The organism is Variovorax sp. AC103 (assembly GCF_979254005.1).
Genome location: NZ_CEEDFC010000011.1, coordinates 167,784 through 252,210, shown reverse-complemented (window position 1 = coordinate 252,210; position 84,427 = coordinate 167,784). Strand labels below are relative to the sequence as shown.

Annotated in this window: 83 protein-coding genes, 1 tRNA gene and 1 riboswitch (1 of these 85 running past the window's edge); of the genes, 26 read left to right on the top strand and 58 right to left on the bottom strand. The window is 68.0% G+C overall.

Going from position 1 to position 84,427, the window contains the following annotated elements; genetic code table 11:
• Window positions 1-116 precede the first annotated feature (116 nt).
• A complete protein-coding gene (locus tag AC0IYU_RS18160) occupies window positions 117-422 on the top strand; it encodes an Ivy family c-type lysozyme inhibitor (RefSeq protein ID WP_472119678.1) in 306 nt (101 codons plus the stop codon).
• Window positions 423-450: 28 nt separating this feature from the next.
• Here the strand turns inward: AC0IYU_RS18160 and AC0IYU_RS18155 are convergent, their stop codons facing one another.
• On the bottom strand, window positions 451-2,013 hold the full coding sequence (locus tag AC0IYU_RS18155; protein ID WP_472119675.1) for a methyl-accepting chemotaxis protein: 1,563 nt from the start codon (window positions 2,011-2,013) through the stop codon (window positions 451-453).
• 135 nt (window positions 2,014-2,148) lie between these two features.
• Here AC0IYU_RS18155 and AC0IYU_RS18150 point away from each other — a divergent pair, with 135 nt between their 5' ends.
• The gene (locus AC0IYU_RS18150) at window positions 2,149-4,893 is read left to right on the top strand and encodes a LuxR C-terminal-related transcriptional regulator (RefSeq protein WP_472119672.1); all 2,745 of its coding nucleotides are present in this window, start codon (window positions 2,149-2,151) and stop codon (window positions 4,891-4,893) included.
• Window positions 4,894-4,928: 35 nt separating this feature from the next.
• Here the strand turns inward: AC0IYU_RS18150 and AC0IYU_RS18145 are convergent, their stop codons facing one another.
• Genes AC0IYU_RS18145 through AC0IYU_RS18130 form a run of 4 tightly spaced genes read right to left on the bottom strand, consistent with a single transcriptional unit; the run spans window position 4,929 to window position 8,808 of the window.
• On the bottom strand, window positions 4,929-5,504 hold the full coding sequence (locus AC0IYU_RS18145; RefSeq protein ID WP_472119669.1) for a histidine phosphatase family protein: 576 nt from the start codon (window positions 5,502-5,504) through the stop codon (window positions 4,929-4,931).
• Window positions 5,501-6,295 carry an adenosylcobinamide-GDP ribazoletransferase gene (locus AC0IYU_RS18140; RefSeq protein WP_472119666.1) on the bottom strand — a complete coding sequence of 265 codons (795 nt, stop codon included), beginning with the start codon at window positions 6,293-6,295 and terminating at the stop codon, window positions 5,501-5,503. The genes AC0IYU_RS18145 and AC0IYU_RS18140 overlap by 4 nt, the downstream gene beginning before the upstream one ends.
• A 15-nt stretch (window positions 6,296-6,310) precedes the next feature.
• The gene (gene cobT / locus AC0IYU_RS18135; RefSeq protein ID WP_472119664.1) at window positions 6,311-7,351 is read right to left on the bottom strand and encodes a nicotinate-nucleotide--dimethylbenzimidazole phosphoribosyltransferase; all 1,041 of its coding nucleotides are present in this window, start codon (window positions 7,349-7,351) and stop codon (window positions 6,311-6,313) included.
• On the bottom strand, window positions 7,348-8,808 hold the full coding sequence (locus AC0IYU_RS18130; protein ID WP_472119661.1) for a cobyric acid synthase: 1,461 nt from the start codon (window positions 8,806-8,808) through the stop codon (window positions 7,348-7,350). The genes cobT and AC0IYU_RS18130 overlap by 4 nt, the downstream gene beginning before the upstream one ends.
• A gap of 156 nt (window positions 8,809-8,964) precedes the next feature.
• On the opposite strand from AC0IYU_RS18130, the gene AC0IYU_RS18125 reads away from it, so the two are divergent.
• A complete protein-coding gene (locus AC0IYU_RS18125) occupies window positions 8,965-9,192 on the top strand; it encodes a hypothetical protein (RefSeq protein WP_472119659.1) in 228 nt (75 codons plus the stop codon).
• A gap of 64 nt (window positions 9,193-9,256) precedes the next feature.
• On the opposite strand, the gene AC0IYU_RS18120 is transcribed toward AC0IYU_RS18125, so the two are convergent.
• The 4 genes from AC0IYU_RS18120 to AC0IYU_RS18105 all read right to left on the bottom strand — a co-directional run bounded on the left by AC0IYU_RS18120 (window position 9,257) and on the right by AC0IYU_RS18105 (window position 16,368).
• A complete protein-coding gene (locus tag AC0IYU_RS18120) occupies window positions 9,257-10,726 on the bottom strand; it encodes an efflux transporter outer membrane subunit (RefSeq protein ID WP_472119656.1) in 1,470 nt (489 codons plus the stop codon).
• 18 nt (window positions 10,727-10,744) lie between these two features.
• A complete protein-coding gene (locus AC0IYU_RS18115) occupies window positions 10,745-14,032 on the bottom strand; it encodes an efflux RND transporter permease subunit (protein ID WP_472119653.1) in 3,288 nt (1,095 codons plus the stop codon).
• Window positions 14,033-14,072: 40 nt separating this feature from the next.
• Window positions 14,073-15,323, bottom strand: coding sequence for an efflux RND transporter periplasmic adaptor subunit (locus AC0IYU_RS18110; protein WP_472119650.1), 1,251 nt, complete (start codon window positions 15,321-15,323; stop codon window positions 14,073-14,075).
• 148 nt (window positions 15,324-15,471) lie between these two features.
• Window positions 15,472-16,368: an alpha/beta hydrolase gene (locus AC0IYU_RS18105; RefSeq protein WP_435483643.1), complete on the bottom strand. Its 897-nt coding sequence runs from the start codon at window positions 16,366-16,368 to the stop codon at window positions 15,472-15,474.
• 182 nt (window positions 16,369-16,550) lie between these two features.
• Between AC0IYU_RS18105 and AC0IYU_RS18100 the strand changes: the two genes are divergently transcribed.
• Both AC0IYU_RS18100 and AC0IYU_RS18095 read left to right on the top strand, forming a co-directional pair.
• The gene (locus tag AC0IYU_RS18100) at window positions 16,551-17,465 is read left to right on the top strand and encodes a LysR family transcriptional regulator (RefSeq protein ID WP_435483642.1); all 915 of its coding nucleotides are present in this window, start codon (window positions 16,551-16,553) and stop codon (window positions 17,463-17,465) included.
• Between the two features lie 181 nt (window positions 17,466-17,646).
• Entirely contained in the window at window positions 17,647-18,414 is a 768-nt protein-coding gene (locus tag AC0IYU_RS18095) for a flagellar brake protein (protein WP_472119647.1), read from the top strand.
• Window positions 18,415-18,439: 25 nt separating this feature from the next.
• Here the strand turns inward: AC0IYU_RS18095 and AC0IYU_RS18090 are convergent, their stop codons facing one another.
• Genes AC0IYU_RS18090 through AC0IYU_RS18010 form a run of 17 tightly spaced genes read right to left on the bottom strand, consistent with a single transcriptional unit; the run spans window position 18,440 to window position 35,359 of the window.
• Window positions 18,440-18,904: an OsmC family protein gene (locus tag AC0IYU_RS18090; RefSeq protein ID WP_472119645.1), complete on the bottom strand. Its 465-nt coding sequence runs from the start codon at window positions 18,902-18,904 to the stop codon at window positions 18,440-18,442.
• A gap of 23 nt (window positions 18,905-18,927) precedes the next feature.
• On the bottom strand, window positions 18,928-19,479 hold the full coding sequence (locus AC0IYU_RS18085) for a GNAT family N-acetyltransferase (RefSeq protein WP_472119643.1): 552 nt from the start codon (window positions 19,477-19,479) through the stop codon (window positions 18,928-18,930).
• Between the two features lie 56 nt (window positions 19,480-19,535).
• On the bottom strand, window positions 19,536-20,264 hold the full coding sequence (locus AC0IYU_RS18080; RefSeq protein ID WP_472119641.1) for an LrgB family protein: 729 nt from the start codon (window positions 20,262-20,264) through the stop codon (window positions 19,536-19,538).
• The gene (locus AC0IYU_RS18075; RefSeq protein WP_435435930.1) at window positions 20,261-20,614 is read right to left on the bottom strand and encodes a CidA/LrgA family protein; all 354 of its coding nucleotides are present in this window, start codon (window positions 20,612-20,614) and stop codon (window positions 20,261-20,263) included. The genes AC0IYU_RS18080 and AC0IYU_RS18075 overlap by 4 nt, the downstream gene beginning before the upstream one ends.
• 19 nt (window positions 20,615-20,633) lie before the next feature.
• Window positions 20,634-21,638, bottom strand: coding sequence for an aminotransferase class I/II-fold pyridoxal phosphate-dependent enzyme (locus tag AC0IYU_RS18070; RefSeq protein ID WP_472119638.1), 1,005 nt, complete (start codon window positions 21,636-21,638; stop codon window positions 20,634-20,636).
• Window positions 21,635-22,609 (bottom strand): adenosylcobinamide-phosphate synthase CbiB, encoded by a 975-nt coding sequence (cbiB, locus tag AC0IYU_RS18065; RefSeq protein ID WP_472119635.1) that lies wholly within the window; start codon window positions 22,607-22,609, stop codon window positions 21,635-21,637. Before cbiB ends, AC0IYU_RS18070 begins: the two co-directional genes overlap by 4 nt.
• A gap of 21 nt (window positions 22,610-22,630) precedes the next feature.
• On the bottom strand, window positions 22,631-26,635 hold the full coding sequence (cobN, locus tag AC0IYU_RS18060) for a cobaltochelatase subunit CobN (RefSeq protein ID WP_472119632.1): 4,005 nt from the start codon (window positions 26,633-26,635) through the stop codon (window positions 22,631-22,633).
• Entirely contained in the window at window positions 26,632-27,015 is a 384-nt protein-coding gene (locus AC0IYU_RS18055) for a DUF2149 domain-containing protein (protein ID WP_472119629.1), read from the bottom strand. The genes cobN and AC0IYU_RS18055 overlap by 4 nt, the downstream gene beginning before the upstream one ends.
• The gene (locus AC0IYU_RS18050) at window positions 27,012-27,485 is read right to left on the bottom strand and encodes a MotA/TolQ/ExbB proton channel family protein (protein WP_472119626.1); all 474 of its coding nucleotides are present in this window, start codon (window positions 27,483-27,485) and stop codon (window positions 27,012-27,014) included. The genes AC0IYU_RS18055 and AC0IYU_RS18050 overlap by 4 nt, the downstream gene beginning before the upstream one ends.
• The gene (gene bluB / locus AC0IYU_RS18045) at window positions 27,485-28,165 is read right to left on the bottom strand and encodes a 5,6-dimethylbenzimidazole synthase (protein ID WP_435483631.1); all 681 of its coding nucleotides are present in this window, start codon (window positions 28,163-28,165) and stop codon (window positions 27,485-27,487) included. Before bluB ends, AC0IYU_RS18050 begins: the two co-directional genes overlap by 1 nt.
• 5 nt (window positions 28,166-28,170) lie before the next feature.
• On the bottom strand, window positions 28,171-28,740 hold the full coding sequence (cobO, locus tag AC0IYU_RS18040) for a cob(I)yrinic acid a,c-diamide adenosyltransferase (protein WP_472119624.1): 570 nt from the start codon (window positions 28,738-28,740) through the stop codon (window positions 28,171-28,173).
• Between the two features lie 22 nt (window positions 28,741-28,762).
• Window positions 28,763-29,545 carry an ABC transporter ATP-binding protein gene (locus AC0IYU_RS18035; protein ID WP_472119622.1) on the bottom strand — a complete coding sequence of 261 codons (783 nt, stop codon included), beginning with the start codon at window positions 29,543-29,545 and terminating at the stop codon, window positions 28,763-28,765.
• On the bottom strand, window positions 29,542-30,567 hold the full coding sequence (locus AC0IYU_RS18030; protein WP_435483628.1) for a FecCD family ABC transporter permease: 1,026 nt from the start codon (window positions 30,565-30,567) through the stop codon (window positions 29,542-29,544). The genes AC0IYU_RS18035 and AC0IYU_RS18030 overlap by 4 nt, the downstream gene beginning before the upstream one ends.
• Window positions 30,564-31,439 (bottom strand): ABC transporter substrate-binding protein, encoded by an 876-nt coding sequence (locus AC0IYU_RS18025; protein WP_472119619.1) that lies wholly within the window; start codon window positions 31,437-31,439, stop codon window positions 30,564-30,566. The genes AC0IYU_RS18030 and AC0IYU_RS18025 overlap by 4 nt, the downstream gene beginning before the upstream one ends.
• The gene (locus AC0IYU_RS18020; RefSeq protein ID WP_472119616.1) at window positions 31,436-32,032 is read right to left on the bottom strand and encodes a bifunctional adenosylcobinamide kinase/adenosylcobinamide-phosphate guanylyltransferase; all 597 of its coding nucleotides are present in this window, start codon (window positions 32,030-32,032) and stop codon (window positions 31,436-31,438) included. The genes AC0IYU_RS18025 and AC0IYU_RS18020 overlap by 4 nt, the downstream gene beginning before the upstream one ends.
• Window positions 32,016-33,419 (bottom strand): cobyrinate a,c-diamide synthase, encoded by a 1,404-nt coding sequence (locus AC0IYU_RS18015; protein ID WP_472119689.1) that lies wholly within the window; start codon window positions 33,417-33,419, stop codon window positions 32,016-32,018. The genes AC0IYU_RS18020 and AC0IYU_RS18015 overlap by 17 nt, the downstream gene beginning before the upstream one ends.
• Before the next feature lie 11 nt (window positions 33,420-33,430).
• Window positions 33,431-35,359: a TonB-dependent receptor domain-containing protein gene (locus AC0IYU_RS18010; protein ID WP_472119613.1), complete on the bottom strand. Its 1,929-nt coding sequence runs from the start codon at window positions 35,357-35,359 to the stop codon at window positions 33,431-33,433.
• Between the two features lie 92 nt (window positions 35,360-35,451).
• Window positions 35,452-35,712, bottom strand: a riboswitch (cobalamin riboswitch).
• Window positions 35,713-35,770: 58 nt separating this feature from the next.
• Here AC0IYU_RS18010 and AC0IYU_RS18005 point away from each other — a divergent pair.
• The 5 genes from AC0IYU_RS18005 (at window position 35,771) to AC0IYU_RS17985 (ending at window position 39,792) form a co-directional block, all read left to right on the top strand.
• Complete coding sequence (locus AC0IYU_RS18005) at window positions 35,771-37,489, top strand: ClcB-like voltage-gated chloride channel protein (protein ID WP_472119610.1); 1,719 nt, start codon at window positions 35,771-35,773, stop codon at window positions 37,487-37,489.
• Window positions 37,490-37,592: 103 nt separating this feature from the next.
• Entirely contained in the window at window positions 37,593-37,817 is a 225-nt protein-coding gene (locus AC0IYU_RS18000; RefSeq protein WP_093129838.1) for a DUF904 domain-containing protein, read from the top strand.
• Complete coding sequence (locus AC0IYU_RS17995; RefSeq protein WP_472119607.1) at window positions 37,814-38,146, top strand: cell division protein ZapA; 333 nt, start codon at window positions 37,814-37,816, stop codon at window positions 38,144-38,146. Before AC0IYU_RS18000 ends, AC0IYU_RS17995 begins: the two co-directional genes overlap by 4 nt.
• A gap of 293 nt (window positions 38,147-38,439) precedes the next feature.
• A complete protein-coding gene (locus AC0IYU_RS17990) occupies window positions 38,440-39,267 on the top strand; it encodes a sulfite exporter TauE/SafE family protein (RefSeq protein ID WP_472119605.1) in 828 nt (275 codons plus the stop codon).
• Window positions 39,268-39,366: 99 nt separating this feature from the next.
• A complete protein-coding gene (locus AC0IYU_RS17985) occupies window positions 39,367-39,792 on the top strand; it encodes a universal stress protein (protein WP_472119603.1) in 426 nt (141 codons plus the stop codon).
• Window positions 39,793-39,829: 37 nt separating this feature from the next.
• On the opposite strand, the gene AC0IYU_RS17980 is transcribed toward AC0IYU_RS17985, so the two are convergent.
• Entirely contained in the window at window positions 39,830-40,792 is a 963-nt protein-coding gene (locus AC0IYU_RS17980) for an AraC-like ligand-binding domain-containing protein (protein WP_472119600.1), read from the bottom strand.
• A 199-nt stretch (window positions 40,793-40,991) separates the two neighbouring features.
• Here AC0IYU_RS17980 and AC0IYU_RS17975 point away from each other — a divergent pair, with 199 nt between their 5' ends.
• Window positions 40,992-41,996 (top strand): carbon-nitrogen hydrolase family protein, encoded by a 1,005-nt coding sequence (locus AC0IYU_RS17975; protein WP_472119597.1) that lies wholly within the window; start codon window positions 40,992-40,994, stop codon window positions 41,994-41,996.
• A 25-nt stretch (window positions 41,997-42,021) separates the two neighbouring features.
• Window positions 42,022-43,095, top strand: a complete 1,074-nt coding sequence (locus AC0IYU_RS17970; RefSeq protein ID WP_472119594.1) for a phenylacetaldoxime dehydratase family protein — start codon at window positions 42,022-42,024, stop codon at window positions 43,093-43,095.
• Between the two features lie 6 nt (window positions 43,096-43,101).
• On the opposite strand, the gene AC0IYU_RS17965 is transcribed toward AC0IYU_RS17970, so the two are convergent.
• The 7 genes from AC0IYU_RS17965 to AC0IYU_RS17935 form a co-directional block, all read right to left on the bottom strand.
• Entirely contained in the window at window positions 43,102-44,640 is a 1,539-nt protein-coding gene (locus AC0IYU_RS17965; protein ID WP_472119592.1) for a malonate--CoA ligase, read from the bottom strand.
• Between the two features lie 23 nt (window positions 44,641-44,663).
• Window positions 44,664-45,443, bottom strand: coding sequence for an enoyl-CoA hydratase/isomerase family protein (locus tag AC0IYU_RS17960; RefSeq protein ID WP_472119589.1), 780 nt, complete (start codon window positions 45,441-45,443; stop codon window positions 44,664-44,666).
• Window positions 45,440-46,426 carry a Bug family tripartite tricarboxylate transporter substrate binding protein gene (locus AC0IYU_RS17955; RefSeq protein ID WP_435435907.1) on the bottom strand — a complete coding sequence of 329 codons (987 nt, stop codon included), beginning with the start codon at window positions 46,424-46,426 and terminating at the stop codon, window positions 45,440-45,442. The genes AC0IYU_RS17960 and AC0IYU_RS17955 overlap by 4 nt, the downstream gene beginning before the upstream one ends.
• A 99-nt stretch (window positions 46,427-46,525) precedes the next feature.
• Window positions 46,526-47,992 carry a malonyl-CoA decarboxylase gene (locus AC0IYU_RS17950; protein WP_472119586.1) on the bottom strand — a complete coding sequence of 489 codons (1,467 nt, stop codon included), beginning with the start codon at window positions 47,990-47,992 and terminating at the stop codon, window positions 46,526-46,528.
• 28 nt (window positions 47,993-48,020) lie between these two features.
• Window positions 48,021-48,689, bottom strand: a complete 669-nt coding sequence (locus AC0IYU_RS17945) for a GntR family transcriptional regulator (RefSeq protein ID WP_472119583.1) — start codon at window positions 48,687-48,689, stop codon at window positions 48,021-48,023.
• 138 nt (window positions 48,690-48,827) lie between these two features.
• A complete protein-coding gene (lgt, locus tag AC0IYU_RS17940) occupies window positions 48,828-49,658 on the bottom strand; it encodes a prolipoprotein diacylglyceryl transferase (RefSeq protein ID WP_435483615.1) in 831 nt (276 codons plus the stop codon).
• A gap of 133 nt (window positions 49,659-49,791) precedes the next feature.
• Window positions 49,792-50,751 carry a LysR family transcriptional regulator gene (locus AC0IYU_RS17935; RefSeq protein ID WP_472119581.1) on the bottom strand — a complete coding sequence of 320 codons (960 nt, stop codon included), beginning with the start codon at window positions 50,749-50,751 and terminating at the stop codon, window positions 49,792-49,794.
• Between the two features lie 100 nt (window positions 50,752-50,851).
• Between AC0IYU_RS17935 and ilvD the strand changes: the two genes are divergently transcribed.
• Entirely contained in the window at window positions 50,852-52,546 is a 1,695-nt protein-coding gene (gene ilvD / locus AC0IYU_RS17930) for a dihydroxy-acid dehydratase (RefSeq protein WP_472119578.1), read from the top strand.
• 125 nt (window positions 52,547-52,671) lie between these two features.
• Here ilvD and AC0IYU_RS17925 read toward each other — a convergent pair whose 3' ends face one another.
• On the bottom strand, window positions 52,672-52,923 hold the full coding sequence (locus AC0IYU_RS17925) for a TIGR04438 family Trp-rich protein (RefSeq protein ID WP_435483612.1): 252 nt from the start codon (window positions 52,921-52,923) through the stop codon (window positions 52,672-52,674).
• Window positions 52,924-53,030: 107 nt separating this feature from the next.
• Between AC0IYU_RS17925 and AC0IYU_RS17920 the strand changes: the two genes are divergently transcribed.
• A complete protein-coding gene (locus tag AC0IYU_RS17920; RefSeq protein WP_472119575.1) occupies window positions 53,031-53,345 on the top strand; it encodes a c-type cytochrome in 315 nt (104 codons plus the stop codon).
• Between the two features lie 15 nt (window positions 53,346-53,360).
• Here the strand turns inward: AC0IYU_RS17920 and AC0IYU_RS17915 are convergent, their stop codons facing one another.
• Window positions 53,361-53,861 (bottom strand): LapA family protein, encoded by a 501-nt coding sequence (locus AC0IYU_RS17915; protein ID WP_472119572.1) that lies wholly within the window; start codon window positions 53,859-53,861, stop codon window positions 53,361-53,363.
• A gap of 129 nt (window positions 53,862-53,990) precedes the next feature.
• On the bottom strand, window positions 53,991-55,988 hold the full coding sequence (gene acs, locus AC0IYU_RS17910; RefSeq protein ID WP_472119569.1) for an acetate--CoA ligase: 1,998 nt from the start codon (window positions 55,986-55,988) through the stop codon (window positions 53,991-53,993).
• A 146-nt stretch (window positions 55,989-56,134) separates the two neighbouring features.
• Here acs and AC0IYU_RS17905 point away from each other — a divergent pair, with 146 nt between their 5' ends.
• Window positions 56,135-56,770 carry a YqhA family protein gene (locus AC0IYU_RS17905; protein WP_435435894.1) on the top strand — a complete coding sequence of 212 codons (636 nt, stop codon included), beginning with the start codon at window positions 56,135-56,137 and terminating at the stop codon, window positions 56,768-56,770.
• A gap of 19 nt (window positions 56,771-56,789) precedes the next feature.
• Here the strand turns inward: AC0IYU_RS17905 and AC0IYU_RS17900 are convergent, their stop codons facing one another.
• The gene (locus tag AC0IYU_RS17900) at window positions 56,790-57,713 is read right to left on the bottom strand and encodes a LysR family transcriptional regulator (RefSeq protein ID WP_472119566.1); all 924 of its coding nucleotides are present in this window, start codon (window positions 57,711-57,713) and stop codon (window positions 56,790-56,792) included.
• Window positions 57,714-57,825: 112 nt separating this feature from the next.
• Here AC0IYU_RS17900 and AC0IYU_RS17895 point away from each other — a divergent pair, with 112 nt between their 5' ends.
• Window positions 57,826-58,443 (top strand): NAD(P)-dependent oxidoreductase, encoded by a 618-nt coding sequence (locus tag AC0IYU_RS17895; protein WP_472119563.1) that lies wholly within the window; start codon window positions 57,826-57,828, stop codon window positions 58,441-58,443.
• 63 nt (window positions 58,444-58,506) lie between these two features.
• Here the strand turns inward: AC0IYU_RS17895 and fumC are convergent, their stop codons facing one another.
• Window positions 58,507-59,904 (bottom strand): class II fumarate hydratase, encoded by a 1,398-nt coding sequence (gene fumC / locus AC0IYU_RS17890; RefSeq protein WP_472119560.1) that lies wholly within the window; start codon window positions 59,902-59,904, stop codon window positions 58,507-58,509.
• 560 nt (window positions 59,905-60,464) lie between these two features.
• Here fumC and proV point away from each other — a divergent pair.
• The 6 genes from proV (at window position 60,465) to AC0IYU_RS17860 (ending at window position 67,194) form a co-directional block, all read left to right on the top strand.
• Complete coding sequence (proV, locus tag AC0IYU_RS17885; RefSeq protein ID WP_472119557.1) at window positions 60,465-61,718, top strand: glycine betaine/L-proline ABC transporter ATP-binding protein ProV; 1,254 nt, start codon at window positions 60,465-60,467, stop codon at window positions 61,716-61,718.
• A 20-nt stretch (window positions 61,719-61,738) separates the two neighbouring features.
• Window positions 61,739-62,929 (top strand): glycine betaine/L-proline ABC transporter permease ProW, encoded by a 1,191-nt coding sequence (gene proW / locus AC0IYU_RS17880; protein ID WP_472119554.1) that lies wholly within the window; start codon window positions 61,739-61,741, stop codon window positions 62,927-62,929.
• Between the two features lie 32 nt (window positions 62,930-62,961).
• Complete coding sequence (proX, locus tag AC0IYU_RS17875) at window positions 62,962-63,978, top strand: glycine betaine/L-proline ABC transporter substrate-binding protein ProX (RefSeq protein WP_472119687.1); 1,017 nt, start codon at window positions 62,962-62,964, stop codon at window positions 63,976-63,978.
• Window positions 63,979-64,056: 78 nt separating this feature from the next.
• The gene (locus AC0IYU_RS17870) at window positions 64,057-65,610 is read left to right on the top strand and encodes a fumarate hydratase (RefSeq protein ID WP_472119551.1); all 1,554 of its coding nucleotides are present in this window, start codon (window positions 64,057-64,059) and stop codon (window positions 65,608-65,610) included.
• Window positions 65,607-66,401: a glutamate racemase gene (murI, locus tag AC0IYU_RS17865; protein ID WP_472119548.1), complete on the top strand. Its 795-nt coding sequence runs from the start codon at window positions 65,607-65,609 to the stop codon at window positions 66,399-66,401. Before AC0IYU_RS17870 ends, murI begins: the two co-directional genes overlap by 4 nt.
• 13 nt (window positions 66,402-66,414) lie before the next feature.
• Window positions 66,415-67,194, top strand: coding sequence for a PA3715 family protein (locus tag AC0IYU_RS17860; protein ID WP_472119545.1), 780 nt, complete (start codon window positions 66,415-66,417; stop codon window positions 67,192-67,194).
• Window positions 67,195-67,242: 48 nt separating this feature from the next.
• Here AC0IYU_RS17860 and AC0IYU_RS17855 read toward each other — a convergent pair whose 3' ends face one another.
• From AC0IYU_RS17855 to AC0IYU_RS17845, 3 genes are all read right to left on the bottom strand, one after another.
• Window positions 67,243-67,884 carry a DUF6806 family protein gene (locus AC0IYU_RS17855; RefSeq protein ID WP_435483601.1) on the bottom strand — a complete coding sequence of 214 codons (642 nt, stop codon included), beginning with the start codon at window positions 67,882-67,884 and terminating at the stop codon, window positions 67,243-67,245.
• Between the two features lie 20 nt (window positions 67,885-67,904).
• A tRNA-Leu gene (locus AC0IYU_RS17850) sits at window positions 67,905-67,996 on the bottom strand.
• A 247-nt stretch (window positions 67,997-68,243) separates the two neighbouring features.
• Window positions 68,244-68,936 carry an SOS response-associated peptidase gene (locus AC0IYU_RS17845; protein ID WP_472119542.1) on the bottom strand — a complete coding sequence of 231 codons (693 nt, stop codon included), beginning with the start codon at window positions 68,934-68,936 and terminating at the stop codon, window positions 68,244-68,246.
• A gap of 112 nt (window positions 68,937-69,048) precedes the next feature.
• Between AC0IYU_RS17845 and AC0IYU_RS17840 the strand changes: the two genes are divergently transcribed.
• The 4 genes from AC0IYU_RS17840 (at window position 69,049) to AC0IYU_RS17825 (ending at window position 70,728) form a co-directional block, all read left to right on the top strand.
• Window positions 69,049-69,321, top strand: a complete 273-nt coding sequence (locus tag AC0IYU_RS17840; RefSeq protein ID WP_472119540.1) for a hypothetical protein — start codon at window positions 69,049-69,051, stop codon at window positions 69,319-69,321.
• 27 nt (window positions 69,322-69,348) lie between these two features.
• Window positions 69,349-69,570, top strand: coding sequence for a hypothetical protein (locus AC0IYU_RS17835; protein ID WP_472119538.1), 222 nt, complete (start codon window positions 69,349-69,351; stop codon window positions 69,568-69,570).
• Between the two features lie 4 nt (window positions 69,571-69,574).
• Entirely contained in the window at window positions 69,575-69,994 is a 420-nt protein-coding gene (locus tag AC0IYU_RS17830; protein WP_472119535.1) for a GNAT family N-acetyltransferase, read from the top strand.
• A gap of 404 nt (window positions 69,995-70,398) precedes the next feature.
• Complete coding sequence (locus AC0IYU_RS17825) at window positions 70,399-70,728, top strand: hypothetical protein (protein WP_472119532.1); 330 nt, start codon at window positions 70,399-70,401, stop codon at window positions 70,726-70,728.
• 147 nt (window positions 70,729-70,875) lie between these two features.
• Here the strand turns inward: AC0IYU_RS17825 and AC0IYU_RS17820 are convergent, their stop codons facing one another.
• The 16 genes from AC0IYU_RS17820 to AC0IYU_RS17745 all read right to left on the bottom strand — a co-directional run.
• Window positions 70,876-71,679: a TIGR04325 family methyltransferase gene (locus tag AC0IYU_RS17820; protein WP_472119528.1), complete on the bottom strand. Its 804-nt coding sequence runs from the start codon at window positions 71,677-71,679 to the stop codon at window positions 70,876-70,878.
• Between the two features lie 221 nt (window positions 71,680-71,900).
• Window positions 71,901-72,458, bottom strand: a complete 558-nt coding sequence (locus AC0IYU_RS17815; RefSeq protein WP_472119525.1) for a hypothetical protein — start codon at window positions 72,456-72,458, stop codon at window positions 71,901-71,903.
• 2 nt (window positions 72,459-72,460) lie between these two features.
• A complete protein-coding gene (locus AC0IYU_RS17810) occupies window positions 72,461-73,114 on the bottom strand; it encodes a glycoside hydrolase family 19 protein (protein WP_472119522.1) in 654 nt (217 codons plus the stop codon).
• Between the two features lie 178 nt (window positions 73,115-73,292).
• Window positions 73,293-73,754 (bottom strand): hypothetical protein, encoded by a 462-nt coding sequence (locus tag AC0IYU_RS17805; protein ID WP_472119520.1) that lies wholly within the window; start codon window positions 73,752-73,754, stop codon window positions 73,293-73,295.
• Window positions 73,741-74,136, bottom strand: coding sequence for a hypothetical protein (locus tag AC0IYU_RS17800; protein ID WP_472119517.1), 396 nt, complete (start codon window positions 74,134-74,136; stop codon window positions 73,741-73,743). Before AC0IYU_RS17800 ends, AC0IYU_RS17805 begins: the two co-directional genes overlap by 14 nt.
• 11 nt (window positions 74,137-74,147) lie before the next feature.
• On the bottom strand, window positions 74,148-74,561 hold the full coding sequence (locus AC0IYU_RS17795; RefSeq protein ID WP_472119514.1) for a hypothetical protein: 414 nt from the start codon (window positions 74,559-74,561) through the stop codon (window positions 74,148-74,150).
• A 3-nt stretch (window positions 74,562-74,564) separates the two neighbouring features.
• Complete coding sequence (locus tag AC0IYU_RS17790; protein WP_472119511.1) at window positions 74,565-75,428, bottom strand: hypothetical protein; 864 nt, start codon at window positions 75,426-75,428, stop codon at window positions 74,565-74,567.
• A gap of 1 nt (window position 75,429) precedes the next feature.
• On the bottom strand, window positions 75,430-78,468 hold the full coding sequence (locus AC0IYU_RS17785) for a phage tail protein (protein WP_472119508.1): 3,039 nt from the start codon (window positions 78,466-78,468) through the stop codon (window positions 75,430-75,432).
• Entirely contained in the window at window positions 78,468-78,923 is a 456-nt protein-coding gene (locus AC0IYU_RS17780) for a DUF6950 family protein (RefSeq protein WP_472119506.1), read from the bottom strand. Before AC0IYU_RS17780 ends, AC0IYU_RS17785 begins: the two co-directional genes overlap by 1 nt.
• Window positions 78,887-79,465: a hypothetical protein gene (locus tag AC0IYU_RS17775; RefSeq protein ID WP_472119503.1), complete on the bottom strand. Its 579-nt coding sequence runs from the start codon at window positions 79,463-79,465 to the stop codon at window positions 78,887-78,889. The genes AC0IYU_RS17780 and AC0IYU_RS17775 overlap by 37 nt, the downstream gene beginning before the upstream one ends.
• Window positions 79,462-80,058 carry a hypothetical protein gene (locus AC0IYU_RS17770; protein ID WP_472119500.1) on the bottom strand — a complete coding sequence of 199 codons (597 nt, stop codon included), beginning with the start codon at window positions 80,056-80,058 and terminating at the stop codon, window positions 79,462-79,464. The genes AC0IYU_RS17775 and AC0IYU_RS17770 overlap by 4 nt, the downstream gene beginning before the upstream one ends.
• Entirely contained in the window at window positions 80,055-82,910 is a 2,856-nt protein-coding gene (locus AC0IYU_RS17765) for a phage tail tape measure protein (RefSeq protein ID WP_472119497.1), read from the bottom strand. Before AC0IYU_RS17765 ends, AC0IYU_RS17770 begins: the two co-directional genes overlap by 4 nt.
• The gene (locus AC0IYU_RS17760; protein ID WP_472119494.1) at window positions 82,907-83,173 is read right to left on the bottom strand and encodes a hypothetical protein; all 267 of its coding nucleotides are present in this window, start codon (window positions 83,171-83,173) and stop codon (window positions 82,907-82,909) included. Before AC0IYU_RS17760 ends, AC0IYU_RS17765 begins: the two co-directional genes overlap by 4 nt.
• A 65-nt stretch (window positions 83,174-83,238) precedes the next feature.
• Window positions 83,239-83,592, bottom strand: a complete 354-nt coding sequence (locus AC0IYU_RS17755; RefSeq protein ID WP_472119492.1) for a hypothetical protein — start codon at window positions 83,590-83,592, stop codon at window positions 83,239-83,241.
• Between the two features lie 4 nt (window positions 83,593-83,596).
• Window positions 83,597-84,241, bottom strand: coding sequence for a phage tail tube protein (locus AC0IYU_RS17750; protein ID WP_472119490.1), 645 nt, complete (start codon window positions 84,239-84,241; stop codon window positions 83,597-83,599).
• A 25-nt stretch (window positions 84,242-84,266) separates the two neighbouring features.
• Window positions 84,267-84,427 carry the 3' end of a hypothetical protein gene (locus AC0IYU_RS17745; RefSeq protein WP_472119487.1) on the bottom strand. 292 nt of this gene lie beyond the right edge of the window, so 161 of the gene's 453 nt are visible here — the last part of the coding sequence; the start codon falls outside the window, past its right edge; its stop codon occupies window positions 84,267-84,269.

The following is an 84,427-nucleotide window of genomic DNA, read 5'->3' as shown; positions in this document are numbered from 1 at the left end:
TAATGATACGGCGACCACCGAGATCTACACGTGTGGCGCTTCGTCGGCAGCGTCAGATGTGTATAAGAGACAGGCCGCCCACCGGCAGCCCCGCCGCCCTGGCGCAGGGCCCTGCCATGCAGAAGGCCTGGCGCGCCGCCCTGGGCGCGCGCGAGAACGACCGATGGCTGGTGCGCCGCGAAGGCCCGGCGCCCGAGCCGCAATGGGTCACGGTCGAGGGCACGCGCTACCTGCTGCACGCCTTCTGCAAGCCACACGACTGCTACGACAACAACGCCGTCGCCCTGTACGACCAGGGCTCGGGCCGCATCTACGGGCTGGTGCAGCGCGACGGGCGCAACCGCCTGGTCGGCACGCCGCCGGCCGCGCTGGCACCGCAACTGGAAAAGCTCTGGCGCGCGCAGTGGCGCCAGAAGAACTGACCTGAACTGAACTCGACCGGATGAAGGCTCAGCGCAGCTTGAACATGCTGACCGCGTCGACCAGCCCCGCGGCCTGATCGTTCATCGACTGCGCGGCGGCCGAGGCCTCCTCCACCAGCGCCGCGTTCTGCTGGGTCGTGCGGTCCATCTGCTTGATGGCGTCGTTGACCTGCTCGATGCCTGTCGACTGCTCCTGGCTGGCCGAGGTGATCTCGGCCATGATGTCCGTCACCCGCCGCACGCTGCCCATGATTTCTTCCATGGTCTTGCCGGCCTCGTTGACCAGCGCGCTGCCCGCGTGAACCTCGCTCACCGAGTCGCCGATCAGCGTCTTGATTTCCTTGGCCGCCGCCGCCGAGCGCTGGGCCAGGTTGCGCACCTCCGAGGCCACCACGGCAAAGCCCCGCCCCTGCTCGCCTGCGCGGGCCGCCTCCACCGCCGCATTCAGCGCCAGGATGTTGGTCTGGAACGAAATGCCGTCGATCACGCCGATGATCTCCACCACCTTGCGCGACGACGCATTGATCGACGCCATCTTCTCCACCACCTGGTCGACCACCGCGCCGCCGCGCGACGCCACCTGGGAGGCCGAGTCGGCCAGCTGGTTGGCCAGGCGCGCGTTGTCCGCGTTCTGCTTCACGGTGGACGTGAGCTCCTGCATGGACGCCGCCGTCTGCTCCAGCGAGCTGGCCTGCTCCTCGGTGCGCGACGACAGGTCGCGGTTGCCCGTGGCGATCTGGCCTGACGCCGTGGCGATGGAATTGGTGCCCGCGCGCACCTGCCCGACCACCTTGGCCAGTTCGTCGTTCATGGAGCGCAGCGCGTTCATCAGCAGGCCGGACTCCGACCTGTCGGCCACCTCGATGCGCGCCGTCAGGTCGCCGGAGGCCACCTGCTGCGCCACCGTCACCGCCTGGCCGAGCGGCACGGTGATGGAGCGCGTCATGCGGAACGCCAGCAGCAGCCCGCCCACCAGCGACGCGCCGCTGATCGACAGGATGATCCACTTGGCCCGCTGGTAGGCCGCCTGGGCGGACGCCGCACTGTCGTCGGCGCTTTTCTTCAGCAGTTGCTGGAAGGTGGAGACATGCGCCAGCACCTGGTTGAGCAGCGGCATGCATTCCTGCGTCAGCACCTTGACCGCTGCCTCGGTCTGGTTCGAGGTCGCCAGCGTCAGCACCTTGGTGGCAATGGGCAGGTATTGCGCCTCCAGGGCACGCAGCTTCTCCAGCATCTGGCGCTCGTCGGCATTGCTGGAGCCCGCGTCGGCCATGACCGTGGCCAGGTTCTGCAGTCCGGTGTCGATCTCGCGCTGGGAGCGCGCCACCAGCTCGACGTCGCCCTTCTGCGCGGCCGGGTCCGTCACCAGGGCCAGGTTGCGCGCCGCAATGGCCCGCTTGCCGATGGCCGACTGCACGTTGTTCAGCTGGTCGAGTTTGCGCGCCCCCACCTCGGTCGCGAACGCGATGCGCTCCGACAGGTTCGCCATCTCGTGCAGGCCGATGCCCGCGATGACGAGTTGCAACAACAGCAACAGCGAAAAACCCAGTCCCAGGCGGGCGCCGATTTTGAAATTCGAGAGATCGAACATGTGCAGGACTCCATGGTGGTTCATCACGTCATCGGCCGCCTTTGCACGTTGCACCCCACCCTTGATGGGCGGGGTGGGCAAACCCTCGAACATGGGATACATATGGCCTGCGGGATGCATGAGAATCCGGGGCAGATGCAAGCTGCACGCCACCCCGGAACACCCTCACTGCGCACCCGAAGCCGCCGCCTGCTGGCCCGTCAGGGCCTGCTCGTCCGGCTGTCCGCGCCCGACCACCGCCGCTGCATCGTGCTGCAGGCGCCCGCCGGCTTCGGCAAGAGTTCGCTGTTGCTCACCTGGCAGCGTGAACTCGTCGCCGCAGGCACCGACATCGCCTGGGTGAAGCTGGACAGCCTCGCGGAGGGCGACCTGCATTTCATGACGGCGCTCATGGCGGCCCTGGCCGCGGTCGACCCCGCGATTCCCCGGCGCGCCGTGGCACACGCCCGCCCCGACGCCGACGCGATCGAGCGGCTGGTCATCGCGCTGGTGCAGGGCATTGCAGCCCATGGCCGCAAGCTCGTGCTGATCGTGGACGACGTGCACAGCGCACAAAGCGAGAACGTGCTGAACGCCTTGCAACTGCTCGTCGCGTACGCACCGCCGAACCTGCGCTGTGTCTTTGCCAGCCGAGACAGCCTGCCGACGACGCTGGCACCGGCCCCGGGGTCGAACAGCGCGCTGGAACTGCGCAGCGACGACCTGCGCTTCAGCCTGCCGGAATCGATCGACTACCTGCGGATGCGCCTGCCCGACATCGACGAGCGCACCGCCTCGGCCATCCATCGCCTGAGCCAGGGCTGGCCGGGCCTGCTGCGGCTGGCGAGCGCCGTGTTGCGCCGCCGGCGCGGCACGCAGCCGCTGTTGCCTCCGCCCGAGGGCCTGGCCGAGCTCGCGCCGTTTGCCGCGTATTTCGCCGCCCATGTCTTTCCCCGGCTCTCCGCGACGCAGCTGCGCCTGCTCACCCTCTGCGCCGCCCCCACCCGCTTCAGCGCATCGCTGTGCGCCGAGCTGGCCGGCGCCGGGTACGGTGCGTCGCTGTGCGCGGAGTTGCTGGCTCCTCTGGCGCGCGACGGCCTCTTGTCGGTCGTGCCGCAAAGCCCGGCCGGCGAGCGCTGGTGGCAACTGCACCCGCTGCTGCGCCGCGTGCTGCTGGCGCGCCTGGCGTCGTGGCCCGAGGCCGAGCGCCTGAGGCTGCATGCGAAGGCCTGGCCACCGCTCGCGGTCAGGGGCATGCATTACCAGGCCGTGCGGCACGCGCTGGCCGCGAACGACACGCAGACGGCCACCAGGCTGGCCGAGCGCGGCGCGGCGGCGCTGTTCGTCCAGGGCCAGGTGGTCGAAGCCATCGCCCTGGTGCGCCAACTCGACCCCGCGACGCTGGAAGGCAACGCCAACCTGCGGCTGTGGACGGCCTGGGTCGCGCTGGCCGACTACCGGCTGGACGACTGCGCGCGCAGCATCGCCCGGCTGCGCGCTGCGCCGCACGAGCTCGCGCCCGCCATGCGCTACCGGCTGACCCTGCTCGACTGCCTGCTCGCGATTCGGCACGACGACAGCGACGCGCTTGCGCAGCGGCTCCCCGAGCTGCTGGCACCGCCGGCGGCCGCCGACGAATTCTCCCGGGCCGGCCGGCGCAACGTGCTGACCTGGCTGCACCTGCGCAACGGCGAGTTCGAGCGGGCGCGGCAGATCCAGCACGACGAACCGATGGCCACGGTCAACGGCGAGCCCGTCGTCGAGACGCTGTTCGGCTCGCTGGTGGGCCAGTGCCTGATCGGCCTGTCCTACGCCATCGAAGGCCAGATGCACCGCGCGGAACGCATCTACCGCAACGTGCTGCGCGAGATGCAGGAACGCGGCACGCGCTGCGCAGAGGCGGCGCGGCTCACGGCCCAGTTGCTGGCCGAGGTGCTGTACGAACAGCAAGGCCCCGTGGTGGCCGCGCGTTTCATCGAGGAACAGCCGGGCACGCAGGACGGGCTGATCCCCGACACCACACTGCGGATGATCATCGTGTCGAACCGCGCGCAGCAGGCCGCCGGCCGATGGGGCGAAGCCCTCGCCCACCTCGGGCAGTCCGCGAGCCTCCTGCAGCGCCTGGGGCTGGACCACGCGCTGGCCTGCGTGCTGCTCGAGCAGCTTCGGATCCAGCTGGCGCGGCACGACGCCGATGCGGCCCGGGTGTCCCTGCAGGACATCGAGGCGCTGCATGCCCGGCGTCCGGGCGCCGAGTCGAGCGCCTTGCGGCAGGTGGCCGACGTGCTGGAGCAGGCGCGCATCCGCATGGCAATGCACGAGGGCCAGCCGGCCGCCCTGCAGCTGGCGCTGTCGAAGATCGAGGCCCTGGCGCAGCGCTACAGGCAGCGCGGCCAGGTCGGCCTCGTGACCGCGCTGCAGCTGCAGGCGGCCGAGGTCGAGCGCCGGCTCGGGCGCGCCGAGGCTTCGTGCGCGCGCGTCCGGGCGGCCCTTCGCATGGGTCACCGGCTGGGCCTGATGCAGACCCTGCTGGGCGCCGACGACAACGCGTTGCACTTGATCCAGGCCACGCGCACGGTGCCCAGCCTCGACCCCGTGCTGGTGTTCTTCATCGAGCGCATCGAGGCGCTGGCGCGGTCGCAGCGCGACGAACACACCGTGCCGCCGGCCGTCCGCTTTCAGGACGACCGAGGCCTGACCCGGCTGCTCACGCTGCGCGAGGCCGAAATTGCCGAGTTGCTGGTGCAGCCGATGCCGAACAAGAAGATCGCGCTCACGCTCGGCCTGTCGCTCGACACGGTGAAATGGCACCTGAAGAACATCTACCTGAAGCTCGACGCGCACGGGCGCGACGCCGTGGCCGAACGCATGCGGCTGGAACGCGGGCACAACGGCAAGTAGCCGCCGCCGCGTCGGTGCGTCGGTGCGTCAGTGCGTCAGCGGCCGGGCGAATCGTCGAAAGTGAGCCAGCCGCCGAAGGCAAGCTCGCCCGCGGGCCAGTCGGCAGCCGCTTCTGCGCAGCGAACGCCGCGCTGCAGCAGCGTCACGGCGCGCAGCACGCCTGCATGCGTGACCCACAGCGCATCGCCTTCGCCGGCCAGCCATTCGTCGTGCACGGCGGCCACGCGCTGCATGAAGGCGCGCACGCTCTCGCCATGGGCGCCGGCGGGGGCGTCGGCGAAATCGGCCGTCCATGCCTCGAGGTCTTCACGCGGAATGGCCGACCATGGCCGGCCCTCCCAGGCACCGAAGTTCATCTCTGCCAAGCGGGCGTCGTGCTGCACAGCCAGGTCGGGACGCAGCGCCGCGATGGCATCGGCCAGTTCGGCGCAGCGCCGCAGCGGCGAACTGCGCAGGCGGAGCCCGGCGGGCAGCAAGGGCGCGATGCGCTGCGCGGCCTCCAGCGTGGCCTGCGCGTGCGCCTGGAGGTCCGTGGCGCCGTAGCAGAGGCCGGGTTCGGCCACCACCGGCGCATGGCGCTGGAGCCAGAGCGTTCTTCGGGGGAGGCTCATGCGTGCCAGGCCAGCGCGAGGTAGATCGCCAGCTCACAGACCTGCTGGGTCGCGCCGAGGCCGTCGCCGGTGAAGCCCTGCAGCCGGCGCACGAACAGCCGCGCCATCCAGCCCGCCGCCACCACCGCCGCAAACAGGGCCACGCCCACGTGCGCCGCGTCGTGCGCGCACAGCAGCAACGCCACGGCCGGGACCGCCCACACGAAGGCAATGCACAGCGCGCCCCGGCTGATCGCGTCCGCCAGCGGCTTCGCCTTGCTCGCCCCGCTGTCGCCCACATAGGGCAGCCAGCGGATCAGGAACAGCGGCATCAGCCGCGACAGCACGTGCGCGCCGACGATGGCCACGGCCGCCGCCTGCCACCCGCGCGCGGCCAGCGCGGCGAGCAGCGCGAACTTCAGGCCCAGCGCCAGCACCAGCGCCACCGCGCCGAAGGCGCCGATGCGCGAGTCCTTCATGATCTCCAGCGCCCGGTCGCGGTTCGCGGAACCGCCCAGGCCGTCGGCCACGTCGGCCAGCCCGTCTTCATGGAAGGCGCCGGTCAGCATCACCGTGGCCACCGTGCTCAGCACGGCGGCCGCCAATGCGCCCGCCACGCCGGGCAAGCCCATGCCCACCCCCACGAACACCAGCGCCGCCACCGCGCCCACCAGCCAGCCGATGCCGGGCAGGTGCGCCGCGCTGGCGCGCAGCATCTGCGGGCTGAAGCCGACCCACGCCGCAAGCGGCCCGGTGACGGGCACGCGCGTGAAGAACTGCAGAGCCAGAAGAAAGTGGCGAATGCCGTTCATCGATGGCATCCGGCCTCAGGCATCCTTGCGCGACACGCCCGCCGCCTCGAAGCTGGCCATCTCGCGCAGGATGCGGCAGGCCGACTCGAGCAGCGGCCACACCAGCGCCCCGCCCGAGCCTTCGCCCAGGCGCAGGTCGAGGTGCAGCAACGGATCGAGCGCCAGGTGCGCCAGCAGCAGCGCGTGGCCCGGTTCGGCCGAGCAATGCGCCGCCACGCAGCGCTGCACCACATGGGGCTGCAGCGCCTGCGCCACCAGCACGGCCGAGCTGGCAATGAAGCCGTCCAGCACGATCACGCGGCGCTCCTCGGCTGCCTGCAGCACCGCGCCAACCAGCGTCGCGATCTCGAAACCGCCGAAGGCCGCCAGTGCGTCCAGCGGCGACGTGACCGATGCATGCAAAGCGAGCACCTGGCGCAGCACCTCGCGCTTGCGCTGCAGGCCGGCCGCATCCAGCCCGGTGCCGGCGCCGATGCAGGCGTCCAGGTCCAGACCGCCCAGGCGCGACAGCAGCAGCGCCGCCGACGAGCTGTTGCCGATGCCCATTTCGCCCAGCAGCAGCGCATTGCCCGGCAGCGCGCGCACCACCTCGCGCCCGTTGGCGATGGCCTGTGCACATTGCGCCGCGCTCATGGCGGGGCCGGCCGACGCATCGGCAGTGCCTTCGGCGATGCGGCGCGACACCAGCCCGGGCCGGGCCTGGAAGTCGCGCCGCACGCCGCAGTCGACCACCGTGAGCGCCAGGCCGTGCTGGCGCGCAAGCACGCTCACCGCCGCGCCACCGGCCAGGAAGTTCTCGACCATCTGCCAGGTCACGTCGCTCGGGTAGGCCGAGACACCGCGCGCCGCCAGCCCGTGGTCGCCCGCGCACACCAGCATCTGCGGGGCATGGAGCACCGGTTGCTCGCTGCCGAGGATGGTGCCGATGCGCAGGGCCAGCGTTTCGAGCCGGCCGAGCGCGCCCTGCGGCTTGGTCTTGTTGTCGAGCGCGCCTTGCAGCCGGGCGGCCAGCGCCGCGTCGGCGAGGTCGGGAATGGTGGGAATGAAGTCGGTCATGCAATCAGTCCGGCAAGCACGCCGGCGTCGAAGTGGGTGTCGATGAAATCGGCCAGGCCGTCGAAGGTGGCGTCCAGCGTGGGCGCGGACGCGCCGAACAGCGCCTGCAGCGCGCCCGGGTCCTCGAACAGGCCGTGAAGGTAGATGCCCAGCACGTTGCCGCGCGCGTTCTGCCAGGCCAGCCCGTCGGGCATCACGGCCTGGCCGGCCTGTGCCATCTGCGGGTGCTCGGCGGTCTGGCCGTGGTGAATCTCGTAGCCGGTCACGCTCACGCCCGACAACGCGCCCCACGCGCCGTTCAGCGCGCCGAAGCGTGCGGCGCGGTGGCGCACCGTTTTCTCGCGCGCGAACACCGTCACCAGCGGCAGCAGGCCGAGCCCCGGCGCATTGCCGTCGATGCCGTGCGGATCGACCAGCGCCTCGCCCAGCATCTGCAGCCCGCCGCAGATGCCCAGCACCGCGCCGCCGCGTTCGGCATGCGCGGCCACGGCGCGGTCCAGCCCCTGCGCGCGCAGCCAGGCCAGGTCACCGCTGGTGTGCTTGGAGCCGGGCAGCACGATCCAGTCGGCGCCAGCCACGTCGGCCGGCGTGCGTGCCCACACCAGCCGCACGCCGGGCACGTTCTTCAATGCCTGGAACTCGTCGAGGTTGCTGATGCGCGGGTACGCCACCACCGCCACCGTGCGGGTGACCGCGCCGCTGGCCCGGCTTCGGTCGTCGAACACGCCGTCTTCCTCGGGCAGGCCGTGCTGCCACCACATGGGCAGCGTGGCCACGGTGGGCACGCCGGTCAGTTCCTGCAATTGCTGCGGCGCGGGCGCCAGCAGCGAGGCGTCGCCGCGGAACTTGTTGAGCACGAAGCCGCGCAGCAGCGCACGGTCTGCCTCCGGCAACAGCGCCCACGTGCCGTAGAGGTGCGCGAAGGCACCGCCGCGGTCGATGTCGGTGGCCAGCAGGCAGCGCGCCTGGGCGTGGCGGGCGATGCGCATGTTGACGATGTCGCTGGCCATCAGGTTGATCTCTGCCGGCGAGCCGGCGCCTTCGATCACCACCACGTCGTTCTCGGCACGCAGCTCGTCCAGCGCCAGCGCGATCTGCGGCCACACCCGCTGGCTGCGGCCGCGCCAGGGCAAGGCCGAGAGTTCCTCGCTCACCTGCCCCATCAGCACCACCTGGCTGTGGGTGTCGCGCTCGGGCTTGAGCAGCAGCGGGTTCATTCGCACATCGGGCACGGCGTTGGCGGCCAGGGCCTGAAAGTACTGGGCGCTGCCGATTTCGCCGCCGCCCACCACGCGGGCGTTGTTGCTCATGTTCTGCGCCTTGAAGGGTGCCACCTTCAGGCCCCGGCGCGCATACCAGCGGCACAGCGCCGTGGCCATCCAGCTCTTGCCGGCCCCGCTGGTGGTGCCCAGGACCATGACGCACTGCGCCGGTCCGCTTTTCGCCTTTGAACTCATCGGCGGATTGTCGTTGAGCCGGATTCAGTGCAATGGAGACAGACGAAATGCGACATTTTTCACACCGCAAGCGTTGTAAACGCCGTCGGTAAATCCAAAAGTCTTCCAGGTGCGTAAACAGAACACACACAGACAACACATTGCATCCAGGGACCCATGCCAGCCTTGAACGATTTGGCCCTTGCCGTCGAAGAACGTGAACCCGGCCAGTTTTTCTGGACGCTCCTCGAAGCCCACCATGGCGGCGAGTCGTCCGAAACGCTCGACTACCGCGTCTACCGCGCCGCCACGAAACCGCAGACCAGCTATTCCAACGCCCTGGCCATGGGCGTGTCGGAGCTCAAGAAAATAAGCGCCGCCGCAAACCCAGCCGGCAACGACTGAGCCTGCGGCAGCGCAAAGACCGCCTTGCGGCGTTCAGGCTTTCAATCCCTCGAGTACGAACCGCTCAGCGCGCCGCCACCGTCTGCGCGGGCGCGTCCCAGCCCCCGCCGATTGCGCGGATCAGGCCCACGGCCGCCTGGTACTGCGCCGACTTCACCTGCAACGCCTGGCGGCGGTTGCGCAGCTCGCTGCGGCGCGCGTCCAGCAGGTCGAGCTGGCTGATGTAGCCGTTGCGGTAGCGCGTGTCCGACAGGCTGGTGGCGCGCTGTGCCGAGGTCACGGCCTGCGCCTGCACTACCGACTGCTCCTGCAGGATGCGGATGGCCGACAGCTGGTCTTCGACCTCCTGGAACGCCACCAGCACCTGCGTGCGGTAGCTGGCCAGCGCACCATCGAGCTGCGCATTGGCGCCCTGCACGCCCGCCTCGCGGCGCCCGCCGTCGAAGATCGGCAGCGACAGCAGCGCACCCACGCCCCAGGAGCGGGCCGACCACTTGAACAGGTCGCCGATTTCGGGCGAGGCGTAGCCGGCGGCGCCGGTCAGCGAGATGTCCGGAAACCAGGCCGTTTGCGCCACGCCCACGCGGGCCTGCGCGGCCAGCACGGCGCTCTGCGCGGCCGACACGTCGGGCCGGCGCGTGAGCACCGTGCCGGGAACGCCCGGCGGGATGGACGGCAGCGCCGTCGCCCATTCGTCGCTGCGCAGCCCGAAGCTGGAGGCCGAATCGCCCACCAGCACGGCCAGCGCGTGCTCCACCTGGGCGCGCTGGCGATCGAGCGCGAGCGCGTCCGATTCGGTGGACGACACCTCGGTCTGCACGCGCGCCACGTCGAGCTCGGCGATGTCGCCGGCCTGCTCGCGGCGCTGCGTCAGGCGCAGCGTGTCGCGGTAGGCCTCGACCTGTTCGCGCACCAGGGCGCGCTCGGCGTCGAGCGCGCGCAGCTGCAGGTAGGTCTGCGCCACCTCGGCCTGCACCGCCAGGCGCGTGCTTTGCAGGAGCGCCTCGCGGCCGGCCGCATCCAGCTTGGCCGCGTTGCTGGCGCCCGAGAGGCGCCCGAACAGGTCGACCTCGTAGGAGAAGGTGGCGCCGATGTTGGTGATGGTCGCCGGGCGGGTGCTGGCCGTGGCCTTGTCCAGCCCCGCGCCGCGGTTGGCACCGGCCCCCAGGCCGATCTGCGGCAGGCGGTCGGCGTTGGCGCTGCGCGCCAGCGCGCGGGCCTCGGCCAGCCGCGCGGCAGCGGCCTGGATGTTGTTGTTGTTCACGTCGGCCTTCTCGACCAGCGCATTGAGCGCCGGGTCGTTGAACGCCAGCCACCATGCACCGCGCGCCTGCGCCTCGGCAGGCAGGGCCCGCGTGAAGCCGGCCGGCGGCGTGGCGCCCTGCTCCTTGAACTGGGCCGTGGTCGTGATCTCGGGCACGCCCGAGGGCACGGTGGCACAGCCCGCCAGCACCAGGGCGGCCATCAGCGGCAGCAGCGCCGTGCGAAACGCGTGAAGCGGCTTCTTCACCAAAGGTTGTACTGAGAATTTCATGATCAGCTTTCTTCTCGATCAGTCATGCGAACCGTGCGAAGGGCGCGGCGATGCGGGCACCGGATGCAGCCCACCACCACCCGAACCGCCGTGCGGGCCCTGCGGTGCGGGCGCTGCCGGATGCTCCGCCGACACGAACTCGTCGCCGTGCGGCACCTGGCCATGCAGCTTGAGCGGCTTGTTGCCCGCCAGGCGGCGCAGCAGCACATAGAAAACCGGCGTCAGGAACAGGCCGAAGGCCGTCACGCCGATCATTCCGGAGAACACCGCCACGCCCATCGCCTTGCGCATTTCGGAGCCCGCGCCGGTGGACAGCACCAGGGGCAGCACACCCATCACGAAGGCCAGCGAGGTCATCAGGATCGGGCGCAGGCGCAGGCGGCTGGCTTCGATGGCGGCTTGCACCGGCGTTCGCCCGGCGAACTCCAGCTCCCGTGCGAACTCCACGATCAGGATCGCGTTCTTCGCACTCAGCCCCACCAGCACGATCAACCCGATCTGCGTGAAGACGTTGTTGTCACCCCCCGATATCCATACCCCCGCCATCGCGGCCATGATGCCCATGGGCACGATCAGGATGATCGCGATCGGCAGCGTCAGGCTCTCGTACTGCGCGGCCAGCACCAGGAACACCAGCAGGATGGCCAGCGGGAACACCAGGAAGGCGGAGTTGCCGGCCAAAATTTCCTGATAGGTCAGCTCGGTCCATTCGAAGCTCACGCCCTTGGGCAGCGTCTCGGCCGCGATCTTGGTGATCGCGTCCTGCGCCTGGCCCGACGAGTAGCCCGGCGCGGGGCCGCCGTTGATGTCGGCGGCCAGGTAGCCGTTGTAGCGCATGGCGCGTTCCGGCCCGAAGGTCGAATTGACCTTCATCAGCGCGGCCAGCGGCACCATCTCGCCCGAGGTCGAGCGCACCTTCAGCAGGCCCACGTCTTCGGCACGGGCGCGGTAAGGCGCGTCGGCCTGCACCCGCACGGAGTACGTGCGGCCGAACTTGTTGAAGTCGTTCGCGTACAGGCTGCCCAGGTAGATCTGCATGGTGTCGAAGATGTCCGTCACCGGCACGCCGAGCTGGCGGGCCTTGGTGCGGTCGATGTCCGCGTACAGCTGCGGCACGTTGACCTGCCAGCTGGTGAACATGCCGGCCAGCTCGGGCGCGGCCTGCGCCTTGGCCATGAAGGCCTTCACCGCCTGGTCCATCTGGTCGTAGCCGACCGAGGCGCGGTCTTCCAGCTGCAGCTTGAAGCCGCCCGTGGTGCCCAGGCCCGCCACCGGCGGCGGCGGGAACATCACGATGAACGCGTCCTGGATGCCCGCGAAGGCGCCGTTGAGCTGGCCGGCCACGGCGTTGCCGCTCTGGTCGGGGCGCTTGCGCTGGTCGAAGGGCTTGAGCGTGGCGAACACGATGCCCGAGTTCGAGCTGTTGGTGAATCCGTTGATCGACAGGCCCGGGAACGAGATGGCGTCCTCGATGTTCGGGTTCTTCTTCATGATCTCGCCCATGCGGGTGATCACGTCTTCCGTGCGGTCCAGCGTGGCGCCGTCGGGCAGTTGCGCAAAACCGATCAGGTATTGCTTGTCCTGCGCCGGCACAAAGCCGCCGGGCACCGCCTTGAACAGGCCGAAGGTCACCGCGACCAGCGCCACGTAGATCACCAGCATCAGCGACTTGCGCGAGATCACGCTCTTCACGCCGCCGCTGTAGGCCTCGGAACCGCGATGGAACAGGCGGTTGAAGCCGCGGAACAGCCAGCCGAACGCACGGTCCATGCCGCGCGTGAGCGCGTCCTTGGGCTGGTCGTGGCCGCGCAGCAGCAAGGCGGCGAGCGCGGGCGACAGCGTGAGCGAGTTGATCGCCGAGATCACCGTCGAGATGGCGATGGTCACCGCGAACTGCTTGTAGAACTGGCCCGTGAGACCGCTGATGAACGCCAGCGGCACGAACACGGCCACCAGCACCAGCGCGATGGCGATGATGGGGCCCGACACTTCGCGCATGGCACGGTACGTGGCCTCGCGCGGCGAGAGCCCCGCCTCGATGTTGCGCTCCACGTTCTCCACCACCACGATGGCGTCGTCCACCACGATGCCGATGGCCAGCACCAGCCCGAACAGGCTCAGCGCGTTGATCGAGAAGCCCAGCACATGCAGCACCGCGAAGGTACCGATCACCGACACCGGCACGGCCAGCAGCGGAATGATGGAAGCGCGCCACGTCTGAAGGAACAGGATCACCACCAGCACCACCAGCAGGATGGCTTCGAGCAGCGTGTGGATCACCGATTCGATCGATGCCCGCACGAACTGCGTCGGGTCGTAGGCAATGCGGTATTCCAGGCCTTCGGGCATGTTCTTGTTGAGCTCTTCCATCGTCTTGCGCACGTTGGAAGAAATGTCGAGCGCGTTGGAGCCCGGTGCCTGGAACACGCCCATGCCGACGGCCGGGTCGTTGTTCAGCAGCGAACGCAGCGAATAGTCGGCCGCGCCCATCTCCAGGCGGCCGATGTCGCGCAGCCGGGTCACGGCGCCGTCGGTGCCGCTCTTGACGATGATGTCGCCGAACTCTTCCTCGCTCTGCAGGCGCCCTTGCGCATTGATCGACAGCTGCATGTCCACGCCCGACAGGCCCGGCGATGCGCCGACCACGCCGGCCGCGGCCTGCACGTTCTGGCCACGGATGGCGGCCACCACGTCGCTGGCCGAGAGGCCGCGCTGCGCGACCTTCTGCGGGTCGAGCCACACGCGCATGGAGTAGTCGCCGCCGCCGAAGATCTGCACCTGGCCCACGCCTTCGATGCGCGCGAGCGGGTCCTTCACGTTCAGCACCGCGTAGTTGCGCAGGTAGTTGATGTCGTAGCGGTTGTTCGGCGAGACGAGGTGGACCACCATCGTCAGGTCGGGCGCGCTCTTGACGGTCGTGATGCCCAGGCGGCGCACTTCCTCGGGCAGGCGCGGCTCGGCTTGCGAGACGCGGTTCTGCACCAGTTGCTGGGCCTTGTCGGGATCGGTGCCCAGGCGGAACGTGACGGTCAGCGTGAGCACGCCGTCGGTGGTCGCCTGGCTGCCCATGTAGAGCATGCCTTCGACGCCGTTGATCTGCTCTTCGAGCGGGGTGGCAACGGTTTCAGCGATCACCTTCGGGTTGGCGCCCGGGTACGTGGCGCGCACCACCACCGAGGGCGGCGCAACTTCCGGGTACTCCGAGATCGGCAGCCCGCGCAGCGCGATCAGGCCGGCTATCAGCATCAATAGCGACAGCACGCCGGCAAAGATCGGCCGGTCGATGAAGAATTTTGAGAGATTCATGTTGGTTCTCCGGCGGGCGCGGATGCGCCCTCCTCCGAAATCAGGACTTGGCCGCTTCCGCGACGCGTTCCGGTTGTTGTTGATTGGGGTCGGCCTTGGCGTCCATGGTCACTTGCTGCGGCGCCACCAGCGCACCCGGGCGGATGTGCTGCAGGCCGTTGACCACCACGCGGTCGCCCGCCTTCAGGCCCTTGCTCACGACACGCAGGCCGTTGATGGAGGCGCCCAGCGTCACTTCGCGGTAGGCCGCCTTGTTGTCTTCACCCACGACCATCACGAACTTCTTGTTCTGGTCGGTGCCGATGGCGCGTTCGCTCACCAGCAGCGCGGTGTCGTTGCGGGCCTGGCCCATGCGGATGCGGGCGAACTGGCCCGGAATGAGCGCGCCGTCCTTGTTGTCGAACGAGGCGCGCACGCGCACCGTGCCGCTCTTGGCATCGACCTGGTTGTCGATGAGCTGCAGCTTGCCGGTGAAGGGCGTGCCGTCGAGGCCGGCGGTGCCCATCTGCACGGGAATCGAATCGATGAGGCCGCGTGCGCTGGAGCCGCTCGGCAGGTCTTTCAGGGCGCGGGTGATGACCTGCTCGTCGGCGTCGAAGCTCGCGTAGATCGGGCTCACCGAGACCAGCGTGGTCAGCACCGGGGCGCCCGGACCGGCCGCCACCAGGTTGCCCACCGTCACCTCGATCTTGCCGATGCGGCCCGACACGGGGGCACGCACCTGCGTGTAGCCCAGGCTCAGGCGCGCGGTCTGCAGTTGGGCTTGCGCCGCGCGCAGGTTGGCGTTGGCCTCGCTGCCGGCGTTCACGCGCTCGTCGTACTCGCGCTGGGCAATGGCCTTGTCGTCCCACAGGCGCTTGGCACGCTCCTGCTCGCTGCGGCTGAACGATTGGCGGGCCTGTGCAGAGGCGACTTGCGCCTCGGCGCGCTCGACCTCGGCCGCATACGGCGCGGGGTCGATGGTGACCAGCAGGTCGCCCTGCTTCACCAGCGTGCCTTCACGGAAATGCACCGCCTGCACGGCGCCCGCCACGCGGGAGCGCACATCGACGCGCTCGACGGCTTCGAGCCGGCCCGAGAACTCGTCCCAGGCGTTGATCTCGCTCGACGCCACGGTGGCCACCGACACCGGCGTGGCAGGCGGCGCCGCCGGCGCGTTGTTCGCCTCGGCCTTGAAGCTGTGCATGCCCAGCACGGCGGCGGCCACGGCCAGCACCGCAGTCAGGCCGGTCACGGCGGGCCACAGTCCCTTGGGGGTGGTGGAAGACAGCTTTTTTTCGTTGTTCGACATGATGGTTCGTCCTTCTCGATGACTTTTGGGATGCGACAGGCCAGCCCGGCGCTTTTCGGCACCAGGAGGCGAAATTCAGGAAAAAAAGGGCCCTCGCACGCTGCCGCGCTGGCAGCGTGTCGATCAGGCAGCCGGGGCGGGCTGGGTGCTAACTGGGGTGGTTGGTCGCCGCGCCCGAAGGCACGGTCGGTGGCGTGGTGGCGCTGAAGAACTCACGGAAGTGCCGCTGCACCGTGGCCTCGCAGGCCACGCAACCCGTGTTCTCGGTGTCGTAAAGCGCCTTGGGCCAGTTCGAGGCGCTGGGCAGCACGCTGCTCGTCACCTCGATGCCGGCGCCTCGCAGGCGGTTGGCGAAGGCCATGGCCTCGTCGTGCATCGCGTCGTCCGCGCCTACCAGCACGAGGGCCGGTGCCAGCGCGGCCAGCCGCAGCGAACCGCTGGGCACCGCATAGGGGTGCGTCGCGTTCGAGGGGCAGCTCAGGTACTTTTCCCAGCCGCTGGCCCAGCGGCACTCGGCCGCATCGTTGGTGGCCTTGCGCAGCGAGGCGGTGCCGGCGCACGGGTCCAGCATGGGCGACAGCAGAATCTGCCCGGCGATCGGCGGATGCGCCCGGTCACGGGCAATCAGCGCCACCGCGGCGGCCAGGTTGCCGCCGGCTTCCTCGCCGGCCAGGTACACCTGCGTGCCCTTGCCACCGAGCTTGGTGCGTTGCTTGTAGAGCCATTCGAGGGCGGCGTAGCCCACCTCGATGGGTTCCGGGAAAGGCGATTCGGGCGCCAGCGGATAAGCCACCGACACCACCACCGCCCCCGCGCCGGCCAGCAGCCGGGCCACGTTGCGCCCGTTGTCCAGGTTGCCGCACACGAAGGTGCCGCCATGGAAGTGCAGCACCAGCGGCGCCACGTCCGCCTTGGCACGCTGGCCATACACGCGGGCACGAACCGCCTCGCGACCGGGCAGCTCGATCGAAAGATCGGCTTCCACGCCTTGCACCGCGGCGCGGGCGGCAGCTTCGGCAGAAAGGGACGATGGAGCGGGTGACATGGGCGACCTCGGGGTATTGGGCGATGGATGAAATATAAGGCGCGGGCTGTGACGTTAAACAGGGTTCATGCCCTTACTCTGTTTCCAATCCGCTAACAATCGGATGGTCACTAGGGAAATGCCCTTGCTGTGTAAGAATCCGCCTCCCCCGGTGTGGGCCGGGCACCCAGAACAGGCATTCGATGGATCAAATCCAGGCCATGAGGATCTTTGTCCGCGTCGTGGAAGCGGGCACTTTCACCCGTGCAGCGGACTCGCTCGCCCTGCCCAAGGGCACGGTCACCAAGCAGATTCAGGCGCTGGAGCTGCGCCTGCGCGTGAAGTTGCTCAACCGCACCACGCGCCGCGTGACGGTCACGCCCGACGGCGCGGCCTACTACGAGCGCGCCGCGCGCCTGCTCAACGACTTCGACGACATGGAAGCCAGCATGACGAATGCGCAGGCCAACCCCACGGGGCGGCTGCGCGTCGACATCGGCACCTCGGTGGCGAGGCTGATCATCCTGCCCCACCTGGCCAGCTTCTGCGACCGCTACCCCGACATCCAGGTCGACCTGGGCGTGAGCGACCGCACCGTCGACCTGATCAGCGACAACGTGGACTGCGTGATCCGCGCGGGCGAACTCAGCGACCAGTCGCTGGTGGCGCGGCGCATCGGCACGCTGCATTTCATGACCGTGGCCTCCCCCGCGTACATCAAGCGCTACGGGATGCCGCAGCACCCGAACGACATCGAGAAGCGCCACGTGGTGGTGAGCTATTTCTCGGGCACCACGCGCCGCGTGTACCCGCACGAGTTCAAGAAGGGCGACGAGCACATCGAGCTCAACGGGCACTACCGCGTGTCGGTGAACGAGAGCAACGCGCACATCACGGCGGTGGTGGGCGGCTTCGGCATTTCGCAGGTCATCACCTTCATGGCCGAGCCGCTGGTGGAAAGCGGCGAGCTGGTCGAGGTGCTGCCGGACTGGGAGCGCGACCCGCTGCCGATCCACGTGGTCTACCCGCCCAACCGCCACCTGAGCGCCAAGGTGCGGGCCTTCGTGGACTGGGCCGCCGAGCTGTTCGCGAAGAATCCGCGGCTGCAGCGGCGCTGAGCGTTCGGGCCGGTCCCGCAAATATTTCATGTCCGACCCCTAAACTTTGGCCGGACGCTGCCGCTATTGATAGTGAGCCAGACCTGCTGGACACCGGACGGCGTCGCACGTTCCGGTTGAACGCGCGTGCCGCGGCGTCGACGAAGACAGCGCCCGCAAGAACCTACTGAACCGCAAGCCCATGGAAAACCAGTCGAACGGCCAGGCCGACGCGCCCGCCCAGCCGCACACCGCGCCAGACGAAAGCACCGACGAATTCGGCCGCCGCAACCCGCTGGAGATCGGCGCCCGGCTGCGCAATCTCGTCAACAGCGGCGACTTTCTCACCGTGCAGCACGCCAGCGGCCAACTCGTGACGCAGCTGCTGGACGTGGACGTGCCCGCGCGCACCTTCACCTTCGACTGGGGTGCGTCGTCCGAGCAGAGCCAGGGCCTGCTGACGGCGCCGCGCTGCCAGTTCAGCGCCCAGCCGGACGGCGTGCGCATCGAATTCGCCACAGTTTCGCCGCGCGAGACCCGCTTCGAAGGGCGGCCCGCGTTCGAGGCCGACTTTCCCGAGGTGCTGTTCTACCTGCAGCGCCGGGAATACTTCCGCGTCGACACGCCGCTCGATGCATTCACCTGCACGGGCCGCTGGCCCAAGGGCGATGCGTTTCGCTTCGACGTGAACGACCTGTCGCTCGGCGGCGTCGGCATGCGCACCATGGACGAGCGCATCACGAACCTGTCGATCGGCACCTTCCTGCGGAACTGCGAACTGTCCCTGGGCACGCTCGGCAAGCTATCGATCGACCTCGAACTCGTGTCCAGGCGCCACACCACGCTGCCGAACGGAAAGCTGCGCTACCAGCTGGGCTTCCGTTTCATGTCGCTGCCGGGCAGCGTCGAGGGCCGGCTGCAGAAACTGATCACGCAGCTCGAAATGAAGCGCAACGCGTTGGTGCGCTGACGCACGGCCTTCGGCCGTGCGCGTCTCAGAACACCGGCTCGCAGCGCACCTCGGTCTTCACTGAATTGGCGATGAAGCATTCGTCATGCGCGCGATGGTGCATCTGCTCGACCTGTTCGCGCGTGGGCAGGTTGGCGCCCGAGAACGTTACCTGCGGGCGCAGCGTGACCACCGTCATCGCCATCTTGCCCTGCGCGTTCTTTTCCATCACACCGCTGGCCGCGTCGAAGTAGCGGTCGACCACGAACTTGCGCTTCACGGCCATCGTGAGGAACCACAGCATGTGGCAGTTCGACAGCGAGGCGACGAACATCTCTTCGGGGTCCACGGCCGAGGCATCCGACATCGGCAGCGGCACCACGTGCGGCGACGAAGAGCCCGGCACCTCCGCCCCACCGTCGAAGCGCAGCGAATGCCTGCGGCTGTAGGTGTTGGCGAGGAAGTCCTGCTCGCCCCGCTCCCAGAGGATTTCCGCGGTGTAGTGGGCCATGGTCTTGCTCCTTGCTCGGGGATTCAGAGGTAGATGAAGTAGCGGTACTTGGTCAGGCTGCCCTGGCTGGGCAGCGTGATGAAGGTCTCGGCCAGCACGCCGCCGTTGGCCTCGATCACCTTCTGCGACGCCAGGTTGCCCGGGCTGGTGGTGATCTCGACACGGCTCAGCCCTTCGCCGGCCGCCAGCATCAGCATCGCGCGGAGCGCGCGCGTCGCGTAGCCCTTGCGCTGCTTCCACGGCACGACGTTGTAGCCGATGTGGCCCAGGCAGTAGGCCGGCAAGGCGATGGTGCCGGGCTGCCAGCGCAGGTCGATGCTGCCGCAGAACTCGCCGTCCCACATCCAGCACTTGTAGCCCGGCAGCCGCGGCACCTGCGTGCCGTCGGGCAGGGTAATGGGCGCGCCGAGGGCCTCGCGGTCGACCAGGCTCGCAAGAAACGCCGCAGCATCGGCCTCGATGGCGGCGCGCTCTTCCGGGCCCGATTCGGGACGCGATTCGTCGCGCGACCAGCCCCGGTTCAGCGCCGACACATAGCCGCCCAGATAGGGCCTGGCGGGCCAGACGAGCTCCATCGGGCGCGGATCGGTGATTGGACGGGACCAGTACAGCGGCACGCGTTCTTCCCCTTTCAGGCTCCCATCAGCTTGACGATCAGCGGCACCAGCAGCGCCGTGGCGATGCCGTTCAGCCCCATGGCCAGCGCGGAGAACGCGCCCGCCGTCTCGTTCACCTGGATGGCGCGCGCCGTGCCGATGCCGTGCGCCGCCATGCCGACCGCAAAGCCGCGCACCGCGGGCTCCCTGATGCGCAGCAGGTTCAACAGCCCGGTGGCCATGATCGCGCCCGAGATGCCGGCCACCGCCGCGGCCACGGCCGCCAGCGAGGGCAGCCCGCCGATCTTCTCGGCCACGCCCATGGCGATGGGCATGGTGGCCGACTTGGGCGCGAGCGACATCATCAGTTCGTGCGAGCCGCCCAGCACCCATGCAATGCCGATGGCCGACACGATGGCCGCGACCGAGCCCACCAGCAGCGCCACGCCGATGGGCAGCCACAGCCGCCGCAGCCGGCCGACCTGGCTGTACAGCGGCACGGCCAGCGCCACGGTGGCCGGGCCGATGAGGAAGTGCACGAACTTCGCGCCTTCGAAATACGTGTCGTAAGGCGTGCGCGTGAGCAGCAGCACGCCGACGATGACCACCACCGAGATCAGCACCGGGTTGACCACCGGGTTGCGCCCGCTGCGCGTGTGCAGCCACAGCGCGCCCAGGTAGGCCAGCAGCGTGAGCGACAGCCACAGCAGCGGCGACTGCGCGAGGAAGACCCAGATCTCGGAGAGTTTGGCGGGCGCGGTCATTCGGCGTCCTTGCCGGTGAGGCGGATCATCCAGCGGAACGTGAGCGCGGTCACCGTCATGGTGAAGGCCGCCCCGACGATGCCCGCGGCAAGGAAAGGCAGCCATTCCCGCCCCACCCGCTCGAAATGCAGCATCACGCCGGCCACCGCCGGGATGAACAACAGCATCAGGTTGCGCAGCAGGTGGCCCGAGGTGTCGGTCAGCGCCTGCGGCACGCCACGGCGCACCAGCAGGCCGATGAACAGCAGCACCATCCCGATCAGCGGACCGGGAATGGGCAGGCCGAGCCACTGCACGAGCAGTTCGCCCGCGAGTTGGCAGAGAAAGAGCGTGGTGATGGCGTAGAGCATGGTCTGTACGGGTCGGCTTTCAATGGTCGGCGCAAGCGGCCGCGCGTGTCCATCCCTCTTTCAGGGCGTCCTGGCTCGCGGGCGGCAGCACGCCCAGGCGCACATGGCCCGGCAGGCCGAAGGAGGCACAGTCGCGCAGCTTGATGCCCTCCGTGCGCAAGGCGCCGGCCAGCTGGGGGTAAGGGCGGTCGGTGCGCGCGCAGAAAAAGTTCGCCTCACCGGGCAGGCAATGCCAGCCCAGCGATTCGCAGAGCACTCGTTGCTGCGCCTTCCACGCGCGCAAGGTCTGCAGGCTTTGCGCGAGCCAGCGCTGGGCGTCGCCGCCGACCCAGGCGTCGAGCAACGCGACGCCGTGCGTGCCCAGCGGCCAGGACGGGGCCAGGCATTCGACGCGCCGCAACAGATCGGCATCCGCATCGTCGGGCGCGACGGCATAGGCCGCGCGAACGCCGGTCAGGCCCATGGCCTTGTTGGGCGTCCACATCTGCCAGACGCGGTTGCGCTGCGTGTCGTCGAGCGATGGCGTTCCCTGCAGGCGCAGCGGCTCGTAGGCCAGGTCGAGGACGCAGGCACCCTGGGCGCCGGCGGCATGCTGCGGCAGGTCGGCCTGCGGCTGGCCCAGCGGGCTCGACGGCTCGCAGCACCAGCGCAGCGCGGCGTCGGCAGCCGCCTGCGGCGCGCGCATCAACTGCAGGCCCCAGGCCCGCGCCGCACGCTCGTAGTCGCCATAGCTGTGCGCCGGCAACCACACCGTGCGGCCGCCCTGCTGCATCACGGCCGCGCTGATGCGGTGGATGAATTCGCTCGCGCTTGCTGCAACGACAACGCGCCGCGCCGACACGCCATGAAAGGCCGCGAGCTTGTCGCGCAGCGCCGTGTAGTGCGGGTCCGGGTAGTGCGCGGCATCGGCGGTGCGCAGTGCCTCCAGTGCTGCCGGGCAAGGCCCTACCGCGTTGCCGTTGGTCGAGAAGTCGTGCGGTGCCGCGCCGGAGGCATCGGGGCCGCCATGCAGCGCCGCGCTCATGCCCACCTCCAGCCCGTGGTCGCCAGGATCGCCAGCGACGCGAACAGGCACAGCGCCAGGGCCGCTCGCTCGCCTAGCTGCGCGGTGCGCTGCATGTCGGCCGCAGAAGGCGCACGCCCCTCGGCATTCAGCGCATACACGCCCGGCTTGGCCAGCCGCACGCCGAGCAGCAGCGCCATCGCCGCCATCGGCCAGCCGCTGTTGGGCGACGGGGTGCGGCGTGCCTCCTGCGACAGCCCCGCGGGCCAGCGCCACGCAGCGAGCGCCAGCAGCAGCACCGTGATGCGCGCCGGCACCCACGACAGCACGTCGTCCGCGCGCGCGGCCCATTTGCCGAGCCAGGTCCAGTCGCGGCCGTTGCGCTCGCCACGGTAGCCCCACATCGCGTCGGCCGTGTTGGCGAAGCGGTAGAGCGCCGCGCCCGGCAGGCCGAGCAGCACGAACCAGAACACCGGGGCCACCAGCGAATCGTTGAGGTTTTCGGCCAGCGACTCGATGGCGCTTTCGCGCACCTCGCGCTCGCTGAGCCGCGAGACGTCGCGGCTCACCAGCCGTGCCAGCTGCTGGCGCCCGGCGTCGAGCGACACGGCCAATGCGGCCTCGACCGCCAGCACTTCGTCGCGCAGCATGCGCCAGGCGAACAGCGGCTTGAGCAGCAGGCCGAGCAGCAGCGCCACGGCCCACAGGGGAAGCCACTGCGTGACGAGCGTCTGCAAGGCCATGGCGACGCCCCAGACGCACGCCGCACCGACACACCACGTCAATGCACCGATGAAGAACATCGGCAGGTCGGTCGGCTTCGACAGGTGCATGCGCGGCGCGACGCGCGAACCGATCCACCCGAGGTAGTTGCCCATCCACACGACCGGGTGCAGCGCCGCGGGCGGCTCGCCCAGCCAGCGGTCGACAACCAGCGCGATCCACAGCGCGGCGGCCACGGCAAGGGCGTATTCAGGAGTCGGGTGGGGCATGAGACCGGCCATTCTCGCGAATCAGGCCGGCGCCCGGCCCCGGCGCCATTGCATCAATGCGCCGAATGCGACGAGCAACGCGGCACCGAATGCGACCCAGAGCCGAAGGACGACGGTTTCGGCTGGCGGCGCCGGGGTGTCAGCCGGCGTGGGCTCGAGCTTGAGGCCGCTGACGGGCTGCGTGGTGTCCGGCGCCGGCTCGGCCGCGGGCGCGGACGCCACCGCGACCACGGGCTCGACCGGAGGGCGCGGCTGCGCCTGCGCCTGCGCTTGTGCCGGTGCCGCGGGCGCCAGCGCCGCCTGCACGAAGCGCTGCACGCCCGCATTGGGCTCGCGCAGCCCGGTCGCGCGCGCGGCCTCCGCATAGGCCTGCGCCAGCTCGCGCCGCGTGGCGGCATCGGGCTTCCAGTAGTTCAGCCGCACCGCGTCGAGCATGCGCTCCAGCGTCTGCGCGAAGGCGGCGCGGTTGTCCCCTTCGAGCCATTCGCGCGTGCCCAGCTTGTACCTGTCGCGCACATACACGTCGTGCAGCGACTGCCACTGGTCCTGCCGCACGGTGGCCGGCGCGGTGACCTGCCAGCCCCAGAGGAACTGCGCGGTCTTCAGCACCTGCAGCGTGCCGCTGTAGCCTTCGGCCTTCTGCGCCGCGATCCACTGCGGATGCAGGTAGCGAGTCTGCATCTCGCGCGCGATGGCGCCCGCGGCCGTGTCGGTGCGCACCGCGGCGCCGTCGCGCAGGTTCTGCACGTACAGCGCCGGGTCCTTGCCCGTGAGCTGGCGCACGGCCTGCGCGATGCCGCCCAGGTACTGGAACGGGTCGTCGTTGGTCAGCACGCCGTACAGGTTGGAGCTGCGCGCCATCAGCGCCGCATCGACCTGCACCAGGTTGCCCGCATAGGCGCCGGGCCGCGCCGCGCCGTCCAGGCCGTTGCCGTAGGCGTGCCCCATGCGATCCATGTAGAGCTGCGCCATCTGCGCATCGCCGCCGCCGCGTTGCTGGCGCTTCCACACGTCGCTCGCGAGCGCGGCTTCTTCGAGCCCCGCGCCGTAGCTGCCCTGCTCGTTCGAGAACACGCGCGCCGTCGACCAGCGCTGCGCCTCCTGTGCCGACGCGCCTTGCGCGCGCAGCTTGCGCGCCAGCGCCTCGCTGTGCAGCGCCACGGCGTTGCCGGGCTCGCGCAGGGCCGCCACCTGCTGCACGGCTTCGTCGAGCCAGCGCATCACGTTGGGGAACTGGTCGCGGTAGGAGCCGGTGACGCTCAGCAGCACGTCGATGCGTGGCCGCTTCAACACCGGCGCGGGCATGACCTCGATGCCCGTCATGCGCCCGCCCTCGTCCCAGCGCGGCTTCACGCCCATGGCGTAGAGGGCCTGGCTTTCCAGCACGCCCTGGTGGCGCGAGGCCTCGCCGGCCCACAGCGTGAAGGCGATCTTCTCGGGTGCCTTGCCGGCGTGGGTCTTCGCGTGTTCGGCGATCCAGGCGTCCATCGCGGCCACGCCCGTGTCCCAGGCCGCGCGCGTCGGCACGCGGCTCGGGTCGAAACCGTAGAGGTTGCGCCCGGTGGGCAGGCTGTCGGGGTTGCGCACCGGATCGCCGCCGTAGCTCGACTTCAGGTAACGCCCGTCGAGTGCGGTCAGCAGGCCTTCGATTTCTTCGTTGTGCGCGAGCACGTCGTCGAGCTGGCGCGCACGCTCCGCCAATGCCTGGAGACGCTTCTTGTCGGCGGGGGTCCTGCCCATGTCGCTGGCCGCCTGTGCGTCGGTGAGCGCCAGTGCCACCCAGCGCGCGGGCTTGGAGCCGGCGACGCTCTTCGCGTCGATCAGGAAGGCCTCGTCGACGTCCTCGCCCAGCGCCTCCACCAAGGGCTTGCCCAGGATCTGCAGGATCGTCATGCGCCGGCGTTCTGCACTCGGCGCCTGCCCGAAGGTGGCAAGGCCCAGCGGCTGCGCGGTCTGCGCGAGCTCGTCGAGGTACGGGTGCAGCACGGCGATGAAACCCGCGAAGTCCGCGCGGATCTGCGCGGGTGTCCATTTCAGGTCGCGGTCGTAGTGCTGCTCGACGAACGCCGCCGCCAGTTTCCTTTCCATCGCGGTCTTCACCGGGCCGGGCGACAGCGTCTCCCAGTCGTGCATGCGCTCGTGCATGTCCTGCACCCCGGGGCGAAAACCCGCGGGCGCGAACATCGGCGTCGAATGGCTCACCATGGTCGCGCGGCCGCGCCGCTTGGCAGTGGTGGCCTCGCCGAGGTTGTCCATGATGTACGGGTACAGGTTGGGCAGGTCGCCGAGCGCGAGCAAGGGGTCGTCCTGCACCGACAGCCCGCGCTCCTTGCCCGCCGACCACTCGAGCGTGCCGTGCGTGCCCACGTGCACCACCGCGCTGGCGCCGAACTGCGTGCGCAGCCAGAGGTAGGTGGCGAGGTAGCTGTGGCTCAGCGGAACGGCGGAGCGGTGATACACCTGCTCGGCCTTGCTCGCCACCGGCGTGCCGGGCTCGAAGCGCGGCGGCTGGCGCAGCACCACCACGTTGCCGAACTGCACGCGCGGAATCACGAAGGCCGGCTCGCCCGCGACGTTTCGCAGCATGGTCGACTGCTCGGGCGGGCCCCAGTAGGTTTCGATGCGGCGCTGCGTGTCGGCAGGCAGCGCGCGAAACCAGGCGAGGTAGCGCGACAGCGGCAGCGCATCGGCCAGGCCACTGCCCAGCAGCGGCTGCAAGGCATCGCCCTGCCCCGCGGGGTAGTAGGCCTTCATCGTCGCCTGCACCTGCGCAATGAGCGCGTCGGTGCCCGGCAGTTCGGTGCGGTAGCCGGCCGACTGCATCGCCGCGAGCATGTTGTTCACGCTGCGCGGCACGTTGAGGAACGATGCGCCGAAGTTCGCCTCGCCCGGCGGGTAGTTGTAGACCAGCATCGCCACGCGGCGCTCCGCGGCCCGGGTGCGCTGCAGGCGCAGCAATGCGGCGGCCTTGCCGGCCACGGCGTCGATCTGCGCGGGCAGCGGCTGCAGGTTGCCGGCCGTGGCATCGCGGGCGGTCACCAACATCGGGTCGGTCATGCCGGCCAGTTCGCTCGGGCTGTAGTAGGCGGCAATGTCGGTCTGCGAAAGGCCGTCCTTGCTTTGCGCCCATTGCGCGGCGTCCATGGCCAGCGAGGGCAGCGTCTGCAGCACCGGCACGCCGATGCGCTCCAGCTCGGCCTTGCGCTCGTTCGGGCTGAACACCAGCGAGGCGTTGACGATCACGTCGGCCACGCGCCGTTCACCGGTGTGCGTCATGCGAAAAAACAGGTCCTTCTGCTGGCGCGGGCCGTAGAAGGCATAGGCGCGAAGGCCGCGCTGTTCCAGCGCGGCGATCAGCGTGTCGAGCCATCCTGTGTCGTCGCCGGTGACGGTGGCGCCGTTGATCGCGATGGCGACCGTGCCGGTTCCGGGGAGCGTGTCGATGGCGGCGATGTCGGTCGCGATGCGCTGCCAGCCCGGGTGGTACAGGCCGGCCAATGGCAGCGGCACGGGGTCCGGCAAGCCCGCGAGGCTGCCGGGCTGCGCGAGGGCCTGCATCGCCGCGTCAAGGTTGGCAGAACCGGAAAAGCGCCAGTACTCGCGCAACCTTTGCGCCCATGCGGCATCGACGCCACGCTCGGCCGCCAGCGGCGCGGCAACGGAAGCCTGGCCTTTCGCGACCAGCGCGAACTCGCCGATCAGCACATAGGGCGTGGCGCTGCGCGCCACTGTGTCGCCGAAGCGCGCCGCGGCGGCCTGCGCCACGCTGAGGTGCGGCGCGTCGATCACGAGCAGGCGCGCGCCGTCGAGCGCGCCTGCCAGCGCTTCGGGCGAATCCGTTGCGGCCGACATCACCTGCAGCGGCACACCCGCGTCGCGCGCCGCGGCCTGCAGCCGCACCACGCGCGCCGGCGATACCAGCGAGGTGCTCAACACCACGACCCGCGAAGAAGCCTGCTGGGCCTGGGCCGGCACCAGGAACCCCAGTCCAGCCAGGAGCAACCAGAAGAAGAACCGCTTCGTCACTTCCCGCCCTGCGCCGGCACGGCACCCGAAGGTACTGCCCCCGAAGGCACTGCATCCGCCGGCACATAGACCATCGTGCCGTCCTTCAGACGCCAGGCGGTGCCGGCCTTCTCGCCGTCGCCCTGCCCCGTCGCGCCGCTGGCCTTGAAGCGCGTGATCTTCTGCCCCTCGCGCGTGATGATCTCCATGTTCGGCTGGCCCTCGTTGCGGATGACCGTCACCTTGTCCTGCGCGAAGGGGTTCATCGGGTTGTTGATGACCGCGATCATCAGCATGCCGATGACCACCATGAACACGTCGATCAGGTTGATGGTGGAGAGCACGGGGTCGTCGTCGTCGGTGTCCAGGCTGCTCAATATCGAAAACTGCCGACGGGTCATGACAACCGGTCCCGCGCGTCCAGCACCGTCACCAGCTCGCGCATGAGCCAGCGCCTGCGCACGGTGTAGACCACGAAGGTGATCGAGGCCGACGCCAGCGCCACGATCACGGCGGCGAACGCGGGCGCGAGGCTCTGCGCCACGCCCTGCGATTCGCCCGATGCCACGGCCACCAGCGCCGGGCCCATCGGGATCATGGTGGCAATCAGCCCCAGCATCGGCGCCACGCGGCTGCACAGGCGCACGCCTTCGAGCTGCTTGAGCACCACCAGCTCCATCTGCTCCTGGCTGGCATCGGCATGGTGCCGCAGTGCCAGCACGCGCGACGGGTCGCGGCGGCGCTGCAGGTACTCGATGCCGAAGGCGCCCAGGCAGTACACGGCGTACACGAAGGACAGCAGCACGCCCAGCGTCACGGGCCAGAGGAACAGGCGCGCAAGTTCGAAGAGAACGGTGTCGAAGGCAAGCATCAGGCGGGTTCCCCGAGAGAACGGTCGAACAGGTCCGAAGGCCGGCCCCAGCCTTCGTCGAACACCAGCGACGCGAGCGGCGCGCGCCGGGCCCAGCGCTCGCGCTGCAGCATGGGTTCGTCGTAGAAATTCTCCACCGGCCCCAGGCACAGCAAGGCGATGGCCTCCGCCCCTTCCGGCAGGCCGAGCAGCACCGACACCTCGGCCGGGTCGAACAGCGACACCCATCCCATGCCCAGGCCTTCGGCACGCGCCGCGAGCCACAGGTTCTGGATGGCGCACGAGGCGGAGGCCAGGTCCATCTGCGGCAGCGTGCGGCGGCCGAACACATGCTTCTCGCGTCCGTCGGCCAGCGTCACCGCCAGCAGCTCGGCCGCATCGAGCAGGCCCTGCACCTTGAGGCACATGAATTCGTCTTCGCGCTCGCCCAGCGCACGGGCGGTGAGCACGCGCTCGTGTTCCACGACACGGTGCAGTTGCTGGCGCAGCGCCTGCCCGCGAATGCGAATGAAGCGCCACGGCTGCATGAACCCGACGCTGGGCGCGTGGTGCGCCGCGTCGAGCAGCCGGCGCAGCACCTCGGGCGCGACCTGCCCGCCTGCGAAGTGGCGCATGTCGCGCCGCTCGTGGATCGCGCGGTAGACAGCCGCCGCCTCGTGCGCCTCGAACGCGTGCGCCATGGTGTTCAGTCTTCGATGCCGCGTTGCGCGGGAATGCCGGCCTTGAAGGCGTGCTTGACCAAGGTCATCTCGGTCACGGTGTCGGCCAGCTCGATGAGTTCGGGCGGGCAGCGGCGGCCGGTGAGCACCACGTGCATATGCTTGGGCCGCGTGCGCAGGGTTTCGAGCACGCCTTCGAGCGGCAGCCAACCGTAGATCAGCGGGTAGGTGATCTCGTCGAGCACGACCAGGAAGAACTCGCCCGACAGAATCGCCGCCTTGGCCTTCTCCCAGCCGTCGCGCGCCAGCTGCCCGGAGCGTTCGAGGTCCTGGCTCTTCCAGCTGAAGCCGTCGCCGAGCCCTTCGATGGGAATGCCGATCTGCTCGAACATGCGGTGCTCGCCGAAACGCGCACTCGGCACCTTCATGAACTGGTAGATCTTCACGGGCTTGCCGCGGCCGTGGGCGCGCAGCGCGAGGCCGAACGCGGCGGTGCTTTTTCCCTTGCCGTCGCCGGTGTTGACGATGACGATGCCTCGGCGTTCGCCTTCAGGCTTCTCGTAAGGCTTCTCGCTGGGGGGTGTTTCGATCTGCATGATTCTTCGGTTCGTATGTTGGTTACTGCGGCAACGCAATCCACTGGTCCGCCACGCGGTGCACACGAACGCGCTGGTCGAACACCTGCTCGAGCGCGGTGTGGGTCACAGGGTCGCTGCAGCCGCCGTGGTGCACGACACGGCCCTGGTTCATCACGACCAGTTCGTCGGCGGCCAGCGCCATCGGCAGCTCGTGCAGCACGCTGACCACCGTCTTGCCCTGGGCCACGAGTGCACGCGCGGTCTGCATCCAGTCGGCCTGGTGCGGCGGATCGAGGTTGGCAAGCGGCTCGTCCATCAGCAGCAGATCGGCCTCGACCGCGAGCGCGCGCGCCAGCAGCACACGCTGGCGCTCGCCGCCCGAGAGCTGCCCCAGCGGGCGGTCGCGCCACTCCCAGGCCTGGGTGCTGCGCAAGGCGCGCTCCACGGCTTCGCGGTCGGCCGTGCTGGGCGCGGCCAGCCAGCGCTGGTGCGGCAGCCGGCCGAGCATGGCGATGTCGTAGACCATCAGGTCGTCGGCACTGCCCTCGCCCGTGCCGCTCTGGCCGAGCCAGGACAGGCGCTGGGCACGGATCCGCGCGGGCACCTTGCCCAGCACGTCGCCGAAGAGCCGCACCTCGCCCCGGTGCGCGAGCAGGCCCGCCATTGCCTTGAGCAGCGTCGACTTGCCCGCGCCGTTCGGCCCGACGATGCTGGTCCAGCGGGCGGCCGACAGTTGCAGGTCGATGTCGTGCAGCACCTCGGTCGCGCCGAGCGTGGCGCCCACGCGGCGCGCTTCGAGGGCGGGTGTCCTGGGGCCGCTCATGCCACGCCGCTCCGCGCGCTGCGCCGGTGCATCAACCACAGCAGGTAGCTGCCGCCCAGCACGGCCGTGAGCACGCCCACCGGCAGTTCCTGCGGCGCAATCAGCCAGCGCGCCAGCAGGTCGGCCGCCATCAGCAGCAGCCCGCCCATCAGCGCCGACAGCACGATCAGCCGCGCATGCGTGGTCTTGACGACCGAGCGCACCAGGTGCGGCGCGGCCAGGCCGACGAAGGCGATCAGGCCGGTCTGCGCGACGGCCGCGCCGGTGGCCAATGCCAGCACCACGACCAGCGCCGCGCGCATGCCGCCCAGCGGCAGGCCCAGGCTGCGCGCGGTGGCCTCGCCCAGCGCCAGCCCGTCGAGCACCGGCGCCAGCGCCCACGCCAGCAGCAGGCACACCGCGCCGACCATGGCCATCACCGCGCAGGCGCTCCAGCCGACCAGGCCGGTGCTGCCGAGCACGAAGCCCTGGAGGGCCTGCAGGATGTCGGCCGAGGCGATGGTGATCAGGTCTTTCGCGGCGCCCAACACCACGCCGACGATCACGCCGGCCAGCAGCAGGCGCAGCGTCTGCTGCACGCCGCGCGCCAGCATCAGCGTGAGCATCACCGCCAGCACCGCGCCGACGAAGGCCGCGCCCGTGAGGCCGAGCCGCATCACCCACTGCGCGCTGGCGGCCGAGCCGCCGAACATCAGCAGCGCCACGGCCACGCCGAGCGAGGCGCCCGATGCGCTGCCCAGCAGGTAAGGGTCGGCCAGCGGGTTGCGGAACAGCCCCTGCGCCACCGCGCCCGCCAGCCCCAGCAGCGCGCCGGCCAGCCATGCGCCCAGCGTGCGCGGCAGCCGGATGTCCCACACGATCTGCAGCGCCACCGGGTCGTGCCGCGCCGACAACAGGCTCTCGAAGCCGGTGCTGCCGATGCCCAGGCCCAGCAGCATCAGCGCCGCGCCCAGCACCAGCAGGCCCACGCCGAGCAGCAAGACCCGGCGCAGGTGGGCCGTGTGCCTGAGCGCGGCGTTCACCGCTTGCCCCTGTCGCCCTGCGTGGAGATGCACTGCGCCATCAGGCGCGCGGCCTCGTCCATGCGCGGGCCGGGGCGCACCAGCACGTCGGACTGCTCGGGGCTGAAGCGGCAGATGCGGCCTTCGCGCACCGCGCGGATGCCGGCCCAGCCGGGGCGCTGCTCCAGCCCCTGCGCGCTGCGCACGCTGACCATGATGAGGTCGGGGTTGGCGCGCACCACGTACTCGGGGTTGAGCTTGGGAAAGGGCCCCAGCGACGCCGGCACGATGTTCTTCACGCCGAGCCGCGCGAGCGTCTCGCCGATGAAGGACGACTCGCCCGCCGCATACGGCGCGCTGTTCACTTCGAAGTACACGCGCAGTCCCTTCGCGCTCGCGGGCAGCGACTGCGCGGCCGCCGACACGCTGGCGTCGATCACGCGCCAGACCTTCGGTGCGTCGTGCGTGCCGAGCACCTGGTCGAGCTTGTCGAGCACGCGCCGCACATCGGCATGGTTCTTGGGTTCGAGCACCAGCACCTTCACGCCCAGCGCTTCGAGCCGCTGCGTGACGCGCGACGACTTGGCGAGCAGCACCGCGTCGGGCTTGAGCGCGACGATGGCTTCGACGTTGGGGTCGAGCCCGCCGCCGACCTGCGGCAGCGCCTTCACCTGTTCGGGCGAATTGGAGTAGCGGTCGATGCCCACCAGCCGGTTGCAGGCGCCCAGGGCACACACCGATTCGGTGAGCGAGGGCAGCAGCGTGACGATGCGTTGCGGCGGCTGCGGCAGGCTGACGGTGACGCCGCGCTCGTCGACCACGTCGAAGGCGTGCGCCGTCCATGCGAACAGCATCAGGCCGAGGGCGGCCAGGGACATGCGCAAGGCCTTCATGCGGCGGGCGCCTTCAGCGTCAGCGGCAGGCCGGCCGCCATCAGGGTCACGCGGTCGCAGGCGGCGGCCACGTCCTGGTTCAGGCGGCCGAGCGCATCGACGAAGGCGCGCGTCTCGCGGCCCATGGGAATCACGCCCAGGCCGATTTCGTTGCCGACCAGCACCACCGGGCCGCTCGCCTCGCGCAGCGCCACCAGCAGCATGGCGATGTGCATGGCCGGCGTGCGCGTGGCGGGCCTCGCATCTTCGCGGGGCATGGGCATCGTCAGGTTGGTGAGCCACAGCGTGAGGCAGTCGACGAGCACCAGCGTCTCGGGCGTGCTCTGCGTGACCACGGCGCGCGCGAGCTCGATCGGCTCCTCGATGGTGCGCATGCCGGGCACGCGCTCGGCGCGGTCGGCCTGGTGGCGCACGATGCGCTCGAGCATCTCGTCGTCATAGGCCTGGGCGGTCGCGATCATCACGGCGCGGTGCCGGGGCGCGGCGGCCAGCCAGTCGATGGCGCGCTGCTCGCCGCGGCGCGACTTGCCGCTCTTCTGGCCGCCGAGGATGAATTCGTGCACGGCGGTCTTCGGCTTATTCGGCAGGGGCATGGCTCTCCAATGCGATGGGCATGGCGCCGAACAGGCGCGCGGTGGCTTGCGGGCTGGAAGCGAACCACGCATGGAAGTAGCTCGCGCGCACCGGGCCGCGCACGTACAGCGCCTCGCCGGCGCGCGCGCCCACGGGCTGGGTCACGGTGGGCCGGGCGGTATGGGCTACCGGCACCAGGGGCGTGTCGCACAGCGAATAGTGGAAGGTGTGGCCGCGCAGGGTGTGGTCGCCGAGCACGAGCTGCTGCGGGCCCAGGCCGGCCAGGCGCTTCTGCATCGCGACCTTGCCGGGCAGCAGGCCCCACATGCGGTGCACCTGCACGCCATGTTCTGCGCTGCCTTGCGTGGCGAGTTCATCGAACAGCACCATCATGCCGCCGCACTCGGCCCACACCGGCTTGCCGGCCGCGGCATGGGCGGCGAGCGACTCGCGTGTCGCGGTGCAGCCAGCGAGCGCTTCGGCATGCAGCTCGGGGTAGCCGCCGGGCAGCCAGACGGCATCGCAGGCCGGCAAGGCATCGCCCGCCAGCGGCGAGAAAAAGGACAGCCGCGCACACAGCGCCGTGAGCACGTCGAGGTTCGCGGGGTAGATGAACGAGAAGGCCGCATCGCGCGCAATGGCGACGGTGCGGCCGGCCAGCAAGGGCGGCACCGGCCGATCGGGTGCGGGGGCTTCGAAGCTCACCTGCGGCAGCTGCGAAGGCTGCATTTGCCCCAACGGCGTGGCGGCGAGCACGTCGGCGACCGCGTCGAGCCGCGCCATCGCGTCGCCCAGCTCGCTGGCCAGCACCAGCCCCAGATGCCGCTCCGGCAGCGTGAAGCCCGCGTCGCGCGGCAAGGCGCCCATCCACTGCGCAGGCTCGCGCAGCGCGTCTTTCAGCATGCCGGCATGCCGCTCGCTGGCGACACGGTTGGCCAGCACGCCGGCCCACGGCAGGCCGGGCCGGAAGTTCTGCAGGCCATAGGCCAGCGCCCCGAAGGTGCCGGCCATGGCGTGCGCATCGATCACCGCCAGCACCGGCAGGCCGAAACGCTCGGCCAGGTCGGCGGCGCTGGGCGTGCCGTCGAACAGGCCCATCACGCCCTCGACGATCAGCAGGTCGCACTCGGCCGCCGCGGCGCGCAGGCGCGCGCGGCAGTCGGCCTCGCCGGTCATCCACAGGTCCAGCGAGTGCACCGGCGCACCGGTGGCCAGCGACAGCCAGAGCGGGTCCAGAAAGTCGGGCCCGCACTTGAAGGCGCGCACGCGCCGGCCCTGGCGCGCATGCAGCCGCGCGAGCGCGGCGGCGACGGTGGTCTTGCCCTGCCCGGAGGCAGGCGCGGCCACCAGCACCGCGGCGCAGGTGGCGCGCGGGGCCGGCGCGCCATCCGGGGTGCCGGTGGGCAGGGATGAGGGGTTTACTGAGGCGTCCACTTGAGGCCGACGTACGCGGTGCGGCCTGCATTGGCATACAGCCGCGCGAACTGGTAGTCCTTGTTGCCCACATTGTCGACGCGCGCCACCAGGTTCAGGTCACGCGTGATCCTGGTGCTGGCCGACAGGTTCAGCAAGGTGTAGCCGCCGAGCTTGACGGTGTTGGCCGCGTCGTCATAGCGCTTGCTCGAGGTCTGCACCTCGGCGCCCAGCGTCCAGCCGGCCACGCGCCAGTCGGCGCCCAGCACGGCGTGGCGCTGCGCACGGCGAGCCAGCAGGTGGTCGGTGGCGAGGTCGCGCGGGTCCTGGTAGTCGAGCGAGGCGCGCAGGGTCACGTCGCCGAAACGCTGGCTGCCCGACAGCGTCACGCCCTGGTAGCGGGCGCGCGCGGTGCTGGCGTAGCAACCGAACGACGAGGCGCAGCCCTTGGCCGTGCCGTCGAACACGATCAGGTTCTGCACGCGGTTGTTGTAGACCACGATGCCCGCCTGGGTGCCGTCTTCGGCGTACTGCAGGCCCAGCTCCACGTTGCGGCTGGACTCGGGCTTGAGCGTGGCCAGGCCGTACTCGCTGAAGCGCTGGTACAGCGTGGGCACGCGGAACGCCGTGCCGGCCGAGGCGGTGAAGCGCAGCGCCGGCGTGATGGCAAAGCCGTAGGCCGCGCTGCCGGTGGTCTTGCCGCCGAACTCGCTGTCCTTGTCGTGGCGCACGTGCAGCTGCAGCGAGTGCGGGCCTTGCACGAAACCGTAGCCCAGCGAAATGGCGTCCTGCGCGCGGTCGCGCGACAGCAGCTTGGACGAGGTGGTGGGCGCGTTTTCGAGCGCGTCTTCGCGGCGTTCGAAGGTGGCGCTCAGCAGGTGCGGGCCGAAGCGGAACTCGTTCTGGAACAGGTAGCCGCGCAGCTTGGTTTCGGTGCGGTAGAACGACGGCTGCGTCTTGTAGACGGTTTGCGAGTCGGTCACCTGCACGCGGGTGCTGTAGACGTCGTTCCACTTGGCCGACCAGGTCAGCCCGGCAGTGCGCAGCGTGTTGTTCGCCTGGTCGTTGGCGAAGGTGATGGGCAGCCGGCTGCGGTACGACACCGTGGCGTCGTAGCCGGCCGTGATGTCGCTGCTGAGCAGCGTGGCGTCCAGGCGCTGGTCGGGCGTGATCTGCAGGCCCAGTTTCAGGTTGCCCGAGGTGCTGCGGTAGCCGTCGCGGTCGGGGCTGGTGAAGCCGTCCTTGCTGGGGGTGCGCTTGTCGACCGGCTGCACGTTGAAGCCCTTGCTTTCCTCGTGCTCCACGCCGAACGCGTAGTCGAGCAGGCCCGACTTGCCGCTCACGCCGCCTTCGATCTTGCGCAGCCCCTTGCTGCCGAAGCCGATGCCCGCGTAGGGCCGCACGCCCTCTTCGCCGCGCCGGGTGAAGAGCTGGATCACGCCGCCCACCGCGTCCGAGCCGTACACCGCGGCGGCCGGGCCGCGCAGCACTTCGATGCGGTCGATCTGCGACAGCGGAATGCCTTCCCAGCCGGCGCCGCCGGTGGATTGCGAGTCGATGCGCACGCCATCGAGGTACACGGCCGTGAAGCGCGTTTCGGCGGCGCGGATGAACAGGCTGGTGGTATTGCCCACGCCGCCGTTGCGCGAGATCTCGATGCCGGGCAGGCGCGCGAGCACGTCGGCCACGCCGGTCGCGCCGCTGCGCTCGATGGCCTGGCGGTCGACGATGGACACGTCGCCCACCAGTTCGGACAGCGCCTGCGGCGTGCGGTTGGCCGTGACCACCGTTTCGCTCAGGGCCGGGGCTTCCTGGGCATGGGCGAGGCCGCCGAAGGCGGACGCCAGCGCCACGCCCAGAGGCAGTTGCAGGCAGGCGAAACGAAGACGGCGCGCAGGCGCGCGGCCACTGGAAAAGCAAACGTGGGAAATCATTGAATGGACCGAACGAACGTCTATACCCCTCGCCGGCCTCCCCGCCGGCGCCATGGGCGCCATGGCTGCCCCTGCGTGGATCGTTCACGCATGCGGCAGCCGCCTTGTTGGCCGGTATCCGGGCTGGCAGAACAACCCCCACCGCCTTCCCAGGCACCTGTTTCAGGGCGCCCAGTGGCTTGGATGGAAAGGGGTTGGCGCCTTGCGGCGCCGTCTGCTTGACCGTTGCGGGGGCAGCGCAGGCGGCTTCGGCCTTGGACCGACCTGCGCGAGGTCGGGGGGCTTCCACTCCTGCTTCCCGTTGAACCGCGGCATGTGAACCAGGCCGCAGGCACCAACGGGCGGCATTTTAGGCCCTGCGGGCTCTTCCTTAAGTCGAAAGTTGCGCCCACCGCTAACATCGGTCGCCATATGCGGCCCGCCTCGGTATTCCTGAATCTTCGTTCGGCGCTGCAGCGTCTGCTGGGTGTTTCCGGCTGGCAATCGATGCTGCTGTGGGCCATCGTGGCCGGGCTGCTCGGCACGCTGGCGACCGAACTCTTCCGCGCGGCGCTCTACCACTTCGAGCACCTGGTGCTCGGCCCCGGCAACGGGCTGGTGCCCATGGCGAAAGGCCTGCCGTGGTGGGCGCGCGTCGCCTGCCCCACGCTCGGCGGGCTGGTGGCGGGGTTGCTGCTGGTATGGGCCGGACGCATCGCTTCGCGCAGCGCCACCTCCGACTACATGGAAGCCATCGTGCTGGGCGACGGGCGCATTCCGGTGGCGCAGACGCTGGTGCGCAGCGCGTCGTCGCTGGTGAGCATCGGCAGCGGCGGCTCCATCGGGCGCGAAGGCTCGATGGTGCAGCTCGCGGCGCTGGCGGCGTCGCTGCTGGGCCGGGTGTTCCGCTTTCCGGTAGAGCGGCTGCGGCTGCTGGTGGCCTGCGGGGCGGCGGCAGGCCTGACCGCGGCCTACAACGCGCCCATCGCGGGCGCTTTCTTCGTCGCCGAGATCGTGCTGGGCTCCATCGCGATGGAAAGCGTGGGGCCGATCATCATCGCCTCGGTGGTCGCCAACGTCGCCATGCGGGCACTGCCCGGCTACCAGCCGCCCTACCGGATGCCGGCGTTCCCGGAGATCCACGGCACCGAGGTCGTGCTGTTCTGCGTTCTCGGCGTGCTGCTGGGCTTCGCGGCCATCGGCTTCCTGCGCGCGCTGCAGGGCAGCCGGGCGCTGTTCTCGCGGCTGCCGCTGGCGCTGCCCTGGCGGCTGGCGCTGGGCGGCCTGCTGATGGGCGCGATCTCGGTGCCGGTACCCGAGGTGTGGGGCAACGGCTACAGCGTGGTCAACGCGGTGCTGCACACGCCGTGGCCGTGGACTTTCATCGCCCTGGTGCTGCTCGCCAAGGCAGCCGCCACGCTGGCCACCGCCGGCTCGGGCGCGGTGGGCGGCGTGTTCACGCCGGCGCTGTTCTTCGGCTGCATGGTCGGTGCGCTGTTCGGCCAGGGGGTGCAGGCGCTGTGGCCGGCGGCCACGTCGGCGCCCTTCGCCTACGCCATCGTCGGCATGGGTGCGTTCCTGGCGGGCGCCACGCAGGCGCCGCTGATGGCGATCCTGATGATCTTCGAGATGACGCTGAGCTACCAGGTCATGCTGCCGCTCATGGCCGCCAGCGTCATCGCGTATTTCGTGGCGCGCTCGGCCAATGCGGGCTCCATGTACGAGATCACGCTGCGGCGCAACGAACAGCGCGACACGCAGCTGCGCCTGCGCGGGCTGCACATGCGCGACCTGGTGCAGCCGGCCGAAACGGTGGTGGGCCCCGGCGCCGGCCGCGAGGCGATGAGCAGGATCTTCCTGCAGCACCCGGTGAAGTACCTGTACGTGGTCGATGCGGACAACCGCTACCTCGGCGTGGTGCCGCTCGCGGCGCTGGGCACTGCGCCCGCCGAGACGACCGCGGGCGCCCTGCTGTCGCAAGCCATCCGGCCGATCACCGCCGACACCGGGCTGGGCGAGGCGCTGCAGCGCTTTCTCGACCACCTGGGCGAACGGCTGCCGGTGATCGAAAGCACCGCCAACCCGGTGCTGCTGGGCGTGGCCGCCAAGAGCGCGTTGCTGGCCACCTACGTGCGCCTGAGCGAGCCATGAAAGGTTTGATCGGCGGGCTGCGAAGCCGCAGAATCGCGACCACGCCGGGCACCGCGCCCAGCCTCGGCAGGACCGCTTTCCCGGGAAACTACAATCGCCAACCATGCCCGCTTCCAGCCCCATCGACCAGATCGCCGAGCGCGTCGAACGCCTGCTTGTGCGTCACGAAGAGGTGCAGCGCACCAATGCGCTGTTGCAGGAACAGGTCGATGCGCTCACGCGCGAACGCGATGCCCTGAAGTCTCGGCTGGCCGCGGCCCGCACACGGCTGGACGCCCTGCTCGAGCGGTTGCCGGCTGAACCACCTTCCCAAGACTCCCCCGCATGAAGCAGATTGAAGTACAGATCATGGGCCAGAGCTATTTGCTCGGCTGTCCCGATGGCGGCGAAGCGCAGTTGCGCGACGCCGTCGAACGCGTGGACGCGGCCATGTGCAAGATCCGCGATGCAGGAAAAGTCAAGGCCCGCGACCGCATCGCGGTGCTGGCCTCGCTGAACCTGGCGTTCGACCTGGCCGCGCAGCAGCAACCCGCAGCGCCCGCTCCCGCCGCCGCAACGTCCGACGACGCGCCGGCCAGCGGCGAGGCCGACCCCAAGTCCGCGCAGCTCATTCAAAGACTCGATCAAGCCCTGGCCGGCGATGGACATTTGCTCTGAATGAGCGCCGCGGACGCAGACGGGGCGTAAAATCCGCCTTGTCTGCAGACGTGTCGGGCTTAATATTTCCTTGTTCCAATGCTCTCCGGAGCCGGGCTTGGTACATCGCTTGACGGGTGTGATCATCTCGCGTCAGATGAACCCGAAGTCTTGCTGCCCTCGCCCACCTGAACCCTGGTTCAGGATGCGGGTCCGGCACACCATCTGCAGACACCTTTTCCCGCCGCGGCCCCCTGCACCAGTTGCACGGGGCCGCGGCTTTTTGCCGCAGCATCTTCCTTCCTGACTTCCCCGTGAACCTCGCCGCCCTGCTCGACCCCCTGCTCATCGCCGAACTCGCCGCGCTCGGCCTGGGCACCGGTTTCCTCGCGGGCCTGCTGGGCATCGGCGGCGGCATGCTGATGGTGCCGTTCATCACGATCATCATGGGCCAGCGCGGCGTGCCGGCCGACCTAGCGGTGAAGATGGCCATCGCCACCTCGATGGCCACGATCATCTTCACCTCGGTGTCGAGCGTGCGCGCGCACCACAAGCGCGGCGCGGTGCGCTGGGACATCGTGAAGCGGCTGTCGCCCGGCATCGTCATCGGCAGCCTCGTGGGCAGCCTGGGCGTGTTCGCGCTGCTCAAGGGCACGGCGCTGGCCATCTTCTTCGCGCTGTTCGTGGGCTTCTCGGCCACGCAGATGTTCCTCGACAAGAAGCCCAAGCCGACGCGGCAGATGCCGGGCACCGGCGGCCAGCTGGCGGCCGGCGGCGCCATCGGCTTCATCTCGGGCCTGGTGGGCGCGGGCGGCGGCTTCATCAGCGTGCCTTTCATGACCTGGTGCAACGTGGCCATCCACAACGCGGTGGCGACCAGCGCGGCGCTGGGCTTTCCGATCGCGGTGGCCAACGTGCTGGGCTACGTCATCGCGGGCCATTCGGTCGATGGCTTGCCGGCCGGCTCCTTCGGCTACATCTGGCTGCCGGCGCTGGCGGTGATTGCCGCGTGCAGCGTGTTCACCGCGCCGCTGGGCGCCAAGGCGGCGCACAGCCTGCCGGTGAAGAAGCTCAAGCGCGTGTTCGCGACCATCCTGTACCTGCTGGCGGCGTACATGCTCTGGAAGGGCCTGCACGGTTGATGCGGGCCTGAACCCGCAAGCCCGGCAGCGGCCTCCAAGGCCCTTCGGCAGAAGGTGCGACTCGTTGCGGCGCCACAGGGCGCGCCGTATAAGGAACGCATGAAAATCCTCATCGCCGTCGACGGCAGCACCTTCACGCAGAAGGCCCTGGCCTACCTCTTCAACAACCGCGCCATGTTCGTGGACGGTCACGAGCTCGTGGTGGTGCACGTGTGCACCGGCATCTCGGGCAACGTCACGCGCCACCTGAGCAAGGACCTGGTCACCGGCTACTACGCCGAGGAAGGCGCCAAGGTGCTCGACCCGGTGAAGGCGCTCTTCGCCGAGAAGGGCGTGGGCAACTACACCGTCGATTCGCGCCACGGCCATGTGGCGGAAGAAATCCTGAAGTCGGCCGCCGCGGCGCAGGCCGGCCTGATCGTGCTGGGCACGCACGGCCACGGCCTCCTCGGCCGCGCGTTGATGGGCTCGGTGGCGACCAAGGTGATCTCGGAGACGGACAGGCCGGTGCTGCTCGTCCAGTAGCAGGCGCAGCCGGCTTGCACCCGGCCATTGCGCCCGGCTATTGCACCCGCTGTTGCCGCCATTCGCGCGGCGAGCAGCCGAAGCGCTCGCGGAATGCGCGGCTGAAATGCGCCGCATCGTTGAAGCCGCGGCCATAGGCAATGTCCGCCACCGGACGCCCCGCCAGGCGCGGCTCCAGCAGGTCGCGGCTGCACGCTTCGAGCCTGCGCTCCCAGATGTACTGCGACGGCGTGAGCGGCTCGCTCTTGAACACGCGGTGGATGTGGCTCACCGACACCCCCAGTTCCGCCGCCAGCGTGCCCACCGACAGCATCGGGTCGGCGAGCTGCTCGTCGATGCGCCGCTTCACGCGCGCCAGGTGGTACGCCGTGAGGTTGCTGAGCGCCGGCGCACGCGCCGCGGGCAGCGTCTGCAGCCCCGCCACCAGGATGTTCTGCACCCCGTTGGCCACCGCCAGCGCCGATGCGGGCTGCAGCGTGTCGATGTCTTCGCGCAGCGTGCGGATCATGCCCAGCAGCAGGTGCCCCGCCCCTTCGCGGCCCGACACGGTGGTGGCCGTCAGCGCCTCGGTGTCGCGCAATTCGCTGCGCAGGCGGTCGCCGGGCAGCTTGAGCACGATCTGCTCGAAGGCCTGCTCGAACAGCAGCTCGTAAGGCCGCGTGCTGTCGTACAGCGCGAAGTCGCCGGCCGACAGCAACGCGTCGCGCCCGTCCTGTCGCACCACGCCCTGGCCGCGCGCCTGGATGCTCACCAAGAAGTAGTCGTCGCTCGAATGCGCGATGTGCCCCGGCGTGCGCATCACCTTCTGCGGCCCTGAGGTGACGACCGACATGTCGAGGCTGGGCAGGGTGTGCTGGCGGATGCTGCCTTCGAAGTTGCCGGTGTCGTCGTCCTTCACGGCGTCGCACTCGAGTTGCACGTACACGTTGCAGATCATGTCTGTCCAGTAGGCGAGCCGCTGGTCGCGCGAGACGGCGTCGGTGCTGAGCAACTGGGTCATGGGACTTCCTCGAAGGGCCTGTGGGAGGCCGGGAACAGGGCATGCAACGCTGGAACAAGAACGCCGCCAATCCGGGTCAAGGCGTTCCGGCGGCGCGAATCTACGCTTCAAGCAACCCGCATGCCACAGCGCAAACCCGGTGCGCCACCCACGCGGTTCGTTACGTCCCTTGCTCTTTCATTGCATCTGGAGAACCACCATGCCGACCACCGTCCACCCTAAGCTGCGTGTCGCCGCCGTGCAGGCCGCCCCCGTGTTCCTCGACCTCGACGCCACCATCGACAAGACCATCGATCTGATGGCGCAGGCCGCGAAACAGGGCGTGCAGCTGATTGCCTTTCCAGAGACCTGGGTGCCCGGCTACCCGTGGTGGATCTGGCTCGACTCGCCGGCCTGGGGCATGCAGTTCGTGCAGCGCTACCACGACAACTCGCTGATCATCGGCTCGCCCGAATTCGACCGGCTGAAGGCCGCGGCGCGCAAGCACCGCATCTGGCTGTCGCTCGGCTTCAGCGAGAAGGCCGCGGGCAGCCTCTACATCGCGCAGGCGCTGATCGACGACCAGGGCAACACCGTGCAGACGCGCCGCAAGCTCAAGCCCACGCACGTGGAGCGCACCGTGTTCGGCGAAGGCGACGGCGCCGACCTGCACGTGGTGGAAACGCCCATCGGCAACATCGGCTCGCTGTGCTGCTGGGAGCACCTGCAGCCGCTGAGCAAGTACGCGATGTATTCGCAGAACGAGCAGATCCATTGCGGCGCATGGCCCAGCTTCTCGCTGTACCGTGGCGCGGCCTACGCCCTGGGCCACGAGGTCAACAACGCGGCGAGCCAGGTGTATGCGGCCGAGGGCGGCTGCTTCGTGCTCGCGCCCTGCGCCACCGTGTCGAAAGCCATGAGCGAGCTGATGTGCACCGACGCCGGCAAGCAGCAGATGCTGGGCACCGGCGGCGGCTATGCGCGCATCTACGCGCCAGACGGTTCGCCGCTGGGCACGCCGCTGGCCGAGGACGAGGAAGGCCTGGTCATCGCAGACATCGACCTCGGCATGATCTCGCTGGCCAAGGCCGCCGCCGACCCGAGCGGCCACTATTCGCGCCCCGACGCCACGCAGCTGCTGCTGAACAAGACGCGCCGCACCCCCGTGGTGGTGCAGCTCACGCCGGAGCCCGAGGCCAGCGTGCCCGAGCCCGTCTCGGCCTGATCGGCAAACCACAAGGAGCCGCGCCATGGAATCCGCCATTGCAGACCACCTGAAGTGCCCGCGCACACGCCACCGCCGCGTGGAAGACGACTACACGCCGCCCTACCCCGTGTGGTCGGCCCGCGCCCCCGCTGCGGTGACGCAGGTGGCGATGGGCTACTTCGGCGTGCAGTCGCGCGGCACCGAAATGCAGGGCCGCGCCTGCGCCGCGCTGATGAAGATCGCCCGCGACTTCGCGCTGCCCGACGGCCCGGGCCACCACGACCTCACGCACTACGTCGATGCGGACGGGTACGACAACATGGTTGCCATCGCCTACTGGCGCGACGCCGCCGCGTACGCACGCTGGTGCGCCATGCCCGAGGTCGATGCCTGGTGGCGCTCCGAAGAGCGGCTGTCCGAAGGCCTGGGCTACTTCCGCGAAGTGGCGTCACCGCGCGTCGAGCACTTCGAGACCATGTTCAACACGCCCGACCGCTTCGAGGGCGTCGGCGTGGTGATGGGCGAAATCAGCGGCGAGTTGCAGGAGCACGGCTACTGGGGTTCGATGCGCGACCGCATTCCGCTGTCTCAAACGGACGCGATGGCACCCTCGGGCACGCGCGCCGTCATGGCTGGCACGCCTGCACCGGGCCAGCGCGTGCGCGTGGCGGGCCACGAGAACATCGCGATGATCCGCTCCGGCCAGGAGTGGACCGACACCACCGGCCAGGAACGCACGCTGTACCTGGACGACATGGAGCCGGTGCTGCGCGAAGGCATGGACTTCCTGCGCGACCAGGGATTGGGCATCGGCTGCTACAGCAACCGCTACATGCACCACCTCGACGCGCAAGGCGCACCGTTGCAGAAGTCCTTCGGCCTGAGCTATTGGCGCTCGCTCGCCGACATGGAGCGCTGGGCCGAGTCGCACCCCACGCACGTCGCCATCTTCGGCAGCTTCATGCGCTACGTGCAGGCGCTCAACTTCCAGCTGCAGCTGCGCGTGTACCACGAGGTGTCGGTGCTCAAGGCGGACGAGCAGAGCTACGAGTACATCAACTGCCATTCGCGCAGCGGGCTGATGAATGGGCTCGACAGCATCGCCCTCGCTGCGTAGCTGGCCTCAGGCAGCGAACAACGCCTTGTGCTCCGCGCGCAGCAGCGCCTTCTGCACCTTGCCCATGGTGTTGCGCGGCAGTTCCGGCACCACGAAGCAGCGCTTGGGAATCTTGAAGTTCGCGAGCTTCGACTTCAGGTCGGCCACGATGGCTTCGGCATCGAGCGCCGCACCCGCCTTCGCAACGACGATGGCCACGCCCACCTCGCCGAAGTCGGGGTGCGGCACGCCGACCACGGCGCTTTCGGCCACGCCGGCCATCTCGTTGATGTAGCCCTCGATCTCGGCCGGGTACACGTTGTAGCCGCCGCTGATGATCAGGTCCTTGCTGCGCCCGACGATGGTGATGTAGCCCAGGCCGTCGATCTTGCCGACGTCGCCGGTCTTGAAGAAGCCGTCGGCGGTGAACTCTTCCTTCGTCTTCTCGGGCATGCGCCAGTAGCCCGCGAACACGTTGGGACCGCTGACCTGGATGTTGCCTATTTCGTCGGTGGTGCAGTCGCGCCCGCTGTCGTCGCGCACGCGCAGCTGCACGCCCGGCAGCGCAAAGCCGACGGTGCCGCCGCGGCGCTCGCCCTGTTCGGGCCTGTAGGGGTTGGAAGTGAGCATGGCCGTCTCGCTCATGCCGTAGCGCTCCAGGATGGTGTGGCCGGTGCGCTCGCGCCATTCGTCGAAGGTCTCGATGAGCAAGGGCGCGGAGCCCGCGATGAACAGGCGCATGTTGCGCACCGCCTTGCGCGTGAGGCCCGGCTCTGCCAGCAGGCGCACGTACAGCGTGGGCACGCCCATGAACACGGTCGCCTCGGGCAGTTTCTGCACGATGCGCTGGGGGTCGAACTTCGAGAACCACAGCATCTTGCTGCCGTTGAGCAGCGCGCCGTGCAGCGCCACGAACAGGCCGTGCACGTGGAAGATGGGCAGCGCGTGGATCAGCACGTCGCCTTCGGTCCAGCCCCAGTAGTCCTTCAGCACCTCGGCGTTCGACAGCAGGTTGGCATGCGTGAGCATCGCGCCCTTGCTGCGCCCGGTGGTGCCGCTGGTGTACAGGATGGCGGCCATGTCGTCGGCCTTGCGCTCGGCCACCGCATGCTGGTCGCTGCACTGCGCGGCCACTTCGAGCAGCGTGCCGGTGCGGTCGTCGTCCAGCGTGAACACGTGCCGGGTGCCCGCCGCATTGGCGATGGGCCCGACCCACGACGCGTTGCGGCTGGTGCACACCACCACGGCCGGCTCGGCGTTGTCGAGGAAGTATTCGATCTCTGCGCTCTGGTAGGCGGTGTTCAGCGGCAGGAACACGTAGCCCGCGCGCAGCGTGGCCAGGTACAGCAGCATCGCCTCGACCGACTTCTCGACCTGCACCGCGATGCGCGCGCCTTTCTCGAGCGCGAGGGCCTCGAACAGGTTGGCGATCATGGCGCTGGCGCGTTCGATGTCGCGCCACGAATAGAACAGGCCGCTCTCGGTCTCGACGGCAATGCCGTCGAGGTCGGCGGGGAAAGCCGCGCGCAGGGCGGCGAACAAGTTGGCGTTGGCGGTTTTCTTCATCGCTTCTTCTGTGAACAGGACCTTCAGAAATTCGGGGTGCGCTTGGCAAGGAAGGCGGCAATGCCCTCGCGGTGCTCGGCGGAGTCGGCGTAGTCGTAGGCGGTGGCCAGCAGGCTGTGGGCCGAGGGGGCGCCGGCCCTCAGGGCGGCGAAGGTCTTCTTGTGCAGCCGCGCCGTCTGCGGCGCCAGGGCGGCGATGCGCGCTGCATGCGCCTGCACGGCGGCGGCCACTTCGTCGTCGGGCAGCACCGTCAGCAGGAAGCCCGCGTCGTACAGGCGCTGCGCGCCGTGCACGCCGGCAGCCAGCAGCATGTCGCGCGCAAGCACGTCGCCGATGGCGCCATGCACCAGCGCTGCTTCGCGCGGCGCCATCGGGAATCCCAGCTTGGCAATGGGCGCACCGAACTTGGCGGACGCACCGGCCAGGCGGATGTCGCAGCAGCTCGCAATCTCGATGCCCGCGCCCATGCAGGCACCCTCGATCTGCGCGACCAGGGGCAGCGGGCAGTCGAGCATCGCCTGCAGCGCGGCCCATACCTCGTTCTCGTGGAACTCGCGCAGGCTGGGCTCTTCGAAGCGGAACGACGGGTACTCGGAAATGTCGCCGCCCGCGCAGAAGGCGCCGCCCTCGCCGCGCACCACGACGCAGCGCAAACCCGCATCGTCGTTGCGCAGTCCCTCGAACACCGCACGCAACTCACGCCACATGGCGCGCGTCATGGCGTTGAGGCGCCCCGCGTTCGACAGCATGACGACTGCAACGGCGCCCTCCCGGCGCCACGAGATACTGCTGCCAGGCGTCATTCGATCTTCGCGCCCGAGGCCTTCACCACCGTGGCCCAGCGCTTGATTTCGGCGCTCACGAAACTGCCGTAGGCAGCGCCGGTGAGCGTCGGGATTTCCGAGCCGTTCTGGGCCCAGATGTTCTTGATGTCGTCGGCCGCAAGAATCTTCTTCATCTCGTCAATGATCTGCGGCTGCACGTCTGCCGGCGTGCGCTTGGGCGCCCACAGGCCGTACCAGGTGGTCACGGTGTAGTCGGGCAGGCCGACCTCGGCGGCGCACGGCACATCGGGGAACGCAGGGTTGCGCTTGGCGCCCGCCACCATCAGCGCCTTGATGCGACCGCTCTTGATGTACTGGGCCGAGGAGCCGAGGCCGTCGAACATCAGGTCGACGTTGCCGGAGATCAGGTCGGCCAGCGCCGGGCCCGCGCCGCGGTAGGGAATGTGGGTGATGAAGGTGCCGGTCTGCAGCTTGAACAGTTCGCCCGCCAGGTGGTGCGAGGTGCCCGCGCCGGCCGAGCCGTAGTTCAGCTTGCCGGGGTTGGCCTTGGCCAGCGCGATGAACTCCTTGATGGTCGTGGCCTGCACGCGGCGCGGGTTGACCACAACCACCTGCGGCACGTTGGCCAACAGCATCAGCGGCACGAAGTCTTTCTCGATGTCGTAGTCGAGCCGGGGGTAGACCGACGGCGCAATGGCGTGGTGCACCGCGCCCATGAACAGCGAGTAGCCGTCGGCGGGCGCCTTCGCGGCAATGCTCGCCCCCAGCGTGCCGCCCGCGCCGCCGCGGTTGTCGATGATGAGCGACTGGTTCGTCAGCCGCGAGAACTGGCCCGAGAGCGGCCGCGCGAAGGCGTCGGTGCCGCCGCCGGCCGGGAACGGCACGACCATCGTCACCGGCTTGGTCGGCCAGCTTTGCTGGGCGCGCGCGGCACCGCTCAGAACGGCCGCACCGGCGGCGGCCACGCGCAAGATGTCACGGCGTTGAAAACCTGGGTTCATTTGTCTCATCTCCTGTCGTTGTGGATTCTGCCGCCCCGTGCGGCTACTTGACTCGGTCGCCGGCGCGCAGTCGCACTGCTGCCGGCCTACGAACAACCATCAGCCTTTCTTGAAGTACAGGCTTTCGATGTCTCCCGATACAGCGACCTTGCCGTCGGCCAGCCAGGTGCGGTGTTTGTCCAGGCGCTTGAGGTCATAGAGGTAGTTGACCATGAGCCCGTAAGACTGCTTGTGCCCCTTGGGCGATGGGTCGCCCGCCCAGTTCAGGCGCTCCACGCGGGCGCCATTGCCCAGGTGGAAGCGCGCGACCGGATCGGCCGGCGTGCCGTCGACCAGCGCTCGGCCGAGGTACTCGGCGGCGGCCTGCATCAGCCACTGGCGCAGCGGCGACCTGGTGTCGAAGGTGGCGGCCGCGTCCACGGCCGCGAGCAGGCGTTCGGCGGTGGGCGGCAGCGAGCCGATGAGGCGGCCGATTTCGGCCTCGCGCTTCTCGTCCAGGCGCGGCAGCAGCTCGGCCGCGTTCTTCGCGAGCCAGGTGCGGAAACCCGGAATCGGCGACAGCGTGGCAAAGCTCTTGAGGCGCGGCAACTCCTCCTGCAGCGTCTCGACCACGCGCTTGATGAGCGAGTCGCCGAAGCTCACGCCGCGCAGGCCGTTCTGCGTGTTGCTGATGGAATAGAAGATTGCGGTGGTGGCCTTGGCGGGCAGCACCGGCGCGGCAGCCTCGTCGAGCAGCGGCGTGATGCCCTCGCTGATGCGGTCGACCAGCGCCACCTCCACGAAGATCAGCGGCTCGTTCGGCAGGCGCGGATGAAAGAAGCCGTAGCAGCGGCGGTCGCTGTCGTCGAGCCGGTTCTTCACGTCGGACCAGCTCTTGATGTCGTGCACCGCCTCGTAGCGGATGAGCTTCTCGATGAGCGAAGCCGGCGAGTCCCAGTCGATGCGGCGCAGCTCGAGGAAGGCGACGTCGAACCAGGTGGAGAAGAGGTGTTCCAGCTCGGCATCGAGCGAGAGCAGGCGCTTGTCGGCCTTCAGGTTGGGCAGCAGGTCGGCGCGCAGGTCGACCAGGAAGCGCATGCCCTCGGGCTCGACCGCGAAGCGCTGCAGCAGGCGCATGCGCGGCGACACCAGCGCGCGGCGCAGGCGCAATTCGGCTTGTCCCTCGTCAGGCGTGCCGACAGCGCCCTGGTGCTGGTCGCGGGCGGTCTTGAGCTTTTGTGCGTCGGCGGCGAAATGCTCGCTCATCAATGCCCAGTAGTCGCGGCGCTCCTCGACCGGGGCGGCGCGGTACGCCTCGGCAATGGCGTGGGCCCGCCGGCCGCCTTCGACCTCGCTCACCCGCGGGTCGATCACGGCCTGCAGCTCGGCCAGCACGCGGCGCAAGGCGCGCGGCGACAGGGCCTCGTCGGCCTTGCGCAGGGTGACCTGCAGGCGCTCGGCGGTGGAGCGCGCGCTGGGCTTGGGCGCATTCTTCGGTGCGCTCTTCGCGGCGGTTTCGGGTGCCACGGGCACCTTGGCGTTGTCGCCAGAACGCAGCCGCGCCTGGAACCATTCGGTCGCACTCATCGGGACACTCCCATGGGGGCGGGGGCCGTCACGGCATCACCCTGGATTTCTGTTGGCGCATGACTTCGCGCAGCGCCTCGCGCTGGCGCGTCATGTGCGTGCGCATGGCGGCATCGGCACCTTCGCTGTCGCGCGCCTTGAGCGCCGCGAACACGGCCAGGTGCTCCGACAGGCTCTGGTCGAGCCGCCCCGGCGCATGCAGCTGCTGCAGCCGCGCGAGCTTCAATATCTTTCGCAGGTCGCCGATCACCTGGGCCAGCCACTTGTTGTCGGCCAGCTGGATGATCGCCTCGTGAATGATGTGGTTGGTGGCGTAGTAGTCGTTGATGCGCCGCGCCTTGGCGTGGCGCACCAGCCGTTCGTGCAGCGCGTCGAGCTCGTGCAGTTCGGCGTCGCTGGCGTTGCGGGCCGCCTCGTAGGCGCAGCGGCCCTCGAGCAGCGCGATGACGGGAAAGATCTCGTCGAGGTCGCGCTCGGTCACCTCGTTCACGAAGCAGCCACGGCGCGGCTCGTGCCGCAGCAGGCCTTCGGCGGTGAGCACCTTGAGCGCTTCGCGCAGCGGGGTGCGCGAGATGGACAGGCGCTCGCACAGGGCCGCCTCGTCCACGAAGCTGCCGGGCGCGAGGGTGCCCGCGAAGATCTGCTCGCGCAGCGTGGTGGCGACTTCGTCGTGCAGGGAGTTGGGGACCAGGCGCATGGGAATCGTCAGAACGCAGAACCTTGGAATCGGACTGCGTAATTTCCTGTAATTACGCGTAATTCTGGGCTCGCATCAAATCGGGCGCAAGGCCGCGCAGCCCGTGCGCGGCTGGGACTTACCCTGCGAACTTAGGGCTCAAGCGCGCGCGGCCGCCGTCTTGGTGCCCGCACGGCCGAACCAGAACCACAGTGCGATGCCGGCAACAACCATCGGCACGCTGAGCCATTGGCCCTGGCTCAGGCTGAGCGCGCGCAGGCCGAGGAAGTCGTCGGGCTCGCGGAAGTACTCGGCCACGAAACGCAGCACGCCGTAGCCGATGAGGAACACCGCAGCCACCTGTCCCTGCTTGCGCTCCTTGCGCGCGTAGAGCCACATCACCGCGAAGAGCAGCAACCCTTCGAGCAGGAACTGGTACACCTGCGAAGGATGGCGCGGCAGCATCGAGCCGCTTTGCGGGAACACCATGCCCCAGGGCAGATCGGGGCTGCTGAAGCGGCCCCAGAGTTCGCCGTTGATGAAGTTGCCCACGCGGCCCGCTGCAAGTCCGGTCGGCACGCAGGGCGCGACGAAATCCATCACCTGCCAGAACGGCCGCGCACGCGAATGCGAGAACCAGACCATGGCGCCGATCACGCCGAGCAACCCGCCATGGAAGCTCATGCCGCCCTGCCACACGTAGAGAATTTCGAGCGGATGCGTGAGGTAGAACTCGGGCTTGTAGAACAGGCAATAGCCCAGCCGACCACCGACGATCACGCCCATCACGCCGAGAAAAAGAATGTCCTCGATGTCCTTGCGCTGCCAGGCGCCCGCGCCGACCAGCGAGCGGTACGGCTCATGGCGCAGCCGTCGCGTGCCGAGGAAGTAGAACAGCGCAAAGGCTGCCAGGTAGGTCAGGCCGTACCAGTGGATGGCCACCGGCCCCAGTTGCAGGGCGATGGGGTTGATCTGGGGATACATGAGCATGCGCACGATTGTGCCCGGGCAATTGGCTCACCCCCGGGCTTCGCGCACTTCGTGTCGCTTCGCCTTCCCCCCTCCGGGGGCAACACCCGCGGTCCGGCGAAGCCGGTTCCACGGTGTTGCGCGAAAAAGTCCTTCAGTGCTCGGGTTTATTGCTGTCTTCGCGTCCGCGCTCGCGCACGAAGGCGATGAAGCGGGCCAGTGCCGGGTTGGCGGCTTCCTCCGGCCACACCAGGCTGGTCTCGCAGGCCGGCAGCACCGGCGGGCTGCGGCGCCGCCCGGCCGGCGCGAACTCGTCTGCTCGCCGGTACACCACACCCGCGCGCCGGAACTGCGTGACGCTCTCGGGCACCCAGGCCACGCCGATGCCGCCCGAGACGAGGTTGACGATGGTCTGCATCTGGATCGCCTCCTGTCCGAGCAACGGCGCGCGGCTGGCGGCGTGGTACAGGTCGAAGATCGCGTCGTGCAGCGAGGGCACGATGCGGCGCGGAAACATCACCAGCGGCTCGGCCAGCACATCGGCCAGCCGCAGCGCCGGTGTGCGCGCCAGCGCATGCCGCTCGGGCAGCGCCAGCACCAGCGGCTCCTGCGACACGGCCAGCCGCGCGAGCCCCGGCGGCGCGGCGCCGGGCGAATGCAGCATCAGGCCGGCATCGATCTCGCCGCGCGCGAACGCCTCGAGCTGCACGTCGCCGGTGGCCTCGACCAGCTCGAGCGCCACCTCCGGGCACAGCACTCGGAATTCGCGCACCCACGCCGGCAACCGCTCGAAGCCGACCGTGGAGACGAAGGCGATGCGCACGCGCCCCACCTGCCCCGCCGCCGCCGCGCGCGCCCGGGCCGGCAACGCCTGTGCGCGCGTCAGCAGTTCGCGCACGTCGGGCAGCAGCGCCTCGCCGGCCGGCGTGAGCGCCACGCGTCTTCGGGTGCGGTCGAACAGCACCACGCCCAGCGTCTTCTCCAGCTGGGCGATGGCCTGCGTCACCGGCGGTTGCGTCATGTGCAGCCGCAGCGCGGCGCGGCCGAAGTGCAGTTCCTCGGCCACGGCGACGAACTGGCGCCAGGCGCGCAAGTCGATCAGGGCTTCATTCATATGCCGAGCATATCAATGCGTGCTTAAAAATGGATTGGAAGCAATCAATCAGAAGTCCGATACTTGGGTCCCCCGATCTCCCCACGATAGAAGAGACACCATGGACACCAAGCCAATCCAGATCAACCGCCGCAGCGCCAACATCGTCGAAGGCAAGAGCCGCGCGCCCAACCGCTCCATGTTCTATGCCATGGGCTACGAGGAAAGCGACTTCAAGAAGCCGATGGTCGGCGTCGCCAACGGCCACAGCACCATCACGCCGTGCAACTCGGGCCTGCAGAAGCTGGCCGACGCGGCCATCGAGGGCATCGAGGAAGCCGGCGGCAACGCGCAGGTGTTCGGCACCCCCACCATCTCCGACGGCATGGCCATGGGCACCGAAGGCATGAAGTACTCGCTGGTGAGCCGCGAAGTCATTTCGGACTGCATCGAGACCTGCGTCGGCGGCCAGTGGATGGACGGCGTGCTGGTGGTCGGCGGCTGCGACAAGAACATGCCCGGCGGCCTCATGGGCATGCTGCGCGCCAACGTGCCGGCCATCTACGTGTACGGCGGCACCATCCTGCCGGGCCGCTACAAGGGGCAGGACCTGAACATCGTGAGCGTGTTCGAGGCCGTGGGCCAGAACGCCGCCGGCAACATGAGCGACGAAGACCTGCACGAGATCGAGAAGCGCGCCATTCCCGGCACCGGCTCGTGCGGCGGCATGTACACGGCCAACACCATGTCCAGCGCGTTCGAGGCGCTGGGCATCTCGCTGCCCTACTCGTCCACCATGGCGAATCCGCATGACGAGAAGGCCAACTCGGCCAAGGAATCGGCCAAGGTGCTGATCGAGGCCATCAAGAAGGACCTGAAGCCGCGCGACATCGTGACCAAGAAGGCCATCGAGAACGCGGTGGCCGTGATCATGGCCACGGGCGGCTCGACCAACGCGGTGCTGCACTTCCTGGCGATCGCACACGCGGCCGAGGTCGAGTGGACCATCGACGACTTCGAGCGCATGCGCAAGAAGGTGCCGGTGCTGTGCGACCTGAAGCCCTCGGGCAAGTACCTCGCGGTCGACCTGCACCAGGCCGGCGGCATTCCGCAAGTGATGAAGGTGCTGCTGAAGGCCGGCCTGCTGCACGGCGACTGCATCACCATCAGCGGCCAGACCATCGAGGAAGTGCTGAAGGACGTGCCCGACGTTCCGCGCGCCGACCAGGACGTGATCCGCCCCATCGACAAGCCCATGTACGCCGAAGGCCACCTGGCCATCCTGAAGGGCAACCTCTCGCCCGAAGGCGCGGTCGCCAAGATCACGGGCCTGAAGAACCCGGTCATCACCGGCCCGGCCCGCGTGTTCGACGACGAGCAGTCGGCACTGCAGGCCATCCTGGCCGGCAAGATCGTGGCCGGCGACGTGATGGTGCTGCGCTACCTCGGCCCCAAGGGCGGACCGGGCATGCCGGAAATGCTGGCGCCCACGGGTGCGCTCATCGGCGCGGGCCTGGGCGAAAGCGTGGGGTTGATCACCGACGGCCGTTTTTCGGGCGGTACCTGGGGCATGGTGGTGGGCCACGTGGCGCCCGAGGCCGCGGCCGGCGGCACCATCGCCTTCGTGAACGAAGGCGACTCGATCACCATCGACGCGCACGAACTCAAGCTCGAACTGAACGTGCCCGAAGCCGAGATCGCCAAGCGCCGCGAAGGCTGGAAGGCCCCCGCCCCGCGCTACACGCGCGGCGTGCAGGCCAAGTTCGCTTTCAACGCCTCGAGCGCAAGCTCGGGCGCGGTGCTCGACAAGTTCTGACCAAGGCAAGGTATGGCGTGAAACACCGAGGAACCGGCTCCGCCGGGCCTCAGGTGTTTCGCCCGGCAGGGGAAGGCGAAGCGGACACGAAAGTGCCGCGCAGCCTGGGAGCCTGGGAGCGAGCCCTACCTGCGGCGTTGCCCGTTGCTGGTCTTCATGCCCATGTTGGTCTTCTGGCGGTCGATGCGGTCCTGCTTGCGCCGCTCTTCGCGCTCCATGATCTTGCGCTTGGTGTAGCCCGACGAATCGGCCCAGGCCCACCACGCGAGCGCCATGGCGAACGGCGACAGCACGATCCACCAGCTCCAGCCGGCGACCATGCCCACTTCGAAATACTTGAGGCCTATGCCAAGCAGGCCTAATGCCAGAAACCACATCGCGAATCCCTCCGGGTTGTATTGGCAACGCATCCGTACGCCGTGCACGGCGCTACCTACAATCGCGTTGAGACGAATGTAACCCAGCACTTAACAAATAGATCCCCATGAAAAGAGTCTTGTTGTCGGCAACCCTGGGCCTCGGCCTTGCAGCACTCGCCGCGCCCGCGCTGGCCGACCTGGCCCTGGCAACCTCGAAGAACTGCATGAGCTGCCATGCGGTCGAGCGCAAGGTGCTCGGCCCGTCGTTCAAGGACGTGGCCGCCAAGTACAAGGACGACAAGGGCGCCGTCGACGCCCTTGCCAGCAAGATCATGAAGGGCGGCTCCGGCGTGTGGGGACCGGTGCCGATGCCCGCGAACAACCAAGTCAGCGAAGCCGACGCCAAGAAGCTCGCGGCCTGGGTACTGTCTACGAAGTAAGTACCCCGGCAGGCGTCACGCCTGCGGGTTGATGTCCAACGGCATGGGCCGGCGCTCGATGCGGTCCTCGAGCTGCCCGATGTGCGCCGCCACCGTGTTGTCGGTCTGGTCCGAGCGCAGCCGCACCGCGGTTTCGAGCTGGTCCAGGCGCGCCAGCAGCGCGGTCTGCCGGTCGGCGTTCTGCCCCATGTGCTTGTTTTCCTGTGCTTCGAGAAAGTTGCGCAACTCGGTGAAGCGCGAGGCCTCGGCCTTGTCGGCAAGGTCGCGCTGGACCTGCATTTCCTTGGTGTGGCGCTTGGTGTCGATCAACACCGAGCTGTGCAGGTACAGCACGTAGACCAAGAAGAACGCGGCCAGCACCACGGTGAGGCCCAGCATGATCAGCCCCAGCGGCGCCGTCACGGTCATGAAGCCCAGCCACACCTCGGAGGGCGTGGACAACGCGCCCCAGTTCAGCGCGGCCAGTGCCGCGATGAGCAGCACGATCACAAAAAGAAAAGCGGATCTCACGCCCATGGGGGCCTCCTTCGGAAAGATCGAACACATCGGCGGTTGCCGCGCGCGCCGAGGCGCACGGCTTGTCGACGGGTTTTACCTCAGGCAAAGGGCCGGTCCGCCATCGCGGACCGGAGAGAGGGCCACGTCCTACAGCCGCTCGGACAGCTGTTCGAGGATGGCCGGGTTTTCCAGCGTCGAGGTGTCCTGCGTGATCTCCTCGCCCTTGGCGATGCTGCGCAGCAGGCGCCGCATGATCTTGCCGCTGCGCGTCTTGGGCAGGTTGTCGCCGAAGCGGATGTCCTTGGGCTTGGCGATGGGGCCGATTTCCTTGGCCACCCAGGCGCGCAGCTCGTTGGCGATCTGCTTGGCCTCCTCGCCGGTGGGGCGTGCGCGCTTGAGCACCACGAAGGCGCACACCGCCTCGCCGGTGACGTCGTCGGGGCGGCCCACCACGGCGGCCTCGGCGACGAGGTCGGTCTTCGACACCAGCGCCGATTCGATCTCCATCGTGCCCAGCCGGTGGCCCGACACGTTCAGCACGTCGTCGATGCGCCCGGTGATGCGGAAGTAGCCTCGGTCTTCGCTGCGCACCGCGCCGTCGCCGGCCAGGTAGATCGTGCCGCCCATCTCCTCGGGGAAGTAGCTCTTCTTGAAACGCTCGGGGTCGTTCCAGATGGTGCGGATCATCGAGGGCCAGGGCCGCTTGATGACCAGCATGCCGCCCGCGCCGTTGGGCAGGTCCTTGCCCGTTTCATCGACGATGGCGGCCATGATGCCCGGCAGCGGCAGCGTGCACGAGCCCGGCACCAGCGGAGTGGCGCCCGGCAGCGGCGTGATGACGTGGCCGCCGGTCTCGGTCTGCCAGAAGGTGTCGACGATGGGGCAGCGCTCCCCGCCGATATTGCGGTGGTACCACATCCAGGCTTCCGGGTTGATCGGCTCGCCGACCGAACCGAGGATGCGCAGGCTCGTGAGGTCCCAGTTCTTCGGATGCACCTTCTCGTCGCCCTCGGCCGCCTTGATGAGCGAGCGGATCGCCGTGGGCGCCGTGTAGAACACCGACACCTTGTGCTTCTCGATCATCTGCCAGAAGCGGCCCGCGTGCGGGAAGGTGGGAATGCCCTCGAACACCACCTGCGTGGCGCCGGCCGCCAGGGGCCCGTAGGCGACGTAGGTGTGGCCGGTGATCCAGCCGATGTCGGCCGTGCACCAGAACACGTCTTCGGGGCGGATGTCGAAGGTCCAGTCCATCGTGAGCTTGGCCCACAGCAGGTAGCCGCCGGTGGCGTGCTGCACGCCCTTGGGCTTGCCGGTGGAGCCCGAGGTGTAGAGGATGAACAGCGGGTGCTCGGCGTTCACCGGCACGGGCGCGCATTCGGTGCTCTGGCCCTTGAGCGCTTCGTCGAAGGTCTTGTCGCGGCCTTCGACGCGCGTCCACGCAGTGGGTGTGCGCTCGTAGACGAACACGGTCTTGATCGACTCGCAGCCGCCCAGCGCAATGCCGTCGTCCACGATGGCCTTGAGCGGCAGCTCCTTGCCGCCGCGCAACTGGTAGTTGGCCGTGATGACCGCCACCGCGCCGGCATCGATGATGCGTTCCTGCAGCGCCTTGGCCGAGAAGCCGCCGAACACCACGCTGTGGGTGGCGCCGATGCGCGCGCAGGCCTGCATGGCAATGACGCCCTCGACCGTCATCGGCATGTAGATGACGACGCGGTCGCCCTTCTGGATGCCCGCGGCCTTCAGCGCGTTGGCGAACTGGCTCACGCGGGCGAGCAGTTCCTTGTAGGTGACGTGGGTGACGCTGCCGTCGTCGGCCTCGAAGACGATGGCCGTCTTGTTCTCGACCGGGGTGCCGATGTGCTTGTCGAGGCAGTTGGCGCTGGCGTTGAGTTCGCCGTCGCCGAACCATTCGTAGAACGGGGCCTTCGACTCGTCGAGCGTCCTGGTGAACGGCCGGGTCCACTGCAGGTTGTCCTTGGCCAGACGGGTCCAGAAGCCTTCGAAGTCTTGCTCGGCCTCTTTGCACAGGGCGTCGTAGGCGGCCATGCTGGAGATGCGTGCGCCCTGGGTGGCGCGGGCGTCGGGCGGGAACACGCGGTTCTCGACCAGGACGGATTCAATGTTCTTGGATGCGCTGCTCATGTCTTTTGTCTCCTGGATGGCTGCGGCCGTAATGTCGACGTCCGCACTTACGGGTCACTGACGGTCCGATGTTAGTTCGCAGGGTTATCACGAGTGCGACTTGGGGACACCCCTAGAATATTTGGTCATCCACCACCGGTCTGCCGATGTCCGCTCCCGACCCTTTCGACCCCAGGAACCCGCCCACCCCCCGGACCTTTCCGATGGGGCCGTTGCCACGGCTGATCTTTGCGAGCCGCTGGCTGCAGCTTCCCCTGTACCTGGGCCTGATCGTGGCGCAGGCGGTGTACGTGGTGCACTTCCTGGTCGAGCTGCTGCACCTGGTCGAGGCCGCGTTCGGCAGCCAGACGGCGCTGCAGGCCCTCATCACCAGCATCGGCTACAAGACCACCGTGCCGGTCGCCGCGCTCAACGAGACGGTGATCATGCTGGTGGTGCTGGCACTGATCGACGTGGTCATGATCTCCAACCTGCTGATCATGGTGATCGTGGGCGGCTACGAAACCTTCGTGAGCCGCATGAACCTCGAAGGCCACCGCGACCAGCCCGAGTGGCTGAGCCACGTGAACGCGTCGGTGCTGAAGGTGAAGCTGGCCACCGCCATCATCGGCATCAGCTCCATTCACCTGCTGAAGACCTTCATCAACGCGGACAACTACACCGACCGCGTGCTGATCGCACAGACGGTGATCCACATCACCTTCCTGTTCTCGGCCATCGCCATCGCCTACACCGACAAGCTGATGACTGCGAACGCGAGCCAGGGCAGCGCGCCCCACTGACGGAAAAAGCCCGCGCGCCCTATGCAGCGGTGGCGCGCGGCGCGTCCCACGCCGGCACCTCGGTGAAGCGCTCGGCCAGGAAGTCGAGCATGGTGCGCAAGGTGGCCGGCATGTGCTTGCGCGAGGCATACACCGCGTACATGCCCACCACCTGCGGCTCGAAATCGGCGAACAGCCGCACCAGTTCTCCCGCCTGCAGCAAGGGCGCCGCCAGGTAGGTCGGCAGCATCGCGACACCGGCGCCCGCACGGGCCAGGTACATCAGGCTGGCCGCGTCGTTGGCCGACACATTGCCCCCCACGGCCACCGAGGCCGGCTCCCCGGTCTGCTTGCGCGTGAAGTTCCACAGGCTGCGCCCGAAGTACGAGTGCGTGAGGCAGTTGCGCTGCGCCAGCTCTTCCACACGCAGCGGCTGTCCGTGCTCCTTCAGGTAGCCCGGAGAGGCGCACACCACCGAGCGGCAGTCGGTGAGCCGGCGCGCGATGAGGTTCGGATCGATCTCCGCCGCAACGCGGATGGCGAGGTCGATGCGCTCGTCCACCAGGTTCACCGCGCGGTCGAGCAGCACCAGGTCGACCGCCACGCCCGGATACAGCCGCACGTAGTCGGCCACCGCATCGGCCAGCTGCGCCTGCGCGAACGAGGTGCTGGTGGTGATGCGCAACTGCCCGCTCGGTGCCTCGGCCGGGTGACGCACGGCGGCCTGCATGTCGAGCGCGAGTTCCAGCACCTGTCGGCAGCGCGGCAGCAGTTCGGCGCCGGCCGCCGTGAGGCTCAGGCGGCGCGTGGTGCGGTGGAGCAGCCGAGCCCCGGTCCATTGCTCCAACTCGGCCACATAGCGCGTGACCACGGGACGGGACATGTCGAGCTTGTCGGCCGCGGCCGAAAGGCTGCCCGCGTCCACCACGTTCACGAACACCCGCATTGCATTCAGTCGGTCCATTCGAACGATTTTAGAAATAAACAAGCGCGCAAATCGAGGTTTTTCTTTCGAAATCAGAAACCTAAGATGAGCTTCATCCCATCCACTTTCAGTCTTTCGACAGGAGTCCCTCATGAGCCACATCGCCATCATCGGCGCCACCGGACGCGCCGGCGGCCGCCTTCTCGAAGAAGCCCTGCGCCGGGGCCACACGGTCACGGCCATTGCCCGCACGGCCAGCGCCAAGCTGGCTGGCCGCGCCAACGTGAAGGCCGTCGACGTCGACGTGCTGGACGCGCCCGCGCTCGAGAAAGCCCTGGCCGGCCACGACGCCGTGTTCAGCGCCGCGCACTTCGCCACCGTGCCGCCCGCGGCCATCGTCGAGCCGGTCAAGCGCGCGGGCGTGAAGCGCCTGCTGGTGGTCGGCGGCGCCGGCAGCCTGTTCGCCGCGCCGGGCCTGAAGGTGATCGACACGCCGAACTTTCCCGACGCCTACCGCGCCGAAGCCTCGGCCGGCGGCGTGTTCCTGGAAGCGCTGCGCAACGAGAAGGAGCTCGACTGGACCTTCCTGTCGCCCTCCGCCGAATTCGTGGAAGGCGAGCGCACGGGCAAGTTCCGCCTGGGCACCGACGACCTGCTGGTGAGCGCCGAAGGCCGCAGCTGGATCAGCTTCGAGGACTACGCGATCGCGTTCATCGACGAGCTGGAAAAGCCTGCGCACCCGCGCCAGCGCTACACGATCGGGTACTGATCGACCCCAACGAAAAAGGACCCGCGAGGGTCCTTTTTTCATGGCGTCATGGGGTTGGCCGGATCAACGGCCCGTCATGTTCTCCGGCACCACCCACTGGTCGAACTGCTCGGCCGTCAGGTGCCCCGAGGCAATCGCCGCTTCACGCAGGCTCGTGCCTTCCTTGTGCGCCTTCTTGGCGATGTAGGCCGACTTGTCGTAGCCGATGTGCGTGTTCAGCGCCGTCACCAGCATCAGCGAACGCTGCACCAGTTCCGTGATGCGTTCGCGGTTCGGCTCGATGCCCACGGCGCAGTGGTCGTTGAAGCTCACCATGCCGTCGGCCAGGAGGCGCACGCTCTGCAGGAAGTTGTGCGCCACCATCGGGCGGAACACGTTCAGCTCGAAGTTGCCCGAAGCGCCGCCGATGTTGATGGCCACGTCGTTGCCGAACACCTGCGCGGCCAGCATCGTGACGGCTTCGCTCTGCGTCGGGTTGACCTTGCCCGGCATGATCGACGAGCCGGGTTCGTTCTCGGGAATGCTCAGTTCGCCGATGCCGCTGCGCGGGCCGCTGGCGAGCCAGCGCACGTCGTTGGCGATCTTGTTCATGCTGGCCGCGAGCGTCTTCAGCGCGCCGTGGGCATGCACCAGCGCATCGACGCTGGCCATGGCCTCGAACTTGTTCGGCGCGGTGATGAAGGGCAGGCCCGTGAGCTTCGCCAGCTCGGCGGCCACCTGTTCCGCATAACCCTTGGGCGCGTTCAGCCCGGTGCCGACGGCCGTGCCGCCCAGTGCCAGTTCGCTCAGGTGCGGCAGCGCGGCGCGCACATGCGCCTCGCCGTGCGCCAGTTGTGCCACATAGCCCGAGAACTCCTGGCCCAGCGTGAGGGGCGTGGCGTCCTGCAGGTGGGTGCGGCCGATCTTCACGATGTCGGCGAAGTCCTTCGCCTTCTGGTCGAGCGTGCCGCGCAGCTTGGCAATGGCGGGCAGCAGCTTGTGCGTGATGGCTTCCACGGCGGCCACGTGCATGGCGGTCGGGAACACGTCGTTGCTCGACTGGCTGCGGTTGACGTCGTCGTTCGGGTGCACGAGGCGCCCTTCCCCGCGCTCTCCGCCGAGAATTTCGCTCGCGCGGTTGGCCAGCACTTCGTTTACGTTCATGTTGGTCTGCGTGCCCGAGCCGGTCTGCCACACCACCAGCGGGAACTCGCCCGGATGCTTGCCTGCAATGACTTCGTCGGCGGCCGCGACGATGGCGTTCGTCTTCTTCTGGTCCTGCAGGCCCAGCGCATGGTTGACCACGGCGGACGCGCGCTTGACCTGGGCCAGCGCCTTGATGATCTCGCGCGGCTGCTGCTCGCCGGAGATGTCGAAGTTCTGCAGCGAGCGCTGCGTTTGCGCGCCCCACAGCTTGTCGGCCGGAACGTCGATCGGGCCGAAGGTGTCACGCTCGGCGCGGGTCTTGTGGGAAGTCGTCATGGAAAAAAGCTCCGGGATCATGAAAGGTTGCGCCGCTGCGGGCGCGGTGCCGGGTCAGAGTATCGGCCAATACGAGTAGCTCGCATCTGACGGGGCCATTGGCCGCTGGCTGACATGACGATACGCCTTGCGTCTTGACTTTCATCATGCCGAAAAGTTATGATCGAAGGCTTCCGACGACCAACAAGTCATGATGATGACGGTGGTTGGTCACCCCTTCACTACTCGCGGATCCCCGAATCCCGTCGCGGTGCAAGGTTCTCCCGCCGGGCCCAGCCCGGCAAAACGGCCGGATCTGTCCGGCCCCATTGCCACGTCACGCTCATCCAGGCGGCGCCCCTCGACCAGGCCCGTTGCCCTGCGAATGAAGCATCCGGCGGGCACTGGTTTCGTCGCCACGTCGTCTTCAGTGCCTGTCGGCAGCCCTTGAGGCCTGCCGGGCCATAGCGCGCGTCTTGCGCGCGCCCCGGCAACCCATCGGCTGATGGCGTGGTCGCCGTCGCCCGCTTGTGGCGATGTTCGTCCACCCCCTCCACAGGGATCACAAGGAGCCCCCGCATATGGCCAAAGGAATTCTCATCGACCACGTTTTCAAGGTCTTCGGCGACGAGCCGCAGCAGGCCCTGGAACTGGTCCAGCAAGGTTTTTCAAAGAAAGAAATCCTGGCGCGCACCGGTCAATCGATCGGCGTGTTCGACGCCACCTTCGAAATCCAGGCTGGAGAAATCTTCGTCATCATGGGTCTCTCGGGCTCGGGCAAGTCCACCCTCGTGCGGCTGCTCAACCGGCTGATCGAGCCCACGGCGGGCCGCATCGTGATCGACGGCGCCGACATCAACGAACACTCCGACGCCAAGCTGCGCGCGTTGCGCCGCAAGGACATCAGCATGGTGTTCCAGTCGTTCGCGCTCATGCCGCACATGACGGTGCGCGAGAACACCGCCTTCGGCCTCGAACTCTCCGGCACGAGCAAGAAAGACCGCCTGGCGCAGGCCGACAAGGCTCTTGCGCAGGTCGGCCTGGCGGGCTGGGGGGCGAGCTACCCCGACGAACTCTCGGGCGGCATGCAGCAGCGCGTGGGCCTGGCTCGCGCGCTGGCCTCCGACCCGTCGATCCTGCTGATGGACGAGGCCTTCTCGGCGCTCGACCCGATCATCCGCACCGAAATGCAGTCGGAGCTGCTGCGCCTGCAGCAGGAACAGCGCCGCACCATCGTCTTCATTTCGCACGACCTGGACGAGGCCATGCGCATCGGCGACCGCATCGCGATCATGAAGGACGGCCAGGTGATCCAGGTCGGCACGCCCGACGAGATCCTGCGCAGTCCCGCCGACGACTACGTGCGCAGCTTCGTGCGCGGCGTGGACGCGGCGGCCGTGTTCAAGGCGGCGGACATCGCGCGCAAGTCGCTCACGGTGGTCAGCGAGCACCCCGAGCGCGGCGCGCGCGCGGCGCTCAAGCTGCTCGAAGACCAGGACCGCGACTTCGCCTACGTGACCAGCCCGACCAAGCGCTTTCTCGGCGTGGTGTCGGCCGACACGCTGCGCGGCGCGCTCGACGGGCATTCGGGCCCGCTGGGACTGCAGCGCGCTTTCCTGGCCGACCTGCCGCGCATCGACGCCGAGGCGCCCGTGGCGGGCCTCATCGGCCAACTCGCGCAGGCGCCCTGCGCGCTGCCGGTGGTGGCGAGCGACGGCCGCTTCTGCGGCGCGATCAGCAAGACGACGCTGCTCAAGTTCCTCGACCGCGAAACGCCGCCCATCGAGCCGGTCGTGCCCAACGCCGCCCCCGCGCTCGCCGCCGAACCGCACTGAATCACGAAGGACCTTGAACGATGAACGACAACACACTTCCTTCCGAGCTGAATGCACCCGCAATGGACGCGCCCATCCTGAACGCGCCTGTCACGCCCTCCCCCGTCGATCCGTGGGAAGCAATGTCCGCCGCGCCTGACACCTCGGCCACCAGCGCCTGGCTCGACGCGCCGGTCGATGCCGCGCATCAACTGGCCGGCGCGCCCGACGCTGCCAGCGGCTTCCAGCTGCATCGCCTGTGGGACGGCTCCCTGCCGGTCGAGTCCTGGATCAACCAGGGCCTGGGCTGGGTGGTGGAGCACTTCCGCCCCTTCTTCCAGACCGTGCGCCTGCCCATTGACAGCACGCTGAACTGGGTGCAGAGCCTGCTGACGGGCCTGCCCACGCTGGCGATGATCGCCCTCGTCGGCCTGCTGGCCTGGCAGTTCGCCGGCCGTGCGTTGGCCATCGGCACCACGGTGGCGCTCTTGCTGGTGGCGATGCTGGGCATCTGGCCTGAAGCGATGGTGACGCTGTCGCTGGTGCTGACCTCGCTGGTGTTCTGCATGGTGATCGGCCTGCCGCTGGGCGTGCTGCTGGCCAGCAGCGACCGCGCGCAACGCATCATGCGGCCGGTGCTGGACGCGATGCAGACCACGCCCGCCTTCGTGTATCTGGTGCCGGTGGTGATGCTGTTCGGCATCGGCAACGTGCCGGGCGTGATCGTGACGATCATCTTCGCGCTGGCCCCGCTGGTGCGCCTGACCAACCTGGGCCTGCGCCAGGTGCGCCCCGACCTCATCGAGGCCGCGCGCGCCTACGGCGCCTCGCCGTGGCAGATGCTGGTGAAGGTGCAGTTGCCGCTGGCCATGCCGTCGATCATGGCGGGCATCAACCAGGCGCTGATGCTGTCGCTGTCGATGGTGGTGATCGCCTCGATGATCGCCGTGGGCGGCCTGGGCCAGATGGTGCTGCGCGGCATCGGCCGGCTCGACATGGGCCTGGCCACCGTGGGCGGCCTGGGCATCGTGCTGCTGGCCATCACGCTGGACCGCCTGACGCAGGCCATGGGCAAGTCGCGCCGCAGCGCCGGGCGCCGCTGGTGGCACACCGGGCCTGCGGGCTTCGCGCTGCGCCTGCTGCAGCGGCTGGTGGGCTCGCCTTCGTCGTCCCCCGCGTCTTCGCGCCAGGGCAACGAGCCCGTTCCCGCCCTGTCCGCGCAAGCGCAATGAACCGCCAAGGAGAAACCAGACGCATGAAGCCAATGAATGTCATCTCACGCGGCATCGCACGCGGTTTTTGGGCCATCGGCTTCGTCGCCGTCGGCCTGGCCGCGAACGTGGCCCACGCCGCCAGCGACCTGCCCGGCAAGGGCGTGAGCGTGCTGCCGCTGAAGAGTTCGCTCGCCGAGGAAGCGTTCCAGACGCTGCTGGTGATGCGCGGGCTCGAAAAGCTCGGCTACACCGTCGAGCCCATGAAGGACCTGGAGCCCGCCACGGAGCACCTGGCCATTGCCAACGGCGACGCCACCTTCATGGCCAACCACTGGAGCCTGCTGCACGCCGACTTCTACAAGAACAGCGGCGGCGACGCCAAGCTGTGGCGCAAGGGTGTGTATTCCGACGGCGCGGTGCAGGGGTACCTGATCGACCGCAGGACGGCCGAGCAATACAACATCACGAACATCGCGCAGTTGAAGGACCCGGCCATCGCGAAGCTGTTCGACGCCGACGGCGACGGCAAGGCCGACCTGACGGGCTGCAACCCCGGCTGGGGCTGCGAGCTGGCCATCGAGAACCACCTGGGCGCCTATCAGTTGCGCGACACGGTCACGCACAAGCAGGGCAGCTATGCCGCGCTGATGGCCGACACGATCGCCCGCTTCAAGCAGGACAAGCCGGTGCTGTACTACACGTGGACGCCGTACTGGGTAAGCGCGGTGCTGCGCCCGGGAACCGACGTGGTGTGGCTGCAGGTGCCTTTTTCTTCGTCGCAGGAGGGCAAGGCCGACACGCAGCTGCCGAACGGCAGGAACTACGGCTTCCAGGCCAACCAGGAACAGATCGTCGCCAACCGCGCCTTCATCGAGAAGAACCCGGCCGCGGCCAAGCTGTTCGAGGTGATGAAGCTGCCGATCAGCGACATCAACGCACAGAACCTGCGCATGAGCCAGGGCGCCAACACGCAGAAGGACGTGGAGCAGCATGCGGACGGGTGGATCCGGGTGCATCAGCAGCTGTTCGACGACTGGATTGCCCAGGCCCGGGCCGCGGCAAGGTAGCACTGCAGCCCGTGGGCGGTGGCTGAGATAATCGGGGGGCGTTTCCCGCGTTTCACACTCCAATAAAAGCCCCCCACCATGACGACCACGATCCAGCAGGCCGACCTGATCGAATCGATCAGCGCCGCGCTGCAGTACATCAGCTACTACCACCCCGCCGACTACATCGCCCACCTGGCCCGTGCCTACGAGCGCGAACAGAGCCCCGCGGCCAAGGACGCCATTGCGCAGATCCTCACCAACAGCAAGATGAGCGCCACGGGGCACCGCCCGATCTGCCAGGACACCGGCATCGTCAACGTGTTCCTCAAGGTCGGCATGGACGTGCGCTGGGGCGGCTTCACCGGCAGCCTGGACGACGCCATCAACGAAGGCGTGCGCCGCGGCTACAACCACCCCGACAACACGCTGCGCGCCTCGGTCGTGGCCGACCCGCAGTTCGACCGCAAGAACACCAAGGACAACACGCCCGCGGTGATCTTCACCGAGATCGTGCCGGGCAACACCGTCGAAGTGACGGTCGCGGCCAAGGGCGGCGGCAGCGAGAACAAGAGCAAGCTGGTCATGCTGAACCCTGGCGACAGCGTGGTCGACTGGGTGCTCAAGACGGTGCCCACCATGGGCGCAGGATGGTGCCCGCCGGGTATGCTGGGCATCGGCATCGGCGGCACCGCCGAGAAGGCCGCGCTGATGGCCAAGGAAAGCCTGATGGACGACCTCGACATGCACGAGCTGCAGGCCAAGAAGGCATCGGGCGCCGAACTCAGCAAGGTCGAGGCGCTGCGCATCGAGCTGTACGAGAAGGTCAATGCGCTGGGCATCGGCGCGCAGGGCCTGGGCGGGCTGGCCACCGTGCTGGACGTCAAGATCAAGATGTACCCGACGCATGCGGCCAGCAAGCCCGTGGCGATGATCCCCAACTGCGCGGCCACCCGCCATGCGCACTTCGTGATGGACGGCAGCGGCGCGGTGTACCTCGACCCGCCTTCGCTCGACCTGTGGCCCAACGTCAACTGGGCACCCGACGAAAAGAAGAGCAAGCGCGTCGACCTCGACAAGCTCACGCCGGCCGAAGTGGCGAGCTGGAAACCCGGCGACACGCTGCTGCTGAACGGCAAGATGCTCACCGGCCGCGACGCGGCGCACAAGCGCATCCAGGACATGCTGGCCAAGGGCGAGAAGCTGCCGGTGGACTTCACGAACCGCGTCATCTACTACGTCGGCCCGGTCGATCCGGTCGGCGACGAGGCCGTGGGCCCCGCCGGTCCGACCACCGCCACGCGCATGGACGGCTTCACCGAAATGATGCTGGCCCAGACCGGCCTGATCGCGATGATCGGCAAGGCCGAGCGCGGACCGGTCGCCATCGAAGCCATCAAGAAGCACAAGAGCGCCTACCTGATGGCCGTGGGCGGCGCCGCCTACCTCGTGAGCAAGGCCATCAAGACCGCCAAGGTGGTGGGCTTCTCGGACCTGGGCATGGAAGCCATCTATGAATTCGACGTGGTCGACATGCCCGTGACGGTGGCGGTCGACGCCGGCGGCACCAGCGCGCACATCACCGGCCCGGCCGAGTGGCAGAAGCGCATCGCCAGCGGCGAGTTCAAGACCATCATGATGGAAGAAGCTTGAGCGACATAGGCGTCTTCGACAGCGGGGTCGGTGGCCTCAGCGTGCTGGCCGCGCTGCGGGCCGAGTTGCCGCACGAGAACTTCGTGTATTTCGCCGACACGGCCTATGCACCGTACGGCGAGCGCGGGGACGCCTATGTCATCGAGCGGTCGCGCGCGGTGGTCGAGCACCTGGTGCGGGAACACCGCATCAAGGCGCTTGTGGTGGCCTGCAACACGGCCACGACCGCCGCCATTCACCTGCTGCGGGCCGAACACCCCGCGCTGCCGATCGTGGGCCTGGAGCCCGGTCTCAAGCCCGCCGTGGCGGCGAGCCGCACCGGACACGTCTCGGTGATGGCCACGCGCGGCACCCTGGCCAGCGCCAAATACGCCGCCTTGCGCGCATCGTTCGCCGGCTCGGCAGAGGTACGGCCGGTGCCCTGCGACGGCCTCGTGAAAGCCATCGAAGGCTTCGACGCGGCTGGCATCGCGACGCTGTGCGAGCGCTACATGACCGAGGCCGGGCCCTTAGGCAACGGCCCCACCGACGTCGACACCGTGGTGCTCGGCTGCACCCACTATCCGCTCGTGAAGGACGCGCTGGCCCGGCATGCGCCGGCCACGCTGCGCTTCATCGATACCGGCGTGCCCGTGGCGCAGCAGACGCGGCGCCTGCTGACGTCCGCCGGCCAACTCGCGGGTGACAGCAACGGCAACGGCACGCTGCGCCTGGAAAGCAGCGGCCACGTCGCCGTGCTCGAAGCCGCGGCCGCACGATGGCTCGGGCTTCCCGCGGCCACCGCGGCCTGACCTGATCGCCCTCATGCGCTTTCTCCGCCAGAGTGCCCTCCTCCTGTGCCTCTCGGCCGCCGGCCTGAGCCACGCAGCCTGCGAGAGCGGCCTGGCCGAGCGCATGCACGCCAAGCTGCATCCCAACCGCCCGCTCGACGAGCGGCTCGCCGCCTGCAAGATCTGGCCGGCCTTCCCCGGGCGCAGCATCGTCGTGCTGCCGATGCCGCGCGAAACCACCGACCGCGGCGCCAAGGTGTTCGACCTCGAGATCCTGCTGATCCAGCGGCCCGACAACGGCAACACCGAGCGCGACACCGTCATAGGCCGGCTCATGCAGCCCGAGGCGCTCGACGAAGACGCGACCACCTCGATCCAGGACATCCGCATCGACACCTCGCGCTACGTGCTGTCGAGCGAGGCCCGCGCCTTCGGCGTGCGCGTGCGCTACCGCGGCACCAGCGCACCGGGTAGCCCGCTGGCGAGCGAAACCGTGCGGCTCTACGTGCACCACGGCAAGCAGTTCCGCCAGGTGCTGCAGGAGGTCGAGCTCGACCACGACAACGGCGGCTGGGACGCCACCTGCACCGGGCACTTCGAGAAGCTGCGCACCATGCTGTCGGTCGGCAAGGCGGTCAGCAACGGCTTTGCCGACCTGCAGCTGTCGCGCACGCTGGTGCAAAGCCGCGCGCAGCAGGAAGAAGACCAAGGCTGCGTGGAGAAGACGCTGCCGGCGAAGTTCAGTGCCGTGACGCTGCGCTACGACGGCGAGCGCTACAAGGTGCCGAAGTCGTTGCTGCAGCAATCGCCCTGAGAGCGCCTAGAAAGGCCTAAGAGGGCCTGGAAGGCCCGCGCGGGCCGGTCAGTGCAGGTGACGCGGGCGACGACCGCCGCCATGGCCACCACCACTGCCGCCGCTGCCGGGGCCGCCTGTGCCGCGGGGGCGCTTGCCGATCTCGAGCGAGTTCACGAGTGCGTCGAAACGGTCGCTGAAGAGGCGGTCGATCTCGGACACCACACCACCCAGCTCGGCGCCGTCGAAGTGGCGCTCCATGAGGTTGATGACGTCTTCCACCAACAGGTCGCGCTGCACCTGCATGATCGCGGCCGGGTTGGGGCCGACGAACAGCATCAGGAAGTCGTCGCGCGACTCTTCGTCGGGGTCGCCCTCTTCCTCGTCGAAGTCGGTGTCGTAGAAGGTGACCTCGATGGCCGCGCCACGGTCGGAAAGCTCGTTCAGTGCCATGCACATCTCGTCGAGCGCCTGACGAAAATCTTCGTCGCCCGGCACGGTCCAGCAGATCTGCAGCGTGTGGTCCTTTTGCTCGAAGCGGATGCCCGGCTCTTCTTCGTAGGTGCTCGTGGCACCGTCGGCCAGCGACTTCGCGCCGGCGTACGCCCACAGGGGCTTGAGCGCCTCCTGGATCTGGTCGAAGCTCACGTCCGAACGCAGCGGCACATCGCCGTGCACGTGGATTTCAAATGGAGCGTTGTAGCGAGGCATCGAGTGCTCCCATGTAAGTTTGGTACCCGGAACGGGGGTCGAACCCGTATGCCCCGATCAAGGAAGCGGCGGATTTTAAGTCCGATGTGTATACCAATTTCACCATCCGGGCGTCAGGTTGAACATCGACGATAACCCAAACAAAACAAGCCCCGGCAACGTCGGTTGGCGGGGCTTGAAGGACAGGTCGAATCTTGTTGAACGAGAAGGTGGAGGCGCGACCCGGAGTCGAACCGGGCTAGACGGATTTGCAATCGGAACCAGTCCAATCACATCAACGAGTTAGCGTGCGGCTACCCAAAACACTCTTCTGCTCCGCCTATCCACCCTCGCCTGGGTCTCGTCGTTGCAAGACACAATTATCGCGTACTTGGCTCCAACACCGGGATCGGCCCCGCGTCGAACTCTTCGACCAGCGCGAGCTTGAGCAACTGCTTCGCCTCCTCCACCGTGCCGGCCAGCCAGAGGTCGACGTCGCCGAACTCGATAGGGATGACGCTGCGCTTGTCCTGCTTGTCGGGCGCCAACTTCGGGTCGGGCTTGTGCATCCGGTTCATCAACGGGTGCTCATCGGCGTTCAGCGTGAGCATCGTGTAGCTCTCGTGCACCTCCCCCGTCGTCCTGTCGGTCCAGGTGTTCCATAGGCCGGCCAGGCCCCACGGCGTGCCGTCTGCGCGGCGGAATTGCCACCACTGATTTCTCCGGCTCTCCCAGTTCGGCTCGTCGAAGCTGGAAGCCGGAATGATGCAGCGCTGACCACGCTTCCAGGGGTCTTTGTAGCTGGCCTTCTGCTCGAGTTCCTCGCTTCGCGCGTTGTTCGTCGGGAACTTGAGTTTCGGCTCCTTGGCGAACCAAGGGATCAGGCCCCACTGCCCGATGACCAGCTCGCGCTCGTAGCCGGTCTCATCCTTCGCGCGGCGGATGAACGGCGCCTGTGACCGCGGGAACACCGTCAACGGGCCCTGCAGCGGGTTGCGCCGGCTGCGCCGCTCGTCGATGCGCCAGAAGCGCTCCGCTTCCGCCGTCTCTGGGGAGATGTATCGGTTGCACATCGGCGAATTCTGCGCTCAAAAATAACTGTATGCTTGTACAGTGTTTTTAGCCCATGTAACCCCCCTGATGCGACTTGGCCTGCGCTTGAGGCCTGGAGAGCGTGATTCGCCGTTGCGCGTAACCGTCGTGATCCGCGAGTCCGACCGCGAAAAAAACAACTCCAACCGCAATCTGGTTGAGGTGATGCTCTTCGAGCACTGGGGCGTCCCACAGGGGCGCTCTGCCGGGAGGATTTCCGACCCGGTGGTGCTGCCGTACAAAGGTCCCGGCTTCCTGCTGGCGGGGACCGAGCTTTGCTCAGACTCCATCGACGGAGAAAGCAGGACGCTTGAGCACCGTCAGGTCTGGCACGTCGTGCCGGCGGGGCGTCTGGAGGATGACTAGACACCCACCCAAACGACAATGGAACCCATGAGCCAACCTGACTTTTTCAACGACCAGACCACCATCCTCCGCGCGCCGTCATGGCTCGGGCAGGACGTGCACGAGGAGCGCGAGTTGCCGCACACGCCAGGCGACTACAAGGTCACGCCCGGCGAGCGCTGGACGGTTACTTCGCTGAAGACCAACGAGGTCGTCTACGACGGCATCGGGCCGGTCGAGATCCTGCGCGATCGCGTGCGCGGAGCGTAGGTCAATGCAGGTTCGCAAGGCATTTTCCGACGATATACCGGCTATACGCGAATGCGATGTTTATGCGGCTTCGAGCCGTGATCGGGCGCAATTCATTGCCACATCCGTGGAGCAACAACGCTGTTTTGTCGCAACCGACGACGGTCGAATCGTCGGCTACGTCGTGCTCACGCATGACTTTTTTGACCATGGCTTTGTAGCTTTGGTGGTCGTGTCACCTGCGCATCGGCGCCAGGGAGTAGGACTGTGGCTTTTTTCGGCTGCCGAGGCAGCGTGCAAAACGCGCAAGCTCTTCACATCCACAAACCATTCCAACCTTGCATCCCAACAGCTCATTTTGAAGGCAGGCTTTCAACGTAGCGGCATCGTTGAAAACCTTGACGACGGCGACCCAGAGCTCGTCTACGTTAAATTCCTTCACTGACACGAGCGGTGCCCGGCGCAGATAGGGCTGACCCGTTCCCCATCAAGAGGCAACTGCTGGCGACCGAGATCAGCCCTTCGGCGGGACGTGCTTCGAGTGCAGTTCGACTACCTTCTTCCGCCACAAGATCACTCGCGCTTCAAAATCATCGACTCGGGCTTGGAGGTGTACGCCGTGGACGTCGTATTCGGCCGGTCCCGGCAATATTTCGAGAAGCGGATAAGGGGGGACCTTGATGCCTAGCGCGCGCAACTCTTCGATCAAGCTGAAAACCTGTTGCATCGATCAAGAATATGTCCCTTACGGTCCCGTGAAGGTCAGACGGAATCCTCAGATCATTGCCGTGCGCGAGCACACGTAGCGTGCCGCGTGCAATTGTAATAAGAAGTACATATACTTCAAGCATGAACCATTTCGTCACCAGCGGGGGACGGCTGCTCTCGGTGGAGATAGAGGGCAGTCGCCCAACCTTGCAAGACACAATGGTTGCAGCCGACCTCTATTTGCGCTCGCTGGAGGAGTGCTTCTCCGATACTGAGCAACTGGTGTCGTGCTTCGAGGCTTGGGCGGAGGACGCCCTCCGCGGACCGGGCGCGCTTTCCGGCGAGGCCTTAGCCCGCTGCAAGCTATGGAAAAAAGCGCATGCGATTGCGCATCAAGCAGCCAGCACTTGGCTGAGTGATCCGGCTCACCAATCGTTTCGACTCCTGCATCGGCTTTCGCACGGCAGTTGAGCTTTCCGGAACAAGGGTTTCACCCAGTCTTAAGCTCAGTTCAAAAAAATAGAGTCGCCGCCGAGGTGCCGCTCGGGCTTGCGGCGGCTTGCCGCGGAATTGAGCACCGTGTTCGTACTGATGCCTAATTTTCGTCCGAGCAGCATCTCACCCACCCTGGCCCTGGCCGTTTGAGGTCTCCCCTGCCGCCAAGTCGAAGCAGCAACCCGCGTAGTAGGGCTTGTCGCCGCCGCTCACGAAGGGCACCTCGATCGGCTTGCCCTCGTTGCGCCACACGTCCCGCTTCTTGTAGCCGGAGCGTGCCAGGTCGGCGAGCAGCTCGTCGTGGTGCTGAATGCGGTAGGGGCACACGGCCACGCCGATGCTGTTGAGCGTGAAGATCGTGCGCTCCGGGTGCACGGCCGTGGTGTTCATGATGATCCGCCTGGGCTTCGTGGGCAGCGAGGAAAGAATCGCGTCCATGCGCACGGGCAGGTACTGCAGGCTGCCGGAGGCATACAACACATCGCAGCCGCTCGCGTCGCGGTAGTCGGTGGTGAAGTCGAGCTGCGCGGTGGCCTGGCGCTTTAGGGCCATAGCGCGGCCGCTCTCGACCACGCCGGGCACATCGCACACGGTCCACCGCAGGGTGTCGGGATAGCTCAGCACGCGGCGGAAGGCGTAGTACTTGATGCCGACGTGGCCGCCCAGGTCGAAGATGCGCGTTAGGCCCGCATCGATGGAGCGGCTCAGCCAGAACAGGCTCGGGTAATCGTAAAAATAAATCTGGGGGCTGTAGAGCTCGCCCACGTCTGCGTTGGCGTAGCCCACGGCCTTGGAGGGCGGCGCGCCGGCCTCGGCTGCCGCGAAGCTCTCGAACGATCCCATGAACAGGTTCTCGTCCGTGTTGTCCAGGAACTTGCGCCTGTAGGCACTTTCGCTGGGTGGGAACCGCAGAAAGCTAGAGAGCATTTTTGGTCTCCGGTGGCGCCTTGATTTTGAGCGCGACCGAAGCATTCGAGGCCTAAAGCCATGCGCCTCTGGGGCAGTTACCCCGCAGGGGTTACTTACCGCTGGCCAGTGCGGCCGCCGCCGGCACGGGCCACCTCCAACAGCCGAAAGCCGCAGTACGGGCCTACTCGACACGTCCCGCGAGCGCAGCGCGTTCACGAGATCCGGGCCTTGCAGATGGACTACTTCGTCGACTGCTCGGCGATCTTGCGCACCGAGTCGCCCGCTCGCCGCGAGCCAGCCGACGAACCGAGCCAGTAGTTGCAGACCTGTCCAAAGGAGATCGTCAGGGCACCAAACAAGTTGTTCAGCAGCCCCGCGGTGCGTTCATCCCAAGTGCGTTCTACCCAGAACAGCAACGCGACCACAATGAAGAACCCCGCCACGATGATGGTCGAAATCACCGGCGCCGCCCACGCGATCGCGGATTGCTCCTTCGCCAAGTCGACCGTCTGCTGACGTGCGCTCTTGGTGTCATCGATGGCGGTGGCCTGGCTGGCTTGATCGATCTTCGCCATCTCCACCTGGAAGGACTGCTCGGCCGCCTTGAGCGCGACGATCTGCTCGCCCGTAAGGCTGCCGCTGCCCAGCGCTGTCGCCACGTCCTGCTCTGAGGCGTCGGGACGCCCTAGCACTTCGTCGGCGATGACCTTCACCGCGGCGCCGGCGAGCGGGCCGCCCAAGGCGGTGGCCAGGCCGGGGGCGATTGCGCCGACAGTCGCTTTCCAATCGAAGTCCATGGTCATGCCTCCAGCGCGGCGCGTGCCTTGGTGGTGAGGGCCTGCACTTCAGCCAGGCCGAGGGCTCCGCCGTTCACGCGCTTGCGGATGCTGGTGGTCTCACCGAGCATCGCGTCGGGAATGCGGTCCTCCCACCAGGCGATGAAGGCATCCAGCGCGAACCGCGGCTGACTGAGCAGGTCGGGGATGCCGACGAGGTTCTGGCCGATCAGATCGCCGACGCGCGCGTAGTTGGCAAGGCCCGTGATCTGGCCAGGACTGCGGCCTCGATACGTCCAGCCGTCGTTGGGGCCGACATTCCCGAGGTTCTTGCGCCCCCACTCACCGCCGTAGACGATGTTCGCGATCGCACGCTGGTCGGCGGTCTGCTTGCCCGGAATGCGGCCGTACTGCAGCGCCTGCGCCGGCGTGATGCGATGCGCGCCGAAGACCGCGACGAGCCTGTCGGCAGCGTAGTCGAGGCTTTCCTCCATCCGCTCGAGCATCATCGACTCGTGCAGGATGGTCGGAAGGAAGTCGACCAGTTCGATGTCGCCCTTGCTGAATGTGCTGCCCTTGATCTCATCGGCGAAGACGTCAGCCCAGCGCTGTGCGGTGGCCAGCTTCACGCCACAGCTCGAGAGGATCTGCAGCCATTGCTGTGCAGTGCGTTTCATTATTGGTCTCCTGAAGGTGCCCCCGCGCACTGCGCGTACAGGCGAATGACAACGGCGTAGTGATTCGCCCGTTCCTCTGCGCCGGCGCGCGCCGACAATTCCGGCAGCGGCGGGCATTTGCGCTCGGGAATGGGCTGGGCGGCACAGCCGGCGAGGAGCAGCGCCAGGACGACGCTCCTCATCTGCGCTCCCCTTGCCCGATGCGCTCGTTAGCGCGCCGGATCTCGCGGTTGACGACCTCGGGCTGCACCGCCACCGACGGGGCCGGCGTCTGCTTCGTGACGGCAGCCGCCTTCGCCGCAGTGGTCACGGCAGCGCGTGCCGCGCGGTCTGCCTTCGACGCGGCCGCGTCGACCTTGTCGACGACGTCGCCCACCGTGTTGGCGGCTGCATCCACCTTGGTGGCAGCTTTCGCTGTCCTGTCCGCCGTGGCATCGAGGCGTTTGGTGAGCGCCTCGATCGTCAAGCCGTATGCGCCCTGCAGCCGGGCGATCTCCTGAACATGGTTTGCACGCTCGACCTGTACGGCGGCGTAGTAGCCGAGTGCCATGCCGCCTCCGGCCAGGCCGCCGAGGACCATCAGGGACTCGAAGGCGCGCCGCATGATCGTGAACTTGGGCTTGGCATCAGGGTTTTGCACTGGCGCCTCCTTCCATGGTTGCGACCTTCTGGCGCAGCTGCTCCAGCTGCTGCTGTGTAGCGGCGAGCTGAGCGGTGAGCGCCTCGACCTGGCCCGACAGCTTCCACACCTGCTGCATGGCGTCGTTGCGCTCTTTCGCAAAGCTGTCGGCGCGTGCTTCCGCGGTGAGTCGCGCCTCGCGCTCGGCGTCGGCACGCAGCTTCTCGTTGCCGGCGATTTCCTTCCAGGAGTTGATGGCGCCGATCGTTCCCTCGGCATTGGCTCCTGCGACGGCATCGGCGTTCTTCTGCCGGAAGAGATACCAGCCGCCGGCGAGCGCCATCGCAACGGCCGGCCCGAGGTACTCCTTCGCCAGGCCGAAGATCTTGAGGAAATCTTCCATCGTCTGTGCGCTTACGCCGGCAACACCAGGTCGGGCAGCATGGCAAGGAGCTCGTCGAGCGTCGGCTCGGTGACATTGCCGGCCTTCACCTGGGCCAGCACCTCGTAGCACTTCGCATAGACCAGATCCATCCAGGTGCCAAAGACCACGCCCTCCGCATGGAACGGACTGGCCGGTAGCGCAGCACGCAGCGCTGCCGAAAGGATGCTGTCGTAGCCCTTGGCGCGCGCGGCGTCGTTCAGGTGTGCGTGGACGGCTGCGAGCATGGCCGCCGCGCGCTGCTCGAGCGTCGGGCCCGCCGGTGACGCTGGTTCGTTGCCTTCGGAAACCCACGCGAGAAAGGCTTGATAGGCGGTGTTTTCCGGGTCCACGAAGATGGTTTCGCCGTCATCGCGCACGATGCGATCTGGAAATTGCGTGTACATGTGTTAGATCTCCGCGGAAGCAGAAGTGACGTTGTCGACGACGTAGGAATCTCCGGCCGCCGAGGCGGTAAGTTCACAGCGAAAGCCTCGGGGAGATCCGGCGACGTAATTGAAGGCCGCAGCATTGACGGCAGATCCGGCGGTGAACGTTGCGACGTTGGGCGTCGCGCGCATCAGCACGGGCAGATTGACCTGTGAGGAAGTGGCTTGACCTGGTGCGTTCGCCTGAAAGCGAGCTCCCGTGTAAACCAGCTGGAAGTAGCGGCGGCAAAGCAGCTCTTCGAAGGTAAGCGGGCGACGCTCGTAAGGCGTGGGCACGAGGCCGGGCTCGTGCTGCACGCGAGACAGCGTGCCGATGCCGAACTCGACGGACAGGTTCGCGTTGGGCGTGACCCCGCTTGCGGTCACGCCACTGGCCGCAAACGCACCGGCGCCGATCTTCCCTTGGGCAGTGCCGAACCACGACATGACATAGTCGCCGCCCTCGATCATGTTGCCCTCGATCGGCTGCACGAGCGACCCGGCAGTGATGGTGATGACGATGTCAGCGCCGGAAGCGGCGAACGTATAGCTGCAGCCTGCTGCTCCGGCCTTCCAACCGTCGTGCCCATAGACGCCAGCGGCGAGCACAACCGCTCCAGCTTTGGCCCGCTGGTTGACGAGGAAATTCGGATTGCGCGCGCGATTGCGAAAGCTGATGACTGGCCCCATGCCGAGGGCCAGACGTGCCTCTGCGGGCGTGCCAGCGCCGTTTCCCAGCACGCCGGTGAGCCAGTCCCAGAGCTTGCCGAAGCCAACGCGGGCCTGCCCGCTGGAGGGCACGGGATACGCGCCGGAGATTTCAATTCTTGCGGGAGGTGCGGGCATATCAATATCCTTTCAAAGTGATGTCGGCGGTGGCGCCAGAAACTGCGGTGTGTGTGGAGTCGAAAGCCCGGACCACTGCCGTGAGCGGCGAGATCTTGGTGATCTCGACCGTGCGCGCGCCGCTGCCGTTGGCCTGCAACGTGGCCTGAATGGTCTTGATCGAAGTGAAGTTCTTCGACCACGGAATGACGGTGCCAGCGGCGCTGATCGCGAGGTTGGGGATCTCTTCCTCGATGTCGGGGGCGTCGACGGTCACGATGAGCTGCTCGAGCACGCCCTGCGTTGCGCCGGCGCCAAGGCGAACGCGGAACTGGTAGACATCGTTCGCGACGACGATCTGACCTGGCCAGGGCTGCCATTCGCCAGGCGGCAGATAGAACGAGGCGTCGTCGTCGACGTTGTAGAAAGAGGAAGCGTCGGGCCCATAGAACGAGCCAGGGCCGGAGAGCCGATAGTCGATCTTCAGATCGATGCCCAAGGTGTCGGCAACGATCGTCATCACTGAGCCTGCAAGCGCGGCATTGAGCGAGACCTCAGGGCTCACGTAGGTCATCTCGGCATAGGCGCTGGCTTTATAGAACGGGTCGTTGTCTTGCCCGTAGAAGCTCTGGTCGTCGGTGCCGTAGAAGGAGTCGAGATCGTCCGCCGTGGGCTTTCCTGCGACCAAGGTCCAGCCGGCCTGTTCACCCGCGGCAAAGGGCCAGCCGAGCGCGCCGAAGTCCCACGCTTCAACGATGTTCGCGATGGGCGGGTCACCCAGATTCATCACGATGTCGGCAGTTTTCAGCGATTCGTTGCCGCTGGTGTCCAAAGCCTTGCCCATGATGGTGACGACGCCGCCGGGCCGCCTGACCAGGTCATAGGGGATCTCGGTGATCACGCCATCGTGCAAGGGAGTCGCGCTGCCCCAGTCGAGGTTGCTTCCGTAGTGAAAACGAAAGATGAAGCCCGCCAGGTCGGGCACGCGCCGCGGAAGTGACCACGAGAGCACGCTGCCGGCGATCGCAAGGTTCTCCATGTTGGGCGGCGGCTCGGTCTTGCCGATGACGCGGTGCATCGCGCTCGGGCCCCAGTCGCTGGCGGTCAGACTGTTGCGCGTGCGCAGGCGCAAGAGGATCAACGACAGGTCGGCCACCCCCGTGAACTTCAGTTCCGTTGCGTCGCCAGGTGCGCTATAGCGAACCCATGCCCCATCTGGAAGCACACGCACGTCGAGGTCGACGTATCCCCCACTGAGGATGGATTGATCGGCGATCGGCGCCCAGGTGACACGCACACCGTTGACGACGGTGCCGTCGCTCTGGATGACGAGCTCGCCCTCCCCGCTGCTGATCGACAGCATCACCGGCGGATGAATGTCCCAGGGCTTCGGTAGCCCGCTGTTCGATGCATAGCCGTCGGGTCGAAAGCCTGCGCCCCACGTGAAGATCGCAGCCGTCGTTTCCTTCAGCGTGAGCAGCACAGCCCCCTGCCGCGAGAAGGCCCGGCCCACGATCCGGAATTCCTTCGCCGTCCAACCCACGAGCGGCCAGGTCAGCGTCACGCCGTCGAACAGCTCGAGCGGGTATGCGGAGAACTTGAAGGGCAGCGTGACCGTGAGCGGGTCGCGGCCGTCGCGCAACATGATGCCGGCGATGTGATACGCCTGACCGGCATAGAACACCGCCGGCATGACGACTTCCTGCGAGAGTTCCGCACCGTCGTCGGCGATCAGCGTGGCGATCCTCAAGGGCGTGATCGTTGTCTGGACATAGTTCGCGGCTTGATCCCAGATCCGGGGCACGATCGTGTTGATCTTTTCGTTGCGCGGCCGATGCGGGTTGATCGTGATCGGGCTTTGCGCGACGGAGCCGTCGTTGCCGCGTTGGACCACGGCGAGATCCGCTTCGGTGAGATGCATCACAGGCAGTTGGTAGACGCCTGCACGCACGAAGAACTCGCCAGCGGCTGGGGCCCATTCGCCGCCCATGGCCTGCGCCAGGTCGTCCAGCACGTCGCGCGCAGCTGTTCCGAAGGGGAAGACACCGGAGGCCCGGAACATCGGCACGACGACGCCCGGGATGTAGTCGATCGCGGTGTCGCATGCGTTGGCGGCCGCGATGATTCGCGTGTCCTCCTGCGGCGTGAAGCCCGTACGCTTGCCGAAGTGCGGGTGCTGCATGACGTGGCGCATCAGCAGCGCAGGGTTCTCGGAAAACTGCGTCGGCCCGGTGCGCGTGTCCAGCACCTTGGCGCCGCGCATCTGCACGGTGACTGCAGGGATGCCCGAGGGCAGCGCGCCGTCGTTGTAGGCGAACTGGCAGACCAGGTAGGCAATGCCGTCCGCTCGGTGATCCGGTGTCCAGATGCCGGGCAGCATGGCCACGAGTCCGGCGTCGGCCTGCTGGCCGGAAGCACCGAGGTGCCACCGGATGTTCACGAAGGAATTGAACCCCGCGTACTCGTAATCGATGTAGAACGCCCAGCCAGGCATCGTCTCGGTGATGGTCACTTCCCGCCCATCGACAGTGCATGCCACCTCGTACCCGAGCGTTCCGCCCGTCCAGGCCGTCGCCTTCACCGAGCCGGGCAGCGGGTCGTAGTCGAGGGTGACGCTCATGTCATTGAGCGGAATGTGCTTCTGAGCGCTGAGCGTGGCCGACTGCCCGTAAGGCGCCGTGGTCACCCGCCCCGCGTCGTCGAGGTCCACCGGCTGGGCATTGAGGTAAACCTGCTCGATGCCGTCGACCTCGTGCGCAGCGACCGCGACACACATGATGAACAGCTCCTTGAACTGCCCCACGCTGGTCTTGAAGAAGACGTGGCCACCTTTGCGCACGCGGCCGAGCACGAGCTCGCGCGGCGCGACCGTGCTGGGTACATTCGCCAGGCGGTCCACCTGGGCGGCGTCGAACTGCGCGCGTGCGGTGCGCTCCGCTTTGCGCTTCTGGTAGCTGGAAAGCGCCAAGGTCCCGACGAGCGAGACCGCATAGATCGCGACGGTCGCGGCAGTCCCAATGGCTGCAGCACCCCCTAGAGCGGCGACGATTGCTGTGGGCACTAGATCTTCCAGGCCGCGATCGCGGCGTCCATGCCAAGGGCGACCATGCCCACCGGGCCCGGCGCCATCACGTTGGCGCCATTGCAGATGCCGAGCATTTCTCGCCCGGCATTCATCACCAGCACCACGTCACCGACGCCAGCCAAGCGCGGGGACACAGGCTCCCCCAGGTGGACGGCCGCCAACGCCTTCAGGCCGCCCGCCTTGTCGATGCGACGCAGCACGCGACGCAGCGCCTTTCTGGGTGCGCCAGGTGCGGCACCGTATGGCTCGAACGACGCCATCGGGTTCGTGCCGGTGGTCGCTTCGACAGCCGCGGCCGCGAAGACGCAGCAGTCGTTCGAACCCCAGGAAAACGGCATGTGAGCTCGCGCCTTGCCGAAATCGGAGAACCGGGTTTGCCAGTCGGTTTTTCTCATCAGCGCATCGCTATGAAGAGTTGCTTGGTAGGCCACACGATCGGCACGTCCTGCTGAGGAATGACGTATTCGAACGCGCGGTCAGTGGGATGAAGCGACCGCTGATCGGCATCGCTGGTCGTCAGCGCGTTGCCGCGCAGAAGGTCGACGGCCCAGCATTCGGCCGCGACCGCGATGGCGCAGGTCTTGCCGTCCGCCTTGATGGACATCGTGTCCATGCGACCGAGCCAATCGAGCGGTGCGTCGAGCAGCAGGCCGTCAGCGTTGAATATGGCCAAGCGGATCGACAGCAGCGTCCCCTGCACGATGTCGGCGTCATCCAGAGCCAGCGCGAGGTACTCCGGCGGCGCGCCAGACAGCTCGAGCTGGATGCCCTTGATCTCCCCGGGCGAGTCATCGATCGTGGAGATCGAGCCGAGGCCTGACGCGCCGCGATAGACGATGCCCTCGTACTCGATGTCGATGTTCGACGTGCAAAGCGCCACAGGGAACCCGGGGAACTGCATGTAGACGAGCTGTGCCACGCCGAGCACGGAAGCGCGCAGTGCGTCGGCCGCGGGAGCGAGCAGCGTCCTCATCCGATCGCCTCGACAAAGTCAAAGGACACCTCGGGTGAATAGCCAGGGATGTATTGCACCTGGGACCCCGAGACCAGCCGGAATCGCGCTGTGGGCCGGTACCAGACGATCGGGGTGTCCTTCGGAGCTCCGACGCGGGAGCGGTTCACGAGAAACACGTTCATGTACCCTGCACCGTTGGCGACGACGTCGTCACGCACCTGGAACAGCTGGCCAGCGCAGCCGAGCATGTCGCCGGCGAGCAGTGAGGCGCCCGGTGCGGCGGTGATCGGGAGGTTCGGGTCGCGCGCGAACAGCGGCGCGGCGAGCACCGGGTTGCCTCGAAGGCTCCCCTCGGGAACCTCACGCACGAGGTGATAGATCGACACGGTGTTCGTCTGGCCGCGCAGAGACGCGATGAACGCTTCGACGCGCGCCGCGAGGTCGTACTCGCTGTTGGGCAGCGACACACTGAGTTCCCACCGGTCGTTGCCCATGTCGACGACCTGCTCGCTGCCGCCATCCGGCGCTGCGAAAGCTCGCTGATTCGTAGCCAGGCGAAGGGAGAAAGAAGCCGGGTCTTCGAAGAAGTCCGGGAAGGCGATATCGCTCATGATCCCAACGACCCCCCGTAGCGCTGATTGCGTTCCAGTGCGCCCGCGCCGCGCTGTTCTGACAAGGCGATCGCGTCCATGACCATGCGCTTCGACGCGATGTCGCCCACCAGGAACTGGAAGACCTTGGGTTCCTTGCCTTTCGCGCTCGAGGTGTTGTCCGCGGCCCGGACGATCGCCTCGCCCTTGTGGATCCGCGCGACCATGTCGTTCGGGACGAAGTCGGTGCCTACCGCGAACCCGGGCGCCGTCCCGAATGCACCGGTCAGGCTCAGCAGGTTGTCCAGCGAGTCGCCTGGCATCGTGTTGGCCACACCGGTCAGCAGGCCCAGGGAACCGAGCCCGCCAAGCCCGCCGATCGCGGAGTTACCGCCCAGCGAGCCGGCTGCGCTGGTGGCCGCAGTGGCGAGCGCCTGGAGCGCTGTCGTCACGAGCGTGGTGCCGGTGGTCAGCGAGGCAGTGAATGCCCCGGTGGCCGTCGCTGCGCTGGTGTCGCCGAGGCCCTTGGCCGCGCCGAACAGGCCGCTCGACTGCAGGTACTGGGCGGCAGGGCCCAGGATGTCCTGGCGCACGATCTGGCGCACGCCCTGCGTGGCCAGGGTCTTGAGCAGATCTCCGCCGTTCAGCTTGCCCGTGGTGAAGAAAGACGTAAGCGCGTCCTCTGCCCCCTTGAAAGCGCCCGTGAACGCCTCCTCGGTGCTCTTGGCCACGTTCTTGACGTCGTCGAGGTAGTTCTGCAGCGCCGAGCTGGCGCCGTTGGTCCAGTCGGCACGCTTCGCGTCGAGCTCAGCGTAATAGTCGGCGTTGAGCTTGAGCGCCTCGTCGAGGCCCTCCTTGATCTTCTCGACCTCGGCCTTGTAGTCGTCCGAGCCGAGCATGCCCTTCTTCGCTGCGTTGACGGTCAGACCCGCCTGCAGGTTCTGGAACTCCTTGTAGATCGACTGCGTGCTCTGCAGCCGTTCGGCCGCCTGGCTGCCCAGGCCGAACACGCTCAGCTGCCGGTCGTACTGCTCGCTGCGCCCCTTCGCCGCCTCGCTGATCCGGATGTTCGTGGCCTCGATCAGGTCCTTGAATTCCTTGGCCGACTGCAGCTGCTTCTTTTCCTCGTCGGCCGCGGCTTTCTTCGTGGCCAGCTGCTTCTCGAGTGCGACATTGACGTCAAGCTGCGCGCGGATCGCGGTCTGGGCGTTGACCAGGCTCTTCTGCTCTGCCGTCAGCTGGTCCTTGCCCTTGAGGTCGGTGATCAGCTGGTTGAACTTGGCGCGCTGGCCTTCGGCGTCGGTGAGCTTCTCTGCGGTTTCGAGCTGGGCCGACGTCGCGGCGCCCTGCTGGCGCAGCTGCTCGAGCATCTTGGTGCCGGCGTCATCGGAGAAGGCCTTGCCCTTCGCACCCTTCGGGCCCGCGAACTCCTTGCGGATGGCGTCCTCGCCGGCCTTGATGGCGTCGGCGGAGAGCAGCGCGCTGTTGGGGTTGACCTTGCGGATCGCCTCGAGGCCGGTGCGGTACTTCTCCAGCTCGCGCGTGACGGCAGACACGCCCTTGGCCTTGTCCTGCCACTTGTTGATCGAGTCGGTGGCGGCGATCGCGCTTTCCTGATCCTGCGCCCGCTGCCCTTCCATCTGTGCATTGGTCGCAGCTCGCTCGAGCTGGCGGGCCAACTGGGCCTGCTTAGCTCTCGCCTCCTGCAGCTTGCCGGGGTCGCTGCCGTTGGTCGACAGGTAGTCGACCAGGCGCGTCTGATCCTTGAGTTGCTCCGCCGTCGTTGCGGCGCGGCCGATACTGCCAACACCCGAGGCGATGAGCTCCCACATGTTCTTCGCCGCCTTGCCGGTCTCCGACAGCGCGCGCGAAAGAATGCCGGCCTGGGACTGCACGTCCTTCATGCGGCTGATCGAACTGGAGGCGTAGGCGCTCTCCGCGATGGCGGCCGCCTGCTGCTTCTGGCCCTGTTCCTCGAGCGACTTGATGCGCTCGTAGGTGGCCTGCGTGAGGTAGTGCAGCGACTCGTTCAGCTTGGCCGAGGCCTTGGTCGGCTCGTCGGCCAGCTTGACGAAGTTCTCGACGGTTTCCTTGATCGCGATGCCGGCGACCTGGTTCAAGGCCACCGCGGCCTGTGCGGCCTGGCCGAGTCCGTCGCCGGCGATGCGGCCGGATCCGGCAAGTGCTGTCAGGGCATCTGCCGCCTGCCCAGCGCTGCCGACGTTCGAGGAAACCTGCGCTGTGAGCTCCTGCAGGCGGCTGGTGGTCACGCCGGCGAAATTGCCGGCCGTCACGATCGCCTTGTTGAACTCGGAGTTGCGCTCCGACGCCTGGTAGTAGGCGAACGCCAGTGCCGCGACGGCCGCGGCCCCGACCGTCAAGGGGCTGATCAGGCCGGCGATGTACCCGCCGAGCGCACGGGCTGCAGGGCCCGCTCCGCCGAACATGTCCTTGAGCTGGCCACCCTGCTGCAGGAACACCGTCAGCGGAGCCTGGCCGCCCTGCAGGCTGGTCACGATGTCGGTGAACTGCGCCGGCACACCGCGAAGGGCGTTGGCGGTCTGCGCGGCCGATACGCCGAGCCTCGCCGTGCCCTGCTCTGCGGCCCGCATGCGCGCGATGAAGGGCTCCGCGGCCGCAGCAACCCCTAGCTGCTGTGCCTGGAAGGCAGCGATCTCCGAGCGGGTCTTGCCGAGCTGGTCGGCCTGGCGTTGCAGGGAGTCGATGAAGCCCTTGCCCGAGGCCGAGAGCTTTGAACCTGCCGCATCGGCCTGCGTGCTGACACTCTGCAGGCCGGTCTTGACGGAATTGAACGCGGGACCCGTCGCGTCGGTCCCGTTGATCACTACATTGGCTGCGCCGATATCGCTCATCTAAACCGCCTGTTCAATTGCGCAATCTGCTCGGCCAGCGGCAGCTCGGCGACCGCGCCTTTCGGCTCTGGCCACGCGTCGAGACTCATCAGGTCCCCGAAACCCCAACCGCCGCGGCCACGCGGTGCCGTGACGCCGCAGGCGGTCAGCACCGTCGCTCGCGACTGGGCATGTCTGATGCGCTCGACTTCCGGCAACAGTTCCTCGTGCGACATGTAGACAAACCACTCTGCGAACTCCTCGGCGCTGATGCGCCGACCCAACTCCTCGACCGTGCAACCCAGCCGATACGCCAGCGCAAAAGCGAACCGGCGTCGCGGCTGGGACCTCAGTTTTTTTCGATCGCCTTGGTGTCGCCGCCGGAGAAGCTGTTGCCCAGGTTGTAGAGACGGAAGGCCTCGTTCGAATTGGTTTGCCCGAACGCTTTCCACTGGTCGGCTGACCACAGCGGCTCGCCGTCGTCGAGGATGACCATGCGGGCGAGCTGGCGCTCGACGATGGTTGCCTTGCTGCGCTTGACGGCGGCCTCGAGGGTCTCGTCCTTGACCGGCTGCTCCTGCTCCCAGAGCGCGAGGCGGTCGGCGAGCAGCAGGCCGCGCACGATGACGGCGCCGATGCCGGCGACCTCGGTTTCCTCCTGGCGCAGGGCAGGAGCGGCTGCTTGTTCGCGTTTGATGGTCATGGGCTCAGACCACCGCGGCGTAGTTGCTGAGCATGCCCTTCACCGACAGCTTGACCGGCGTGGTCACCACACCGCCAGCGCTGCCGCCCGGGGCCAGCGAGGAGCTCGGCGTGGCCGCGAAATAGACGATGTCGCCCGTCGCGAAACGGAACGCGACGGCACATGGCGACTTCTTCCGATCGAAGGCCTTCAGGGCCTTCAGTGCCGGGTCGTTCGGGTCCCAGATGGAGCCGAAGTTGAAGACCAGCGGCGTGCGGTTGCCGGGAATCGACGTGTCCTGGTCGTTGTGGATCGTGGCCACGTTCACGTCGGCCGCTTCGCCACCGTTCGCGCTGACGTCCTGGAAGGTTTCGGCACTCGCGCCGAAGGTGATCTTCTGGGCCGTGCCCGATGCGAAGGCCCGGAAATCGGTGGAATCGATGCCCTCGAGCTCGAAGGTGCCGGCCGCCTTGTTGTCGACACGGACCACGGCCCAGTCGAGTTCCCGCATGCCCTTGGCGCGCAGGAGGAGTACATCGCCGTCCAAAAAGGGGTGAGCAGCGGCGCCGGCTACGGCCGGGTTCGCCTTGCTGATTGATTCGATCGCGACAACTGCGCCGAGCACGGTCTGCACATCGACGCCGACGTTGCTCCAGATATTGACGTTCATGGTGATGGTCTTTCGGAAAGAGAAATCAGAGGGCTACGTCGGGCGCATTCGGGCGCACGAGGTAGGAGAACCGCCAGACCTGCTGGCGAGCGGCTTTGGCTTCCTTGCCTTCGCCGCTGAGCAACATCCGGCCGGTCTCGAGGGCGAAGCCGGCCTTGGCCAGGCGGATCAGCTGCGGCGTCGCGG

What these genes read in the sequence shown, in the direction of transcription:
- AC0IYU_RS18160 (WP_472119678.1), top strand. Translation starts at nt 117, where the DNA reads ATGCAGAAGGCCTGGCGCGCCGCCCTGGGCGCGCGCGAGAACGACCGA.
- AC0IYU_RS18155 (WP_472119675.1), bottom strand. Translation starts at nt 2,013, where the DNA reads ATGTTCGATCTCTCGAATTTCAAAATCGGCGCCCGCCTGGGACTGGGT.
- AC0IYU_RS18150 (WP_472119672.1), top strand. Translation starts at nt 2,149, where the DNA reads ATGCAAGCTGCACGCCACCCCGGAACACCCTCACTGCGCACCCGAAGC.
- AC0IYU_RS18145 (WP_472119669.1), bottom strand. Translation starts at nt 5,504, where the DNA reads ATGAGCCTCCCCCGAAGAACGCTCTGGCTCCAGCGCCATGCGCCGGTG.
- AC0IYU_RS18140 (WP_472119666.1), bottom strand. Translation starts at nt 6,295, where the DNA reads ATGAACGGCATTCGCCACTTTCTTCTGGCTCTGCAGTTCTTCACGCGC.
- cobT (WP_472119664.1), bottom strand. Translation starts at nt 7,351, where the DNA reads ATGACCGACTTCATTCCCACCATTCCCGACCTCGCCGACGCGGCGCTG.
- AC0IYU_RS18130 (WP_472119661.1), bottom strand. Translation starts at nt 8,808, where the DNA reads ATGAGTTCAAAGGCGAAAAGCGGACCGGCGCAGTGCGTCATGGTCCTG.
- AC0IYU_RS18125 (WP_472119659.1), top strand. Translation starts at nt 8,965, where the DNA reads ATGCCAGCCTTGAACGATTTGGCCCTTGCCGTCGAAGAACGTGAACCC.
- AC0IYU_RS18120 (WP_472119656.1), bottom strand. Translation starts at nt 10,726, where the DNA reads ATGAAATTCTCAGTACAACCTTTGGTGAAGAAGCCGCTTCACGCGTTT.
- AC0IYU_RS18115 (WP_472119653.1), bottom strand. Translation starts at nt 14,032, where the DNA reads ATGAATCTCTCAAAATTCTTCATCGACCGGCCGATCTTTGCCGGCGTG.
- AC0IYU_RS18110 (WP_472119650.1), bottom strand. Translation starts at nt 15,323, where the DNA reads ATGTCGAACAACGAAAAAAAGCTGTCTTCCACCACCCCCAAGGGACTG.
- AC0IYU_RS18105 (WP_435483643.1), bottom strand. Translation starts at nt 16,368, where the DNA reads ATGTCACCCGCTCCATCGTCCCTTTCTGCCGAAGCTGCCGCCCGCGCC.
- AC0IYU_RS18100 (WP_435483642.1), top strand. Translation starts at nt 16,551, where the DNA reads ATGGATCAAATCCAGGCCATGAGGATCTTTGTCCGCGTCGTGGAAGCG.
- AC0IYU_RS18095 (WP_472119647.1), top strand. Translation starts at nt 17,647, where the DNA reads ATGGAAAACCAGTCGAACGGCCAGGCCGACGCGCCCGCCCAGCCGCAC.
- AC0IYU_RS18090 (WP_472119645.1), bottom strand. Translation starts at nt 18,904, where the DNA reads ATGGCCCACTACACCGCGGAAATCCTCTGGGAGCGGGGCGAGCAGGAC.
- AC0IYU_RS18085 (WP_472119643.1), bottom strand. Translation starts at nt 19,479, where the DNA reads ATGGAGCTCGTCTGGCCCGCCAGGCCCTATCTGGGCGGCTATGTGTCG.
- AC0IYU_RS18080 (WP_472119641.1), bottom strand. Translation starts at nt 20,264, where the DNA reads ATGACCGCGCCCGCCAAACTCTCCGAGATCTGGGTCTTCCTCGCGCAG.
- AC0IYU_RS18075 (WP_435435930.1), bottom strand. Translation starts at nt 20,614, where the DNA reads ATGCTCTACGCCATCACCACGCTCTTTCTCTGCCAACTCGCGGGCGAA.
- AC0IYU_RS18070 (WP_472119638.1), bottom strand. Translation starts at nt 21,638, where the DNA reads ATGAGCGCGGCGCTGCATGGCGGCCCCGATGCCTCCGGCGCGGCACCG.
- cbiB (WP_472119635.1), bottom strand. Translation starts at nt 22,609, where the DNA reads ATGCCCCACCCGACTCCTGAATACGCCCTTGCCGTGGCCGCCGCGCTG.
- AC0IYU_RS18055 (WP_472119629.1), bottom strand. Translation starts at nt 27,015, where the DNA reads ATGACCCGTCGGCAGTTTTCGATATTGAGCAGCCTGGACACCGACGAC.
- AC0IYU_RS18050 (WP_472119626.1), bottom strand. Translation starts at nt 27,485, where the DNA reads ATGCTTGCCTTCGACACCGTTCTCTTCGAACTTGCGCGCCTGTTCCTC.
- bluB (WP_435483631.1), bottom strand. Translation starts at nt 28,165, where the DNA reads ATGGCGCACGCGTTCGAGGCGCACGAGGCGGCGGCTGTCTACCGCGCG.
- cobO (WP_472119624.1), bottom strand. Translation starts at nt 28,740, where the DNA reads ATGCAGATCGAAACACCCCCCAGCGAGAAGCCTTACGAGAAGCCTGAA.
- AC0IYU_RS18035 (WP_472119622.1), bottom strand. Translation starts at nt 29,545, where the DNA reads ATGAGCGGCCCCAGGACACCCGCCCTCGAAGCGCGCCGCGTGGGCGCC.
- AC0IYU_RS18025 (WP_472119619.1), bottom strand. Translation starts at nt 31,439, where the DNA reads ATGAAGGCCTTGCGCATGTCCCTGGCCGCCCTCGGCCTGATGCTGTTC.
- AC0IYU_RS18020 (WP_472119616.1), bottom strand. Translation starts at nt 32,032, where the DNA reads ATGCCCCTGCCGAATAAGCCGAAGACCGCCGTGCACGAATTCATCCTC.
- AC0IYU_RS18010 (WP_472119613.1), bottom strand. Translation starts at nt 35,359, where the DNA reads ATGATTTCCCACGTTTGCTTTTCCAGTGGCCGCGCGCCTGCGCGCCGT.
- AC0IYU_RS18005 (WP_472119610.1), top strand. Translation starts at nt 35,771, where the DNA reads ATGCGGCCCGCCTCGGTATTCCTGAATCTTCGTTCGGCGCTGCAGCGT.
- AC0IYU_RS18000 (WP_093129838.1), top strand. Translation starts at nt 37,593, where the DNA reads ATGCCCGCTTCCAGCCCCATCGACCAGATCGCCGAGCGCGTCGAACGC.
- AC0IYU_RS17995 (WP_472119607.1), top strand. Translation starts at nt 37,814, where the DNA reads ATGAAGCAGATTGAAGTACAGATCATGGGCCAGAGCTATTTGCTCGGC.
- AC0IYU_RS17985 (WP_472119603.1), top strand. Translation starts at nt 39,367, where the DNA reads ATGAAAATCCTCATCGCCGTCGACGGCAGCACCTTCACGCAGAAGGCC.
- AC0IYU_RS17980 (WP_472119600.1), bottom strand. Translation starts at nt 40,792, where the DNA reads ATGACCCAGTTGCTCAGCACCGACGCCGTCTCGCGCGACCAGCGGCTC.
- AC0IYU_RS17975 (WP_472119597.1), top strand. Translation starts at nt 40,992, where the DNA reads ATGCCGACCACCGTCCACCCTAAGCTGCGTGTCGCCGCCGTGCAGGCC.
- AC0IYU_RS17970 (WP_472119594.1), top strand. Translation starts at nt 42,022, where the DNA reads ATGGAATCCGCCATTGCAGACCACCTGAAGTGCCCGCGCACACGCCAC.
- AC0IYU_RS17965 (WP_472119592.1), bottom strand. Translation starts at nt 44,640, where the DNA reads ATGAAGAAAACCGCCAACGCCAACTTGTTCGCCGCCCTGCGCGCGGCT.
- AC0IYU_RS17960 (WP_472119589.1), bottom strand. Translation starts at nt 45,443, where the DNA reads ATGACGCCTGGCAGCAGTATCTCGTGGCGCCGGGAGGGCGCCGTTGCA.
- AC0IYU_RS17955 (WP_435435907.1), bottom strand. Translation starts at nt 46,426, where the DNA reads ATGAACCCAGGTTTTCAACGCCGTGACATCTTGCGCGTGGCCGCCGCC.
- AC0IYU_RS17950 (WP_472119586.1), bottom strand. Translation starts at nt 47,992, where the DNA reads ATGAGTGCGACCGAATGGTTCCAGGCGCGGCTGCGTTCTGGCGACAAC.
- AC0IYU_RS17945 (WP_472119583.1), bottom strand. Translation starts at nt 48,689, where the DNA reads ATGCGCCTGGTCCCCAACTCCCTGCACGACGAAGTCGCCACCACGCTG.
- lgt (WP_435483615.1), bottom strand. Translation starts at nt 49,658, where the DNA reads ATGCTCATGTATCCCCAGATCAACCCCATCGCCCTGCAACTGGGGCCG.
- AC0IYU_RS17935 (WP_472119581.1), bottom strand. Translation starts at nt 50,751, where the DNA reads ATGAATGAAGCCCTGATCGACTTGCGCGCCTGGCGCCAGTTCGTCGCC.
- ilvD (WP_472119578.1), top strand. Translation starts at nt 50,852, where the DNA reads ATGGACACCAAGCCAATCCAGATCAACCGCCGCAGCGCCAACATCGTC.
- AC0IYU_RS17925 (WP_435483612.1), bottom strand. Translation starts at nt 52,923, where the DNA reads ATGTGGTTTCTGGCATTAGGCCTGCTTGGCATAGGCCTCAAGTATTTC.
- AC0IYU_RS17920 (WP_472119575.1), top strand. Translation starts at nt 53,031, where the DNA reads ATGAAAAGAGTCTTGTTGTCGGCAACCCTGGGCCTCGGCCTTGCAGCA.
- AC0IYU_RS17915 (WP_472119572.1), bottom strand. Translation starts at nt 53,861, where the DNA reads ATGGGCGTGAGATCCGCTTTTCTTTTTGTGATCGTGCTGCTCATCGCG.
- acs (WP_472119569.1), bottom strand. Translation starts at nt 55,988, where the DNA reads ATGAGCAGCGCATCCAAGAACATTGAATCCGTCCTGGTCGAGAACCGC.
- AC0IYU_RS17905 (WP_435435894.1), top strand. Translation starts at nt 56,135, where the DNA reads ATGTCCGCTCCCGACCCTTTCGACCCCAGGAACCCGCCCACCCCCCGG.
- AC0IYU_RS17900 (WP_472119566.1), bottom strand. Translation starts at nt 57,713, where the DNA reads ATGGACCGACTGAATGCAATGCGGGTGTTCGTGAACGTGGTGGACGCG.
- AC0IYU_RS17895 (WP_472119563.1), top strand. Translation starts at nt 57,826, where the DNA reads ATGAGCCACATCGCCATCATCGGCGCCACCGGACGCGCCGGCGGCCGC.
- fumC (WP_472119560.1), bottom strand. Translation starts at nt 59,904, where the DNA reads ATGACGACTTCCCACAAGACCCGCGCCGAGCGTGACACCTTCGGCCCG.
- proV (WP_472119557.1), top strand. Translation starts at nt 60,465, where the DNA reads ATGGCCAAAGGAATTCTCATCGACCACGTTTTCAAGGTCTTCGGCGAC.
- proW (WP_472119554.1), top strand. Translation starts at nt 61,739, where the DNA reads ATGAACGACAACACACTTCCTTCCGAGCTGAATGCACCCGCAATGGAC.
- proX (WP_472119687.1), top strand. Translation starts at nt 62,962, where the DNA reads ATGAATGTCATCTCACGCGGCATCGCACGCGGTTTTTGGGCCATCGGC.
- AC0IYU_RS17870 (WP_472119551.1), top strand. Translation starts at nt 64,057, where the DNA reads ATGACGACCACGATCCAGCAGGCCGACCTGATCGAATCGATCAGCGCC.
- AC0IYU_RS17860 (WP_472119545.1), top strand. Translation starts at nt 66,415, where the DNA reads ATGCGCTTTCTCCGCCAGAGTGCCCTCCTCCTGTGCCTCTCGGCCGCC.
- AC0IYU_RS17855 (WP_435483601.1), bottom strand. Translation starts at nt 67,884, where the DNA reads ATGCCTCGCTACAACGCTCCATTTGAAATCCACGTGCACGGCGATGTG.
- AC0IYU_RS17845 (WP_472119542.1), bottom strand. Translation starts at nt 68,936, where the DNA reads ATGTGCAACCGATACATCTCCCCAGAGACGGCGGAAGCGGAGCGCTTC.
- AC0IYU_RS17835 (WP_472119538.1), top strand. Translation starts at nt 69,349, where the DNA reads ATGAGCCAACCTGACTTTTTCAACGACCAGACCACCATCCTCCGCGCG.
- AC0IYU_RS17830 (WP_472119535.1), top strand. Translation starts at nt 69,575, where the DNA reads ATGCAGGTTCGCAAGGCATTTTCCGACGATATACCGGCTATACGCGAA.
- AC0IYU_RS17825 (WP_472119532.1), top strand. Translation starts at nt 70,399, where the DNA reads ATGAACCATTTCGTCACCAGCGGGGGACGGCTGCTCTCGGTGGAGATA.
- AC0IYU_RS17820 (WP_472119528.1), bottom strand. Translation starts at nt 71,679, where the DNA reads ATGCTCTCTAGCTTTCTGCGGTTCCCACCCAGCGAAAGTGCCTACAGG.
- AC0IYU_RS17815 (WP_472119525.1), bottom strand. Translation starts at nt 72,458, where the DNA reads ATGGACTTCGATTGGAAAGCGACTGTCGGCGCAATCGCCCCCGGCCTG.
- AC0IYU_RS17810 (WP_472119522.1), bottom strand. Translation starts at nt 73,114, where the DNA reads ATGAAACGCACTGCACAGCAATGGCTGCAGATCCTCTCGAGCTGTGGC.
- AC0IYU_RS17800 (WP_472119517.1), bottom strand. Translation starts at nt 74,136, where the DNA reads ATGGAAGATTTCCTCAAGATCTTCGGCCTGGCGAAGGAGTACCTCGGG.
- AC0IYU_RS17795 (WP_472119514.1), bottom strand. Translation starts at nt 74,561, where the DNA reads ATGTACACGCAATTTCCAGATCGCATCGTGCGCGATGACGGCGAAACC.
- AC0IYU_RS17790 (WP_472119511.1), bottom strand. Translation starts at nt 75,428, where the DNA reads ATGCCCGCACCTCCCGCAAGAATTGAAATCTCCGGCGCGTATCCCGTG.
- AC0IYU_RS17775 (WP_472119503.1), bottom strand. Translation starts at nt 79,465, where the DNA reads ATGAGGACGCTGCTCGCTCCCGCGGCCGACGCACTGCGCGCTTCCGTG.
- AC0IYU_RS17770 (WP_472119500.1), bottom strand. Translation starts at nt 80,058, where the DNA reads ATGAGCGATATCGCCTTCCCGGACTTCTTCGAAGACCCGGCTTCTTTC.
- AC0IYU_RS17765 (WP_472119497.1), bottom strand. Translation starts at nt 82,910, where the DNA reads ATGAGCGATATCGGCGCAGCCAATGTAGTGATCAACGGGACCGACGCG.
- AC0IYU_RS17755 (WP_472119492.1), bottom strand. Translation starts at nt 83,592, where the DNA reads ATGACCATCAAACGCGAACAAGCAGCCGCTCCTGCCCTGCGCCAGGAG.
- AC0IYU_RS17750 (WP_472119490.1), bottom strand. Translation starts at nt 84,241, where the DNA reads ATGAACGTCAATATCTGGAGCAACGTCGGCGTCGATGTGCAGACCGTG.